Annotated in this window: 85 protein-coding genes, 12 pseudogenes and 1 riboswitch; of the genes and pseudogenes, 45 read left to right on the forward strand and 52 right to left on the reverse strand. The window is 59.7% G+C overall.

From position 1 onward, the window contains the following. Positions 1–110 precede the first annotated feature (110 nt). From AC0NID_RS00005 to AC0NID_RS00045, 9 genes and pseudogenes are all read right to left on the reverse strand, one after another. Positions 111–1,082 carry a tyrosine-type recombinase/integrase gene (locus tag AC0NID_RS00005; protein ID WP_474033392.1) on the reverse strand — a complete coding sequence of 324 codons (972 nt, stop codon included), beginning with the start codon at positions 1,080–1,082 and terminating at the stop codon, positions 111–113. A 28-nt stretch (positions 1,083–1,110) separates the two neighbouring features. After that, positions 1,111–2,067: a tyrosine-type recombinase/integrase gene (locus AC0NID_RS00010; protein WP_065011732.1), complete on the reverse strand. Its 957-nt coding sequence runs from the start codon at positions 2,065–2,067 to the stop codon at positions 1,111–1,113. Next, on the reverse strand, positions 2,064–3,308 hold the full coding sequence (locus tag AC0NID_RS00015) for a site-specific integrase (RefSeq protein ID WP_473459477.1): 1,245 nt from the start codon (positions 3,306–3,308) through the stop codon (positions 2,064–2,066). Before AC0NID_RS00015 ends, AC0NID_RS00010 begins: the two co-directional genes overlap by 4 nt. A 158-nt stretch (positions 3,309–3,466) precedes the next feature. Next, positions 3,467–3,749 (reverse strand): annotated as a pseudogene (locus tag AC0NID_RS00020) (IS66 family transposase); the annotation flags it as partial. 121 nt (positions 3,750–3,870) lie between these two features. Further along, positions 3,871–10,308: a C48 family peptidase gene (locus AC0NID_RS00025; protein ID WP_474033393.1), complete on the reverse strand. Its 6,438-nt coding sequence runs from the start codon at positions 10,306–10,308 to the stop codon at positions 3,871–3,873. A gap of 201 nt (positions 10,309–10,509) precedes the next feature. Then, positions 10,510–10,710 (reverse strand): annotated as a pseudogene (locus AC0NID_RS00030) (type IV secretion system ATPase VirD4); the annotation flags it as partial. 244 nt (positions 10,711–10,954) lie between these two features. Further along, positions 10,955–11,995 carry a type III secretion protein gene (locus tag AC0NID_RS00035; RefSeq protein ID WP_473458570.1) on the reverse strand — a complete coding sequence of 347 codons (1,041 nt, stop codon included), beginning with the start codon at positions 11,993–11,995 and terminating at the stop codon, positions 10,955–10,957. A 352-nt stretch (positions 11,996–12,347) separates the two neighbouring features. Then, positions 12,348–14,039 carry a type IV secretion system ATPase VirD4 gene (gene virD4 / locus AC0NID_RS00040; RefSeq protein ID WP_473458644.1) on the reverse strand — a complete coding sequence of 564 codons (1,692 nt, stop codon included), beginning with the start codon at positions 14,037–14,039 and terminating at the stop codon, positions 12,348–12,350. Positions 14,040–14,275: 236 nt separating this feature from the next. Further along, positions 14,276–15,148, reverse strand: coding sequence for a hypothetical protein (locus AC0NID_RS00045; RefSeq protein WP_473458572.1), 873 nt, complete (start codon positions 15,146–15,148; stop codon positions 14,276–14,278). A 1,398-nt stretch (positions 15,149–16,546) separates the two neighbouring features. Between AC0NID_RS00045 and AC0NID_RS00050 the strand changes: the two genes are divergently transcribed. The 4 genes from AC0NID_RS00050 to AC0NID_RS00065 all read left to right on the forward strand — a co-directional run bounded on the left by AC0NID_RS00050 (position 16,547) and on the right by AC0NID_RS00065 (position 18,331). After that, positions 16,547–17,080: a molybdopterin cofactor-binding domain-containing protein gene (locus AC0NID_RS00050; protein WP_473458574.1), complete on the forward strand. Its 534-nt coding sequence runs from the start codon at positions 16,547–16,549 to the stop codon at positions 17,078–17,080. A 194-nt stretch (positions 17,081–17,274) separates the two neighbouring features. Then, positions 17,275–17,427, forward strand: a complete 153-nt coding sequence (locus tag AC0NID_RS00055) for a hypothetical protein (RefSeq protein WP_473458576.1) — start codon at positions 17,275–17,277, stop codon at positions 17,425–17,427. 125 nt (positions 17,428–17,552) lie between these two features. Beyond that, positions 17,553–17,906 (forward strand): molybdopterin cofactor-binding domain-containing protein, encoded by a 354-nt coding sequence (locus tag AC0NID_RS00060; protein WP_473458578.1) that lies wholly within the window; start codon positions 17,553–17,555, stop codon positions 17,904–17,906. 110 nt (positions 17,907–18,016) lie between these two features. Beyond that, complete coding sequence (locus AC0NID_RS00065; RefSeq protein ID WP_473458580.1) at positions 18,017–18,331, forward strand: (2Fe-2S)-binding protein; 315 nt, start codon at positions 18,017–18,019, stop codon at positions 18,329–18,331. A 708-nt stretch (positions 18,332–19,039) separates the two neighbouring features. Here the strand turns inward: AC0NID_RS00065 and AC0NID_RS00070 are convergent. From AC0NID_RS00070 to AC0NID_RS00080, 3 genes are all read right to left on the reverse strand, one after another. Further along, positions 19,040–19,969, reverse strand: coding sequence for a nucleotidyl transferase AbiEii/AbiGii toxin family protein (locus tag AC0NID_RS00070; RefSeq protein ID WP_473458582.1), 930 nt, complete (start codon positions 19,967–19,969; stop codon positions 19,040–19,042). 96 nt (positions 19,970–20,065) lie between these two features. After that, positions 20,066–20,662: a DUF6088 family protein gene (locus AC0NID_RS00075; RefSeq protein ID WP_473458583.1), complete on the reverse strand. Its 597-nt coding sequence runs from the start codon at positions 20,660–20,662 to the stop codon at positions 20,066–20,068. Positions 20,663–21,065: 403 nt separating this feature from the next. Further along, entirely contained in the window at positions 21,066–21,410 is a 345-nt protein-coding gene (locus AC0NID_RS00080; protein WP_473458584.1) for a hypothetical protein, read from the reverse strand. 318 nt (positions 21,411–21,728) lie between these two features. On the opposite strand from AC0NID_RS00080, the gene AC0NID_RS00085 reads away from it, so the two are divergent. Both AC0NID_RS00085 and AC0NID_RS00090 read left to right on the forward strand, forming a co-directional pair. Continuing rightward, complete coding sequence (locus AC0NID_RS00085; protein ID WP_473458586.1) at positions 21,729–22,082, forward strand: hypothetical protein; 354 nt, start codon at positions 21,729–21,731, stop codon at positions 22,080–22,082. Between the two features lie 64 nt (positions 22,083–22,146). Beyond that, on the forward strand, positions 22,147–22,476 hold the full coding sequence (locus AC0NID_RS00090; RefSeq protein ID WP_473458587.1) for a helix-turn-helix domain-containing protein: 330 nt from the start codon (positions 22,147–22,149) through the stop codon (positions 22,474–22,476). A gap of 382 nt (positions 22,477–22,858) precedes the next feature. Here AC0NID_RS00090 and AC0NID_RS00095 read toward each other — a convergent pair whose 3' ends face one another. After that, positions 22,859–23,152 carry a hypothetical protein gene (locus tag AC0NID_RS00095; protein WP_473458589.1) on the reverse strand — a complete coding sequence of 98 codons (294 nt, stop codon included), beginning with the start codon at positions 23,150–23,152 and terminating at the stop codon, positions 22,859–22,861. A gap of 612 nt (positions 23,153–23,764) precedes the next feature. Between AC0NID_RS00095 and AC0NID_RS00100 the strand changes: the two genes are divergently transcribed. From AC0NID_RS00100 to tdh, 10 genes and pseudogenes are all read left to right on the forward strand, one after another. Further along, the gene (locus tag AC0NID_RS00100) at positions 23,765–24,673 is read left to right on the forward strand and encodes a BRCT domain-containing protein (RefSeq protein WP_473458591.1); all 909 of its coding nucleotides are present in this window, start codon (positions 23,765–23,767) and stop codon (positions 24,671–24,673) included. 131 nt (positions 24,674–24,804) lie between these two features. Further along, a complete protein-coding gene (locus AC0NID_RS00105; protein WP_473458593.1) occupies positions 24,805–24,945 on the forward strand; it encodes a hypothetical protein in 141 nt (46 codons plus the stop codon). Positions 24,946–25,172: 227 nt separating this feature from the next. Further along, entirely contained in the window at positions 25,173–25,508 is a 336-nt protein-coding gene (locus AC0NID_RS00110; RefSeq protein WP_473458595.1) for a helix-turn-helix domain-containing protein, read from the forward strand. Continuing rightward, entirely contained in the window at positions 25,501–26,748 is a 1,248-nt protein-coding gene (locus AC0NID_RS00115; RefSeq protein ID WP_473458597.1) for a type II toxin-antitoxin system HipA family toxin, read from the forward strand. Before AC0NID_RS00110 ends, AC0NID_RS00115 begins: the two co-directional genes overlap by 8 nt. A gap of 815 nt (positions 26,749–27,563) precedes the next feature. Continuing rightward, the gene (locus tag AC0NID_RS00120; protein ID WP_473458646.1) at positions 27,564–27,911 is read left to right on the forward strand and encodes an ArsR/SmtB family transcription factor; all 348 of its coding nucleotides are present in this window, start codon (positions 27,564–27,566) and stop codon (positions 27,909–27,911) included. Between the two features lie 30 nt (positions 27,912–27,941). Further along, complete coding sequence (locus AC0NID_RS00125) at positions 27,942–29,279, forward strand: serine hydroxymethyltransferase (protein ID WP_473458648.1); 1,338 nt, start codon at positions 27,942–27,944, stop codon at positions 29,277–29,279. A gap of 54 nt (positions 29,280–29,333) precedes the next feature. Next, positions 29,334–30,512 carry a methionine adenosyltransferase gene (metK, locus tag AC0NID_RS00130; protein WP_473458599.1) on the forward strand — a complete coding sequence of 393 codons (1,179 nt, stop codon included), beginning with the start codon at positions 29,334–29,336 and terminating at the stop codon, positions 30,510–30,512. Between the two features lie 107 nt (positions 30,513–30,619). Next, positions 30,620–31,612, forward strand: coding sequence for an adenosine kinase (locus AC0NID_RS00135; protein ID WP_473458601.1), 993 nt, complete (start codon positions 30,620–30,622; stop codon positions 31,610–31,612). Positions 31,613–31,994: 382 nt separating this feature from the next. Then, positions 31,995–32,194: riboswitch (cobalamin riboswitch) on the forward strand. Between the two features lie 115 nt (positions 32,195–32,309). After that, a pseudogene (gene metE / locus AC0NID_RS00140) lies at positions 32,310–34,645 on the forward strand (5-methyltetrahydropteroyltriglutamate--homocysteine S-methyltransferase). 648 nt (positions 34,646–35,293) lie between these two features. Next, positions 35,294–36,328: an L-threonine 3-dehydrogenase gene (gene tdh, locus AC0NID_RS00145; RefSeq protein ID WP_473458603.1), complete on the forward strand. Its 1,035-nt coding sequence runs from the start codon at positions 35,294–35,296 to the stop codon at positions 36,326–36,328. A gap of 168 nt (positions 36,329–36,496) precedes the next feature. Here tdh and AC0NID_RS00150 read toward each other — a convergent pair. Together AC0NID_RS00150 and AC0NID_RS00155 are read right to left on the reverse strand one after the other, a co-directional pair. Continuing rightward, a pseudogene (locus tag AC0NID_RS00150) lies at positions 36,497–37,675 on the reverse strand (IS3 family transposase). Positions 37,676–37,806: 131 nt separating this feature from the next. Beyond that, the gene (locus AC0NID_RS00155) at positions 37,807–38,844 is read right to left on the reverse strand and encodes a cytochrome-c peroxidase (RefSeq protein WP_473458605.1); all 1,038 of its coding nucleotides are present in this window, start codon (positions 38,842–38,844) and stop codon (positions 37,807–37,809) included. A gap of 542 nt (positions 38,845–39,386) precedes the next feature. On the opposite strand from AC0NID_RS00155, the gene AC0NID_RS00160 reads away from it, so the two are divergent. Then, positions 39,387–39,854, forward strand: coding sequence for a Ros/MucR family transcriptional regulator (locus tag AC0NID_RS00160; protein WP_473458607.1), 468 nt, complete (start codon positions 39,387–39,389; stop codon positions 39,852–39,854). Between the two features lie 201 nt (positions 39,855–40,055). After that, positions 40,056–41,393: an oxygen-independent coproporphyrinogen III oxidase gene (hemN, locus tag AC0NID_RS00165; RefSeq protein ID WP_473458650.1), complete on the forward strand. Its 1,338-nt coding sequence runs from the start codon at positions 40,056–40,058 to the stop codon at positions 41,391–41,393. A gap of 355 nt (positions 41,394–41,748) precedes the next feature. Here hemN and AC0NID_RS00170 read toward each other — a convergent pair whose 3' ends face one another. Next, on the reverse strand, positions 41,749–42,582 hold the full coding sequence (locus tag AC0NID_RS00170; RefSeq protein WP_473458609.1) for a prephenate dehydratase: 834 nt from the start codon (positions 42,580–42,582) through the stop codon (positions 41,749–41,751). A gap of 219 nt (positions 42,583–42,801) precedes the next feature. Continuing rightward, positions 42,802–43,014 carry a cold-shock protein gene (locus tag AC0NID_RS00175; RefSeq protein ID WP_008874821.1) on the reverse strand — a complete coding sequence of 71 codons (213 nt, stop codon included), beginning with the start codon at positions 43,012–43,014 and terminating at the stop codon, positions 42,802–42,804. 518 nt (positions 43,015–43,532) lie between these two features. Here AC0NID_RS00175 and AC0NID_RS00180 point away from each other — a divergent pair. The 4 genes from AC0NID_RS00180 to AC0NID_RS00195 all read left to right on the forward strand — a co-directional run bounded on the left by AC0NID_RS00180 (position 43,533) and on the right by AC0NID_RS00195 (position 49,568). Then, positions 43,533–45,092 (forward strand): M16 family metallopeptidase, encoded by a 1,560-nt coding sequence (locus AC0NID_RS00180; protein ID WP_473458652.1) that lies wholly within the window; start codon positions 43,533–43,535, stop codon positions 45,090–45,092. 1 nt (position 45,093) lies between these two features. Beyond that, positions 45,094–46,479: a M16 family metallopeptidase gene (locus AC0NID_RS00185; protein WP_473458618.1), complete on the forward strand. Its 1,386-nt coding sequence runs from the start codon at positions 45,094–45,096 to the stop codon at positions 46,477–46,479. A 282-nt stretch (positions 46,480–46,761) separates the two neighbouring features. After that, a complete protein-coding gene (locus AC0NID_RS00190) occupies positions 46,762–48,603 on the forward strand; it encodes a type II toxin-antitoxin system HipA family toxin (RefSeq protein ID WP_473458620.1) in 1,842 nt (613 codons plus the stop codon). Between the two features lie 422 nt (positions 48,604–49,025). After that, on the forward strand, positions 49,026–49,568 hold the full coding sequence (locus AC0NID_RS00195; protein WP_473458622.1) for a hypothetical protein: 543 nt from the start codon (positions 49,026–49,028) through the stop codon (positions 49,566–49,568). A gap of 64 nt (positions 49,569–49,632) precedes the next feature. Here AC0NID_RS00195 and AC0NID_RS00200 read toward each other — a convergent pair whose 3' ends face one another. After that, positions 49,633–50,988 (reverse strand): aspartate aminotransferase family protein, encoded by a 1,356-nt coding sequence (locus AC0NID_RS00200; protein WP_473458624.1) that lies wholly within the window; start codon positions 50,986–50,988, stop codon positions 49,633–49,635. 1,483 nt (positions 50,989–52,471) lie between these two features. On the opposite strand from AC0NID_RS00200, the gene AC0NID_RS00205 reads away from it, so the two are divergent. Together AC0NID_RS00205 and AC0NID_RS00210 are read left to right on the forward strand one after the other, a co-directional pair. After that, positions 52,472–53,947, forward strand: a complete 1,476-nt coding sequence (locus AC0NID_RS00205) for an NAD-dependent succinate-semialdehyde dehydrogenase (protein ID WP_473458626.1) — start codon at positions 52,472–52,474, stop codon at positions 53,945–53,947. A gap of 1,303 nt (positions 53,948–55,250) precedes the next feature. Further along, positions 55,251–56,024, forward strand: a complete 774-nt coding sequence (locus tag AC0NID_RS00210; protein ID WP_473458628.1) for an HAD-IIA family hydrolase — start codon at positions 55,251–55,253, stop codon at positions 56,022–56,024. A 1,197-nt stretch (positions 56,025–57,221) separates the two neighbouring features. Here the strand turns inward: AC0NID_RS00210 and AC0NID_RS00215 are convergent. Next, positions 57,222–57,419, reverse strand: coding sequence for a hypothetical protein (locus AC0NID_RS00215; protein ID WP_473458630.1), 198 nt, complete (start codon positions 57,417–57,419; stop codon positions 57,222–57,224). 1,811 nt (positions 57,420–59,230) lie between these two features. On the opposite strand from AC0NID_RS00215, the gene AC0NID_RS00220 reads away from it, so the two are divergent. The 7 genes and pseudogenes from AC0NID_RS00220 (at position 59,231) to AC0NID_RS00250 (ending at position 68,309) form a co-directional block, all read left to right on the forward strand. Beyond that, a complete protein-coding gene (locus AC0NID_RS00220) occupies positions 59,231–62,386 on the forward strand; it encodes a hypothetical protein (RefSeq protein WP_473458634.1) in 3,156 nt (1,051 codons plus the stop codon). Then, positions 62,367–62,822, forward strand: coding sequence for a response regulator (locus tag AC0NID_RS00225; RefSeq protein ID WP_473458636.1), 456 nt, complete (start codon positions 62,367–62,369; stop codon positions 62,820–62,822). The genes AC0NID_RS00220 and AC0NID_RS00225 overlap by 20 nt, the downstream gene beginning before the upstream one ends. After that, on the forward strand, positions 62,819–64,051 hold the full coding sequence (locus AC0NID_RS00230; RefSeq protein ID WP_473458638.1) for a phosphorylase family protein: 1,233 nt from the start codon (positions 62,819–62,821) through the stop codon (positions 64,049–64,051). The genes AC0NID_RS00225 and AC0NID_RS00230 overlap by 4 nt, the downstream gene beginning before the upstream one ends. A 194-nt stretch (positions 64,052–64,245) precedes the next feature. Beyond that, the gene (locus AC0NID_RS00235) at positions 64,246–64,449 is read left to right on the forward strand and encodes a phage integrase N-terminal SAM-like domain-containing protein (RefSeq protein ID WP_473458640.1); all 204 of its coding nucleotides are present in this window, start codon (positions 64,246–64,248) and stop codon (positions 64,447–64,449) included. Between the two features lie 126 nt (positions 64,450–64,575). Continuing rightward, a complete protein-coding gene (locus AC0NID_RS00240) occupies positions 64,576–65,037 on the forward strand; it encodes a hypothetical protein (protein WP_473458642.1) in 462 nt (153 codons plus the stop codon). A gap of 845 nt (positions 65,038–65,882) precedes the next feature. Continuing rightward, positions 65,883–66,077 carry an aminotransferase class V-fold PLP-dependent enzyme gene (locus AC0NID_RS00245; protein WP_474033394.1) on the forward strand — a complete coding sequence of 65 codons (195 nt, stop codon included), beginning with the start codon at positions 65,883–65,885 and terminating at the stop codon, positions 66,075–66,077. A 790-nt stretch (positions 66,078–66,867) separates the two neighbouring features. Next, a pseudogene (locus AC0NID_RS00250) lies at positions 66,868–68,309 on the forward strand (IS1182 family transposase). A gap of 242 nt (positions 68,310–68,551) precedes the next feature. On the opposite strand, the gene AC0NID_RS00255 reads toward AC0NID_RS00250, so the two are convergent. Both AC0NID_RS00255 and AC0NID_RS00260 read right to left on the reverse strand, forming a co-directional pair. Then, a complete protein-coding gene (locus tag AC0NID_RS00255) occupies positions 68,552–69,067 on the reverse strand; it encodes a DUF2285 domain-containing protein (RefSeq protein WP_473459462.1) in 516 nt (171 codons plus the stop codon). Positions 69,068–69,182: 115 nt separating this feature from the next. Next, a pseudogene (locus AC0NID_RS00260) lies at positions 69,183–69,359 on the reverse strand (transcriptional regulator domain-containing protein); the annotation flags it as partial. Positions 69,360–70,598: 1,239 nt separating this feature from the next. On the opposite strand from AC0NID_RS00260, the gene AC0NID_RS00265 reads away from it, so the two are divergent. The 3 genes from AC0NID_RS00265 to AC0NID_RS00275 all read left to right on the forward strand — a co-directional run bounded on the left by AC0NID_RS00265 (position 70,599) and on the right by AC0NID_RS00275 (position 77,028). Then, positions 70,599–72,728: a prolyl oligopeptidase family serine peptidase gene (locus AC0NID_RS00265; protein WP_473459464.1), complete on the forward strand. Its 2,130-nt coding sequence runs from the start codon at positions 70,599–70,601 to the stop codon at positions 72,726–72,728. Between the two features lie 658 nt (positions 72,729–73,386). Beyond that, a complete protein-coding gene (locus tag AC0NID_RS00270) occupies positions 73,387–74,079 on the forward strand; it encodes an OmpW/AlkL family protein (RefSeq protein WP_474033395.1) in 693 nt (230 codons plus the stop codon). Positions 74,080–74,688: 609 nt separating this feature from the next. Further along, positions 74,689–77,028 carry a S9 family peptidase gene (locus tag AC0NID_RS00275; RefSeq protein WP_473459212.1) on the forward strand — a complete coding sequence of 780 codons (2,340 nt, stop codon included), beginning with the start codon at positions 74,689–74,691 and terminating at the stop codon, positions 77,026–77,028. A gap of 1,489 nt (positions 77,029–78,517) precedes the next feature. On the opposite strand, the gene AC0NID_RS00280 is transcribed toward AC0NID_RS00275, so the two are convergent. From AC0NID_RS00280 to AC0NID_RS00305, 6 genes and pseudogenes are all read right to left on the reverse strand, one after another. Then, the gene (locus AC0NID_RS00280; protein ID WP_473459214.1) at positions 78,518–79,018 is read right to left on the reverse strand and encodes a hypothetical protein; all 501 of its coding nucleotides are present in this window, start codon (positions 79,016–79,018) and stop codon (positions 78,518–78,520) included. Between the two features lie 136 nt (positions 79,019–79,154). After that, entirely contained in the window at positions 79,155–80,237 is a 1,083-nt protein-coding gene (locus AC0NID_RS00285) for a ParB/RepB/Spo0J family partition protein (RefSeq protein WP_473459215.1), read from the reverse strand. Positions 80,238–80,315: 78 nt separating this feature from the next. Beyond that, positions 80,316–80,736: pseudogene (locus tag AC0NID_RS00290) on the reverse strand (DUF2958 domain-containing protein). A 28-nt stretch (positions 80,737–80,764) separates the two neighbouring features. Continuing rightward, positions 80,765–80,944, reverse strand: a complete 180-nt coding sequence (locus AC0NID_RS00295; protein ID WP_473459217.1) for a hypothetical protein — start codon at positions 80,942–80,944, stop codon at positions 80,765–80,767. After that, positions 80,941–81,063 carry a hypothetical protein gene (locus AC0NID_RS00300; RefSeq protein WP_473459219.1) on the reverse strand — a complete coding sequence of 41 codons (123 nt, stop codon included), beginning with the start codon at positions 81,061–81,063 and terminating at the stop codon, positions 80,941–80,943. The genes AC0NID_RS00295 and AC0NID_RS00300 overlap by 4 nt, the downstream gene beginning before the upstream one ends. 222 nt (positions 81,064–81,285) lie before the next feature. Further along, positions 81,286–81,741, reverse strand: a complete 456-nt coding sequence (locus AC0NID_RS00305) for a GNAT family N-acetyltransferase (protein WP_473459221.1) — start codon at positions 81,739–81,741, stop codon at positions 81,286–81,288. 468 nt (positions 81,742–82,209) lie between these two features. Between AC0NID_RS00305 and AC0NID_RS00310 the strand changes: the two are divergent. The 4 genes and pseudogenes from AC0NID_RS00310 to AC0NID_RS00325 all read left to right on the forward strand — a co-directional run. Further along, positions 82,210–82,356: pseudogene (locus AC0NID_RS00310) on the forward strand (IS630 family transposase); the annotation flags it as partial. Positions 82,357–82,359: 3 nt separating this feature from the next. Beyond that, positions 82,360–82,674: pseudogene (locus tag AC0NID_RS00315) on the forward strand (ATP-binding protein); the annotation flags it as partial. A gap of 498 nt (positions 82,675–83,172) precedes the next feature. Next, positions 83,173–85,275: a recombinase family protein gene (locus AC0NID_RS00320; RefSeq protein WP_473459223.1), complete on the forward strand. Its 2,103-nt coding sequence runs from the start codon at positions 83,173–83,175 to the stop codon at positions 85,273–85,275. Then, positions 85,271–85,414: pseudogene (locus tag AC0NID_RS00325) on the forward strand (ATP-binding protein); the annotation flags it as partial. The gene AC0NID_RS00320 and the pseudogene AC0NID_RS00325, both read left to right, overlap by 5 nt. 110 nt (positions 85,415–85,524) lie before the next feature. Here the strand turns inward: AC0NID_RS00325 and AC0NID_RS00330 are convergent. Further along, positions 85,525–86,319 (reverse strand): annotated as a pseudogene (locus AC0NID_RS00330) (transposase); the annotation flags it as partial. 91 nt (positions 86,320–86,410) lie between these two features. On the opposite strand from AC0NID_RS00330, the gene AC0NID_RS00335 reads away from it, so the two are divergent. Then, complete coding sequence (locus AC0NID_RS00335; protein ID WP_473459272.1) at positions 86,411–87,436, forward strand: IS110 family RNA-guided transposase; 1,026 nt, start codon at positions 86,411–86,413, stop codon at positions 87,434–87,436. 474 nt (positions 87,437–87,910) lie between these two features. On the opposite strand, the gene AC0NID_RS00340 is transcribed toward AC0NID_RS00335, so the two are convergent. Both AC0NID_RS00340 and AC0NID_RS00345 read right to left on the reverse strand, forming a co-directional pair. After that, positions 87,911–89,044, reverse strand: a complete 1,134-nt coding sequence (locus AC0NID_RS00340; RefSeq protein WP_473459225.1) for a porin — start codon at positions 89,042–89,044, stop codon at positions 87,911–87,913. A 316-nt stretch (positions 89,045–89,360) separates the two neighbouring features. Next, complete coding sequence (locus AC0NID_RS00345; protein ID WP_473459227.1) at positions 89,361–90,017, reverse strand: antitoxin Xre/MbcA/ParS-like domain-containing protein; 657 nt, start codon at positions 90,015–90,017, stop codon at positions 89,361–89,363. A gap of 1,173 nt (positions 90,018–91,190) precedes the next feature. On the opposite strand from AC0NID_RS00345, the gene AC0NID_RS00350 reads away from it, so the two are divergent. Further along, positions 91,191–91,883 carry an OmpW/AlkL family protein gene (locus AC0NID_RS00350; RefSeq protein ID WP_473459229.1) on the forward strand — a complete coding sequence of 231 codons (693 nt, stop codon included), beginning with the start codon at positions 91,191–91,193 and terminating at the stop codon, positions 91,881–91,883. Positions 91,884–91,929: 46 nt separating this feature from the next. On the opposite strand, the gene AC0NID_RS00355 is transcribed toward AC0NID_RS00350, so the two are convergent. After that, positions 91,930–92,460, reverse strand: coding sequence for a hypothetical protein (locus AC0NID_RS00355; RefSeq protein WP_473459274.1), 531 nt, complete (start codon positions 92,458–92,460; stop codon positions 91,930–91,932). Positions 92,461–92,548: 88 nt separating this feature from the next. Here AC0NID_RS00355 and AC0NID_RS00360 point away from each other — a divergent pair, with 88 nt between their 5' ends. Then, a complete protein-coding gene (locus AC0NID_RS00360) occupies positions 92,549–92,692 on the forward strand; it encodes a hypothetical protein (RefSeq protein ID WP_473459276.1) in 144 nt (47 codons plus the stop codon). 487 nt (positions 92,693–93,179) lie between these two features. Here AC0NID_RS00360 and AC0NID_RS00365 read toward each other — a convergent pair whose 3' ends face one another. After that, positions 93,180–93,428 carry a DUF982 domain-containing protein gene (locus AC0NID_RS00365; RefSeq protein WP_202351517.1) on the reverse strand — a complete coding sequence of 83 codons (249 nt, stop codon included), beginning with the start codon at positions 93,426–93,428 and terminating at the stop codon, positions 93,180–93,182. Positions 93,429–93,704: 276 nt separating this feature from the next. Next, positions 93,705–94,007, reverse strand: coding sequence for a DUF982 domain-containing protein (locus AC0NID_RS00370; RefSeq protein WP_027056410.1), 303 nt, complete (start codon positions 94,005–94,007; stop codon positions 93,705–93,707). A 244-nt stretch (positions 94,008–94,251) separates the two neighbouring features. Between AC0NID_RS00370 and AC0NID_RS00375 the strand changes: the two genes are divergently transcribed. Next, a complete protein-coding gene (locus AC0NID_RS00375; protein ID WP_473459231.1) occupies positions 94,252–94,716 on the forward strand; it encodes a Ros/MucR family transcriptional regulator in 465 nt (154 codons plus the stop codon). Between the two features lie 254 nt (positions 94,717–94,970). Here AC0NID_RS00375 and AC0NID_RS00380 read toward each other — a convergent pair whose 3' ends face one another. The 4 genes from AC0NID_RS00380 to AC0NID_RS00395 all read right to left on the reverse strand — a co-directional run bounded on the left by AC0NID_RS00380 (position 94,971) and on the right by AC0NID_RS00395 (position 99,605). Beyond that, entirely contained in the window at positions 94,971–95,570 is a 600-nt protein-coding gene (locus AC0NID_RS00380) for a cold-shock protein (protein WP_473459233.1), read from the reverse strand. A gap of 369 nt (positions 95,571–95,939) precedes the next feature. Then, the gene (locus AC0NID_RS00385) at positions 95,940–96,932 is read right to left on the reverse strand and encodes an adenosine kinase (protein WP_473459235.1); all 993 of its coding nucleotides are present in this window, start codon (positions 96,930–96,932) and stop codon (positions 95,940–95,942) included. A 101-nt stretch (positions 96,933–97,033) separates the two neighbouring features. Beyond that, a complete protein-coding gene (metK, locus tag AC0NID_RS00390; protein ID WP_473459237.1) occupies positions 97,034–98,209 on the reverse strand; it encodes a methionine adenosyltransferase in 1,176 nt (391 codons plus the stop codon). A 58-nt stretch (positions 98,210–98,267) separates the two neighbouring features. Next, on the reverse strand, positions 98,268–99,605 hold the full coding sequence (locus AC0NID_RS00395) for a serine hydroxymethyltransferase (protein WP_473459239.1): 1,338 nt from the start codon (positions 99,603–99,605) through the stop codon (positions 98,268–98,270). Between the two features lie 198 nt (positions 99,606–99,803). On the opposite strand from AC0NID_RS00395, the gene AC0NID_RS00400 reads away from it, so the two are divergent. Then, positions 99,804–99,941, forward strand: a complete 138-nt coding sequence (locus AC0NID_RS00400) for a hypothetical protein (RefSeq protein ID WP_214393614.1) — start codon at positions 99,804–99,806, stop codon at positions 99,939–99,941. 330 nt (positions 99,942–100,271) lie between these two features. After that, positions 100,272–100,573 (forward strand): annotated as a pseudogene (locus tag AC0NID_RS00405) (transposase); the annotation flags it as partial. Between the two features lie 46 nt (positions 100,574–100,619). Here the strand turns inward: AC0NID_RS00405 and AC0NID_RS00410 are convergent. The 3 genes from AC0NID_RS00410 to AC0NID_RS00420 all read right to left on the reverse strand — a co-directional run bounded on the left by AC0NID_RS00410 (position 100,620) and on the right by AC0NID_RS00420 (position 101,971). Then, positions 100,620–100,823, reverse strand: a complete 204-nt coding sequence (locus tag AC0NID_RS00410) for a helix-turn-helix transcriptional regulator (protein ID WP_473459241.1) — start codon at positions 100,821–100,823, stop codon at positions 100,620–100,622. A gap of 420 nt (positions 100,824–101,243) precedes the next feature. Next, positions 101,244–101,459, reverse strand: a complete 216-nt coding sequence (locus AC0NID_RS00415; protein WP_019863473.1) for a helix-turn-helix domain-containing protein — start codon at positions 101,457–101,459, stop codon at positions 101,244–101,246. A gap of 302 nt (positions 101,460–101,761) precedes the next feature. Beyond that, positions 101,762–101,971, reverse strand: coding sequence for a helix-turn-helix domain-containing protein (locus tag AC0NID_RS00420; protein WP_473459244.1), 210 nt, complete (start codon positions 101,969–101,971; stop codon positions 101,762–101,764). A gap of 129 nt (positions 101,972–102,100) precedes the next feature. On the opposite strand from AC0NID_RS00420, the gene AC0NID_RS00425 reads away from it, so the two are divergent. Further along, positions 102,101–102,352 (forward strand): DNA -binding domain-containing protein, encoded by a 252-nt coding sequence (locus tag AC0NID_RS00425; RefSeq protein WP_473459246.1) that lies wholly within the window; start codon positions 102,101–102,103, stop codon positions 102,350–102,352. Between the two features lie 30 nt (positions 102,353–102,382). On the opposite strand, the gene AC0NID_RS00430 is transcribed toward AC0NID_RS00425, so the two are convergent. From AC0NID_RS00430 to AC0NID_RS00485, 12 genes are all read right to left on the reverse strand, one after another. Next, on the reverse strand, positions 102,383–102,868 hold the full coding sequence (locus AC0NID_RS00430; RefSeq protein ID WP_473459248.1) for a DNA -binding domain-containing protein: 486 nt from the start codon (positions 102,866–102,868) through the stop codon (positions 102,383–102,385). A 64-nt stretch (positions 102,869–102,932) separates the two neighbouring features. Beyond that, on the reverse strand, positions 102,933–103,184 hold the full coding sequence (locus AC0NID_RS00435; protein ID WP_473459250.1) for a transcriptional regulator domain-containing protein: 252 nt from the start codon (positions 103,182–103,184) through the stop codon (positions 102,933–102,935). A gap of 1 nt (position 103,185) precedes the next feature. After that, complete coding sequence (locus AC0NID_RS00440) at positions 103,186–103,812, reverse strand: acyl-homoserine-lactone synthase (RefSeq protein WP_473459252.1); 627 nt, start codon at positions 103,810–103,812, stop codon at positions 103,186–103,188. 100 nt (positions 103,813–103,912) lie between these two features. Next, the gene (locus AC0NID_RS00445; RefSeq protein WP_473459254.1) at positions 103,913–104,638 is read right to left on the reverse strand and encodes a LuxR family transcriptional regulator; all 726 of its coding nucleotides are present in this window, start codon (positions 104,636–104,638) and stop codon (positions 103,913–103,915) included. 663 nt (positions 104,639–105,301) lie between these two features. After that, complete coding sequence (locus AC0NID_RS00450; RefSeq protein ID WP_473459256.1) at positions 105,302–106,708, reverse strand: aminotransferase; 1,407 nt, start codon at positions 106,706–106,708, stop codon at positions 105,302–105,304. Between the two features lie 162 nt (positions 106,709–106,870). Beyond that, on the reverse strand, positions 106,871–107,368 hold the full coding sequence (locus AC0NID_RS00455; RefSeq protein WP_473459257.1) for an Lrp/AsnC family transcriptional regulator: 498 nt from the start codon (positions 107,366–107,368) through the stop codon (positions 106,871–106,873). Positions 107,369–107,436: 68 nt separating this feature from the next. Next, positions 107,437–108,981, reverse strand: coding sequence for a fumarate hydratase (locus AC0NID_RS00460; RefSeq protein ID WP_473459259.1), 1,545 nt, complete (start codon positions 108,979–108,981; stop codon positions 107,437–107,439). Between the two features lie 6 nt (positions 108,982–108,987). After that, complete coding sequence (locus AC0NID_RS00465) at positions 108,988–110,421, reverse strand: NAD-dependent succinate-semialdehyde dehydrogenase (RefSeq protein ID WP_473459261.1); 1,434 nt, start codon at positions 110,419–110,421, stop codon at positions 108,988–108,990. A 195-nt stretch (positions 110,422–110,616) separates the two neighbouring features. Then, a complete protein-coding gene (locus tag AC0NID_RS00470; RefSeq protein WP_473459263.1) occupies positions 110,617–111,543 on the reverse strand; it encodes a LysR family transcriptional regulator in 927 nt (308 codons plus the stop codon). 165 nt (positions 111,544–111,708) lie between these two features. Next, positions 111,709–112,629 carry an HpcH/HpaI aldolase/citrate lyase family protein gene (locus tag AC0NID_RS00475; protein WP_473459265.1) on the reverse strand — a complete coding sequence of 307 codons (921 nt, stop codon included), beginning with the start codon at positions 112,627–112,629 and terminating at the stop codon, positions 111,709–111,711. 121 nt (positions 112,630–112,750) lie between these two features. After that, positions 112,751–113,902 (reverse strand): CaiB/BaiF CoA transferase family protein, encoded by a 1,152-nt coding sequence (locus AC0NID_RS00480; protein ID WP_473459267.1) that lies wholly within the window; start codon positions 113,900–113,902, stop codon positions 112,751–112,753. A gap of 19 nt (positions 113,903–113,921) precedes the next feature. Further along, positions 113,922–115,175 (reverse strand): methylaspartate ammonia-lyase, encoded by a 1,254-nt coding sequence (locus AC0NID_RS00485; RefSeq protein WP_473459269.1) that lies wholly within the window; start codon positions 115,173–115,175, stop codon positions 113,922–113,924. Positions 115,176–115,343 lie beyond the last annotated feature (168 nt).

Raw genomic sequence — 115,343 nt, forward strand, 5'->3', positions numbered from 1 at the left:
TTTATGCATACCTTTTCATAACAGAAATTATGCTCAGGCCCGGATTATGCGCAGTTGGCCGAGGCGGATGTGGGCCAGTCGCCGTTTCCACCTCGGTGACCTTGACATAATCAGAGGGCTTCGAGGAAGCGCATCAAATTGTCGGGCGGTCGGTAGCGTCCAAGCCTGGCCTCCTGGGGCTGCAACTTCCCGAGCGCCAGCTCTTTCATGGATAGATCGGCCTCCACATACATGTGCGTGGTCGCGGTGTCTTCATGCCCCAACCAAAGCGCGATGACGGTGATGTCGACACCGGACTGCAGCAGATGCATTGCTGTCGTGTGCCGGATCACATGGGGCGAGATCAAGCGGCCAGCGAGAGAGGGAAAATGGCGCCGTGCTGCAGCGACGGCGAGATCCAGCCGTTGCGTGACGTTGGAGCGGGTCATCTTCGCGCCTGCGCGGTTTGGCAGCAGGAAGCCGTCCTGCGCGTTTGCTCCCAGCGATCGCTGCCATCGCCGAACAAGGGCGGCTGTCGGGCGCCATAAGGGAACGCACCGCTCCTTGCGCCCCTTGCCATGCAGGTGCACGGCGGGCTGGCCTTCAAGAACAATATCGCGGCAGCGGATTCCGATGATCTCGGAGACGCGTGCGCCGGTGTTGTACATGAGACTGAACAGCACCCGATCCCGCCGCCCCGCCCATGTCGCATCGTCGGGAGCGTCGAGGATGGCCTGGATCTCCGATCGCGTCAGGAAGCCGATCAGCGGGCGATCGGCCCTCTTCATCGGAATGGCGAGCGCCTGCTCTATGATCCCGAGGGCGTCAAGATCATGATGTCCCGCGTATTTGAGGAATGTTCGCAGCGCGGCAAGCCGCGCGTTCCGGCTCCGTACGCTGTTGCCGCGAACCTTCTCCAGATGGTCGAGGAAATCGAGCAGCAGTCGCGCGTTCAGATCGGTGAGCGCGAGTTTGCTCGGAGGCTTGCCGATTGACGTCTCGGCAAACGCCAGAAGCAGTCGGAACGTATCGCGGTAAGCCGCGATGGTCCGCGGGCTGACGGCGCGATGTTGGCCCAGATGCTCGACGAAGAAGCGCTGCACCAGCGCGGCGAACGACGGTGTTGTCTGCTCACCCATGACAGCGCTCCTCCGCCGCAAATGCTTCGAAGCGATCGCCGGCCGCGACCATCAGGTCGGGAATGCCGGTCAGGTACCAATAGGTATCGGAGACCTTGGCATGGCCGACATAGGTGGCCAGCGCGGCGATGGCATTGTCGATATCCGCGCCTTCGTTCTGCCAGCGCTGCACTCGCCGGCAGATGAAGGTGTGGCGCAGATCGTGAATGCGAACCTCGTCATAGGCCCCACGAGCAACAATATTTGCGTCCCGACGCAACTGCTGAAATGTCCAATGGACCTGACGCTTGGACGGCACTTGCCCTGAGGCGCCGACGAAGAAAGATGCATCCGACTCGGCCGGAGCGGAGCGGGCGCGGATTGCCACATAGCGCGAGAGCGCAGCGGCGACGCTGGCATCAAATGGTACGTGCCTTGACTTGGTGAACTTGGTCATGCGCACGGTCAGACATCGGCCGGCAATGTCGACGTCGCCGCATCGGAGCTTGAGTGCCTCGGAAATCCGCAATCCCGTGGCTGCGATCAGCCCCAACATGGTCTCGTATGTTGCCGGTCGAATGGAGTGTTGCGGCTGCAGCCGCCGCGCCGCCTGCAGCAGAGCGACGATCTCCTGGTCGGTGTAGATATGTGGCGTCCGGCGCTGGTGCGCTTTGCCGAATATGCTGCTTACGGGAAGCTCGTTCCGTGGGTCGAGACGTCTCTCATGCTCGGCAAAGGGCCGCAGCACTTCGAGGCGGCGCACCCAGGAGGTTGGCGTCGCGTTCCGCGCCTCCCCCTGAACCCAAGCGACCACGAGCGTCGTCGTCAGCGGGCCGCGATGGCCGGACAGATCGGCGAAGCGAGCGAACGACCGCAGCATTATGCCAGAGGTCTCGAGCGAGAATCCAAGGCGACGTCGCTCCACAAGATAGGCGTCGATCCGCGCCTGCATGGTCAGCGACCGGCTCATGCCACACTCCCCGGCCACGGCATAGCGACCGCCGCGAGCCGCTGAAGGTCGACCTTCGTGTAGATCATGGAGGTGTCGATGCTCCGATGGCGCAGGATATCGGCGATCTGCTTCATGGGCACACCAGCGTTCAGCATGCGGCTGGCGACGCTGTGCCGGAGGATATGAACGCGTGTCTGAGACCAGCCGCAACGTTTGTAGGCGGCGAAAACGGCGCGCCTTACAACGTCTTTTTGGATCGGCAGGTCATAGGGCGCGACGTGGCGTACGAATATTGCGCGGTTCGTGCTCGGTGGACGTTCATGCCGCAGATACGCAGCGATCGCGTCACCCGTCTCGGGCGGCAAGGGAAGGACGTCGAAACGCCGGCCCTTTGACCGGGAAATGCGGATCGTACCCTGCCGCCAATCGATGTCGCCGAGCTGCAGTTGCACAACCTCACTGGTTCGGAGCCCAAGATCGGTCAGGCACCGGACCATGGCGTAGGCCCTCCGGCGCGACGGGAAATCCTTGTCGAATGAAGCGAGCAGAATCTCAATCTGCGTGTCGGAAAGCACATCCGGTAAGCTGCTCAGCCGCCAGCATGCAACGCGAGGGATTGCGCCGAGTAGATGCTGAACGTCGTCGCCCATCATCTGCCGAAACCGGAGATAGCAGCTGATCGCACCCCCAACAATGCGAATGGTGGCGGTCGTCCAGCCCTGCAGTTCGCCGAGGATGAAGCGTCTCACACGCGCCGGCTCAAGGCCGGCGATAGAGATCTCCCCTTCCGGAAACTGTTCCTCAAGAAAGCGTCGAAGAATCCGCTCGCGCCTCGCTCGTGTGCTGACGGCTAACCCGCCGACATCGCGCATGTAGGCCCGGAATGCCGCCAATTCCCCGCCATGTGTGGTGTGTGCGGTAGCTGCGGGAATGGCGCCTTCGGCACGCAGCACTGCAAGCAAATGCGTGATGGCCGCCCTGAGTTCGTGCGGCAAGCGACGGGCCGGATAAGGGCAGTCACAGACGGGAAGATGCTCGCTGATAAACCGAACTCGCGCGGCTTCGCCTATGGACTCTAACGCGAGCCGTTCGGTCGAGATCCAGTGGGCGAAATGGGCAATGCAGCACAGATAAACACGTGCGGTGCTGGGCGCATAGCGGGCACGGCCCAGGTGCTCAAGATAGCGCTCCGAGAATGGCCCCAACGGGCTGTTCTCAAGCCACTGACGGGGCGCCGGCTGCAGTTTGATTTGGTTCATGACGATCTCCTCTACGGTTGGCGCGCAGAGGAGATCAGGATTATGTAAACCTACGGTCGCCCGGCCTGCTGGGGATGCCCGGCATCCGCTCGCATCCCAAACGTCGCGCACACAAACTGCGCATAATCCGGGCCTGAGCATAATTGCGGTTGAGCGCGAATCGGACGGATTGAGCGCTGGACGGTGTTGCTGTCGATCTCGATGCGGCCTTCGTTAATGAAGCGCGGAACGCCTTCCCAACGTGAGAGCGCGTATTGACCGGGCGAGCTTGGTCTTGAGATCGATCAGGCCGAGCTTTCGTGCAGCCAAGGTTCAGGCTCGGCGACAATAGCGCGGCTGTTTTCCTGACACGTTGCACATCGGCCGGTCGTCCGCTGATATCGTGCCCGATCCTATAGAGGTCGGCGATCCGTCTCAGCGCGCCTGGCTGGCGATCGGCGCGTTCCAGGCCTACAATCGCCTTCCAATGCCAGCCTGAATCGCGGCGAGAGCTACCAGTCCGGGAATCGCATAGCCTCTCCGTCGCCAAAACAGCTGTTCTGCCCCATCCTGGCCATCGAGCTCAACGCCCCGCGTCGGAGCGCTCTCGGCTTCTGGAGGAAGCCATGAGGTCCGCTCGGGCTTGATCGGAGTCACGCCTGATGGAAGACGTGTTTGCTTCGGTCGCCTGGCGCCCCACGGCGAGGCTTTGCGGATTCTCAGTCCTCTGCCTCTTCGCCGGTCTCAACAGCGCTGTGTAATGTTCGTCGTTGATGATGACGCCCCCGCTGTTCACGCGGTTGCTGCCGTCAGGTGGGCTCAGCAGCTCGTTAGGAGCCTCGCGAGTCCTGCCCAAGTGCTGGTCAAACGGCGCTGGCGCGACTTGTCGGGCTTGCTGCTCTTGGAATACGGCGTGTTGCACCTGCGACCCGGCTGCTCCCAAGGCTTCCGCGGGGATTGCGGCAAGCTCGTGCGGCAAGCGGCCCTGCCTCAGTCGGTTTTGCAGCGCCTGCCGATCGGCGACGAGCTTGCCGAGGTGCAGCGGCCGCTGCCGTTCCGGCCACTCTTGGTTCGCCAATCTCTGAACCAGCGCGCGCGTGCCGTCCACCACGAAGACGCCGCAATCAACACCGTTGTTCTGCCGGGCCATTTCGGGTGTCACCAGGGCGGTCGCGTCCAGTCTTGCTGCGAGCTCTCGTGCAGGTGCGTCATTGTATCCCCGTCCATCGCGCTGATGGATGGAGTCGTAGTGATAGGCGACCGCTCTTTCCGGGTCGCGGCGATCAACGAGCAGCAGCGACCAATGCTCGTTGTGTCCATCATTCTCCACCATAGCCATGGGATTGCCACTGTTCACCGGCAGGAACACGAAGTCGGCTGCGACGTCGTTTTGATGATAGATGGACAGCAATGTAGGTTGCGGGTCCCGATCGTGACGGCGCAGTTGCTGGGAGACCAAGGGATCCACCAGCCGCGTTCGGGCGGCGAGCGCTGGGTGGGCCGCCTGCAGGTTCTGCTCCAGCAACTGGTAATCCCTGTGGATATGGGCGTCGCCCAGCAGGTCGGCGCCGAGCACCGCCCCCTCGGGGAGGTTGGACGAGCCTGACGGAAAAGCTCCGATCCGTGCATGGGAAGAGGTGGTCAGATCGACCAACGGAACACCGCGATAGGTGTCTGACAGCCTGGCGGTCGCAGGCAAGGCGTGTCCTGGAGCCTTTGCCGATACTGCCGTCACTGCAGCTTCCCTCATCGCACCGCGATCGACAAGCCAAACGTCGTTGCCTCCCTCTGGCCTCCGGGCGGTGTAGCCGTGACCTTTAATCTCGTAGTTCCATTCCGGCTGGTCCGCGTCCGGCAAGAGGCCATAATGGTACAAGGAAGGGAGCATCGCGTCTGGGACGCGTTGAGTCCCATGGGAGAAGCCTTCAGGGACGGCGAATGAGATGTTTATGAAGTCCTCGACCGCAGCGGGGGTCGCCTCAGATCTTGCAAAGGGCGCGGCCTCCGCATGCAGGTTTCCAATGTGTTCGGATCCTGTGCCTTGAATGGGTACCCCTGCCAATGGCAATTCGCCCAAGTGCTGCACGGGGGGCTGTATCGGCAAGCGGCCGCCTGAATTGTCGATTTCGCTCGGCGGCTGCTGAACGGCGGCGGCTTGCGGCGGATTCAGGGTCCACTGCCTCTCCGTCGGCCGCAACGGCGCCGTCGAATGTTCATTGTTGATGATGAACCGCTCGGGTGGCAGGAGGTTGCCCTGGTCAAGCGCATCCGGCGTGGGCCGGATCTGCTGTTGGCTGGCAGCTAACGCTGGCGGGGCGGCGGCCTCAACTCCGGCGTGTCCAGAGCCGGCCGCTGCCAAAGCGTCCGCCACGATCCTGTCTGACGCGGGCTTCGCATCGCGAACCCGTTCCAGCGCCAAGCGGAGATAATCGTTGCCTGGAAACAACACCTCGGCGAATTCGATCCGCAAATCATGATCCAGCCCAGAGATCGTCCGGCCCCGCCTCTCAAGCGCCTCAGAAAATCTGCGAAGACTACGACCATAGACAACACGGGTGCTTGGGGCCAAGCTGCTGTCACTGGTCACTTGTTCCAAGACATGCGCATCTGCCTTTGAAGGCACCGTCACTGGCCACCGGCCAGTCGCTGAATAGCCCGGCTCATGATACGCACGCAGGACGTTCAACGCCGGCCTTATATCCTTTATGTCAGTGTCTTTCGGAAAGAAGGTATCGAGGTGATCGACCAGGGATTGGTGATTTCTTAGATCAGTCGCTTGGCCACGAGCGCCGAGATCATTCGCCAATCGGCGAAGTGCAGACGTGTAATTTCGGAGCGTCGGCGCGCTATGGTGTTGCTGAGCCGCAGCGTGGGCGATCGCCTTGTCAATCACGTCCCGGTGTTCGTCGGACAGATGGGGATAGCGGTTAGCCGGGGCACCAACAGCCGCTGAATAGCCCGGCTCATGATAGGCACGCAGGACGTTCAAGGCCCTCTTCATATCATCGTTTTTCGGAAAGAAAGCATCGAGGTGATCGACCAGGGATTGGTGATTTTTTAGGTCAATCGCTTGGCCACGAGCGCCGAGATCATTTGCCAATCGGCGAAGGGCATACCTGTATTTTAGGACCGTGCTCTCGCTATATTTTTGCTGAGCCGCAGCGTGGGCGATCGCTTTATCAATAACGTCCCGGTGTTCGTAGGACAAATGGGGATAGCCGGTGGCACGGGCGCCACTCGCGACAGGATCGGCTCGGCGCGGCTCGGCCACGTGCGGCTCAAAGCCCGCTTGCCGGGCCTGGCCCGCATCAGGCAAGGGGTCGTGGCGGCCCACGAAAGGGAGCATCGCGTCTGGGACGCGTTGAGTCCAGTGGGAGAAGCCTTTGGGGACCGCAAATGAGACGTTTATGGAGTTCTCGACCGCAGCGAGGTGCTTCTCAGCCCATGCGGACGGCGCGGCCTCCGCATGCAGCCTTCGGGTGTGCTCGGACCCTCTCCCTTGAACGGGTACCGCTTCCAATGGCAATTCACCCAATTGCTGCACGAGGGGCTGCATCGGCACGCGGCCGCCTGAATTGCCGATTTCGCTCAGCGGCGGCTGAATGGCGGCGGCCTGCGGCGTATTCAGGACCCTCTGCCTCTTCGCCGGTCTCAACAGCGCTGTGTAATGTTCGTCGTTGATGATGACGCCCCCGCTGTTCACGCGGTTGCTGCCGTCAGGTGGGCTCGGCAGCTCGTTAGGGGCCTCGCGCGTCTGGCCCAAGTGCTGGTCAAACGGCGCTGGCGCGACTTGTCGGGCTTGCTGCTCTTGGAATACGGCGTGTTGCACCTGCGACCCGGCTGCTCCCAAGGCTTCCGCGGGGATTGCGGCAAGCTCGTGCGGCAAGCGGCCCTGCCTCAGTCGGTTTTGCAGCGCCTGCCGATCGGCGACGAGCTTGCCGAGGTGCAGCGGCCGCTGCCGTTCCGGCCACTCTTGGTTCGCCAATCTCTGAACCAGCGCGCGCGTGCCGTCCACCACGAAGACGCCGCAATCAACACCGTTGTTCTGCCGGGCCATTTCGGGTGTCACCAGGGCGGTCGCGTCCAGTCTTGCTGCGAGCTCTCGTGCAGGCGCGTCATTGTATCCCCGTCCATCGCGCTGATGGATGGAGTCGTAGTGATAGGCGACCGCTCTTTCCGGGTCGCGGCGATCAACGAGCAGCAACGACCAATGCTCGTTGTGTCCATCATTCTCCACCATAGCCATGGGATTGCCACTGTTCACCGGCAGGAACACGAAGTCGGCTGCGACGTCGTTTTGATGATAGATGGACAGCAATGTAGGTTGCGGGTCCCGGTCGTGACGGCGCAGTTGCTGGGAGACCAAGGGATCCACCAGCCGCGTTCGGGCGGCGAGCGCTGGGTGGGCCGCCTGCAGGTTCTGCTCCAGCAACTGGTAATCCCTGTGAATATGGGCGTCGCCCAGCAGGTCGGCGCCGAGCACCGCCCCCTCGGGGAGGTTGGACGAGCCTGACGGAAAAGCTCCGATCCGTGCATGGGAAGAGGTGGTCAGATCGACCAACGGAACACCGCGATAGGTGTCTGACAGCCTCGCGGTCGCAGGCAAGGCGTGTCCTGGAGCCTTTGCCGATACTGCCGTCACTGCAGCTTCCCTCATCGCACCGCGATCGACAAGCCAAACGTCGTTGCCTCCCTCTGGCCTCCGGGCGGTGTAGCCGTGACCTTTAATCTCGTAGTTCCATTCCGGCTGGTCCGCGTCCGGCAAGAGGCCATAATGGTACAAGGAAGGGAGCATCGCGTCTGGGACGCGTTGAGTCCCATGGGAGAAGCCTTCAGGGACGGCGAATGAGATGTTTATGAAGTCCTCGACCGCAGCGGGGGTCGCCTCAGATCTTGCAAAGGGCGCGGCCTCCGCATGCAGGCTTCCAATGTGTTCGGATCCTGTGCCTTGAATGGGTACCCCTGCCAATGGCAATTCGCCCAAGTGCTGCACGGGGGGCTGTATCGGCAAGCGGCCGCCTGAATTGTCGATTTCGCTCGGCGGCTGCTGAACGGCGGCGGCTTGCGGCGGATTCAGGGCCCACTGCCTCTCCGTCGGCCGCAACGGCGCCGTCGAATGTTCATTGTTGATGATGAACCGCTCGGGTGGCAGGAGGTTGCCCTGGTCAGGCGCATCCGGCGTGGGCCGGATCTGCTGTTGGCTGGCAGCTAACGCTGGCGGGGCGGCGGCCTCAACTCCGGCGTGTCCAGAGCCGGCCGCTGCCAAAGCGTCCGCCACGATCCTGTCTGACGCGGGCTTCGCATCGCGAACCCGTCCCAACGCCAAGCGGAGATAACGATTGCCTGGAAACAACCCCTCGGCGAGTTTGATCCGCGAATCATGATCCAGCCCAGAGATCGTCTGGCCCTGACTCTCAAGCGCCATAGAAAAATTGCGAAGATTACGACCATAGATAAGACGGGTGGTTAAGGCCAAGCTGCTGTCACTGGCCACTTGTTCCAGGACATGCGCGTCTGCCTTTGGGGGCGCCGTCACTGGCCACCGGCCAGTCGCTGAATAGCCCGGCTCATGATACGCACGCAGGAGGTTCAACGCCGGCTTTATGTCCCTGTTTTTCGGAAAGAAAGTCTCGAGGTGATCGACCAGGGATTGGTGATTTCTTAGATCAGTCGCTTGGCCACGAGCGCCGAGATCATTCGCCAATCGGCGAAGTGCAGACGTGTATATTCCGAGCGTCTGCGCGCTATGGTGTTGCTGAGCCTCAGCATGGGCGATCGCCTTATCAATCACGTCCCGGTGTTCGTCGGACAGATGGGGATAGCGGGTGGCAGAGGCACCAACAGCCGCTGAATAGCCCGGCTCATGATAGGCACGCAGGACGTTCAACGCCCTCTTTATTTCCTCCTTTTTCGGAAAGAAAGCATTGGCGTGATCGACCAGGGATTGGTGATTTTTTAGGTCAATCGCTTGGCCACGAGCGCCGAGATCATTTGCCAATCGGCGAAGTGCAGACGTGTATTTTCGAACCGTGCTCTCGTCATATGTTTTCTGAGCCGCAGCGTGGGCGATCGCCTTATCGATAAGGTCCCGGTGTTCGTAGGACAAATGGGGATAGCCGGCGGCACGGGCGCCACTCGCGACAGGATCGGCTCGGCGCGGCTCGGCCACGTGCGGCTCAAAGCCCGCTTGCCGGGCCTGGCCCGCATCAGGCAAGGGGTCGTGGCGGCCCACGAAAGGGAGCATCGCGTCTGGGACGCGTTGAGTCCCATGGGAGAAGCCTTTGGGGACCGCAAATGAGACGTTTATGGAGTTCTCGATCGCAGCGAGGTGCTTCTCAGACCATGCGGACGGCGCGGCCTCTGCATGCAGCCTTCGGGTGTGTTCGGACCCTATCCCTTGAACGGGTACCGCTTCCAATGGCAATTCACCCAATTGCTGCACGAGGGGCTGCATCGGCACGCGGCCGCCTGAATTGCCGATTTCGCTCAGCGGCGGCTGAATGGCGGCGGCCTGCGGCGTATTCAGGACCCTCTGCCTCTCGGCTGGCCGCACCAGCGCTGTGTAATGTTCGTCGTTGATGATCACCCACTCGGGTCGCAGGTGGTTGCCCTGGTCAAGCGCTTCCGGCCAGGGCCGAATCTGCTGTTGGCTGGCAGCTAACGGCGGCGGGGCGGCGGCCTCAACTCCGGCGTGCCCAGAGCCGGTGGCTGCGAAAGCGTCGGCAACGATGCTGTTGAGGTCACCCGGTCGAGCGGGCATTCCTGGGTCGCTGAAAAGAGACGAGGCGGCTTGATCATCCTGCCGTCGCTGAAGCACTTCGCGGAACCCCTGTTCAAGTCGCAGAACCTCTTCTGGATTCGTTGGCGACTCGTCAGCTTGATCCAACAGCCTGCGGGCCTCGGCAAGGTGCTGGTTATAGCCCACTTGCCGGGCCTGGTCCGCCTGCCCCTCTCCCAAGCCGGCGCCCTGCACCTGCGACAAAGCTGTTACACGGGATGGGTTACTATTTCGCGGGTTCATACTAGCCTCACATCAAACTGTATCGTCAAAGTTCTGTGCCAATCCGCGCAGCTGCTCATCGGTTGAGATTCTGCCAAGAGCCCCTCGTCTGCTTCCATCAAGGGTGCCGGCTCCGGTAGGGCGCCTGTCTGGCTTTCGAGATGCGTCCGCATGGCGAGTTGCGCGAGGAGTTTGAACTTCTCCCCCGGCTGGGCGAAGAGGGCCCCGATAGAAGACGGGAGTTGCGAAACCCAGATAGAGGGGCGTCTCGAACCAAAAGGCACGGATGTCAAACGTCATCAAAGCCTCGCCGCTACCCCCATGGCGAAACGTTGCGTACAGACTTGCCGCGCAGAAGCCCAAGGCGAGTGAGCATGCGATGCTAATGGCTATGTTGGGGGGCGTCGTTTTTGTTGAAGGCATTGTTCCATTGCCGGATTAGCCATAGATAATGCTGCGCTTGCTTCAGACACAGGAGCGACGTCGCGCGATGTCGCCGCTCCAAAGATCGATGCCGGAGCGGATGGTGCGATGCTTGCGTTGCACCGCCCGCAGACGTGATTCTGAAAGTTACCCTAAGGCAGGTACATCCACGGGCAGCGCATTGGAAAGGGCAAGGCCGTGCACGGAATTCGGGGAGACGGCGTCACTTACCATGGCCGAGACCTCAACGGCCTGAGCGATCTCTGCTTCTGGAGGCAGCCATCAGATCCTCGCGGGCGTGATTATAGGCGTGACTTAGGGACTGCCCGATTTCACCACCCCGCCGCAGCTGTTGACGGGAGGTTTGCGGGCCTACTGTATCACGGACTGACGCCGCAATACCTGCTATGTGGCCGTCCAGATTCGCATTCCGTTCCTCTGCTGCATGCTGCGGCGGAGGCATGTGCGGCAAGATATCTTGCATGCCGGGAACTGCGTAAGCTTGGGCCTGTTGATTTGCGTCGAACTGGTGATACGCCGCCAATTGCGGCGGCTCGACAGGAGGCCGGGGCAGCGAGTCCAGTTGGTTGACGGCCACCAGAACTGATTCCACTGCGTCTTGGTGCGTGCGCGAGGAAGGATCCATTCCGTACGCTTCCTGAATCATCAGTGATGCGATTTCCTTTTGATGGTCTCCAGGAATACGGGACAATGCGTTGCGTACACTATCAGCGAACTCGGGTGAGATCACTTGTACTTCTGCATATTTCTCCCACGATACGGGTGCGTTTTGCTTCCGGCGCAAATCGTGGGCAGTCTGTTCATTTGTGTCCGGATGCACGAACGGAATCAACCCCTCAACACGGTTTTTCAGGAATTCGGCGGTGCTTTTGTCCATCGACCAATGACCTTCCTCGGCCGGCACTCCGCTCCATGCGCTGTCTTTCAACCGAACAGCGGGACCGTTGGCCCAGGCATCCATCACCACGGTCGACCTCGGGTCGCGGCTTCCGCGCCGCAGTTCGTTCCAAATGTGACCCGTCTTGACTGGGATCTCGTTACCTTCGCCGGTTATCTCTTTCATTGACACGGAAGCACTAGAGGTCATGCTCCGCTCGTCGGCCGCCATGTGTGGGGCGTGGACGATAGCGGAAAGGGGAGCGGTCTGGTTGCAGCACGCCGCTCCCATGACTACGGCCAATGCAACCTTAATGTGGGCGTCTGCTCCCACCATTGCAACCGCCGATCCGATGCTGTTGTGGCCGTGAGAGGGAATGTCGTCCACCTTAACGTTTCCCCGGCCATGCTTGAGCAGCACGCGAACGTCGTGAACTGTTTGCCCCGCTGCCGCGAGTCTTATCGGGCTGGTGACCTCGTCACCGACGACACACGCTCCCATATGGTAGGCGGCCTGCTGGATCTGATGTGGCTCCAGAGGCGCATCTCCGCCCCGTCGCAACCTGTCGGCAGGCGTGCCCAGGGAGACCCTCAGCGCTGCCGTGGATTCTCGCGGGGACTCTTCCGTGTCATGTGTGGCATGTCGAGTCGATCCGGAGGATTTGGAGATGCAAATTCCCATAGCCGTTCACCTGTTGTGGAGTTTCTGATCGCCGAGGACGGGATACGCGAACGGGCGATTAACCGTCAGTGTCATCTGGATGAGCTTCCATCAAGGGTGCCGGCTCCGGGAGGGCGCCTGTCTGGCTTTCGAAGATGCGTTTAAGGATGCGGTCCGAAAAATATCGCACCTTCCTCAATTGCAATGGTGGCAGGCCTTTGATGAGAACAATCTCGTAGTCTTCGTCGAGCAGCCGAACCTGTTCGGGACGCAACAGCGGTGCACCTTGATGCGAATTCTGAATGTTCCAATCGAACGTTCGCGCCTGGCTGTAGGAAATCGACTTGGCTTCAAACGTGTATTCACCGATGGCTTTGGAAATGTAGGTTGGAGTTTCGTCATCGGCAGTGGCCATGAACACTTGCAGGCCGGTATTGCTGAGAAAATTCTGCTTGCCAGCCTCTCCATAAGCCCCCGTCAGTGCCGAAAGGCTTTGGATGATGAGCATGAAACGACCCTTGTAGCCCGCGATGGTCGTAATTGCGGTCTCGATCGCCTCCAGCTTACCCAAGTGCTTGAACTCGTCGAGCAGAAAGAGAACCTCGTTCTTTTCATCTTGGCGGGGCAGCGACCGCTGTAGGATTGAAACGATTTGCTGAAAGAACAGGCGTACCAAAGGCGCGATCACCTCAAGGTCGTTCGGACCCACGCACAGATAGATGCACGTTCTGCGACGGCGAAGATCATAGACCGAAAAGTCCGAGCGACTTGTAGCTGCCTTTACAGCCGGATCCGCCCACAGATTGAGCCCGCCATCGCCGAGGACGGACGTGTAGGAGGTCAGGATTTTTGTATCGTTCCCCGCCATGTCGTCGAAGATGCGTTGTGCCTCTTTGTTCCGGGTCTCCATGGCAAGTTGCGCGAAGAGCTTGAACTTCTCCCCCGGCTGGGCGAAGAGGTCATAGACGGCGCCGATTGTTGGCGTGCCCCGCTCGATACAGGCAAGAATCCCCGCGACAAAGATATCTCGCGCGCCGCTGACGAAACCTTCCGCGCCCTCCCCCTTGGCCGTGATCAGGTTTGCGGCCAAGCGGCGGGCTTCGGTGAATTGCAGCTGTGGAGGCAGCGCTATAAGATCCAACAGCGGATTGTAGCAGTTGGTGCGCCGCTCCGAATCCAGCGGCGCGAATTTGAACACGTTGTCGCCTGCGGCTTTGCGCGCCCTCGAGGTAAGCTCAAAGAGCTCCCCCTTGACGTCGAGAGCTATCACCGAACCTTTGAATGTAAGGAGCGTTGGAATGACTATGCCGACGCCCTTGCCGGCGCGGGTCGGTGCAACGATGAGGCTGTGAGGCTGCTCGCCATTGGTCAGGTAGTACCCAGGCCAGAAAGGGCTACTTGTCTTCCCAAATACCGGCCCTGCCACGCTACGGTATCGTCGCAGATATCCGGTGCGTCGCATTTCATCCACTCGCGCCCAGCGTGCCGTCCCGTGATGTTCGAGTTTGCGCCGCAATACGATCTGCTGAATCAGTAAGACGACCGCCGACGTGGCGAGCACGATAGCTACGCCCTGATAGAACACGAGGGTTACGAAACCCAGATAGAAGGGCGTCTCGAACCAAAAGGCACGGACGTCAAACGTCATCAAAGCCTCGCCGCTACCCCCATGGCGGAACGTTGCGTACAGACTTGCCGCGCAGAAGCCCAAGGCGAGTGAGCAGGCGATGCTAACGGCAATGTTGGGGGGCGTCGTTTTTGTTGAAGGCATTTGTTCCAGTGCCGGACTAGCAATAGGTAATGCTGCGCTTTTCTCAGACACCGCAGCGACGTCGCGCGCTGTCGCCGCTCCACAGATCGATGCCGGAGCCGGTGGTGCGATGCTTGCATCGCACCACGGTAGACGTGGTACTTTTGAAATTACCCCAAGGCAGGTACGTCAGCGGCCAGCGAATTGGAAATGGCAAGGCCGCGAACGGAGAAAGCGTCACTGCACCTGACGAGACCTCAACGGCCGGAGCGATCTCTGCTTCTGGAGGCAGCCATCAGATCCTCGCGGGCGTGATTGTAGGCGCGGCTTATGGACTGCCCGACTTGACCACCCCGCTGCAGCTGCTGATGGGAGGTTTGCGGGCCTACTGTATCACGGACTGAAGCCGCAATATCTGCTATGTGGCCGTCCAAATTCGCATTCCGTTCCTCCGCTGCATGTTGCGGCGGAGGCATGTTCTGCAACAGGCCATGCAGGTGGGGAAGTGAGTTAGCTTGCGCTTGTTGATTTGGGTCTAACTGATGATACACGGCGACAACAGCATTTTGGGCGGTCGCCTTGACCATTTGGTGCTGATGAGGATCAGCAGCCAATTCCATCGCCTGGTCAAAAATACGAGATTTATGTTCATCATTAAATTTACTGAAGTTTTGCGCCACAAACATGACCCCTAGAGCTTTCTCCATTGGATCCATGTCGCCAATGCGATTGATAAGAGCAGTCTGCTTCTGGGGTCCCAGAAAATGGGCTACATTACTAGCCGCGTGGACTTGGAACAATGCTACATCGGCCGAGTTGAACCCCAATCCGTCCGTCAATCTGTCGGCCAGAGCGTTGGCTGATCCTCCGAGCTGGTTGTTGCGCCTATCAAATCTGCTGAGGTCAGACTCTTGCCCGGGGGCCATGTCCTGAACGGCGCGTCGCATTTGCCTCTCGGCGGATTTGAAGCTCCCAAGATCGCGTGCTGTCTCGCGCGGGTTAGCGGTTACTAGCCGTTCTGCAACATTGGTCAGTGGCCCGACTGGAAGGCCATCGTGGTTACGCCGTTGCTCGGCCCTCCTCCCCTCGCGGGATGAACTTCCAGCTGCACGTTTGCTGTCGCGATCCATTGCTCGGCCTCCAAAGTCGTTATTCTACCCAAGAGGTTACCACCTAAGCTTGACCTGCTGAACCGATATGATGTTACAGTTGTAGTCTGGCAGAGGGTTCCCAGCTCTGTGGGTCTGCCAAGAGCCCGCCCGAGCCAAGAAAATATGATAAGGCTGGCATCAAATGCGATGAGTGGGGTCTGCCAGAGGACATGAATGGCACGCCGTCGCCGACTCTTCGCCTCCCTTTCCGGTCCTTGCAAGAGCCCGGCATGATATCCCCGCGGTAGGTTCTCCTTTGGGCGCAGGCTTGCATGCTCGAGGGTTTCGATGAGGACCATCGCCCACTCCGGCTGATCAGCCGCGGCTGAGCTGTCGTGCTCCCTCGGCAAGGAAATCAGTCGCGACCTGACCGGCAATTTGCGCAGCGCCGCGCCAATAGCATCGCTGTACCATGCCGTCGCCAAGGCATTCCTGCCGCAGGCCACAAGTGGCAATCCCTCGGCCCAACCGGCGCCAGGCGAAGAGCAAAGGTCCGACGGCGAAAACGCGCGGGCGGGCAGCACGGCATCGCGCAATGCCGCTCCGTTCGGCGACGCGGCCGCCTGTCGTCGATGCGCCGCGGTCGTCAGCACCAGCCTCTGGCGAGCCAACCGTCGCCTGGGCGATCGCGACATCTTCAATGCCTTTGTGCCGGGATTTTCTCAACGGGAGCCGCCTGGCGCAGCCACTCGAGACGGACGGCATACTTCAGCGCCACCGTGACCAGTGCAATTGCCGCGCGGCTTTTAGCGACCAGCATCAGGTTGCTATTTGAAGGAGCCTCTCACATCGAAGGCATCGTAGAGCCGGCCGGAGTTGCCTCTCGCCTGATGCCGAGGCGCGCCTCAAACGATTGTTGCCTGGCAGGGTCCTTGCCGCGCTGTGCAATTTGGGAGACCACGCGTCAATGAATCGGATCAGCTTGCTTCTGCTGAGCGCATTTCGGGGTTCGGACCCGTGTCCCTCAAGAAGAGAGTGGTTCGATCCGGCACAGGCCCTTGGGCGGGGGGCTGGGGTGAGCCGGTGCCGGACCGAACCGTCTCAGGCAACGCCCGGGTATGTCGTGGGATATTGCGGCAACTTCGTGGCCAAAACGTGAGGGTAATGTGTCGTGGATTCACCGATTCCAACACGCGCATTGCAAACGTGACTGGACGTCTAAGAAACCGCGCAGCGCTGCTGAGTTGTCGGGAGCTCCGCCCGTGGGCCGCTAGCTTGGCCGTGAAAATAGCCCCCCGATCAGACGTCGGATTCAGGAAGGCAAAAACTCGCAATGTTGTTTCTGCGGGGCGGTCGAGGTCCGCGCTTCGCGCGCTGTCGATGCTGGCTCGACGCGCGGGTACGGAACGCTGCAGACCATGGCCGGCGACCGAGATGATGGTCGATGAAGCGGCCGAACTGCTCGGCATCGATCCAATCGAGCTTCGCCTCAAGACCGCGTTCAAGGCCGGCATGAAGAACTCGCAGGGCGCCATTGCCGGCGAGGCGCTAAGGACCGAGGAGATCCTGGAGCGGGTCCGTGCCCATCCGTTGTGGAGGGATCGCGATGCGAACAAAGCGGCGTTCGATACCGCCAATCCGGGTAAGCGCTACGGCATCGGTTTCGCGCAGGTGCAGAAGGATTACGGCACCGGAGCCGAGGCAGCGGTGACCGCGGTGTCATTCGATCCGTCCGGCCGGCTCACCATGCGCCAGAACGGCAATGATATCGGCACGGGCCTTGCCACCTCGCAGGCGGTGATGGTCGCCGACATCATCGGCCGAGTGCCGCACGACTATGCCTTCGGGATCGTCGACTGGCCCGAGATGCCTCTCCTCTCCGCCCGAGGAGCCCTATACGACGCCGCGGGACAGGGAGGACGCGCTGGCACGCAATCCGCGCTGGACGCCCCTCGTTTATTTCACCGATGAGCGCCTCAAACAGCGCCTATTTCGTCGGCCACGCGGCGGCGGCGCGGGCGCTGCTGCGCCTGTCGCTCTGGCCGGCTGCGGTCGCGCTCTGGTCGAGTTGACCGGGCGGCGGGCGGGCGGGCCGCTCGCTGTCGACTGGCGGACGTGCGGATCGCAGATGGCAAATTGACGGTTGGAGGGATGGCGCCGCTCGCATGGAACAACTCGCGGCGGCGGCGCACAGGCTCGGCCTGGTAACGGGAGTCAGCGTCCATGTGTTCAACCGCTGGCAATGGCCCGAGGCGGTGTTCGATGTGCCGAATGTCAGCGCCATCCGCTTGCCGGTCGACGCGCTTTCCGTCTGCTAGGGGCAAAGCGCGCCGGCTGGTTTGAAGGCGCTGATGACCTGCGGCGGCTTCCATTTCTCGACCGGCGTCAGGTCTTCTATCCGCCGGTACAGCGCCAGAACGCCGCCGGCACCTGTTACACGGGCGTGGCGACGATCGCCGAAATCGCAGTGAACACCGTCTCAGGCGACGTGAAGCTCCTTGCACATCATTCCATCCTCGAATGCGGCACTCAAATCGTGCCGGAACTCGTCTCGGGTCAGTTCCAAGGCGGCTTGGCTATGGGCGTCGGCCACGCCCTGCTCCAGGAATTGCCGCTCTATGAGGACGGTCCCGGTGAGGGGACGTGGAACTGGAACCGGTGTCGCCTGCCGAATGCCAGCGATGTCGCGGTCTGGACACAGACATCGGAGGTGTTGGCGCCGCTTTCCGAAATCGACCACCAAAGGGAATGGCCGAAGTCGTCAATGCCGTCAACCACGCCATCGGCAAGACGCTGATCACGCCAGAGGAGATTTTGCAGGCCCTGCCGTGACCGTTGCCACGCGACCACTTTCGATGACGGGTCAACACTCGCAAGGTCGGTCCTGTCGACGTACCTGACGATCTGATGATGATCGACTTCCTGCACGAATATCTCAGCCTCACGGGCTCGCGGCTTGGCTGCGGCCAAGGCATCTGCCACGCCTGCGCGATCGTTCTCGATGGGCCGGAAGGAAGCTCCCGCGAGATGCGGAGCTGCATCACCGGAGCGCATTTCTTCGAGGGCGAGTCCGTCCGCACCATCGAAGACCATGCCGAACGCGACGCAAATGGCGACATCGTCCGGCTCTCGGCGATTCAGCAGGCCTTCGTCGAACGTTTTTCGTTCCAGTGCGGCTATTGCACGCTGGGTTTTGTCAACGGTGCGACCCTGCTGGGTTGAGCATCTCAAAGAGAAGCGGGTCCGCAGGGCAGATGTCGAACGCACGATCGAGCAGGCGCTTGAGCCGCACATTTGTCGTTGCACCGGTTATGTCCGTTATTATGAGGCGGTCCGTCACGTGATCATGACCACGCCCGGCCTAGTACAGGGCTGAGGTCGGGCAATCAGGCGTTCCTGGATATTTGGCCTGTCGGCGCGCATCATGTCGACGTGCAGCCAATACGGGCGGTCTGTTTCCGGGACGCAGGCCTGTCCCCTTGATTGCCGCAATACGGTCAATTGGTTCTCGTTTGTGCCTGCGCTTGCACGGCACGCCTCGCATCGCGGTTCATTACGTTTGCTTTCGGTGTGCCTGGTCAAGTCTTGTTTACTGGCCGACTGGGCCATAGAAAAATGCTGACATCGATCAGTGTTACGCGCGGTCCCAAAAATGCCCTTCCGACGGCAGCGTTGGGAAGCTTGGCGGGCTCAACATCTCTTGTTGGAGGGCATGCGCAGCTTCAAATCAAAGGATCTATTCCCGTTCTTGCAGCTGACACCAAGCTGTTGAGATAGCGCGCGCGTCGAGCGACAGCAGATCATCGCGATGAAACCGCGCTTCAGGACTGCCGACCAGCGTTTGCAGTTGCGTGGGCTAGATGCTTCTCCCGGCAATGCCACGGTGACCGGCGCGTCCATACAAAAGGACAGCAGCCAACACTGCACAGTTTAAGCCTTCTTCCCCGCCGAACCCAAGACACTGTTGATGGCAACTTCCATCTCCTTGCAGCTCTGCACGACCGCCCCGAAATCCGGCGCGTCTGCGGCTGTGATGCCGCTTTCCTGCATGATCCGGTAGTCCTTCTCCAGTTCTTTCAAGGCGGTGCCAGAAGGTACCATAACGATCTCGCCGGAGACCGCCTTGCCGTAGTCCACGATCTGGCCGTCCTTGTCCTTCTCCTTGAAGAAAAAAGACTTGTGGCGCGCGACCTTCCTCGCGAGCTCCGCGTCTTCGAGCGCAGATGCCCAATGTTTCGACTTGTAGATGTAATGGAGATCGTGCCAGTGCCTCGAGAAGCGGTCTTTCTTGAGGTTCTGCTGAAGACAATAAACGTGAGCCGCTGTCGCCTTCTCCCAGAAGGTGCGCTCCACCGCCATCGCGTGGACTGACGCCGTCGGAAACACGAGACCCGTGTTCGCCTGAGCCGCATCGCAAGCTATTGCGTGTTCTTCGGCGGGCCGCCCCGTGGACCGAGCGCCGAACTCCAAAAGAACCGATGAGCGAACGTAAGAGTGACCATCGAAACGACTCTCAAAGTCGACATTGAGCGTTTCCGAGGAATTATAGGCCAAGGTCACCTTGATGCCTTTGTCGGCCATGGCTCGCGCCATCATCGGAGCGAATTCGTCTTTGATCCACCCCGGCAAGCGCTTCCTGACCATCTCAGTTAGCTTGCTCGCCTGCGATCCGCTCGGAGGAATGCCGTCCTCGTCAAAGTTCCCACCATCAAGGAACTTTGTCATGTCATAGGTCAGATCCAAGTCTTCAGAGAATCTGTCGATCAGCCGATAGACTTTGGAAAGCGATGTTCCCCCTTTGAAATACAGGAGGTCCTTGACTGCGGATGTGTAGATAGCGTCAAGCGTCGCGACGACCATGACGTCCTTTTCAAGGATATGCGGCTCGCGTCCCAATGTTTCCGAAGCGGCCAGAAGAGCGTTCTTTGCTGGCTACGTTTCAAATCGAAGAAGGATTCACCGCTCATTTTCTGCTTTCGAGATCGCCGCATGGACCCAAGCGGGCACTTTCGCCTTGAGAGCGACTACGCGAGTCCATTCCTCGGGGGTCAGTCTGTTCTTGAGCAATTTCGCGTAGTGGACACCGTTAGCTCGGCCAAGGTGCGCGATTGCCCGGATGGCCTCGCCCGACCTGTTCTTTGGCAGACTCGTGATCCAAGCGGGCGCGTGCTTGAGGCGTATTGTGCGGCGGCCAAGTTTCAGGTTCTTCGACTTTCCGGTCGTGAGAAAGACTTTTTGAACCGGAACTTGTGTCGTCAGGCCCAGCTGGTTCGCCGCCGTAGCACCGGAATTGACGACCTTCTCACCTGACAACGAGGCGTACGACTTCACGACGGCTTCCGCTTCCGGCAGCACATATCCATAGGGCGTTTTTCTAGAGGGCGTGTACATTCCCCTGTAGACGCGCGCCAGTTCGCCCTTTTTCGCAAGTCTGCTCAGAGCTTGATCGGCTGCCGCACGGTTTCCAGAGCCAACGAATTCCTTCGAAGTGAGCAAAGCACCTTCCTTGGCTCTTTTCGTACGCATTTGAACCGCTCGCGTGACCTCTTCCATGGCATTAGCTCCTGTCAGAGAGAAGATTCGAGTTTCTGACCGAATTGGCTCTTATCATATTGATTGCAAAGAAACAGTTCAAGATGGGCTATGGCCCAAATCTGGACGCTATATTCCACCCAAATTATGACGCGGCCTGCCTGTCCCTACCCGCCGTCTGGCATTGAGCTTTTGGAACGGGATCAGGCTGCCGCAGGTCTTCGAGCCTTCCTGCACGGATGAATGAGGCATCCCGGGTAAGGCGGCTGTGGAAGTTGGTCGAGTCATTACTGCCTCGCCCGCAACTTCAGGCCCGACGAGGTTGCCGATGATCGGCAGCTCCATGTCGGGGCCGCGGCTCAAAGATTTTTGGGAATCAAATCGCGACCATCTTACGGCCGCACCGAAGTCGAAATCGGCCAATTCAGAATCCGAGCTTCAGCGTCGGATCCACAGTTCCCCGTGTTTTCCTGAAGGGCTCGCCGAAGTCGTCTTCCAGAGCCACATTGGCCAACGCAAATTCGACGAGCTCGGCATCAGATGTCAATCCAGTTCGAGCTTTGGCCATCTTAATGAGATCAGCACTCACCCGTCCCGCAATCCTGCCGTCCTTCTCAGCGCGCAGGCCGGATTCTTCCGCCCTCTGCAGAACGGCGTTAATCCTGGCCAAGCGGCGCATCTGCAATTTCTCGGCCAGTTTGGAAAGGGTTCTCGTCCGCTTGCCCTTGGATCCTTGGCCGCGACGCATACGTACAGCCGTCTTCGTCATCGGGGTTTCCGCAAATTCCGTTTAACAAAAACGATTTTAAACAACATAGCAGGCAATGTTTTTTCAAAGACCCCAAATAGAAGGCGGCTGTTGTCAGCCCCGGAGGTTGCTTTGCTGAAGCCCTCCAAAAGGAGGGATCGCACGCGCTCGCGGGCCAAGCTCGCAGCGGTGAGTTTTTCACCTCCTCCGAGCGCCCGGCAGCGCCAAGTTGGCGCGATTCGGGACTGCTAGCACCGCGCCAATTCGAAGACCGGTGCGGCCTTGACCCTCGCCAGCACCTGACATACTTTCTATAAGCAATTTGCGTAGGGAACGCGTGTGAAGCCCGATGATATCGAACTCATTGTGGACGCTGAAATTTCGGAGGACCCATGCCTCCTCTTTGATGTCGTCACGCCCGATGGCGTGCTTCAGCTATTGGCGGACGTGGAGATGGGCAGCAACCATCTTGTTGTCCGTGACCTCCATATTGGGGGCGATGCCCAGGTCCAATGGGGTTGGTCCAAATTGCGCAAGCTCGGTCGAGTGATCGCGGAGAAGCTCAATGTCGACTACATCGAAGTTCATGGAGCGGTTCGGACAACGGGTGCGAACCCGGGACGTCGTCCAGGTGTCGTCAGGCTCTCCCGTCCGGCTGAGCCTCAGCTTTCTACACGGCGCGAATACTCCTGAGGCTGCCAGGGTTCTCGTCAGGAGACAGCTGCCGCTGAGGACGGCCCATGCGGTTCTCACGGAGATGGTCGATCAGGGCAAGGCGTTCGTGACCGTTCCTTGCGTCGACGACCTGCGGGCACTGAAGGACGAACTCTCGTCCGCAGGAGTGATCGCGAAGGTTCATGCGCCGCGGCCGATAAGCGTTCGCGAAGTTCGGGATAGCACCAAGCTGTCCCAGGAGGCGTTCTCCGTGAGGTATGGCCTCGATCTGGCAACGCTTCGAAACTGGGAGCAAGGTCGCTCGGAACCGGATTCAGCGGCGAATACTCTGCTTTGGACCATCGCCCGGAATCCGGAGGCAGTCGAAAAATCGCTCGACATGGAGGACGAAGTGGCGGCGCCGTCTCCCTAGTAGTCTAAGTCTTGGGGAGAGGCCGTCGGAACGGCCACTCCATCGCGCGGCTACTCGGCATGCCAATGAACTCCAACCCGACAGCGCTTTGCACCATCGTGGGCATATCCCAATCAGATCCGCAAACTGCAGCACGACCTGTCGAGACGCACGGAGCACGCCCTGGAGGCGGGCCTGCGCCTTCGCGGGAAGACGGCCAAGCATCTCACTCCCTTAGCCAGAACCGGAATATCTCGTCACCGCTACGGCCCGGAAGTGGCCGCCACCGCCTCGCAGATAAACCGGCTCACCGCCACCCTTGAAGAGGTAGCGGCGCAGGTCACTGCATTGATCGCGCGGCCCGCGAGATTGCAGCAGGAGATCCAGCTGCCTCCTGGGAGGTTCACGGCCGGGATTCAGCGGCCTCCTCGTCTGCTGCGACAGCTAGTCCGGTGACATGATGCACCAGGAACACGTCGACGAGGTACGCAGCCTCGTCCCGGGAAATAGGCAACATGTCTGCCGTGATTTCATTATCGATATAGGACTCGGCGTCCCAAAGGGTGCGAGTCAGCTTCTCGTTGGCCGGCTCAATCCGCTCAATGACTCTTTCGAACGCGGCGTTGGCGGCCTCGATAAGCACGGTACGGTCGGCCCCGGCGACTGGCAGGGACGCAATAACGGGATGGGAATCCATGACGAACTTGTCCTTCTGGAGTGGCGGTCTCTTGCCTCAGCATTTTCGGTCGCCATGCCGACGCTGGTTCTTGCTGGGGTGGCTCGTCAAAGCGCCAGGCGCCACCTTGTGCTCACATGCGCAGCCGCAGGATACGCGAGAATTCGGCAGATGCAATCAAAGGTGACAAGCACGGTAGCGCCAGGGGCAGAACAGTGTCGGCATAGTGGGCGAAAGGCGGTCTGCGAGCTTTAGGTTCCCGCACGAAGCGGTCTGGAACCAAGCCTGATTCCCGGAGCCGCCGTCGCGCGTCCCGTCAAGCGCAGGCGCGCGCATTCCGCAAGGGCTTGAGCGGAGCGTTCCCTTGAGGACGAGCACGGCTGAGCGAGGGACAGAGCGCGTCGGAGCGGACCGGGTTCAGGCGGCCTGAATCCTTGGTGAGTCCAGCGTCTTCTTTGGTCGGCCGATCGGGCGAAACGCCGTTCCTGGGGTCGACAACCTGGCCCTGCCATTTCGAAAGCAAGGAGCTAAGGGGATTAAGCCTTCCAATTTCGGTACCCGTTGTCTGGTCGGCGGATAGATGAGTGTTGTGATCTCTGCTACAATCGAAAAGTAGAGTCGAGGGGGGCGACAATGGTTGAAGTGTTCCGCGGAAGGAGCGGTAAACTCGAACACGAAGGGGCCGCGCTCGGTAGAGTCCATGCGCAGGCAAATCACCGCAAGGCGTTGGGGTATTGGCTCGGGTTCTTGAAGGGCGTGATGGCCAGCGAGCGGGTCGAGTGGGCGGAGATGCCGCCACTCAGGGTCGAAGCTGAGCAGTTCCTGTCCCTTCTTCGCGACGATGATGCTGCCGAGCTCATCCGCGATCTGGATATTTGGGGTAACGCGCCCGAAGAGATCTACGCCGTCCTTGAAACAATAATCGGCATACGCTCACGGGAGTTTGTCGCCGCTGACGACAAGGACCAAGTCAACGAGTTCTACGGATTCTGTGCCGGCATCGCCTGCGACAACTCCATCACGCCAGCAGAGGTCGAAAAACTGCTGTCCAGGTTGGACTCGAGTGTGGTCCTGCGCAGAGACAGCCGCGTGGCATCTCTCGGAGAAACTGCTAGAAGGTCTTTTGCTGACGGTCGCATAACCGCCGACGAGGCAGAAGACATATGCGGATGGATTGCCCGTCTCGTCGGCGACAGCGCGATAGACACGGGGCTGCCTACCTTCGGCAATGTGGGTGTCATTGACGGCGCCTTGGAGGATGCAAGCCAGTTCGTGATTCCGAGCCGGATGTTCGTCCTCACGGGAAAGTTCGCCATCGGCCCGCGAAAGGCAATCGCTGCGATGATTTGCGAACGCGGCGGTGATTGGAAGGACACCGTCTGCGGCCAGACCGACTACCTCATCGTCGCGGCCGAAGCGTCTCGGGACTGGAAGCACAGCCACGAAGGCACGAAGATCATCAGGGCAATGGAGCTTCGCGAAAAAGGAGGTCGGCCGCATCTGGTTCTTGAACCGATGCTGGCCAAAGCGTTGGGTTTCTGACCGGCAAAGGGAAACCTATTAGAGGTGCAGCTTCAGAGCGTGGTCGCGTCGGAAGCGCGGAGTTGAACACGTGAGCCTTAGTGAATCGTGATACGGGGGTCTGAGCGCTCGCCATACTTTTCTGAACAGTTGTGCTTCACTGGTTCACCGGAAGCATAATCGAGGCTCGACGTGCGGCAACGCTCGGCTGCTATTTCTCTGTCAGTGCCGAGATGACCGTTCGGATCGTGGCCGCTCTCTCGTCTGCGACTTGCCCATCGATCGGATACTGACGGAGGACAGGCCCTTTCACTCACGTCGACGGTCGGCCCAGCGAGTTCCGCTGACGTGAAAACCACGGTCGCTGCGATCGCTGACGTCCGGAGGTTCCAGTCTATGCCGTCACGACGGCGGTAAGACAGAACCTTTGTTCTCTATTGAGAAGAGGCCCTCGAGGGGCTATATAAATTGTGATCTTCGTGCTACACAATGAGCCAATCTGTAGTGCGAAGGTGACACAATGCCCACTCCACACAACCCTCCTGCTGCGGTGCGGCGCGCGCTGCGCAAGCTTGGAGAGGACATCCATGATGCCCGTCGACGCCGACGGCTGCCGATGGCGGTCGTAGCCGAGCGCGCCTTCACGTCTCGCTCGACGCTGCAAAGGGTCGAAGCCGGCGACACCAACGTCAGCGTCGGCATTTACGCGGGCGTTCTGCAGGCGCTCGGCCTCCTCGACGGCCTGAGCCAGGTCGCCGACATCAGCAACGACAGCGTCGGTCAGGCGCTCGCCAGTGCGGACCTGCCCAAGCATGTGCACCTCAAGCGGCCAACCGGATCGTCCCACGGTGGCTGACTTCGAGGTCCATATCGATTTGGGCGGCCGCACACGACCGATAGGACTGTCGAGGAGCAATCGCGTCCGGGGCACCGAGACCATCCTCTTCGAGTATGACGGCGCATGGCTTGAGGATCCGGACCGCTTCTCGCTGGAGCCAGCTCTTGCTCTGACCCGCGGAGCCTTCGCCCCTCCTGCCGGTCTTGCGACTTTCGGCTCCATCGGCGACTCAGCGCCGGATACCTGGGGCCGTCGCCTCATGCAGCGCGCCGAACGCCGCCTCGCCGACCGAGAAGGCCGCGCGGTTCGCACGCTTGTAGAAAGCGACTACCTGCTCAGCGTCGCCGACGAGACGCGGCTTGGCGCGCTCCGCTTCCGCTGGGTCGGCGAAGAGATTTTCCAAGCGCCGATCCGCACGGGCATTCCTGCTTTAATCGAACTTGGCCGGTTGCTCCAGATCACCGAACGTATCCTCCGGGACGAGGAAACGGATGAAGACTTGCAGCTCATCTTTGCCCCAGGCTCCTCCCTTGGCGGTGCCCGACCGAAGGCGTCGGTCATCGACCAACATGGTCACCTCTCCATAGCGAAATTCCCGAAGGAGACCGATGATTACAGTATGGAGACCTGGGAAGAGATCGCGCTGCGGCTAGCTGGCCAGGCAGGTATTGCCACGCCTCAACACGAGCTGATCGAGGTCGCCGGCAAGCCCGTCATGTTGTCGCGACGCTTCGATCGTAACGGTGCGATCCGCATCCCGTTCCTGTCGGCGATGGCGATGACGGGCGCCAAGGACGGCGAGAGCGGCAGCTATCCGGAGATCGTCGACGCCCTTGCTCAACACGGCGCTCAGGGAAAGGCGGACGCGCACGCCCTCTATTGGCGGGTCGTCTTCAATGTGCTGATTTCCAATGTCGACGACCACCTCCGCAATCACGGTTTCCTGTGGCTGGGAAAGGCGGGGTGGTCTCTCTCGCCGGCATACGACCTAAATCCCGTTCCGACCGATCTCAAGGCGCGGGTGCTGACCACGAACATCGATCTCGACGAGGGGACCTGTTCGCTCGATCTGCTTGAAGCCGCGTCGATATTTTTCGCGCTCACCCTGCCGCAGGCCCGCGCGATTATCAAAGAGGTCGCGAGCGTGACCGCGACCTGGCGCGATACAGCCAAGGCGGTCGGCGCTCGATCGGTGGAGATCAGCCGCATGGCCAGCGCTTTCGAGCATGACGATCTCAAGCGGGCGCTGGCGCTATGACGAGGACCTTCCTGCACAATTTCGATCCGCCAGCATTCAGCCCGTCACGGGCGCGACCGTCGACCTCGACGTCTCGGAGATCGAGGACGCTGGGATTCGCGAAGTGTTGCAGACGCCAGGGGCTGCATATGGCGCGTAGTCCAATCCTGGACGCGCTGTTGACGCCAACCGGCGCGGGTACGCCCTTCATCTTCCGGGAACCGATTTCGATATGCCGGGGAAGGCCGCGCCTTTAGGACAAAATGGCGGCCGCCTCGACCCAAACAGACCCAGATTCCGGCTGATGGGGGGGCAATATGGCGGCCGGGCGGGGTTTCAGGCTAGGTACAACACCTCGGAGTTTGACATAGTTATCCGAAGATTTGTATCACTAAGCCCGCTCTCGAAATGAACGCGACAGCAACATGCCGTGATATCCTAGGGGCGGCAGCGGCGAGATCCAACACAAGCGGGTCCAGCAGTAAGCGAGTCGCCTCGCCGCCTGCGCAAGAACCTCGGTGAAGATCTCCTGAGGCCTCAACGCCGGAATGCACGCGACGCAACAGATTCTTCAAAGAAAATCGCGGACTTTTTGCACTCTAAACCGCTGAGAATATGTACCTTGAGCCAATCACTTGGGCCGCGGGTCGAGACCGTGGCGCCGTGGCCCGACCAAAGCAGAGCCGGAGGGAGCATTTGCCTTGGTCGAGGAGATGTATCGGAAGCAATCTGCGATGCGGTCGGGCGTATTCACCTCGTCGGGACGGCAAGATTGCCTCTGAAAGCGTGGGAGAACGCCAAATGGAGGAAGTCAATACAAGGAGTGCCGGCCGATGATGACACTGGTCAGGCGCCTAAAGGCCGCGGCTCATCTTGATCGACTTCGAATCCTGGGACTTTGTGCGCATGCGGACCTAACCGTCTGCGAGCTAGCAGAAATTCTGAGCCTGTCTCGCGAGCACGTGGTCGCACACGTTCGCCAGCTCGCCAGAGCCGGCTTTCTTCTCGGCAACGAACAGCGCCCCTGGCCTTCGTACCACCTCGAAGCAGGAGGCTCGGAAGGCGGCTTGGTTCAATTGTTGGTTGATCTCCTGCCCCACGGCGATGGCCATCACAGACAAGACCTACAGCGCCTGGAGGCGATACAGGGCGGGCGGTCCAAGGTGACCGCCTGCTTGTCCTGAAACTTAGTCCCAATGGAGCGCGAAGCTGATATGGATAATTCGACTGGCGGCGCCATCGCGGAGCTTGACACTTGCGAGTGGCCTCACCTGGCGGTCGCAGATTCTCGCGTTCACGAGCTGCTTTTAAGACAGGAGCGCCAGGAGCGGACGACCCTCAAACTTATCGCCTCCGAGAACTTCGCGTCCTCCGCGGTGCTGGAAGCGACCGGGTCTATTTTCACCAACAAGTATGCCGAGGGATATCCCGGCGCGCGCTACTACACCGGAAACGAGATTGTCGATGAGCTTGAGAACCTCGCCATTGAGCGATTGAAGGCGCTATTCGGCTGTGAACACGCCAACGTGCAGCCTTATTCCGGCTCGCCGGCCAATCAGGCTGTCTGTCGAGCGCTGTTGTGTCCGGGAGACAAGATGATGGGATTGACCCTTCCCGGCGGGGGGCATCTGACGCACGGTTGGGCCGTAAACTTCTCCGGCACTGACTATCAGCGAGCTCCGTACGGGCTCCACGAAAAGACACAGCAGATTGACCTTGACCGCTTGCGCGAGATAGCCAAACGGGAACGACCGAAGCTCATTTGGGTCGGCGGAACTGCTTATCCGCGCATCTTTGACTATGAGGCAATGGCCGACATTGCTTCGGAGGTGAACTCCTATCTGGTAGCCGACATCGCCCACATCAGCGGCCTCATTGTCGCAGGAGTGCATCCGAATCCCGTTGGCCATTGCGATGTTGTCACCAGCACCTCTCACAAATCGATCCGCGGCCCCCGCGGTGGTTTCATCTTGTCAAAGAATGAAGACCGCTATCAGGCGCTCTACCATTCCAAGAGCAAACACAATCTGGCCAAACGCATAGACCGTGCCGTGTTCCCTCTCCTCCAGGGCGGACCTCACATGAATACGATTGCCGCGCTAGCTGTCGCTCTGCACGAAGCAGGGAATGCATCCTTCCGTGTGTACGGTCAGCAGATCGTCCACAACGCCAAGGCTCTGGCCCAGGCCCTTCTGGAGCGAGGTTATGAACTCGTCACGGGGGGCACTGACAATCACATGCTGATCCTTGATCTTAGGGACCGGCCGCTGTCGGGGAAAGCCTATGCCGAGCGCTTGTCGCAAGCAGGTATCATTACGAATTTCAACATGGTGCCGGGCGACCGGCGCCATCCCGCGCTCACCAGCGGCATTCGGCTAGGCACGCCAGCAGTGACATCGGTGGGGATGCGCGAGGCGGAGATGGTGCAGATTGCAGCCTTCATCGACCTGGTTTGCCGCCAGCCCGATGATTCGGACGTCCATGCCCGCGTGCGCAGAGACGTTGCCGACTTCTGCGCTGCGTTCGACGTGCCTGGCATCTCCGACAGGTAAGGCGGCCGGATCAACTGTCACATCCAATTCCACCGTTTGAAGCGAGGACATTCCATGACCAGACAATTCGTGTTCTCTTCCGAATCCGTCGGCGCGGGGCATCCCGACAAGATGGCCGACAATATCTCAGATGGCGTGCTTGATGCGATCCTTTGCAGGGATCCTACGGCCCGAGTTGCTTGTGAAGTGTTGGTGAAGTCAGGGATGGTCGTTCTGGCTGGCGAGATTACCAGCCATGCGCAGATCGACTACAGCCAAGTTGCCCGCAATGTCATTTTGGACATTGGATATGACGACGATGCGATCGGCTTTGACGGCCGGCGTTGCGCCGTGATCTTGGCCTTGACCGAGCAGTCGCCTGACATCAGCCAGGGGGTCGACGAGGGACGAGGGCAGGATCTCGAGCAGGGAGCGGGGGATCAGGGCCTCATGTTCGGGTACGCGTGCAACGAGACCGAAACATTGATGCCGTTGCCAATCCAACTCGCTCACGATTTGACAAAAAAACAGGCAGAGGTGCGCCAAACCGGACGCCTTGGCTGGCTTCGCCCAGACGTTAAATCTCAAGTGTCCGTCCGCTATGAGGGTTTGCGCCCGGTAGCGCTTGATACCATAGTCCTGTCGACGCAGCATGACGAGGAGGTCTCACAAGCCACGGTGCGCGAAGGCGTCATTGAGGAGATCATAAGGCCGGTCTTGCCTCACGACGACCTGGATACGAAGGGGATAAGATTCCTGGTGAATCCAACAGGCCGGTTCGTGGTCGGTGGGCCGCGCGGCGATTGCGGGCTTACCGGCCGCAAGATCATCGTCGATTCCTACGGCGGTATGGGACGTCACGGCGGCGGTGCCTTTTCGGGCAAGGACCCGTCGAAGGTCGATCGATCGGCCGCCTATGCGGCGCGGTACGTCGCAAAAAACGTCGTTGCCAGCGGACTTGCGGAGGTCTGCGAGGTTCAGCTTGCTTATGCGATCGGTGTGGCCGCACCGGTGTCAGTCCTCGTCAATACATTCGGAACCGCGAAGATTGATGAAAAGAGGATCGAGCACGCCGTCCTTGAGCTTTTCGATCTCCGGCCGAAAGGCATTATCAAGGCGCTTGATCTCTTACGGCCGATTTACCGCAAGACCGCTACATACGGACACTTCGGCCGCGAAGAGCCGGAGTTCACCTGGGAAAAGACGGACAGAGCTGACGATCTTTTGCGAGAGGCAGGACCGGCAGCTGCGTGATGCACCGGTATTGGATGCGTCGGCATAGGGCGACCCATTCCAAACTGGCCAAAACAGGCCGGCCCCGGCGTGGCAAAAAGCCGGCTCGGGTTTTGGCGGAGATTTTGATGCCGGATTATGACGTGCTTTGCATCGGCAATGCCATTGTCGACATCATCGCCCAGTGCGACGAGGAATTCCTCGAGACCAACGGCATCATCAAGGGCGCGATGAACCTCATCGACACACAGCGCGCCGAGCTGCTCTACAGCCGCATGGGCCCGGCGATCGAGGCCTCCGGCGGCAGCGCCGGCAACACGGCGGCCGGCGTCGCCAGCTTCGGAGGCCGCGCCGCTTTCTTTGGCAAGGTCTCCAACGATGCGCTGGGCGAAATCTACGCCCACGACATCCATGCGCAGGGCGTCGCCTTCGACACCACGCCGCTCGAGGGTGAGCCGCCGACGGCGCGCTCGATGATCTTCGTCACGCCCGACGGCGAGCGCTCGATGAACACCTATCTCGGCGCCTGTGTCGAGCTTGGCCCTGAGGATGTCGAAGCCGACAAGGCGTCTGGCGCCAAGGTCACCTATTTCGAAGGCTACCTGTGGGATCCGCCGCGCGCCAAGGAGGCAATCCGCCAGACGGCGAAGCTGGCGCACGCAGCAGGCCGCGAAGTGTCGATGACCCTGTCGGATTCGTTCTGCGTCGACCGCTACCGCGACGAATTCCTTGAGCTGATGCGTTCGGGCACGGTCGATATCGTCTTTGCCAACAGCCACGAGATCAAGTCGCTCTACCAGACGTCGTCCTTCGACGAGGCGCTGGCGCAGATCCGCAAGGATTGCCGGATCGCCGCCGTGACCCGCTCGGAAAAAGGCTCGGTGATCGTGCGCGGCGACGAGACCGTGGTCATCCAGGCGACCGCCATCAAGGAACTGGTCGACACGACGGGCGCCGGCGATCTCTATGCCGCCGGCTTCCTGCATGGCTACACGCAAGGCCGCGACCTGCAGACTTGCGGCGATCTTGGCTCACTGGCGGCCGGCTTGGTGATCCAGCAGATCGGCCCCAGGCCACGGCAGAATCTGCGCCGCGAGGCTGAGCAGACTGGGTTGCTGTAAGGCGGCTTTTCGGCCACGTATAGCCCACCTTCCGTTGTGCAGGCTGTCCAGACAAGCGCGTGTAAATCGAACGTACCAGCCCGAGAAGGATGCCGGTTTTTTTCCAAAATTACTGATTGTTGAGGCTCAGGAACGTTGTCGCACTTCGACCAGCACTGCCGTCCGATCACGAATGGCCAACACGCGCCATTTTGACGAAGTCGTTTGAGACCGGATCGTACAAAAGGCAGATTGCCCGAGGGCCGAGCCACAGTCTGCAAACACCGGAGAGTCGCGCAGAAGGCTCAGCTCGACGGCGACTTGGAAACACGCCGCAGGCTAACAATTCACATAAACACATATACATTTGTTTATACGAAATTGACAAGAAAGTGGGCTACTGCGATTGTCCGCATGTCGTGGTTCTCCGCAAGGCGTTGCCGTAGCGGAGCTAAGAGGGGAGCCGGTGCAATGCCTACGCTGCCCCCGCAACTGTAAGCGGCGAGCCAAACCCATCAATGTCACTGGGGCGAACTGCCCCGGAAGACGTGGCAGAGGCTGTGACCCGCGAGTCAGGAGACCTGTCACGACGAACAACGTCCGCGGGCGGGGTGTCTGGTGGTCGCGGCAGCTCGGCGTTGATGCCGGCCTGCCAGCGCCTTCCTTGTCCCGGCCCCAACCATCGGGGTATGGAATGAATGTCTCCCAGCAAGTTCCCATAGCAACGCTTGGCGTGCCGCGTATCGGTCGCCGGCGTGAACTGAAATTCGCGCTCGAAAGCTACTGGTCCGGAAAATCGTCTGCTGCCAACCTTCTGGCGACGGCGAAGGCACTGCGTGCCGCCAGATGGAGCGAGCAGCACGCCCGCGGCGTGTCGAAAATCCCGTCGAACGATTTCTCACTGTATGACCATGTGCTCGACACCGCAGCAATGGTCGGCGCCGTCCCAGCTCGTTACGGCTGGACGGGCGGCGAGGTCCCGCTTGACATCTACTTCGCGATGGCGCGCGGGACGCAGGGCGATAGCGCGGGGTGCGGACACGCCAGTCACGGGCATGCAGTTCAGGGGCAGCGCGTGACCGCGATGGAAATGACCAAATGGTTCGACACCAACTACTACCTCGTGCCGGAGCTTGGCGACGATCAGACCTTCGCCCTCTCGGCGACGAAACCAGTCGATCACTTTCTGGAGGCAAAAGAGCTCGGCATCCATACACGCCCGGTCATCCTTGGACCGGTGACCTTCCTCAAGCTGGCGAAGTCTCCCGACCAGGGCTTCAATCCCATAGCGCTGCTACCGCGCCTGCTGCCGGTCTACGAGCAACTCCTGCAGAGGCTGGAGCTCTCGGGGGCCGACTGGGTGCAGACGAGCCGGCGCTTGTGCTCGATCTCAACCCGAACGAACGAGCTGCCTTCGAATTCACCTACGGGCAGCTGTCGAAAGCCGCGCCCAAGGTGAAAATTATGCTGGCTACCTATTTCGGGCCGCTAGGAAACAATCTCGAGACCGCGCTTTCGCTGAGCCTGGCGGGGCTGCATCTCGACCTCGTGCGCGCTCCCGAGCAGTTGGAGACGGTTGGTCGGCTCGCACCGAAGGATCTGGTGCTCTCACTTGGCCTGATCGACGGCCGCAATGTCTGGCGCGCGAACCTGACCGCCATTCTCGACGGCATCAAGCCGGTCATCGCCGGTTGGCCGCTGGACCGTGTCGAAATTGCGCCTTCCTGCTCGATGCTTCACGTGCCGATGGACCTGCGGATGGAGACCGCGCTCGATGTAGACGTCCGTTCGTGGCTGGCATTCGCCGCCCAGAAGACTGAAGAGCTGCTCGTGCTGGCCCAAGCCTTGTCCGAAGGCAGGGAGGCCGTAACAAGCTGAAGGCTTCTGATGAGGCGGCCGCCGCGCGCGCAATGTCGACAAAGGCCCACGATCCGCTCGTCCGCGGGCGCGTCAGCAGCATTGACGGCGCCATGAAGCAACGAAAGAGCGCATTTGCCAAGCGCTCGAGAGTCCAGGCTGACACGCTCGCCCTGCCGCTGTTCCCGACGACGACCATCGGGTCCTTCCCGCAAACGCCCGAGGTGCGCAGGGCGCGCTCCGCTCATGCGAAGGGCCGACTGAGCTATATCGACTACCAGGCCTTTCTGAAGAAGGAGACCGAGGCGGCGGTCCGCTGGCAGGAGGAGATCGGGCTGGACGTGCTGGTACATGGCGAGTTCGAACGCAACGACATGGTGCAGCATTTCGGCGAGCAGCTGTCCGGCCTCGCCTTCACCCAGCATGGCTGGGTGCAAAGTTATGGCTCCCGACTCGTGCGCCCTCCCATCATCTTCGGCGACGTATCGCGGCCCAATCCGATGACGGTCTTCTGGTGGCAATTTGCCCAGTCGCTGACGAAAAAGCCGGTGAAGGGCATGCTCACTGGTCCAGTGACGATTTCTTAACTGGTCTTTTGTGCGCGACGACGTACCCCGCGCCGAGGTCTGCCGCCAGATCGCACTCGCTATCCGCGATGAAGTGGCCGACCTCGAAAGAGCTGGCGCAAGGGTGATCCAGATCGATGAGGCCGCGTTTCGCGAAGGCTTACCCCTGCGGACGTCCGATTGGAAACATTATCTCGGCTGGGCTGTCGAATGCTTCCGGCTCGCCTCGACGGGTGTAGAGGACGCGACCCAAATTCACACCCACATGTGCTATTCGGAGTTCAATGAGATCATCGACTCGATCGCTGAACTGGACGCGGACGTGATTTCAATCGAGACGTGGCGCTCCAAAATGGAACTGCTGGACGCCTTCACCAAGTCGAAATATCCGAACGAAATCGGTCCCGGCGTCTACGACATTCACTCGCCACGTGTCCCCGAGATCGGCGAGATTTTGCATCTCGCCCAACTTGCTCGCGAGCGACTGTCGGACGGCCAACTGTGGGTGAATCCGGACTGCGGCCTCAAAACAAGGAAATGGGAAGAGGTCCGCCCTGCCCTCATCAACATGGTCGCCGCAGCATGCGCGCTACGGGAGAAAGCGCAGGCGCGGGCCGCCGAGCCACTGTGACCAAACATTTGGCCCGCGGGCCTCGCGCATAATTTGAGGCAGAAAGGACGGCATCGAAAGCCGCGAAGACATCGGTCGACGCGTGCGAGTCCCCACCCTTGTCGTCCAGCCGAAGGTCGGCACGACGGCTCAGCGCCGGGGCAGGATCTGGGAAGCCGCTTAGTCCCCGGACGGGTGATTTCGACCACGAAGGAAGGCGGTTTTGTCCGTGAGCTTCTGCCTAACAGGGCCAGCGGCCGACAGACGCGAGGGATCAACGCTTGCAGATGCCGCCTGTGCACCGGCACCATCGACAAATCGGCGGCGAGGTTGACCATCCAGAGTGTCTATATCAAAGGATATGCGTCGCATTTGGCGGGCATCGACAAATAGCCATACCGCCCAGCCGCAAGCTGCGACCATTCCTCATCGCTTGAATTGAAGCTGGCTGCATCTGGCACGGCGTGTGCTCCGCTTTTGCTGAGGTTCGCTGGAACAGAGCTTTTCACGCGCACGGCTCGCCGTGGAGTGTTGCTTTGACACAAAGGCCCCCGTCGGCATTCCGATCGGCCCAAAGATCTCAGGTGTGCTCTCCGAGCCTACCTTTCCGTTGTGTAGCTACCGAGGAGTGGCGAGGAGTGGAACCAATCAAGGTGTAAGGAGCATCTAATGTCGAACATGATGAAGGCGCTGGTGAAGGCCAAGGCCGAACCGGGCATCTGGATGGAAGAGGTGCCGGTGCCGGAGATCGGCCCAAACGACGTGCTGATCAAGATCAAGAAGACGGCGATCTGCGGCACCGACGTGCACATCTACAATTGGGACCAGTGGGCGCAGAAGACGGTGCCGGTGCCGATGGTGACGGGCCATGAATTCGTCGGCACCGTTGCCGATTTCGGCGCAGCGGTCACCGAATACAAGGTCGGCCAGCGTGTATCGGGCGAAGGCCACATCGTCTGCGGCCATTGCCGCAACTGTGGCGCCGGGCGAGGGCATCTGTGCCGCAACACGCTCGGCGTCGGCGTCAACCGTCCTGGCGCCTTCGGCGAGTATCTGGCGATCCCGCAGCACAATGTCGTGCCGATCCCCGATGATGTGCCCGACGAGATCGCCGCGATCTTCGACCCGCTGGGCAATGCCGTCCACACCGCACTCTCCTTCGATCTGGTTGGCGAAGATGTGCTGGTCACCGGCGCCGGGCCGATCGGCATCATGGGCGCGCTCGTCGCGCAATGCGTCGGCGCGCGCAAAGTGGTCATCACCGACATCAACCCGCTGCGGCTGGCGCTGGCGAAAAAGCTCGGCGTCCAGCATGTCGTTGACGCCTCGAAGGAAAAGCTGCGCGACGTCATGCCGGTGCTCGGCATGACAGAGGGGTTCGACGTCGGCCTCGAAATGTCGGGCGCCGCCCCCGCTTTCCGCGACATGATCGACACCATGAACAATGGCGGCAAGATCGCCATTCTGGGCATCGCGCCAACCGGCTTCGAGATCGACTGGAACAAGGTCATTTTCAAGATGCTGCATCTCAAGGGCATCTACGGCCGCGAGATGTTCGAAACCTGGTACAAGATGATCGCGCTTGTGCAGGGCCCGCTGGATGTCTCCGGCCTGATCACCCACCGCATCGGCATCGACGATTTTCAGGCCGGCTTCGATGCGATGCGCAGCGGCAGTTCCGGCAAGGTGGTGATGGACTGGTAGGGCGATGGCCGGCTTAACTTTGCGAAGGTGGTGACGGGACACCGCCTGGCTGTCGGCGATCTCCTCGCCTGGGAGCTGGCTGGTGCAATGGCTCCCCTCCAACGTGAGCCGAATGGTCGGCGACGTAGGTGGCCCAATCGGACGAGGCTCTGACCTGCCACCGGATTTTCATCCAGCCGCAATTAGAGCCTCGGCGGGTTTTACGCCGTATGGCGCGGGTTGAGCAACGGCGGAGCTGGTCGGGGTTGCGCAGCCGATCGTCCGTTGCGGTGAGATTGGCGGCATAGGCCGCGGGCGTGAGATATCCGAGCGCTGAATGTGGGCGTGATCGGTTGTAGTCGTCCCTCCATTCGGCAATCGTCGTGCGGGCATGGTCGAGGCCGAAGAACAAGGTCTCGTTCAAGAGTTCATCCCGCATCCGCCCGTTGAAGCTCTCGCAGAAACCGTTCTGCATCGGCTTTCCCGGTGCGATGTAGTGCCATTCCACCTGGTGGTCCTTCGACCAGGCGAGCATGGCGTTCGAGGTGAATTCCGTGCCGTGATCGGAGACGATCATGCCGGGCTTGCCGCGGCGGGCGATCAGGTCCGTCAGTTCGCGCGCCACACGCCGGCCCGAGATCGAGGTGTCGGGGATCGCCGCCAGGCACTCTCGCGTCACGTCGTCGACGACGTTGAGAATGCGGAAGCGCCTGCCACAGGCGAACTGGTCGTGGACAAAATCCAGCGACCAGCGCGCGTTGGCCCGGGCCTCCATCAGGATCGGCGCCCGGGTGCCGACCGCACGCCGTCGCGCACGCCGTTTGCGCACCGCCAGCCCTTCCTCGCGGTAGAGCCGGTAAATGCGGTTGATCCCCGCCGGCTCGCCATCCTGCCGCAGCAGGATGAACAGCCGCCGGTAGCCGAAGCGGCGGGGTGCGTTGGCGAGATCACGCAGCCGGCCGCGCAACTCCGTCTCCGGCGGCCGCCGCGGCCGGTAGCGGATCATCTTGCGCTCGGCGCCGACAATGGAACAGGCCCGACGCTCCGACAGACCCAGCACGGTCTGCAGATGCGCGACGGCTTCGCGCTTGGCGGCGGGCCCTACCATTTTTTTGACAGGAGCTCGCGCAACGCCGAGGCTTCCAGCATCTGGTCGGCCAGAAGCTTCTTCAGCCTGGCGTTCTCCTCCTCCAGCGCCTTCAGCCGCTTGGCGTCGGAGACCTCCATGCCGCCATACTTCGCCTTCCAGTTATACAGCGTCGCCTCGGAGATCCCGTGCTTGCGCGCCACATCGCCCGCCTTCGCCCCCGCCTCGTGCTCGCGCAAAACCGCGATGATCTGCTCTTCCGTAAAGCGCTTTCTCTTCATCTGTCCGTCCTTCAATCAGGCCGGACTCTAATCAAAGCCGGAGGAAATTACCCGTGGCAGGTCAGCTCGTAGCAATTCGCCCAGATCGGTCAAGGAAAATGCTCACAGGCCCCATCGTCTGCTTTCCAATGCTAGGATCGAGGCCGAGGTGTTGTGGGCGTTTCAGGCGGTAAGATGGGATATGTGATCTCCGGTCGCTTTCCGGTCAGCGAATGAAGGTAGGCAACGATCCGATCGATTTCGATTTGGGTTAGCTCTTCGCCAAGCTGGGTGGTGCCCATGATCGCGACCGCCTTGCCCAGGTCCCAGACCTTGCCCGAATGAAAGTATGGCGCGGTGATTGCTACATTGCGCAGCGACGGCACGCGGAAGACATAGGAATCCTCTGGTAAATTGGTGACGGCAAATCGTCCCTTGTCGTTCTCCGGCAGAATGTCGGCGCTAGGCTTCTCAACCAGGCCGAATGGATAATAACCGTCCCCCCCAAGATTGACACCGGAATGGCAGGACGAGCAGCCCTTTTCGATGAAAAGGGCCAGGCCCTGTTTCGCTTCGGGGCCGATGGCGGTGTCATCGCCGTTGAGGTAGGCGTCGAACGGGGCTGGCGTGACCAGTGTTGCCTCGTAATCTGCGAGTGCGGTGGCTAGGTTATCGAAGGTGATCGGGTCGGCCTCCCCCGGGAAAGCTGAGTGGATCCACTCCACATATTGCGGCATCGATTTGAACGTCTCGACCACTTGGTGCGATGTGTTGGCCATCTCGGCACCGGCCTGTATCGGCCCTTTGGCCTGAGCTTTCAGGTCTTCGGCGCGACCGTCCCAGAACTGTGATTTGTTGAAGACAGAGTTAAACACCGTCGGGGCGTTGCGCTGCCCCTTCTGCCAACCATGGCCAATCGAAGTTTCACGATTGTCGTCGCCCCCGGTGGCCAGGTTGTGGCACGAGTTGCAGGAGAAAACGCCTGAGGACGAGAGGCGTGGATCGAAGTACAGTGCCTTGCCGAGGGCAATCTTCTCCGGCGTGCTCGGGTTGTTGGCGGGCGCCGGCGTGAATGGCAAGGGCTTGAAGGTGGCCAGTGCCGTTTCTCTGAGGTCTGGCGGAATGGACCGCGCAGCAAAGGCTGTGGCTGCCACAAGCGCAACAGCCACCGCAGGGAATAGAATTTTCATAAATGGAGTCCTTACGATGTGCACGGAAACCATTCTCCACATGCGGCTTGCGAACGCCCTGCGCTAGATCAGCGGATCGAGGGAATCGTGCCTGCCGACCAAGCCGATCGAGCGGCGGAAACAGTAACTGCGGTGTATCCATCGCCCGACGGCGGATTCCATTGGTGGGCGCGCGCAATCGCTGTTTGTTCGCCTGAGGTTTTGGTCGGTTCTGTGGCTTGTCGCCACATGCTGCCGCAACGCCAACCTGTTTCATACTCGCAAGGTTTTCTGCCCCCAGCGAGTGCACGGCTCATGGTGCTTTACAAGCTTTGTGCGTCGTCGCCTGCGATTCAAACGGACGAGATCGGAACGGAAAGGCGGACACTGGCGCAGTTATGGGACAGCGACTACCAGGCAGATCAGTGTCACGACCGCGTGATGTGGTGCTATAGACCTCAATCTTGGACGAGCAACGAACAATCCTGTCGTGACATTTGTTGCTTTCACCGGAAATAACCACTAGAAGCGACGCTCCGCAGATCAATCCACCGGAGAGTTTCATGCCAGAAGAAGACTTCAAAAACATCGACAACCTCATCCAGCTTACCACAGATGTTGTCTCAGCCTATGTTTCCAACAATCCCGTTCCGGTGGGGGACCTTTCAGCCCTGATCGGCCAAGTGCACGAAGCTTTGAAACGCACGGCGGCCGGTCGCGTCTCGGCACAAGAGCCGACGGTGTTGACGCCGGCGGTGCCGATCAGAAAATCAGTGACGCCGGACTACATTGTCTCCCTTGAGGATGGCAAGAAATTCAAATCGCTAAAGCGTCATCTGTCGACCCATTACGGGCTGAGCCCTAATGAATATCGCGCCAAATGGGGTCTGCCGGCGGACTATCCCATGGTCGCGCCGAACTACGCGGCTGCGCGCTCTGCCTTGGCCAAGACAATGGGACTCGGCCGCAAACCGAAAGAGCCTGAAGTCTCGGCGCCCGAGAAGCGGTCCAGAAAGAAGGTACCAGCGTGACTTCCTCCATCCAGACCCGTTGTGGGGCTGGCGGCTCGATCAGCATGATGTGCGAAACACTCGAAAGGCGGGATCAAAATCCCGCCTTTTCCTTGCACGGTGTGATTACACGCCACGAAGCGGAATGGAACTGACATAGCGCAGAGACACAGGAGACCGCAGCGGTAAAAGGACCAACTTTTCAGCTTGGGACGGAAACCGTTGCGGACCTCTATCACGAAAGAATATCGCGAGGCTCTCCTGCCTTGGTACACCATCTATCCGACTGTGCCGGAGTTCACTGCCAGCGTCGGGGCCGAAAGCTATGAGGAATGGCTAAGAGGTCTGCCGGCTGACGATTCGGTATCGCTCTATCTCCACATTCCGTTCTGCCAATCGATTTGCTGGTTTTGCGGCTTCCCGACTACGATTGCCCGCAATCAGGGGCCGATCCTCAACTATCTGGACGTTGTGCGTAACGAGATCCGTTTGGTCTCGGAGAAAGTGCAGCAGGGGCTCGTCGTGAACGACGTGCATTTCGGCGGTGGAACCCCGACCCTGATCGGGGCAGCCGAGTTCCTGGCTACGATAGAACTCCTGCGCCGCCGCTTCGCGTTCAGGGAACCCGCTACGATCGCCGTCGAAATTGATCCGCGCACCTTCACCGCCGAGATCGCCGAAGCGTTGGGAGCAGCGAACGTGAGCCGCGCGAGCCTTGGGGTGCAGAGCTTTGATCCAATCGTTCAAAAAGCGATCAACCGGGTCCAGAGCGAGGCGCAGACGGCCGCTGCCGTCGAAGAGCTGCGCCGGCATGGCGTAAGCGGCATAAACTTCGATCTCATTTTCGGTCTCCCGAACCAGACGGTAGAGTCCTGCGTCGAGGCTGCAGTGGCCACTGTCGCCATGCGTCCCAACCGGCTTGCGGTGTTCGCCTACTCCCACATTCCCGCGGTGAGAAAGAATCAGCGTCTGATCGAGAAGACTGCGCTGCCTGACAGCGTCGCCCGCGCCGAACAGGCTGCCGCCGTGGCAGAGACGCTGGTTGCGGCGGGCTACCGTGAGATCGGCCTGGACCATTTCGCCTTGCCGGACGACGAACTTTCGCTGGCGCAGACCAGCGGTCGCCTACGGCGTAACTCGCTGGGTTACTCGGCCGACACCTGCAAAACCCTGATCGGTTTCGGCGCGTCCTCTATCGGGCGGGTCGGCGAGGGTTACGTCCAGAACGACGTGACACGTGAATCCTACGGCCGGCGCATAGCAGCTGGCCGTCTGGCAACATCAAAAGGCTACCGACTCACAGATGAAGACCGCGTGCGAGCCGCCATCATCGAGCGGCTGATGTGCGATTTGCAGGCCGATGTGCCGGCAATTTGTGCGGCCTATGGATTCGATCCAACTCGCCTTCTCGATCCGGCTGCTGAACGCCTGGCGAAGCTGGCCGAGGATGGGCTAATGGACATCGAAACCGGTTTCATCCGGGTGCGGCATGAGCATCGTTTCGTCATTCGCGCAGTTGCTGCCGCGTTCGACGCTTTTGTGGACCGGTTTGTCCCATAAGCACAGCCAAGCAGCGTGAGGGGCGCCAAAGCGATAAGCTCGTGCCAAACGGCACGCTCGTAAAAATGCCGCAGGCCCCGGTCACGGCGCCCCTGCGCGGATTGAAGTGTTGGACCTTCCCGAATGACGAGCGTGCCGCCCACAATGCGTCACAGTCATACAACGGTCACTGGTTTTGTGAGATGCCCGGCCGGTCGACATCTGTGCCTATGAATACTACCGTTTCGCATCGTCGGCACGATTATCTCGTCCATGGCTCGCGCATTACGTGTACATCATCAAGTTCGATGCGGCGGTCCCCTGTTCGTCAGTAATAAAGATTTGGGTAATGGGCGGAAATTAGCCCTAGCCATAGCTAATAGCGACGTGGGTACGATCCGAGAATTCTCAGGCCATCAATCTCCGCCAACGCGGCCAGCGCCGGGTGCGTCAAAACGTGTCCAGCGACATCGATGACATATTGATGGGTGTCCAGCCGCTCGCAGGTCGGACGCTGATAGACATTGAGAACGGCTAAATTGTCCTTCGAGAACCTGATCAGGACACAACCGAAATTTTGCTCTGAAACGCGGAGGTGAAGTGTTGTCCGGTCAAATCCTGTCGGCGCAGGGGTCCTGCGCCCGAGCACCCACCACCGCGTAGCGTTATGCAGCCCTTTTTCAATTCCTGTTCGCAATATCTGCAGATTGTACAGCTTGGCACCGAGTGCAGGACCAAAGGCTGCTATCGAGGGAGATTTTTGCTCTGCCACGAAAGATGTTGATCCCCGACGGCTCTCTCGCTCGACATTGGGCATGTTCTCGTCGAGCCACCCGGCCACCTCCTGCAGGGCCACGGGGTGGCCCACCACCTTAATGATCATCGAGAAACTCGCATCCTTGCTGGCCATAAGGCTGTAGCTCAGGGCCTTCGGGTACTCGGCGATAACCGTGGGAGACCTCAAGCTCAAGACTTGGTCGAGGTAGGGAGTGGCTCCGACCAGAGAGGTCGTAGCTGGGACGCATGCAACGTGGACGCAGCCATTCTCATATGCTTCGAACAATCCGTCGCTGAACGGAACGAGTTCAACTTGCTCACCAAAGAGGTCCAGCGAGGCTTGATGGGTCCAGGTCCCCTCAGGGCCAATGTACCCTGCCCTCTTGATCCAGGAGGTGTCGATCGCTGGAGGCTGGCTGAATTGCTCGTTCATTCCCCGGCACGCTCGATCGAGAATGCGATAAGCATCTGCTGCAGAAAGCAAGAGGGCTGGGACCCGCCCCTCTTCGCTTGCAACATCTTGTGGCAGTAGAACTTAGCAGCTTGCTACAATCCGCTGCCCCAGTCGGCGGGGATCCGTGTTCTTGCCCGCTTCTATGGCGCGGTCTGTGGCACTTCTGCCCGGCTCTTGCCGGGCAGAAGCAGAAAAAGGTCAGCCAGCTTTGCTGAGACTGCCAGCGGATGATTTGCCAGTACGGCGGTCCTGTTCGACCTCGTAGTTGATCTTCTGGCCCTCATTAAGGGTGGAGAGGCCCGCTCGTTCGACAGCGGAAATGTGGACGAAAACGTCCTGACCTCCGTTGTCAGGCTGGATAAAACCGAATCCCTTGGTGCTGTTGAACCACTTCACCGTTCCAGTCGCCATAGCGTATTCCTTTGTAACCATTCAATGTAGGCAGGCCATAAGCCAGGTCCGCTTCATATCCGAGACTTTAGGGCAGCAAAAGCTAAAATAGCAAAAGCCCGGTCAATCGCTAAAGCGGCTCGCAAGCTCCATCATGACCGCCTGTCGCGGACAGCGTCTCCCGCGCTGGCGCTCCGAATGGCAAACACAAGTTCTGAAACGCTCCGGTAAATTCCAGAACCGCGTCTATCGCTGGTTGGAGTCCTGTTAGGGACCTGCGATCGGCCGATGTGAGCAAGAGTACGCGGACGACCAGCAACTACGGGCGCGCGCTGACGCCACCATGTTCGCCGCTGTCCTAAGGGTATTTCACCTAGCCACGCCTTTAAGCGGCAAGCGCTCCCCAGTCGGCGGTGTCTGACGTCGGACAATGTCGGAGGTACGCAACACAGAGTCCGTTGAATCGCATCGCCGAAACGGCTTTCTCATCTGGCACGGTTCCTGCGAGGTCATTGCAAAACGCGCAGGAGAGTCGTCCCATGATCCCCACACAGAAAAATGCCGCCCCACCTTTCGCCGACCTACTCAAAACTGACATCCGAGCCGGGCCTGGCAGCATTGTGAGGGCTCGTCAGGACCGGCGCTGCCCACGAATTCACCTTCTCCCAGTGGGGGCGACAGGGACGCAGCCCCTTCAAATTGAGGGACAACTCACTTCCCTGCGAACCTTGTCCATCGCCCGGTCACCACAACCGAAGCCACCGTCTGCCTGGCTGCGGGGCGCACTTTTTGCGACCGCGCTGGCATTTCTGACGACCGCGCCGTCTCCGGCGGCCGCCTATGACATAGCGAATTTCCTGCTCGACAACGGCATGGAGGTGGTCGTCATACCCGATCACCGCGCGCCCATCGTCACCCATATGCTGTGGTACAAGGTCGGCAGTGCCGACGAGCCTCCGGGCAAATCCGGCATCGCGCATTTCTTGGAGCATCTGATGTTCAAAGGGACGGCCAATCACGGCGCCGGCGAGTTGGACCGCGCGGTGGCGGAGATCGGGGGCTCGCTAAACGCCTTCACCTCTTACGATTATACTGCCTTCTACGAAAGAGTGGCGCCCTCGGCAGTGGAGCAGATGATGAGCTTCGAGGCTGATCGCATGCGCAATCTCACCCTCACGGATGACGTCATCAACACCGAGCGGGACGTGGTCCGCGAGGAGCGTCGCTTGAGGGTCGACAACAATCCGGAGGCGCTTCTCGATGAGGAGGTCGTCACGACGCTCTGGCAGAGCCAACCCTACCGGATCCCGGTGATCGGCTGGATGCACGAGATCGAAAAGCTGGGCCGCAACGACGCCGTGGCTTTTTATGACAAGTACTGGCCGAACAACGCCGTGCTGGTGGTGGCAGGCGACGTTGAGCCCGAGGCCGTGAAGGCGCTGGCCGAGAAGACCTATGGCAAGGTCCCGCGTGGACCAGATCTGCCGCCACGCGAACGCCCGTCTGAGCCGGTGCAGAACACCAGGCGCACATTGACGCTAAGGGATGGCCGCGTTTCGGTCCCCATCTTCTCCAAATATTGGGTGGTGCCGTCCTATCGCACCGCCGAGCCCGGCGAAGCCGAGGCGCTGGACCTGCTGGCACAGATTCTCGCCGGGGGCAACCGCAGCCGGCTGTACCAGGAGCTCGTTGTGAAGCAGGGCATAGCCGCAGCGGCCGACGCTGATTTCGAGGGCACCATGCTGGATGCCGGCAAGTTCAGCATCCGCGGCTGGCCGCGCGGCAAGGCGAAGCTTGCGGATGTCGAGGCCGCAGTCGACGCCGAGATAGCGCGCATCGCCAAGAGCGGCATCACCAGCGACGAACTGGAGAAGACGAAAAACCGCTATATCCGCTCGTTCATCTTCGCCCATGACGAGCAGGCCTCCGTCGCTGGGATGTATGGAGCCACGCTTGCCACAGGCGGCAATGTGAAAGACGTCGAGGAATGGCCGGACCGCATCCGCAAGGTCACGGCCGATCAGGTTAAGGCCGTTGCCGCCCGCTACCTCGTGTCCAACCATTCGACCACCGGCTATCTCCTGCCCAAGGAAAATTGATATGATGACGAACCAATTCCGGGCCATTCCACAAGCATTGCCCTCTCCTTTTGGACAAGGCTGGCGCCTCGCCTCCTGGCTGGCCGTCCTTTGCCTTGCTATTTTCTTCCTCACCCTGCCAGCGTGTACCGCCCGTGCTGCGGCGAACATCCAGGAGGTGAAATCTGAAAAGGGGATCACCGCCTGGCTGGTGGAAGACCATAAGCTGCCGATCGTCACGCTCCAGTTCGTGTTTGACGGCGGCACCAGCCAGGACCCGGCCGGTAAGGAGGGGCTTGCCAATTTGATGACCGGCTTGTTCGACGAGGGCGCAGGCGATCACGGCGGCGACACCTTTCAGGTGCGGCTCGATGATGCCGGCGCTGAGATGAGCTTCCACGCACGGCCTGACGGCATCTATGGCTCGGTGCGCATGCTTTCCCAGCGCCAGGACGCCGCTTTCGATCTCATAAGGCTCGCGTTGAACAGGCCCCGCTTCGATCAGGAACCCTTTGACCGAATCCGCGCTCAGCTTCTCTCCGGCATTATTGCCAACGAGCGCGAACCTCACGCGATCGGCAGGGATACATGGCGGCGCAGGCTCTACGGCGCGCATCCGTATTCGAGGCCGCCCGAGGGCACCAAGGAAAGCCTGGCCCGCATAACGCCCGCCGATCTAAGCGCCTTCCACAAGGCCGCTTTCGCCCGCGAGGGGCTGCACGTGGCGGTTGTCGGCGACATCGATGCCAAAACTCTGAGTGCAAGGCTCGACCAGTTGTTCGGCGATTTGCCTCAGAAGCAGGCGCTCGCCCAGGTACCTGATGTCACCCCGAAGCTCGGCCAGTGGACGTTGGTCGCATACGCCCTGCCCCAGACTTCGCTCCAGCTGGCTTTTCCCGGCGTCGGACGCAGCGACCCGGAATTCTATGCCGCGCAGCTGATAAACGATATACTCGGAGGCTCGCCATTCACCTCACGTCTGTTCCAGGAAGTGCGGGAAAAGCGTGGCCTGGCCTACGGTGTCTCCTCCAGTTTGGAAGGCCACCAGCATTCCAACACGCTTGTCGTGACCACGTCGACGCGCGCCGACAGGGCGGCGGAGACGCTCGACCTGATTAGACAAGTAATCAAGGAGCTGGTGGACACCGGGCCAACAGCGGCCGAGCTCGAAGCGAGCAAAAAGTATCTGATCGGGGCCTATGCTATGAGCAATCTTGGTTCCTCCAGGGCGATTTCAGCCACGCTTCTCAGGCTGCAGCTCGACAAGCGCGGCATAGACTACATCCAGCACCGCCCGGCCCTCATCGAGCAGGTGACGCTCGACGAAGTCAGGGCGGCGGCGAAGAAACTGCTTTCGGTCGAGCCCGCCATTATGGGCGTTGGCCCGCGGCTTGTCGGTGTCCCGTGACAGCGAATAATCTCGCGCTCTAGGAATAGTTGCTGAAGGACTCCGCCCACATACGTTTGGCTGATTCGACTATGGTGCGGCAGAATGCACGCCTTGATTTCTGCCTGCTCGCCCTCGTAGACCAGGTTCTCGCCCGGCGGTCCGATTGCCGAGCCGGAGAACGCCCGACGTTCCGAGAAAGCATTCTAACTTTCACGTATATGAAACACGCGAAAGTTAGATTCTCTTGAATTTTGGAGCTCACTATGCTACTTTCCCGTATTTCAGATACGAGAAAGTTAGATGGCCCTTCACCTCGTCGGGGAAAACATCGATAAAACCCGCAGCCACTATCAGGCTGAAACGGGCAAGCTCGTCCAGCTAATGCGCGGCATCTATGTCGATGCCGGGGAGGATATCGAGGCCACGATACTCAAACACGCCGTCCGCATCGCCAAATACCTGTATCCCAACGCTTACCTCTCGGCGGCGAGCGCTGTCCTTCTCGGCCCGACCCGCGATGGCCGTCTGTTCCTGAGCGGGCGACGAATACAGCGCACGCGGTTGCGCTCGCTGGAAATCATTCAGAACGCAGCTCCCGACCACCCATCAGTCGCCCAAGCGATTGTCGATGATGGCATGGGAGAGTTCCGGATCGACGTCTCCTCGATGCGCCAGCGCTTCCTCGAAGCTTTCCGCCTGCGCAGCGAACACGCGGCATCCATCGACGAGACGATGCGTGAGACAATCGCGAACCGCCTCATAGAAGAATACGGCAGCCCCCAAGGCGCTGCCGACGCGACATGGGCGCTTGCCCGCGCAAACCAGTGGTATCGCGAAGGCGAGCACGCCGAGCGCTTCCTCCTCCGCCGTCCACTGATGGCGGAGCCCGCGCGCAATGAAGCCGCGTTCGATCTGATCGTAGCCTGGCACGGCGCTCCACTCGGCAATCTCAAACATGATGGTTTTGAGTGGCGCTGGAATCCAGACGATCAGGATGGCCCGCCACTTGTTCGCCAGACCACGCCGGGCAAGCTCCCTCCTTTCATCCTCTCGCTGCTGCCTGAAGGCTGGCTTGAGTCGGTGTTGAATGACCGCGACGAGCGCGCGACGCTGCGCTCGGGAAAACGCTACATGTCCAACATCACCATCGTCGAGCGTGCGAGCGATCTCTCCGCCCTGCCGCCCGACGTCCTGCTAACCCGGCTCACTGACTTCACTAGAAATTCTATCTTCACTGGCCAGTATGCAGGGCCGGGTCGGGGCGATCTGGAGCAGAGCTTCGAGCGCAATCTGGCGCAGATTTTCGAGCGTACCGATACGCCCCGTTTATCGGGCGTTCAGATCAAAGCGCCGATGTTCCTCGATATCGACGGTACTCTCTCCCCCAGTACCGGCAAACCGTTCACCCACATCCTCAAGCCTGCCGGTACAGGTGGATTTGAGGCCCTGCCGGTTATCGAATGGCAGTCGCTCGCTTTGGGCAGCGCGGCCGGTTTCAAGACGCCCGCGACGGCGCTCGTCCCCATGCCTGACGGGATGCCTCCGGCGCTCCTCGTCGAGCGGTTCGACATCAGAACGAGCCTTGACGACAAGCGCCTTTTGGCGCTTGAGGATTTTTGCTCAGTGCTCGGTGTGCCCACGGAAGCAAAATACGACGGCACAATGGAGCGAATCGCGCGGGCACTAAGACCGTTATCGACCTCCCCCGAAGACGACGTCCTGCTTGTCCTCAAGCGATCCTTATTCGCCTGGCTGATCGCCGATGGCGACATGCACCTGAAGAACATGGCACTTCTGAAAATCGCAGAGCCCGGCAGCGCGCAGTTCAGCTCAGTCCGCATGGCTCCGCTCTACGATGCGGTCACGACTCGCGTGTTTCCACATCTCGAAAAAGACCGGATGGCCCTCAAGCTGAACGGCAAAGACGATCGTCTGCGGCGCGCCGACTTCAAGGCTTTCGCGAGCACGGCGGGCATCAAGGCAGCCGATGCGGATAGCAGCATCGATGATCTCGTTGCAGCCCTCTCACGCGCTCTCAACCACCTCGAATTGCCGCCGCCCCTATCAGACGGCTCTCAAGGCGCAAAGATGGCGGAGCAAATGCGCGCGATTGTCCACGAACGCATCGAAGGGATTGCGTAGATGATCGATCTATTGATACGCCGGTTCCGCTCTCAGACCCAAACACCTTATTGGCGGAACCGCCTACCCATATCGCGTTCGAGTTTGAGCTTGCGCTTTTCCCAATCCGGCCTCCCATCCGCGTCCAATTTTTTGACCCCCTTATGGACTGTGCGACCTCAGCGTTCGCCCGGGCGGAGCTGGTCAAGGTTGCGCAGCCCGGGCGGGCGCGGATCGCGCTTGGCAGCTGAAGGGTGATCAGGCGCGGTTCTTGAAGCGCCAGGACTCGTGTGGACAGGTGACAAGTCATCGATGCTGCGGACTTGCAACTTTTCTCTGTCGTGAAAGAACAAGTTCTTTATCAATAATCCAAAATTTCACATTGGAATCATAATTCTTGATGATGTTCCCATAGTCTTTCTGCGCGAAGGATCGTCACCCGTATGGGCCAAGACTCTGTTTCGCTGAAGGCCACGCAGGAGCTTGGCCTCTACAACGACGCGATGGGAGCCTTCTTGATGGCGCAGGTCCGGGCCATTGTGCAGGAAGCGGGCTCCCAGCAAAAACAAATCACACTGGGTAGAAGGACTCGGAAATGCCGCAAACCAACCCTGCAAAATCTCAGAAAACGGCAGGAATGCTGGAGGTTCGGTGAAAAACGAACGCAAACCTCTTCACTGCAGTCAAACCGCAAAGCCGATGGGGCGTCGTTGCGCGCGGCACTCGATTTGCGCGTGTGCACGGGCAGGCAAGCTGACAATTACCGGTCGATCCCGGACCAGCCGCGCCAGGCGCTGCCATACTGCGCCAAGCGCAATTGGCAGCTAACGGTCGAATTTAGTTTGTCGAACCGGGTGCGAGCGGCTCCGATAACCGCCCCCCTTGAACGGCAGCGTGTTCTCGACGTGACGACGTTCGTCGGTGCCGACGTTATTGTCGTGCATTCCTTTCCCGCTTCGCTCCCGATCACTTCTCGGATCCAATAACAGGTATCGGCGAAGCCGCCGACGCGAGCGCTGCCGCGAAACTGCGCTTTCCACCATTGCTCGATCAGTCCCACGGAGATTGTTTCCAAGTTTCATGAACGGCATCCACCAGCGCTGCGGCTAGATCTTGGACATCGGTCTCGCTCATCGGAGTCGAGAGCGCGCCAGAGCAATTCGTCGTCATTAGAAAACTCCGTTCCAGCATTGCAAGGTGCACCTTTGCGAGCGCCGCCTTCTGCAACGCGCTCGGGAACGACGTCCGGTAGTTTCGGATCACTTCAGTCTTCAGGTGGAGCCGAAAGAAGGAGCTCGCGCCGGTAACGTGCGCGGGGAGTTCGCGCCTTCTGAGTTGCTCGATGATTTCACTACGAAGCGTTTCGCCCATCTGGTTAAGACGGGCCACGGCATCCTTTGTGTATGATTGTAGTGCCACCAGCCCAGCTGTCATGCTGAGCGGGTTTGCGCTGAACGTGCCGCCGTGAGACACGGCTGGCTTGCCCCTGGTGTGATCGAAGACCGCCATGTACGACGCAGGCCCCGCTACGGCTCCAACGGGCAAACCTCCGCCGATGATCTTGCCCAAAGCGACCAGATCCGGCTCAAAGCCGAAGATGTCATGGGCGCCACGGAAACCGACGCGGTAAGAAACGACCTCGTCAACCACCAGCAGGATACCGTAGCGGTTACAGCAATCCTGGATGACCTCCCGCAAATCCGCCTCTATCGGAACCATGCCCACGCGGGGAGCAACTGGATCGAGAAGGATCGCGGCGAGGCGCTCATGGTGTGCACGGATGAGCTCTCTGCACGACTTGGCCTCGTTGTAAGGAAGGACAAGGACATCCGCGGCGGTGGAGGCGGGAGTTCCACTGGCATAGAGCACACTGTTAGGCGACGAATCGCCCCAGTTGTCTGGTGCAGAATCAAGGCTCACTTCCACATAGTCATAGGCGCCGTGATATGCGCCCTCGAACTTGGCAATCATCGGGCGCCCTGTAATAGCGCGAGCGGCCTTGACAGCGAACATAACAGCCTCGGTGCCGGAGCTCGTAAAGCGGACCTGCTCAAGCTTCGGCGAACGCGTCGTGATTGCTTCCGCGAGCCTGGTCTCGCTTGTGGTCGGAAGCCCGAATGCGGTGCCGTCGTCCAGGACCTTGTGCAGCGCCTCGATCACCGGCGGAAAGGCATGGCCGTGAATGAGCGAGAAGGAGTTGTTTGCGCAGTCGAAGACCTTGCTGCCGTCCGCGTCAGTGATCCAGCCGCCCGCTCCTGCCACAGCATAGGGCGGGTGGGGAGCGAAGAACTGCGCAGCACGCATGCTGCCGCCGGGCGTGATCTTTAGCGCTCGTTGAAACTCCTCGCGAGATTTTGGCCCAACGACCTCTCCCCGGTTGTGGCCCAGCCCTGAAATGCGCTGCATGTCCGAACTCCTTGACTACCTTTGTCGAGATGGCGAGGCTCTACGAAACTTTGATGCCATTTGGCGCTGGAGCGAGTTCTGATGGAGGTGCTTGCACCATCAACACGGATCGAGAATGCTGCCTACTTTCGTGGCGGAATCGCAGCTCGCCGGCACTCTCGGTGCCGCAACCATCACGCGAAACTGCGGCGTCGGCACGCCGGCATCGCGGGCTAGTCTCTTGGCGATGATCTTGTCGAGCGCTAGCCCATGCCGGGGCGGGCCGGATCCGGTGTACGGGATGCCCGCCGGGGCATGGCGGGAACGTGGGTGAGACCACTTCTCGCCCTGAATACCGTACGCATGTTGAAGGCGATCCCCGAGGGCCGGGCCTGCGGATGGGCGGCATAAACCACACGAGCAGTTCTTTATCGCCGTCGCACCCCGGCGTCTGGTGGCCGCCCTCTCGCAGTACCGCCGTCATGCTTTCGACCTCGCCGCGGTGGTCGACCTCCGGGCGCGGCTGTCCGAACCGATGATCATGCCGGTGTGACCATGGATTTATACGACGACTACTCGCATCAGCTACTCCCTCAGTTTGCGCACCGTCACGTTCTGCGCACAGTTGGCTGATCGAGAGGAACAATTCGTCTGGGCCCCCCGGCCGTTAACTGTCACGTGCAATTGACGTGCCACCGAGGAGCGCGATCAAAAGGAGAAAAGCACGCATTCGTGCCACGCGGGTGGGATGCCGGCGCGTCAGTTGTGTCGGGTTTCGAACCTAAGACGTCTTCAATCGGACACGGCCGGAAACAGGAACATCTCCTGGTTTTCAAGGATAGAGGCCGAGCTCAAGGCAACCAAGAAACATGGATCGGCGCCTATGCTATCTACAAACTGGATCCCTCCAGGTCGATTGCAGCCCCGCCCCTCGAATCGCAGCTCGAGAAGCTCGGCATCAACAACACTCAGCGCCGCGCAGCCTGATCGATCGGTGATGCTCGATCAAGTCAGGGCAGCGGCGGAGCTGCTTCCGGCCGAGTCCGGCATTTATGGTCGTCGGCCTGACGCTGGGGGCAAGGATGAGCCCGGCAGCCCAGTTCGCCTTCCTTCTCCCTTTCTCGGGGAAATAGATTCGGTTCGGTGAGAAAGGCCGGCGGAGCTGTTTTCGCGGGCGTGCGAAGCACCTGCCGGGTCAGTCGACCGATCCGCCGAATCGTGGCTCGCCTTCTCCTCATGGGAGCCTCCCTTCCGATGGCAGAGATCGCGATCCGTTCAGGCCACATGAACTGGCTGCGCGGTCGGAAGCCGATGTCCATTGTTCAGGTTGTCACTTAATGAGAACCGCAAGCCATCGACCACGACAGTTCAAGAATTCTCCCTTTAAGTTGAGTGGAATGGTCTACCAGCCATCAGGCCGAGGCCCTATAAGCATCCCCGGACGCGGAATATACACCGACGCCTGCTGACATGCGTATCCGCAGTGTTTGAGAGGAATTCAGTATTGCCCCTGTGCCTGCCGATGGTCCGCCACCTGAAATCCGCGGACCTGTTTGGCGCCATCGATCGCCTGCCGGCGCTCGGCACGCCAGTTAGCGAGCGGACATTCGAGGTCCTCAACCCGTCGAGCGGCGAAGTGCTGGCAGTATTTCCCGACATGGGTGTGGAGGAGACACGCGCTGCGATCGAAAAGGCCTACGTAGCGCAGCCTGGATGGGCGGCTCTGACCGCCCGAGAACGCAGCGACGTTCTGTGGCGATGGCATGAGCTGATCATCGACCACGCCGGTGATCTTGCCGCCATACTCACTGCAGAGATGGGCAAGCCGTTTGCCGAAGCCAAGTCGGAGATTTCGCATGCGGCCGCGTATCTGCAATGGTACGCCGAAGAAGCCAATCGCATCTATGGCGAGACGATCCCCGCACCGTCGAGAGACCGTCGCATGCTGGTGATCAAGCAGCCGATCGGTGTCGTCGGCACGATTACGCCGTGGAATTTCCCAGCGTCGATGGTGGCGCGCAAGATCTCGCCGGCCTTGGCGGCGGGCTGCGCGATCGTGCTCAAACCTGCTGAACAGACGCCGCTCGTGGCAGGCGCAATGTTCGCCCTCGCGCATCAAGCCGGCTTTCCAGACGGTGTCGTCAACCTGATCTATGCGTCCGAAGGTGCTGGCGTTGGACGCGAACTCTGCTCCAATCCCAAGATCCGCAAGATCAGCTTTACAGGCTCGACCGAGGTTGGCCGGCTGCTCATGCGCCAGTGCTCGGACCAGATCAAGAAGGTCAGCCTCGAGCTCGGCGGCAATGCCCCTTTCATTGTCTTTGATGACGCCGACATCGACGCTGCGGTTGACGGCGCGATCCAGGCGAAATTCCGCAACGCCGGCCAGACTTGCGTTTCAGCGAACCGCCTTTACGTCCAATCGAGCGTTCACGATGAGTTCGTTGAGAAGTTCGTGGAGAAAGTCCGGTGCTTGTCGGTTGGCGACGGCTTCGCCCCCGGAGTGGACGTCGGACCGCTCATCGACTTGAATGCTTTGGCCAAGATCGAGTCCCACATCGCAGATGCCGTTGCCAAGGGTGGGACAATTCGATGCGGGGCCGAACGTATCGGCAAGGATGGCACCTTCTTCAAACCCACAGTCCTCACCGAAATCTCCAGCATGATGGCGGTTGCGCAAGAGGAGACTTTCGGGCCGCTGGCGCCGATCATTCGCTTCCACGAGGCGGATCAGGTTGTGCGTGAGGCCAACGACACGATCTACGGCCTCGCCGCCTATTTCTATGCCTCGAACCTGAAGCGTGTCTGGCGCGTGGCCGAGGCATTGGAATATGGCATGGTTGGCATCAACACGGGGCGTATGTCTTCGGAAGCGGCGCCCTTTGGCGGGATGAAGCAGTCCGGCATCGGGCGGGAGGGTTCCCGCCACGGGCTCGAAGACTACCTCGAAATGAAATATCTCTGCATAGGCGGAATCTGATCTCTATATGGATGGACACCTCCGGCTCAGAATGAACCAAAGGGATGATCGAGCGCTTTGGCGAACCTGCTTGCGGCTGGTTCGGGTCGTCTATCGCGACCCCGGCCTGCGCGCCTTAAGTGTGCATCTAGGCGCCCAGTACGTTGAACCGCCTCTCCGGCGACGAGCCAAGGCGCCGGTACCTGACGGTACGTTGCTCATCCTATCCAACCGCGGCAAGCATCTCATCTGTGCGGGGCGACAGCATCAAGAAGTACCCGGAGATCCACGCCGCCGACAGCTCACCCTTATATGGATATCCTGATAGGTTCGGCCGTAATCGCTCGTTTGGGCCTCATAAATGTCCCCTGTTAAACGACGTATAGCTTCTTCGGAACGGGCAGGTGCCGATCACAGTTCGGCGCCCCAATTGCCTCATTTAGTAATTTTGTCCGATCACGTTCAGATAGGGTTGAGGGGCATTTTCCAACCCACGTTTTCGGCTCGCTGTCGTGAAATTCAAACAGGGGATGAGCGCCCTTTCCGACGTGCTTGAATCGACGCTCGCCCTTGTCATAGCTCTGCCCTGTTGCCTTCCCTTCTTTGCAACGCCGGCCGCTGCCATTTTCTATCTTCACTCCTGCCAAGCATCAATACCCGGCCGCCGCCCCCGAAACGAAGTGTCTCGGGCTGCCTCAAAAAATGCCCTAAGTCGCAATACCTCCTCTTCTGTTGCCGCGGCCCAAGCTCGGCGACTAGCAGGCTTTTGAACGGATCAGGCTCTTCGCGAAGGGATATCGCAGGCGCCCGACTGTTACCCTGACTTGGCGGAAACGCGAAAACAAATGAACGGGTAAACCACTCGCGGTCGGCGTCAATATTCGGTACTGAATCACACCTTGGGCGCGGGAGCGACTCTCGAAATCGTTCGATAGGCTGTCCGACCATTGGAAAGTTCGCCAAGACTCCGGCGTGTTTGCGTCCGCGGCGCGAGACAATGCTGGATCACTGTGGTGCCGTCAATCACGATGATTCTGCAGAGAAACGTCTCGCCAGGTGGTTCACGCGAACTAGAACGCGATCGTCCATCAGATGCGCTGACACAGCGAATGTCGTCAACCCAACGGTGCAGCGCGTCCGCACGGCGAGCGGTTGCGGACACTTTTTACGCCGCAACCTCCTTATTGCCGCACAAGCAATTGAGCGCCCTTCGCGCATGGCTCTGAATCGCTACAGTCGCCGGTATTCCGGCCTGGAGAAGATACAGTGACATTAGACGTGCCCAGGCCGCGCATCCACGAGAGACATTGAGGGGTGAGATCCAATGATTATAGCGCATCTGCTCGACATGGACGGGGTCCTGGTCCGCGGCGGCCAACCGATTGCTGGCTCGGTCAACTATGTCGCCGGGCTAGTCGCCAAGGGTGAGCCGTTTCAGATCTTCACCAATAACTCGCGCTTCACGCCCGAAGATCACGCCGAGCGTCTAAGAGCGGTTGGCTTCACCGTGCAGCCAGAGCACATCTACACATCGGCGCTCGCCACTGCGCGGTTCGTGGAACTGCAAAAGCACGGATCATCTGCTTATGTCATCGGCGACCACGGTCTGGTAGAGGCCTTGCGGCAGGCAGGCTGCCGGATAACGGAGTTTGCCCCCGAGTTCGTGGTCCTCGGAGACACCACTTCGTACCACTACGAGCAGATCGCAACTGGCGCCGAGCTTGTGGCGAAGGGCGCGCGCTTTCTCGCCACCAATCCGGATGCGACTGGCCCGACCGAGCGGGGCTCCCATCCGGCATGCGGTGCAGTCGCAGCACTAATCGAGAAGGCCACCGGCCGTCAGCCCTATTTCGTCGGGAAGCCGAACCCGTTCATGATGCGCAACGTGCTCGACCGGCTCGGAGTGCGAGCTGTCGATACCATCATGGTCGGTGACCGCATGGACACCGACGTGCTCGCCGGGCTGGAATCGGGCCTGAAGACAGCCCTTGTGCTTACTGGGGTGACCAAACTGGCTGACATAGAGCGGTTTCCATTCAGACCGGACCACGTGGTTGAGTGCCTTGCCGATCTGGGCCAGATCATCGTGAACCAATAAGCCGAACGCACCCCTTCACGAAGACCGAACGCTCCCCCTACGTTCCGCATGGCGGCCGTCAACCTGAGCAATGATCGGGAGGAACAGCTGCCGCATCCAGAAAAGAAGTGATAAGCGTGACAACTTAGTCGAAGTACACCCATGTAGCCCAATGCAGGCGGGTCTTGACCCTATGGAGCAAGAGTCTTCGACCGAAGAGTCTCGCGCGCCGAAGTAGGCTACCAGCGAATGGGTCAGGCTGACTGCGAGAAAATAGTAACAGTTTCAAAGAGATAGACGCTAGAGATCGCGCCTAAGATTTCGCAAATCGGTGCCAATGTGAACAATTGTGGGCTGCATGTAGATGGATTGGGGGTTCATTTGGCACAAATTGGCACCTTAGCCGAGCGCCCCAGCCTTAAGGCAGGCAAACTTTGGTGCAACCCGTTGCAAAACCGCTTTCAGTGGCTGAGTGCGACCTACCATCGACGCTGCTGTTTCTGCCGGTTTTGCAAGCGCACTATCGAGGATATTTCTGAGAAGATTGCGAGCTGTCTTCTGGGATCGAAAGCGAAGCAGCAAAACGAAAAGCTGGGTCGAGGTAGCGGGCTATTCGAGTGTCGCCTCAGAACTCGGCGCATCTTCAACACCAAAATGAAGTGCAACGCGTTGCAATATGCTCGTGGATGTCAAACGCGCTGAAGTGTGACGGGTCGACGATACGTGGACACCCTCTCAAGAAGGAGGTGGGCATGTTGAGCGTCGGGCGGCAAGAGTTCGCTCAGCCCTTCAGCGTCACGATGCGAGTCATCGGATAACATGAAAGAACGCCGAAAGGTGTTGCCGCTCACGGAAACAAAACGCGGGCAACGCCGGCAAGGTGGTGGCTAAGCCGGGCTCGCGATTGAGATCACGGGGCAGCTCAAGCCATCCGACGCGATTACCTGTTCCGACCTGTTGCAGACCTTTCCTAAAGGGGAGATCAAGGGAAAATCATGACCCAAGAGCGACGTCCGACGGGCGACAGCTTTGCGCCCGATCCCGGTCGCTCACGTCTCCAGACCCTCTACTCGAAAGCGGCCATTCACCGCGTTGATCTAATGCCCGCCAAGGTTTGGCAAGGCTAATGCTTGCCTTCCCATTGTTGCTTGTAACAGCTGCGGCACTCCAGGATTTGGATCACATCATCCGCCAATGGATCTCGACCGATGTGTTGCTTCACCTGCCAAACCATCTGGGGGTGATCCGTATTAGATCGCCGCTCGACAATTCGTACCGATGAGTGATCTGGACGAAACGGTCGTCTTTTTGTCCGAACCGAACGACAGCAACATCGCTTGGTTTCAGGTGCGCAAATCGTCCGTCAACATCGAACAGCTTATCCAGGTCGCCGCCGTGGAAGTTCACATCGTTCACAGAGCCCTTCGCGCAACGCCAGCCCTTCCTCGTCGTAGATTTTTCCAAACTCTGGTTCGGGAAAAGACTTGGGGAAGACAGCCTCTCGGGAGAAACCATCTAGCCCAATTTCCCGGTGTCCCTTTTCTAAGCACACAAGCGTACCGGACACTGGAAACCCACCGACGAAGTCGACAAATATGTGTGGAACCTCATTCCAGCTATCGCCTTTATCATCGATCTCAAGCATATCCTCGTAACGAATGATGCCCTTTAGATGAAACATTCTTGGCTCTTCTGACGCAGCCTTTCCCAATAATTCCTGACAAGATCAGGCTTCTCTCGTTCTTCTCGGTCGCTTCCTGTGTCGCGCGTTCTATCGTATGGGTTTTCGAAGCACTATAGGTGGCTCAGCGAGATCAAAGGTCTTCTCCGACTCGTCAAAGTACGCATAGCACCGTTTCATCAATACGATCACGCCACGTGGGTGAAGTTCGACAACCTCAAAGCCCTTCCAACGGGGTCTTTCGCGAAATCCGCATACTTGGATTCATACGGATAGCGCCTGCCTTCGAGTCTCGTGCTAGAATCCAAGAGAGCGCGGGGCTATTTCCAAGCACTCGCACAACGCGGTTCTTGTTTGTGACTTCGGACCTGATTTCTGTAGCGCGTGATCTTCTGCGCAGGACGTTCGATATCCCGAAGAATGTGAATAGGATTCTATCGTTCTTCGGTTGATGGAGCTCGGTTTCGAGCGTCGCATTGCCCCAAAGATAGAATTTGTAAGACGCCTAACTTGGTGAGCTCATCGCGGAAGGTATCGTAAGCCTTCTTCGAGGAGTTTGTCGCGGCAGCCAGGATATACCCGTATGGCGGATTGTCTGGAGCGATGTCCTCCAAGCTTTTCTATATCTTGCTAGGGAATTGCTTTTTCGCGCTTGCACTGGATCATCCACGCGTAGCCGTCTATTGGGCGGACAACCTCGTCACCGTCATCGTCAATGGTGGTTGTCGTGGCGCGTTCGTAGGCTCTGATATCAAAGCCGTCATCGTCCCGCCCTTGCCCGTGGCCTCTATCGTTTGCCATTCCCGGATGTCATAGATCAACTCACGGACCAGGTCCTCGAACGTTTGGGGTCAAGGTCTTCGAAACGGATTGGGTTCGCTGTTCTTGTTGGTCTGGCTCTGCTCATAGTGAAAAGCAATAACACTCTCGGCGTTTTTTAGATACGCTCAATTCCCGCTGTACGCACGTCGCGCCGCGAAAGACGGGTCAATGGCAGGCTTGGGCCGGTCGAGACGGTGCGGGTTGCATAGATCAATGTCGGCATCGCAAACTACGTGTATCCTGATTATTGGACGCAGAGACTACGGCGACCGGCTCCCCACGAGCGGACTTCAGCCCCTCTGGTGAGTTGGCATGCTGCGCCAGCAGCGGACATCAGGACTGCCCCTCTTGCATATTGAGCCACTTGCATGATCTGGAAATTCTGATCATTCAAATTCCACTGTGGAATTGCGCGAGCACATCGTGCAGCACACTTGATTGATGTAGTTTGAAATGTAATCGAAGTTCTTTCGATGAGGACTTCAATTTGCCGCTAAGCAGAAAAAGACCTCCTCCCCCTCATTCCGGTTGGCGGAACGCGGTCAGGGGTGGGGCCGACCCGAAGATTTCCATCGCGCACTTGAGGGCTTCGTCACCTATTGGCACCTTGCCCACCATTGCCTACTGGGTCGTTCGCAGCCAGCGTCATCGTTCACCCCTAGATGGGCTTGTACCCCGAGCGCTCACACAAATCAGCTCGGTGCCTTCACTGGCTGCCGTGTCCTTGGAACGCGAATTGGCTTGGGCGCTCGGCACTCTGCGGGCAGTGCTGAACAAGGTACGCCGCTACGTCGAGCTGCGTCAGAACCTTGAGAATTGCCTTCAGCAATCGCGTTACGAAGACTCAATCGGGTTGGTTGACGAGATCAACGGCGAGGTTTGTTGGTCGCTAGAAATGCTTTCGGCGCGCATCGCCTTAACAAGTCTGGTCCATGGACTTGAAGCGCAGAAGTCATGGATCGCGTCGCAGACATCGGGTGGTGCATCGGTCGCCGCCCTCTTCTATTCTTATTGGTTTGGGGTCCGTTCTGAAAACGACCAGAATCCGAGCAGGTTTCTTTCTGAGATCGCTGGACACATACATCGGGTGTGGACCGATGCCCCTGGCAAGCGCTTTCTCAACTACCAACTCGCCAACAGCGACATCGAGGACGGCGACGAAGCCGAGATGTTGGCGCAGGCTCAAACATTGTCGGTTTTGGATCTTTATGAATGCCTGGTCCACCTGGCGCGCGTGAGCGCTGCGGAGGGCCGCCCTACCGCTGGCCTACTCTATCAATACGTAGTGCCGCTGATGTCGGAAATTGGAGACATCAGGGTGCTCAAGCTTTCATATCTCATGGGCAATTTGGCAGCCGTGGACAATTTCGACGCAGTCGATTTCGAGTTCGATGAGAGGTTGATCGGCTTCGGCATCGAAGGACTTCCGGCTGCAGGAAATCTGCACCAGGTTCATTTCGCCTCAAACCTGGGGTTTGCTCCCAAGGTCGAAAACGTCTCCGAAGACTTGGCGGCGTCCATCGCGGATGTACAGTTGCGCCCCGAAAAGCTGGACACTGCTCGAGAGCATATTCTGCGCCATGCGGTTCTTTTTCCTCGTTTCAATATCGGAGAATTCGCCACAGCGATATCAAGGCTGTCGGACACTCCGTCTTCGCTGGCCGACGCTTCCACCCAACGACGTAGGTTCATGGCCAACAACGACCACGACCCTACCATAATCCCATACCTTCCAGATCCGCTGGTGCCTCACTACGCCGGGGTGCTGACGACTTCGGCAGGATGCCCGGCCCTTGTGGCCAACTTTCACCGCTTCGATCCATCCCTTCAACCTGGCGCGATAGAAGACCGCTCTCAAGCTTGGTGGACGATGTCTGTGCTGGCACGGGCCAAGGATAACCCTTCGATGGTGGAAGTGCTGAAAACGGCTCGATCCGGAGGTCTTCCGGCTACCCGGCTCGCAACGTGGTGCGAGATCGAGGGACTTCTGGCGTCGGGCAGGATCAACTCGGCTGTGGACCTAGTCGCCGAGCTCTATCGACGTGACAACGGCCTTCTGCAATGGCTGCCGCTCGAGCGCCTCGCCACGCGCCTCGATGATCAGACCGTTGGAAGGTATTCCGGCTCCACGAACATGGCGCTGGCAACTTGGCTTCTGGCCGAGAATTTCGACCGTGAATTCAGGTCTTCACTTTCATACGCGGTCGAGCGGTTCCTCGATGACAGTGGCGTGCTCCGCCCTTCAGAATTGCAACCGAGCCGTGTCGACAACGTGGATAAACTGATTTTTCTGCTGTGGGCGATCTGCACGGAGGACATGCTGAGCCTTTCGCTCACCTACGGAAACCAGTTCGAGCTGGATGAGGAACGGCTAGCGATCTTGGCAACCCTCAAATCGTTGTCATCAGAACGGACTGAAGTCTACGACGAAGAGATCAAGCTCATCCTGCGCCGCCAAGAGGTGGTTAAGGCAATCAAGTCCCTGGATCGAAGCAAGATTTCCATGGACGAGGAGCTGATACGGGACTGGGCCCGAAAAAATCTCAGAGGCAAGTTCGATCGCTTCCGAGCCCTTACCGAAGCGGGAATGGAGACCGTCTCGGATAAATATTTGCTGGAGATGCTCGATCGTCTCGCTTCGGGGGCTTCGGATACCAAGCCGTATGAGATACCCGACAATGAGGTCTCGGCGTTGTTCGCAGAAATCCTAGATCAGCTCTGCCGGGAAAGCAGTCTCAACAGCAGGCATGGCATCAACAGCTATCTGAGCTTGAGGATACGCCATGGCACCATCTCGGGCCAGCTAAGACGCCCTTCACAGGAACAGCACCTTTTGACCAGCGTATCATCCGGGGGATCCTACGCGGCGAACGACCATTGGTACGAACTCCTCGAGCCATTGGTAGGCCATGACAATGCGGACCGGGTATCCAGAGGTCTTGGCGCTTTCTCCAAGAAATACGACATGCTCGTAGAGCGGTTCTCCTCCGATTTCGTGCAGATACGGCGAGTGGAGAAGCCAAAGGGACTTATCAGTTACCGTTTTGCCGACGCGGTCGTCATGGGGTTTTCTGCGGAAGCGCAAAGCATCCTCGAATTCGACGAGTTCCTAGATACCTTTTTCGAAATCTACTGGGCCCACCTGGGCAACGTTCTCGGGACCGTACAGACTTACATCCGCGTTGATCTCAGGCAGGAATTCGATTTGTTGTTCGACGAATTGGGGCAACACTTCATCGAAGCAACGAACGCTCCGAGCCTGCCCATGCTGAACGATGCTCTCGTCCGCGCGCGGACCGGGGTCCATGATGCACTCAACGAAATGGCGGAATGGTTCGACGTGCCTCAGGCCGTGGAGAGCGCCCCGCTGCGGATCGACGTCCTGGTGGAAATCGGCAAGCAGATGGTGCGTCGGCTCAATCCCAATTTCGACCCCGATGTTGAGCTGTCAGGCCAACTCGATATGCCAATGACGAACGCTCTCACCGTTTTCACTGACGCGCTCTTCATACTTTTCGGCAATGTGGCGAAACATGCGGACCTGGACCGTCCCGCAGTCAACATCGAGTTCGAGCAAATCGATCCTGGCGTCTTGGAGTTAACTTTCCAGAGCGAATGCCGTGACATATCCCGCCATCGACGGGCCATAGAGGAGGCGATGACCAAGCTCAAGAGCGCCGATGTCTCCAAGGACGTCAGTGGAGAAGGCGGTACCGGCTTCCCCAAGCTCGCCAAAATCATGGCGTTCTCGGTTGCTCCCGATCCGGTTGTGTTCGGAGTTGACGAGGAAAGCGGACGATTTTTCTGTAAACTGAAATTCAGCTTCCGGTTCATTCGCCAGCCCACAGAGGAGCGAGATCATGCGGTTTTTGGTAGTTGAAGACGACGAGAACAAGCGGCGCAGGGTCCTTGATTTCCTCAATTCCTATTTCGCGGACGACGAGGTGATACACAGCGCCTCGCTTGTCACAGGGTTGCGTGAGGCCAAGCGCGTGACCCCCGATCTCGTGATCCTCGACATGACGTTGCCGAACTACGATTCCAGCGGGCCGGACCCGGATGGGCGTATGCATGCATTCGGCGGAAAGGAATTCCTGCGTCAGATGGCCAGGATGTCGGGTAGGAGCAAAGTTATCGTCCTCACTCAGTTCGAGAGCTTCGGCGAAGCTCCCAACGTAACGGGGCTGAACGACCTGGATGCGGACCTCAAACTGAAATTCCCTGAGCATTATGTCGGAGCAGTCTACTACCATGCTTCGATCAACGAATGGGAGAAGAGTTTGAAAACGATGATCGAAGGCTTGGAATTGAAATGAAAGTCCTGATTGTTGATGATGACATCGCGAAAGCTGCTGCGGTTTCCAAGGTGCTGCTTGAAGCGGGCGTGCCGTCTACGGATGATATCGCGCATGTGACGAACGCGTACGACGCTAGCTCGGAAATGCGCAGAACCCAGTTCGATTTGCTCATTCTGGACCTCATGATACCTAAAGCCAGACTGGCGGAGGCCGAGATAGATGGCGGCCAGACACTGCTCCGCGACATCTTGGCTAGGGCCACTTACCTTAGGCCCCGGTACATTGTCGGGCTTACGTCGTACGACGATGCCCGCGACCAATCCGAAGCGGACTTCAACAATGGCCTCTGGTCCATCCTCAAATTCGACACCAAGTCCGCCGATTGGATCGATCAACTGACCAGCAAGGTGCGATATATCAAGTCCTCGGTCGAAGCGGCCACGTTGGGCCAAGATTACGACTACGACGTTGCATTCGTCTGTGCGCTCGCCAACCCGGAGCTCGAAGCGGTATTGGCACTCGACTGCGGCTGGAAAGAGCTCCAACGTGTCACCGACCCGACTAGATACTGGGTGGGAAGCTTCACCGTGGAGGGAAGGTCATTCAGGTGCGTCGCCTGCCACGCCGCTCAGATGGGGATGGTGGCCACGTCGGCCGCGGTCTCGAAAGTCTCCGCCGCCTTCCGCCCGCGCCTCGTCGTCATGACGGGTATATGCGCAGGTAGGGAAGGTGATATTCAACTCGGCGACGTCGTCGTGGTCAACATCTCCTGGGACTACGGGAGCGGCAAGTTTCACAAGAAGGAAGGGGAAGCGCTCCGTTTCGCTCCCGATCCTGTTCAAATCGCTTTGGATCCGATGCTTCGTAAGCATGCTGAAGCTATCAAGGCGGATGAAGCGAGGTTGGACGAAATTCGCCGAGGATACACGAAGCAGAAGATCAACAGCGTCTTAAACGTCGAAATCGGGGCGATGGCGTCAGGGGCGGCCGTACGGGCTGATGATGGATTTTTCGAAGAGCTCGCTAGCGCGAAGCGAAAAGTGGTGGCCGTCGAGATGGAGGCTTACGCCGTCTACGCAACGGCGGCGGAGATGCCAGCACCAAGGCCTCTCCCGTTAGTAGTGAAGTCCGTCTGCGACTTCGCCAATTCGGAGAAGAACGATACTTACCAGGACTATGCCGCCCATACGAGCGCAGTCTGTGCATTGGAAATCGTGAAGGCGTATCTGGGAGAACGAAATTCCTGATCTGATAGCTGTTCGATAAATCGCGAACCCGGTCGTGTAATAACATGGCGACCGCTTCGGGCCGAAGAACGAACCCGCTGCGCGGGAGGGCGCCTGCGGTTGAGGTAGAGATCAGGGACCGGTCGTCGCTCCTGCATTGAGCGTTGTTCGGCGGCGGCAGAGCATGACGGGCTTCTTCAACAAGGAGCCTGACCATGACCCATCCCGCTCTCGATGCACCTATCAGTCCACTTCGTCAGCGGCTGATCGACGACATGAACATGCGGCGTTTCTCACGGGAGACGCAGCGCAACTATCTCCGCGATATCGGACGCCTGGCGACATTCCTCGGCCGTTCACCAGACACAGCGACCGCCGACGACCTGCGTCGGTTCCAGATCGAGCAGCAGGAGGGTTGAAGTCGTCAGACCGGCGCGTCATCGCGAAAGCAAAGACCTTACTGCTTACGCGCTATTGCCACCCCTGGCTGGTGGGCGCAGTCTTGCTTATAGGTTTTTGAGAGGGATGTCACATGATCCGAGCGATTGGTCTATCGGTCGTTTTGGCAACGACCACAATGTACTTTGTGTCGGATCGCTGCAGTCGAGAAGCAAGCCCGAGCGGCCTCCAGCGAAGGTCGCATTGTTGTCATAGCGGGCGATTTCAACACTTCGTATGAGACCGGGAAGGTTGGCAGGACATTCGACGACTCCAATCTCGCCAACTACGGCTGCGCCAAAATGCCCTTTCCAGTCAACGCCTGCGTCGCTGGTGATGGTTATGACGACATCCTGCCTATCCTTGAACTGGGTCTGACCGGGGGCGCTCCGTGGAAGGTTCTGACCAAGGAACTTGGCAGGACGTACGATGATGACGCGTTTGCTGACAGAGCGATTGACCACATCACTGTTCCGGCCGCCGTTTCCTCGAAATTCGAGGTGGCCATAAAGTCAGTCTATGGATCTGACCATTTCGCAGTGATGACAACGTATTCTGATGGCAACTAGCAAGACGCTCACGGCTTAGACATACGGCCCAGGCCGTGTGCCGTCGTGCAACGCGACTCCTGCACATTGTAATCCGGCGCGAATTTGCGCTGGAAGACTAGGTGCTGGGCACGAATGCCCGCTATCCAGTCCTTCCGCTGAAAAGCAGTCCGACAGCTTGCGTGAACCCATCTCGCCGTTAAATGACACGTGTCGCGATGGCTGTTTCGGGCGCCAGGAGCGGACGTTGACTACGGCGCAAAAGCGACGCCCCCCTTGTTCTAGCATTCCACTGCATGGTCCAGACGTCGGGATAGCATCAAAGGTTGACCAGGCCCACCGTAGGACTGTCGACAAACAGCGCGATTTTGCAACCCGTATGCGAGATTCTACACGTGAAAATTTGGCTGAGACTTGGCAGAGCCAAAGGTCACGTGAAAACCATTTAAGATACCGCTGCCGCTGCCCCGGCTGAGGGACGCAATGATGCCACCTACCCGAAGGGAGAGACCGGCAGGCCGGCATAGACGATGGCGAGCGATTTGCGCAGTCGCCTAGCGCATAAGGCCGGCCGCCCGCAGCGCATCCTCAATGATCTTCTTCACGCCAGGCTGGCCCAATTCCGTGTGACGTGGGAACTGATGGATGGCAGTCGGCTGTGGGGGCTTCGTCTTCGCTTCTTTCTATTTGGCGCCGGTGACTGGGGCAGTGGCCGTTGGATACCAGCCAGATGCGTTCGCTGCGACACTCACGCCCGACACCGCCTTCGTTTCTGTCATGGCTGCGAACAACGAGACGGGTGTCGTTCAACCCATTGGAGTTTTGACCGATATCGTCGCCGCCTCGCTCCGGAGGCAATCCTACACATGGACGCCGCGCAGGTTGTTGGTCGAATACCCATCGATCTGACAGACGAGTTCGTCGAAGTCGATCTGCTCTCCCTATCGGCGCATAAATTCCAAGGCCCGAAACGCGTGGGCGCGTTGTACATTAGGGAGGGGTTGCCCTTCGAACCGCTTTTTTATGGTGAACAGGAGGACGGGCGACGGCGCGAACGCTGAACAGCGAAGCAGCCGCCTGACTGGCCGTTGCCGCGAAACAGGCGGCTCGGCGGCTGCGTGTAGCGAGTGGCATCGAAGCGCTTCGAAACAACTTTGAACGGGAGCTGGCAATCCGCCTGCCGCAAGTACGTTTTATTGGGATTCGAGCACCGCGCTTTCCAAATACGTGCTCTTTGACCATCGCGTGGTGTGACGCCGATGCGATTGTCGAGCGCTTGGCGATGCGCGGAATCTGTCTCTCCACAGGTTGCGCCTGCCGCGCTGGCGCCACCGATCCGTCGCATGTGCTGCGACGATGGGGTCAGCTATGAAGATGCTAAGCCTACGCTGCGAGTGAGCCTTTCCACATTTACTCCAAAGGCGGATCTTGAGTTGGCAATGGCCGAAATAGTCGCTGCCGGGAATACGGAGCCACAACGACCGCGCTCGAAGTCTGACAATTCTTCAGCACCAGTTCGCATAGCCGGACGCGAAAGGTTGCGCCTCTAATTTGAAGTTCTGAACGCGAGTAGGTCTGAACACGGATGCCCGGCAGGAGACTGAGCTCGCTGCCGGGCCGGGTACGCCTTGGGAGGTGGCGTAATTCAGCGACTCTCGTGATGGTGGGAACCACTCAGTCCGCGTGTTTTGATGAATAGCATGCATGTACTGTGCCAAGGCAAAAAGCGTATAAACACCCGAGAGTCGGCTTCCTCTACGTTGCGTACTCGACATTGTCGGCTATCGGTCCAGGCTGTGTGGAAACGCGTTGATTTGGTAAAGTGATTCCCGATCAGCGAGGGGAGTCGGGATGAAGCGGTTTGTCGAGGGCGAGGATCGCCGGCAAGCGACACTGCTTCCCGAGTGCCTGGACGATTACGTGACGCACGACAATCCGGTCCGCGTCGTCGAAGTCTTCATCGACGAACTCGACCTCGGCGCTGTGGGCTTTGCCGGGGTCGTGCCGGAAGCGACCGGGCGGCCTGCCTATCATCCCGCGACGCTGCTGAAGATCTATCTCTACGGCTATCTCAACCGCATCCAGTCGAGCCGCCGGCTCGAGCGGGAGACCCAGCGCAACATCGAACTGATGTGGCTGACCGGCCGATTGATGCCGGACTTCAAGACGATCGCCGACTTCCGCCGCGACAATGGGCCGGCGATCCGCGCGGCCTGCGCCCAGTTCGTCGTGCTGTGTCGCCAGCTCAGTCTGTTCACCCGGGCTGTCGTGGCCATCGACGGCAGCAAGTTCAAAGCCGTCAACACCCGCGACAAGAACTTCACGGTGGCCAAGGTCGCCAAGCGCATCGAGCAGGTCGAGGCCAGCATCGCGCGCTATCTGGCGGCGCTCGACCGTGCGGACCGGCAGGACGATGATGTCGCCGAGGCCAAGACGGTGCGCCTCAAGGAGAAGATCGAGGGCCTGCGACGGCAGATGCAGTCCCTCAAGGAGATGGGCAAGCAGGTCGAGGCCGCGCCTGATAAACAGGTCTCCCTGACCGATCCCGACGCCCGGTCGATGGCGACCAGCGGCAAGGGCACCGGCATCGTCGGTTACAATGTCCAGATGGCCGTCGATGCCGAGCACCATCTGATCGTCGCGCACGAGGTCACCAATATTGGCAGGCGACCGGGCGCAGCTGACCTCGATGGGGCAACGGGCGCGGGACGCTACCGGATGCGAAGAGATCACGGTGCTGGCCGACCGTGGCTATTACAACGGCGACGAGGTGCTGGCCTGCGAGGGCAGCGGAGTGTTGCCCTGCATTCCCAAAACACAGACATCCGGCAACGCCAAGCGCGGCCTCTTCACCGTTGCCGACTTCATCTATGATGCCGGGAAGGACCGCTACACATGCCCGGCCGGCAAGCACCTGACCAAGGGAAAGGTACGCTCGGACCGCCGGGACAATATCGATCACTATCGCAATCTCACGGCCTGTTCGTCCTGCGCGCTCAAACCCAGATGCACGCCCGACAAGCACAAGCGCCTGAAGCGCTGGGAACACGAAGGCGTCCTCGACAAGATGCAGGACAGGCTCGATCGCATGCCCGGACGCCATGACCATCCGCCGGCAGACCGTCGAGCACCCGTTCGGAACGCTCAAGGCGTGGATGGGCAGTACCCATTTCCTGACCAGGACCCTCGAAAAGGTCAAAACCGAGATGAGCTTGCAGGTGCTCGCCTACAACATGAAGCGCATGATCAACATCTTCGGGGTCAAGCCGCTGATGACGGCAATCGCCGCCTGATCCACGCCCCGCCTGCTAGCGGCCTCATCGCTGCCACGCTCAAAACAGCGGCCGTCGTACGCAATCGCGTTTTCACACGACCTCGGACAATACCGAACATGCCTCTCGGTTTGGACCGACGCCTGACCAGAGCGCACCCGCAAGGCCGTTCGCTGCCATGTCCGACCGGACCAACTGATGGTGACATGGTACGCTACCTGCGAACTGTTCGCCGGCTGACGCACAGGGCGGACTGTCACTTTTTAAAGAAGGAAATCTCTGTACCCTCCATTCATGAGGGCGCGGCCACGCGAGACGGCGCGGCGAATGCGGTCGCGCAGATGATCGCGAGGATCCCTCCAGTCGGCATGGACGCGCCGTTGACCAACCAGCGCTTCGGCGAGCTCACGATGTGACGCCCCAGCAAGTGAGCCGTCGAGCGCACGAAGAACGAAGGTCAAACGCGGACCGCGTCTTTCCGGCGGAAACAAGCGGGCGGGCAGGTGTTGACCCAGACTTAGAGCATTGAGGCACTCGAGCGCCCTCAGACGGGGCTTCGAAAGCATCGCTGGCCAGATCGCCTCGGTGCGGAGGCAAACAGGGCGCAAGATATCCGCGCCAGAGACGGCGAGCTGGAGCGTATGTTCCGCATTGCGAAGAAGAACATGCTGGCCCTTGTCGGGCGCCAGCAGGACCGTCGCACGACATGGCAACGCCGAGAGTTCGAGCGGCAATGTCGCCGAGGATGCGGACAGCTGTTCTGCAATGACCGGCAGCACATGGACGCACCAGAGCGGAGACCAGAATACGAGCGAATTTCGCCCATAAGACTCGGCGAAACAGGACACCCCAGCGCGACAGGTCACCGGCCAACGCGACCACGTCGAGAAAGGGTTGGTTAGACAGAGTATGGGCCTGCTGGCGCGCAGCGACCAGATCACGCTGGAATGCTGGGTTGCGGCGCAAGAACTCCCAGGCCCACTCGCGCGGCGTCAGACCAGCGGTGTAATCATATGATCTTTCATCGCGCCAATCAGCCTCGTCCGCGCCAGTCACGAGAACTGTAGGCACGACTGTGCTCCCCTGCCCGCCCCCAGGGGGGTCGAAAGTTTATGCCACTTGGCAAAGCACCGGCGCCGGGGCCACCAGACCCCGATGACGCCATTTGGTCGAAGAGTGTGCCATTGGCACCTTGGAGGGCAGAAGGCGCGCGCAAACAGCAAGAACACCGTCGAACCCGCGCAGCGACAGCCAGCGCGGCCTGAGCACGCCAAGGATATCGGTTTCGTATCGGTGATCGGCTCATCCGTCCCGTTCAAGAGGTTCCTTGGAGACGTAGTGGCGTGGCGGTGGATTGCACGCTGCTTGTGGGAAAGTTGTCGTAGCGCCGGCGCTATAAGCTCAGTCATGGAGGTCTCCTCGGGGGAATTTCCGCCATTGGAGGCCAAGTTCCGCGCTATGGCAGCCTGTATAGTTGTACAGGTTAAGCCGACAGCTCAGTGGACCGCAAAACGAACCGGCGAGGCGCGCAGATCGCTTTTTGCCGGTGCTCACGCCGAGCTTTCTTTGCGGACGGTATGGAGATCCGAGCGCGGCCGGGGTCCACTAGCGCCTGCTGCAGCTGATTCTTCCAAGCAGACTTGCCCCACGCTGCCTTTGGTGCGGGCGCACAACTCGCAGCGTCAGCCAAAGACCGCCGATCGTTGGCCGTCTCACCGAGATAGGATGCCGAGCCGGAGCTTCCCTGTTCCTGACCCTTATACCTTGCATATCGGACGGCGGCCCGACATCAGCCCAGGTTGCCAGAGGGACGAGTCCCATGCGTTCGCCCGAATGCAGCTTGGTGACTTGATCGACAGACTTCAAGAATGCAATCAAGGGAACGGTGCAGGCCAAGATTGCGGCAGGGCTTGGGCACCATCAGGTCGCCCAAGCGGCGCCCAGCCCTTTTCCTGGAATCTCCGGTTTTTTGCCGCTGGACCACAGCCCAGCCACTCCTGCTTGAGTGCTGCACGGTGTCACCGCTCGCGCCGGAAGTTGATCCGGTGATTACGGGGTACGCTCGTTGTCGCATTCGCGACGATGTCTGACATCTGACACAGCGCTGCCAGAGCGATCCCATTGTTCCGTAAGGATTTCCCAGTTGGCACGACGGTTGCGGTCCTATGCGCAAAAGCACTGCGACGCCGCACCGACTGGGAAGAACTCATCCATGATCGCGCTTTTCGAACATGCGGGCGCCGCCGCAAACATTGATCATTCTCGAGCAGGCGAGAGCCATTGCTCCTTCATTCCTCAGGTCTTTCGGACATGAGCGAATTCGATGTCCGCCCAACGCTGAATGCGCCCGACGATGACCCCCATCTTTGGCTTGAAGATGTAGAAGGCGAACCGGCACTTGCGTGGACCGCCAGCCAGTCGGCAAAGACCCTGAAGCACTTCGCGGGAACGCAGTTCGAGCGCGACCGGGCGGCCCTGACAGCGATTTTCGACCGTCCTGACAAGATTCCCACCATCTGGCGCCGTGGTCAGTACCTCTACAATTTCTGGCAAGATGCCGGAAACCCGCGCGGACAGTGGCGCCGGACCACCCTTGCCGCCTACATGAAGGCGGATCCCCAATGGGAGCTACTGGTCGATCTGGACGCCCTCGCGGCGAGCGACGGAGAAGACTGGGTCTGGGGCGGCGCGTCGATCGAGCCGGAGACGCGCGAAAGAGCCGTCTTGCGCATGTCGCGCGGCGGCAGCGACGCGGTCGTGCATCGCGAATTCGACCTGAGCTCTCTGAGCTTTGTCGCCGACGGTTTCAATCTCCCCGAGGCCAAGGGTGACATTGATTGGCTCGACCCCAACACGCTTCTGCTTTCCAGTGCGCTTGGTCATGGCATGGCCACCCGCTCCGGTTACGCGCGCACCGTGCGACTGTGGAAGCGTGGCGCGGATCCCCTCACCGCGCCGGTAATCTTCGAGACCGGTTCCGAAACCCTGGGTGTGTCTGGCCATCTGGACCGTACCGCCGAGAGCGAGCGCGTGTGGTTCATCGAGCAGCTGGCCTGCTTCGAGCAGATCGTCCGCATTGGCGATGAAAGCGGGCCGAAGATTGAAATCGACCTTCCTAAGGACGCCTGGTGGGGTAACTTCGGCGATTGGCTGGCGGTAAAGCCGCGCACAGCATGGACGGTAGCCGGGACGACCTATCACGCCGACGCGCTGATCGGCATCTCGCTTTCCTCTTTGCTGGCCGGCGAACGCCGTTTCAGTACCCTGTTTGAACCGGACGAGAGGCGCTGTCTGCAGTCATTCTTCTGGAATGACGGGAAGCTCATTATCGCCTACCTGGCGAACCTCGTTCCGAGATTCGAGGTGTTCACGCCGGGCCCGCAGGAATGGACGCGCCGAGCCCTGGACACCGTTCCCGTGCAAGGGACTGTTCACCTCTGGTCACTCGATGCCGCAGATCACGAGACCAATGGGGAGGTTCTGGTCGGGGCTCATGATCCAATCACCCCGCCGCAGCTTTTCCTATTCGATCTCAATGCCGCCCCGCCTGTCAGCGCTTCAGTAATCCTGAAGCGCAGCCCGGAGAATTTCGACGCATCCGGCCTGGTGGTCACGCGCCACGAGGCAGTATCGATCGATGGTGAGATGATTCCCTATACACAGGTCGGTCCGGCGGATGGGAACGAGGATGCCCCGGTTCATCTCAGCGCCTATGGCGGGTTCGGCATATCGCTCCTGCCCTCCTACAACTCCTCGCTCGGCAAGCTGTGGCTCGAGCGCGGCGGCACGTGTGTGGTGGCGAACATCCGCGGGGGCGGCGAGTTCGGCACCCGGTGGCACGATGCCGGGCGGAGGAAGGGCAAGCGTCTCGCCCATGACGATTTCGCCGCCGTTGCCGCCGACCTCGTGCGAAGGGGCATTACGCTGCCGAGGCGGATTGCCGCCGAGGGCGGCTCAAACGGCGGTCTGCTGATCGCCAACATGCTTACCCGCTATCCTGAGCATTTCGGCGCGCTGTTCTGCACGGTTCCGCTTATCGATATGCGCCGCTACACCAAGCTCCTGGCGGGCGCGAGCTGGATCGACGAATATGGCGATCCCGACAAGGCTGACGATTGGGCTTTCCTGAAGGAAATCTCCGCCTATCACGCCGCGACGCCCGGACAGCCCTATCCGCCTATCCTGCTCGCGACCACGAAGCGGGACGACCGCGTCCATCCGGGCCACGCGCGCAAGATGGCGGCAAAGCTGCAGGCCCTTGGCTATCCCGCGTACTTCTACGAGCCCGGCGCGGGCGGCCACGGCTACGGCAAGGACAATCGGGAGCGCGCTGCATTCATCAGTCTTGGCATCCACTTCCTTCGCAGCGCGATCGGCTGGCACGCCGATAGCTTTCATAGACGACCGGGAGCTAGAGAAAGGCGGGCGTCGAATGAGTGAGTAGAGGTCGAGGACTGCGACAAGGTGCAAATAATGCGAGCACGGTTTGCGCAAATGCGCGCCCCGCACGCTGTCGATATCAATCAATACTGCGGGACTATTGCAGTCTACCATTTCTGAAGAGCAAGGAGAAATATCATGGCAACAAATCGAGTGAAGGTGGCGCGGGGAGTAACAGCGGCCGTCGTCTTGATGCTGCTGGCACAGCCGGCTATCGCAACTCCAAAAGCCCCCTGCGCCTCTCCGCCTCCCCCTCCGCCTCCCCCTTACCCGTGCCCGTCTACGACACCAATCTAGGAGCCAAGCTCTGGGCAGTTCCGCCTGCGCCGCCTCGGGGACATATTCGGGCTACGTTAATACGATGCCTATCCCGCTTACTTCTACGGACCAGCGCAGGCGGGCACAGCTACGGCAAGGACAATCCGAGCGGGCCGCATTCATTGCCTTGGGCGACAATTTCCTTGGCAGCGCGATCGGCTCGCACGCCGATAGCGTTCATTGGCGACCGGCAGGTCAACAAGGGCGAACTTCGACGAAGTGAGTACATGTCTAACAATGCGCGCAGAATTTTCGAATAATGCGCGCCAGTATTCTGTAGATAGCAATCAACACGGCAGGACTATTCACAGTGAAGTCTAACGAGCAAGGAAACAACATTATGGCAACAAAGCGAATGAACGTGTTGCGGGGACTCACAGCGGCCGTCGTCCTGTTGCTGGTAGGACAGCAGGCGGCCGCGGCAGACCTTGCAGAACCGTGCGACCCGGATAAGGGTGCCTTGTTCACGGAATGGCCAAGCCCTTGGCAGATCCGCCTGCGCGCGTTGGGGGTTATCACTGAGGATTCGGGCTACGTTAACGCGGTGCCCGGCTCCGGTCTTTCCTATTCGAACACGCTGACGCCGGAACTCGATATTTCGTATTTCTTCACGGACAACATCGCCGCCGAACTCATCCTCGGCACCACCTATGCCAACATCACAGGCCAAGGCTCGATCGGCGGGCTGGGGAATATCGGCAAGGTTTGGCTGCTGCCGCCCACGCTGACATTGCAGTATCACTTTACCGATTTCGGCGCCTTCAAGCCCTATGTCGGCGCCGGCGTGAACTATACGATCTTCTATCATCAGCAAGCCGGCAGCGCCGATGATCTCAAGGTCAAGAACACGTTCGGCACCGCGCTGCAGGTCGGGTTCGACTACATGGTCGACCAGCACTGGGGCGTCAACTTCGACGTGAAGAAGCTTTTCCTGAAGCCAGACTTCGACGTCACCGTGGCCGGCACGAAGCAGACGGGGAAGGCGGAGCTCGACCCCTGGCTGATTGGCGCAGGCGTCACGTACCATTTCTGACGCCGGCGAAGTCGGCTTACGCGCAGCCCGAGTCGAATGAAGGGCGCCTCGTGCGCCCTTTTGCCGTGGGCCCGACGGTCCATTTTTGTCAACCCGACATACACCCAAGGTCAATGTGACTTTGGGTGGTCCGAGCTGTCGGATGTGCGACGTTAATGTCGTTCACCCGACACAGCCAGTCCGATCGATTGCCGTGATCTAAAAGGATCTCCTTTGGCGCGCATATTGCATCGTTCATCCGGACACGGATCAACGGACTGACGACAGCCATGCAGAGAATGTCCATAGCCAACGCTTTGTGCCGGGCCCAATTCCGGCCCTTCCAGGTGCAGAAAAAGGAAGGAAGTGTGATTGCAAGCGTCATCGGGCTTTGAATTTTCCATCATTGTGGACATGGAAAATACCCTGCTGGCTCGGCGCCAACTCTTCAGTCTGGTTCACCCCGCCAGTCCTGGATATCCGCGTAGGGCGCACGGGTCATGGTGACTGCCGTCTCGGCTGCACCCCGCGTGCTGACTCCTTCGAGCAACGCTCAACGCTGCTGCACACCGGCGATGAAAAGCCAGATCCAACAATGTGTCTTCCGAAAACCGAAAGAGGTGAACAGATATGGTCGAGATCGGCGCTTTGGCGCTCGCGTCATTAATTCAAGGGGCATCGGGATCGGCAACCGCTCGGGTGCTGGCCAACGATTCGAATGGTGCACATCCACCGCTGGCGCTGGCGGATTTCGAGCGGGCACTTACGATCAACGATCGCTATAGCGGACTCAGTGCCAATGTCCCCGAAATGCCTTTTTGGCTGACTGGGGGTGAAGCCTTCGTCTACCGCCGGACTAGCCACGGCGAGCGCCAGTTCATGCGGGTCGATGCTGCCACGGGTTTGAAACGGGCCGCCTTCGACCAGGCCCGTCTGGCGGCGGCGCTAAATGAAGCGAGCCATAAGAGCTATCAGGCCGGCGATCTTCCCTTCGAGCGTTTCGAACTGACCGAGGATGGTCGCAGGCTCGACTTCCTGATTAAGCAGGTCCGGTGGAGCTGCGACGTTGCAAGCTATGTTTGCACCAGCACAAACTTGGATGTGGACGCGCCGGACTTTCAGCTCCGCCACGACTACACCCCCCCGGCTAAGAATAACCCCGACCAGAGGAGCGTCTCGCCCGACGGCAAATGGATCGTCTATATAAGGAACCACAATGTCTTGCTGCGCAGCAAGGATGGATTGCAGAATGTTGCGCTGAGCCGGGATGGATCCGAAAACAATGGCTACGTCTTTTCGACACTGAGCTGGTCGCCGGACTCGCGCCATCTCGCGGCCTACCGCGTTCGCCCCGGCTACAAGCGGGAGGTCCCCTACCTCAATTCGTCGACGGACCGGTTGCAGCGCGAATATTCGGCAAGGGTCTATCCCAAGCCGGGCGATGTCCTTCCGCTGCCCCAGCCGGTCCTGTTCGACATTGCCAGCCAGCGCCAGATCGCGATCGACGACGCCCTGTTCTCCAACCCCTTCGAACTTTCCCCTCTCCGGTGGTGGGCGGACGGTCGCGGCTTCACTTTCGAATATAACCAGCGCGGGCATCAGCTCTATCGGCTGGTCGAGGTAAACGCCGCCACGGGCCGCGCACGCTCGCTGATCGATGAGACCAGCACGACCTTCGTTGATTACCGGCCGCTGGTGATGAACCAGCGCCGTACCGGCAAAATCTTTCGTTACGATGTCGACGACGGGAAGGAGATCATCTGGGCGTCCGAGCGCGACGGGCACGAGCACCTGTATCTGTTCGACGGCCGGACCGGCGCGCTCAAGAACCAGATTACCAGCGGTGAGTGGGTCGTGCGGGGGGTCAACCATGTCGATCCGGTCAAGCGCCAGATCTGGTTCGAGGCGAGCGGGATGCACCCGGGGGAAGACCCTTATTTCGTCCATGCGTACCGCATCGGCTTCGACGGTGAGGGGCTGACTGAGCTCACGCCCGAGCCGGCCAACCACCATGTCGAGTTCTCTCCCGACGGCCGCTACTATGTCGATCTCTGGTCACGCATCGATCTGCCGCCCCGCATGATGCTCTACCGCGCCAGCGACGATGTCAAACTCATGCAGGTGGAGACCGCCGACCTATCCGAGCTCGTCGCCGCAGGCTGGCAGCCGCCACTCAGTTTCCACGCCAAGGGGCGCGACGGCACGACTGATATCTGGGGCGTGATCCACCTGCCCGCCAATTTCGATCCGAAGAAGAAGTACCCGGTGGTGGAGAATATCTATGCCGGGCCCCAGGGCTCGTTCGTCCCAAAATCCTTCTCAGGGCGGACAGAGCCGCTCACGCAGCTGGGCTTCGTCGTTGTGCAGATCGATGGCATGGGTACCAACAAGCGCTCGCGCGCCTTTCATGACGTTGCCTGGAAAAATCTGAAGGACGCAGGCTTTCCCGATCGCATTCTATGGCATAAGGCGGCCGCCGCGAGGTATCCGTGGTACGATATCTCCAATGTCGGCATTTTCGGCTGGTCCGCAGGCGGCCAGAACGCGGTGAGCGCGCTGCTCTTCCATCCCGAATTCTATAAGGTCGCGGTCGCCAACAGCGGCTGCTACGACAACCGGATAGACAAGATCTGGTGGAACGAACAGTGGATGGGGTGGCCAGTCGGCATTGAATATTCCCAATCCTCCGCCATCGACAATGCTTACAGGCTGCGGGGCAAGCTGATGATCGTCGTCGGCGAAATGGACCGCAATGTCGACCCGTCCTCCTCGCTGCAGCTTGCCGACCGACTCATCAAGGCGGGAAAAGATTTCGACATGGTCTATGTGCCTGGTGCCGATCACAACGCGCCAGGCATCTACACTGAGCGCAAACTCCTGGACTTCTTCGTTCGCAACATTCTCGATCAGACCCCACCCGACTGGAACGCTGAACGAACCGAGCTGCAAAAGAGCAAATCGTCACGATGATGGCTTCGGCTGCTTCTGCCTGTGGCAATCCTCGCGCCCGTTTTGTTGGCTGTGATCGAGGCGGCGAGCGAGCGGAGAACCGCTCCCACGAGGGCCTGCGCCGATTCCTGCGCCACGGGCCTTCGCAAGACGGAAACAGGAACGATTCCGACGCTCGACGGCCGCAAAGCGGGAATTAAGGACATGGCGCCCCGCCTCTGCCTGCCTCTTCGATGACGGCACGCTTCTATCTTGCATGCTTCGTTTTGCCTCCGCTCGCCAATCGCGGCTTTCCCCGGAAGCGGGACGGAAGCGGGGCGGGCGGCGAGTTGCGACCGGAAGGGCCGCCGTCCAGGCGGACCGCATCCGAAGGACCGGAACGAAGAGAAGGACCCGAAGCGAGAGCGAAGGGTTGCGGTTCGACTCAGAGCCTCGTGGGTGGCGATGATATCTTTCACGCTTGGGCCGAGCGGGACGCTCCGGCCGACCTTGGGGATGGCTCGTATCTCTTGAATCATCTTTTCAGCGAGTCAGAATGTGGATGCGTCTTCGGTCAGTCCGCTGGCCGGCGGTCAGCGCATCATTTCGGTGACTAACCTCGACGAGGCGACGAGGCGGGCCGCCGGACGCACATCACCTCAAGTCAGCGACCCACACGCGACGCATGGCCAAAACCCAACCTCGCCCTGATCCGGAATGCTTGCCGCCAGGCCTTGGCGATCTGCCGAGCCCTAGATGACCGGCACGAGTATAGGCGAGCCCTTACGTATCGGGGGCGTTCGGCTTGATGCTCTCAGCCGAGCCGAACCCTACCGCGGCGCAGATACTCGGTAGTCGGCCCTGAACAACGTCTAAGGCGTTGATATTGTTGATATTGCGAACCCGGGAAGACGAGTGGCAGCATCCGATTTCGCCGTTTGGCTGGAGTGCTTGCAGGCCCCAGGCAAGCCAAAGCGCGAGAACCGTGAGGATCAGGCGCAGATTTTGGCCGCGGCGACGAGCAGCGCATTGATCGCATCGCCAGCATGACCGAGGAGAGCGTACCATCGATCGACTGCTCGCAAACCGGGCTCGCACTGGTGATCGCCCATTCGTCCCGATTGAACAACCGGCGGATTTTCAGCTCTTCCTTGTTCTTTTGTAGGTCCCGGGCGAGCACCTCCAGACGCTGCTGATAACGACGAACGTTGCCGCGAATGGCCGCTATCGCGTTGTCCCGCAAGACCGCTTAGGAGACAGGCCGCGCGATCGGTTGACACGATGCCCAAGCGGCGTCGCGGATATCGGGCTTGCGCAGGTTCAGACACCGTCGACCAGGGGCGGACGTGGCTATATCCGCGTTGCGCCTCGGCAAGCATCCCGGCGCGGCGCAGGGCTGGCGAAGGCGATGAGTTGGCGTCGGGATTTCGCGTGCGGTGCGCGCCGGAAAAGCCGCAAAGGTGCAGCCGGCATCGCCCGAGAGAGGTGCCAGGCGGCGGCACTCGAATTGCCGCCGCCTGGCTTGGCTGGTTCATTCGGCCATGAACAGCGGCTGAACTCTGGCCCATTGATCGGCGGTGCGGAAGCCGCCCTGGGTCGTGTAGCTTTCGGCGGGGAATTTCATCCAGCGCGGCAGCCATGCGTCGACTTTCTCCCTGCCGTTCTCGCCGAACAGGAAGTCGCGGATGGTTGTCTTTTGCGTCTTCACCTTCTCGAAACACTGCCGTGGGCGACATGCTTGCCGCCGATATCGGCGAAGTATCAGATTGGCAATTTCCTTGTCGCGCAACAGGTCGAAGAGTGCGTCGTCGGCTTGCCAGCAAGCGGCCATATCGACATTCAGGTGATTGGCAAGCGCCTCGATGACGGCGCTGCCGGCTTCGACCGTCTCGGCCATGACGATGGCGAGAACGCGCAGGACATCGTCGTCGGACAGCGTCGACAGCCGGGCGAAGACGCGCGCTGTGGCAAAGGCATCGCCGTTGCCGCCGGCGACCGCGCCATCCTCCTCCGGTTGCCCCAGCAGCGCCAAAACCTCGCGCCGCCTTCGCAGAATACGGCTTCGGCCTTGCAGGCTGCGAGGCTTGCCGCCACCGCTTCATTGGCGGTACGCTGCGGCTCGCGGCGAACCTGCCACAGGCCCGAACCTGTGATGGGATGCGCCCCCATCAGGCGCAGCGCGACACCCGGACGGTCGAGCATGGCCGCGCGCACCGCGGCATGGCAATGCCGATCGACATGGTTCTGCATCGGCCCGGTGAGTTCCGGTCGCGACGGCTATGCGGGGGTTTCTTCGTGCTCGCCGCCCTCGCCTTGCGGGCGGGCGCGGCGGGCATCCTTGCGCGACAGCCAGCCCTCGTGGCACTCGACCGCGCTGCGATGCGAGACTGATATGAAGACCTTGCCACCTTTTTTCTTCGGCGTCTTTTCGTGGTCCCAAGACTGGAAAAACTGCCCCGGTTCCAGCACGGCCACGTCGGCCAGCCGGCTTCCAGATAGGCGTCGCGCTTGGCAGCGATCGCCTCGTTCTGCTTTTGCCAGAAGAGGTCGGCGTCGGCGAAATAGCTGTCCTGGCTGAACAGGTCGCAGACGATCAGGCCCGGATAATCCTCCACGGCAAACAGCGCCACCTCTGAGGAAATCGACTGGCCGCCGAACAGCCATTGTTTCAACTGGTCGCCGCGCGGCGCGTATTGCTCCGGATCGGCATAAAGCGCCAGCCAATCCTTCTGCTGCGCCTTGGAGGCCATGGTCAGATTGCGCGCCGTCTCGGCGTCGATTTCCTCGCGCCGATGGGCCTCGCGGATTTTCGGCAACAGGTCGCCGAGCGCCAGAATGCGTCTGACCAAAAGCTCGGTGATGCCGAAAGTGGCGGCGATGGCGGCAACGCTGCAGCCCTCCTTGATCAGCCGCGAAAACGTCTCCCGCTGCGACACCTCGTCGGGATCGAGCCGGGCGAAGTTTTCGATCAGCAGGCCTCGAGCGCATCGGCGTCGTCGCCGTCTTCCATGATGGCGCAGGGCAAGGCATCGCCCTCGCCGCGCTCGTCGGCGAGCGATTTCGCGGCGAAATAGCGGCGCCGGCCGGCGACGATCTCGATCCGGCTCGATGTTGGGCCGCACCAGAAGCGGCACAAGGACGCCGCGCGCGCGAACGGACGGCAGGATGCCCGACCCGTCGGGCGCGCTGGAATGGCTCATGTTGAGCGTGGAGATGTTGAGCCAGTCGAAAGGAATGTGGGCAAGCTGCATGGTTCGTCTCCTTCGTTGGGGGTGGAATTGTCGCCGCCGCAAGGGCGGAAGGCCGGCGCGGCGGGGCGGTTTTGCGCCTTATCGGCGCTCTTGCTCCGCCGCGTCTGGCGGAAGCTCGGAATGGGATTTGGCAAGTGCTTCCGCTGCCTGCCGCAGAAGCCGCTCGGCTTCGGTGATGTGGCCGGCGCTGCGCGCCGCTTGGGCGTAAACGGAGAGCGGAAAGCGCGCCTTGAACCAGAGGTCGCGCTCGATGCCGAGGCCACGCCGGGCCTTGGCGCTTGCAAGCTCCGGCAAGGCTGACGCTGCCGAGTTCCGGGAAGCCGAAGCCGAGGTCGCAAAGGCCGAACATTGTGTCGCCGTCGGCGTCGAGTTCGGTGAGAAGCCAGGTTGCTGGCCCGGTTGGATCGAATAGTCTTACCACCGGGACTTGGTCGGTCTCGATGTCGGTTGCGCCATTGGCGAGCAGCTGGGCGCGCAGTTCGTCGGTGATCAAGATCATGGGAAAACTCCTCTCAAATCAGGTCGAGTTAACTTCTGTCGGCTTCGTTGAGCAGCCCGGTATCGAGCGGCTTCTGCGCCGCGCGCGGGCGCGTCGGCCAAGAGGGCAAGCCGGTCGCGCGTGGTGACCGGCCGGACACGGGAATGAGCGTCTGCTCGCCTTGCGGCGTCGGTTCGGTCTGCAGGGTGTCGGGTCGCGCGCCGCTCATGCCGCGATCTCATCTTGTTGCGCGCCTTCGGTCTCGGCGTTAAAGCCAAAAAGAAAATCGGCGACTTTGGAGGCAAGGCTGGCGGCGCGGAAGATGGCGCGATTTTCCTCGCGCAGCACCTTCTGCCATGCGCCGATCGCCGTTAGCGTGACCCGATTGACGGCGGTTTTTGCCGATGCGTTCCGGGCGGTCGGCGTGACCGGAACCTTGCATTATCTGAGGCACACATTTGGGATGACGATGCTGGTACGATTGCAGCGGCAGGCAGCGACCACGCCGGACCTCAATCCGCTGAGATCGTGCAGGTTGCTTTGAGCCAGTCCACAGCAGACACTCTGAGTCTAGATTATCCGACAGAGCCGAGGGCCGACTTCCTCGAACCCGTTCCGCAGATAGAAATCGAGCGTGCGCTTCCATTTTGGTTGCCCGGGCGCTCCAACCTCAAGTCGCTTCCAGCCACGAGCACGGCTTTCCTGCGAGGCGACCTCAAGCAGATGAGGGGCAATCCCTTTGGAGCGCATGTCGGGTCGAACATACAGCTCCGAAATGTAGCCGAACTTGCCTCCTGCATAGATCGCCGTGCATTCATTCAGCACCATGATGCCGACCGGCTCGTCATCTGCGCTTGCGATCACAGCGAGCACGCCGGCGTCGGCAAGCACCGTCTGCGCGCTTTGTCTGACGCCGTCGGGCGTGGGCGCTTTCCCGCCAGTGAGTTCATCGAGTAGCGCGTGACTGAAACGGGCGACCGTCTCTGCGTCCGTTGCGTTGGCGCGGCGAGTAGATATGGAAGACATATTTTCTCCTGCTAGTGGTCAAAATTCCGATTCATGCTGCAACCCGCGCAGATCCGACTCACTCTTTTAAGTAACTCGGACGAAGGAACAGCATTTTTCATCAAAAGTACGATAAAAAATGCAAAATAAATATTACAAGCATGCATGACTCCGGATGACTTGCGGTGAATTGCGCGTATAGGAGACCTTTTTACAGAAAATCAACCCGGTTACTTCGTAACCGCGCGGTGAAGCCGCCTTGCCGAGGTAAAAAGCGGGCTCGGTTCACGAGCACCCGGCACGCGCCGTCAGGCGCGCGGCGCCCCTAGGAGCCGGTTGGATTCACCGAGGTTGATCGCGAATGCCCGCCCTTGCGCGGCGGTTTTACGAGCTCGCACGAATCGACGCTTAATGCTTGGCGGGAATGGCCAAGTTCGCCAGGAAACCCAAGCGTTACCCCTCCGGGAACAGATCGCGCCGCGATGCCCAAGCCTCTCGAAACTCAAGGCCCTCCTGAGAAAGGCTGCAGCCCGAACCATCGATGAACTCTGGTCGGTCGTGGCCAACTGCCTCGCAGCTTTCACAGCCGAGGAATGCAGGCACTATTTCGAGGCAGCCGGCTATGACCCGGAGTAAGTCGAATCTGCTCTAGCCTGCGCCTTCGGCCGGCAAGCGGCACGGCTTGATCATTCCGTGCTCTATGTGCGCGTGCCGCGCCTGTTCGAGGATTTGGCGCTCGCCCGTCTCGATGGCCGCTTCCCACGCCTCATCGACAAACTCACCCGCGCACAACTGCTCATCCTCGATGACTTCGGAACCCACTCCCTCACCGACCAACAGCGCTTCCATCTGTTCGAAATCGTCGAGGAACGCTATCGCCGCAAATCCACCCTGATCACCGCCCAGGTCCCGGTGGCCAGATGGCATGACCTGATCGCAGACCCAAGCAGAGCAGGATGCCCCTGTCATTGATCGGCTGGTGTCTCACATCACGGTGGTTGACCGTCGACACGCGCTCTGTGGACAGCGGTTTGAGGTGGCATCACTTCGGTCGTGGCGCGGACCTGCCTTTGTTGTCATCCGCCTGCCGGATGGGCGGTTACGCAATATCCGCCGGTCAGCGACGGATTTGTCGCGCGCTATCGATGATGACGATGAGCATCGCGGCGGGACTGAAAAGTTAATATCCGTTAGAATTTTGCTTCCTTTAGTGTATTATGTGCGAATCACCTTTGGTAACTCAATAGCGAGTTGCAATGGTTGCTCATTCATTAGCACTTCGGATGGCAGCATCTCTTCCGGAGGCCAGCGTTCCACTGGTAAGGATTTAGCGAGACTCGCCCAGCCTTTGGAACGATCTCCCACCGGTATGTCAGCACCAACTCGCGCAGATGCTTGCGACTCTGATCCGCCGGATGCGGCAGACCGCGCCGGCGGTGAGGGAACGGTTTGATGTTGGCCGTCTCGGGTAATTCTGACGAGCGTCTCACGGCCGTCCGGCGTTCAAAGTTCGCTTACGTTTATGTACGCCAATCCTCGATAAACCAGGTGCGCCACCATCAGGAAAGCACCGAACTTCAGTACAGCTTGGTGGACCGAGCCGTCAGATTGGGCTGGCCGCCGGATCGTGTCGTCGTCATCGATGAGGATCTTGGAAAATCGGGAAACGGCCAAGTCGAGCGCGGCGGCTTCCAACGGCTCATTGCCGAGATCGGGCTCGGCAACGCGGGTCTGGTGGTCAGCCTCGATGCATCTCGATTGGCACGCAATAACCAAGATTGGCATCAACTCCTCGAGTTGTGTTCATTGTTCGGCGTTATCATCGCTGATGGCGAGCGCCTCTACGATCCCTGCGCTTATCACGACCGGCTGCCGTTAGGGCTCTCGGGGATCGTGAGCGAAGCAGAGTTGCATCAGATCCGCATCCGCCTGCATCAAGGGGAGCGGCAGAAGGCGGCGCGAGGCGAGCTTCGCATACCGCTGCCAGGTGGCTTGGCGTACAACCGCTCCGGCCAGATCGTGCTCAATCCTGATGAAGAGGTGCAGGCTCGGCTGCGTCTGGTCTTCGACAAATTTAGGGAGCTTGGGACCGCGCGACGCGTTATGCGTTACCTGCGCACGCACGACCTACGCATACCGGTGCGGCCGCTCCGCGGGCCGGGACCCCATGAGCTGGTGTGGCGAGACGCCACCATCGCCCATGTCCATTATATTTTGCACAACCCGGCCTATGCCGGCGCATATGTCTACGGCCGGCGCCGAATAAATGCGGTCCGCCAAGGTCCGGGTTCGCACCGCGCAACCTCGAAGGTGGCCATTGACGACTGGGAGGTTTGCATCAAAGACGCACACCCTGGTTATATTGACTGGGAGGAGTTCATGGTCAATCAGCGCCGCCTCGCCGACAACACCAATCGATACGAGGCCGGCCACCGCGGCGCGCCGCGCAAGGGCATTGCTTTGCTGCAGGGCTTGGCGGTCTGCGGCCAATGCGGGCGGCGGATGACCGTGCGCTACAGCGGCCCCGACAGTGCATGCCCCGTTTACTGCTGCCTGGCGGACCGCAACCAGACCGGCAGCTCTCTCTGTCAGGAGGTTCGGGCGCCCGCAGTAGATGAGTTGGTCGCCCAAACCCTCCTGAAGGCGTTGGAACCTGACCAAATCGCCATCGCCATCGCTGCGCTCGACGAGATTGCGGAGGAAACGCGGAGCCTCGAGAAACAATGGACGCTACGGCGGGAACGTGCGCGGTATGACGCCGAGCGGGCTCGACGACAATACGACACCGTGGAACCGGAAAATCGTCTCGTCGCCAGAACCCTGGAAAAGGCATGGGAAGACAAGCTGCGCTTGGTCGATGAGATCGAGCAGGAATATCGTCGGTGGAGAGACCGAGAGCCCTTGGTGTTACAGACACAGGATCACGCGGCGCTTCAGCAACTCGCCGAGAATTTGCCGGCTATCTGGCACTCAGAAACGACCCAACCAGAAGACCGCAAACGTATCTTGCGCTTCATCGTGCAGGAGGTCGTTCTCGACCAGAAGAAGATACGCGGCCAGGTCGCCATCAGGATTCTTTGGCAGACCGGCGCAACCAGCCAACATCAAATCCAACGCCGAGTTCAATCTTACGATCGAGACTATGGCGAACTCGAGCTTGTGCGTGAGCGGATCACGCAACTCAATGCTGCGGGCGATATGGACAGGCAAATCGCCAAAAAATTGAACGACGAGGGCATTCGTCCAGCCCGAGGCAGACCATTCACCTACGAGAACGTCTGGCTTCTGCGCCACCGCTGGGGAATCCCGACAGCCAAGATTAACGGTGTCGCAGCCAATCCGACACGCTGGCCTGATGGGACCTACTCTGTACAGGGCGCTGCCGCTGCAATCGGCGTGACGGCTCAAACCATCTTCGATTACCTCGCCCAGGGACTTATCAACGGTCGGCAAAGCACGAAAGGCCAGCCTTGGCAGATCAGCCTTTCCAGCGACCAGATCGATCAACAACGCCGACTGCAACGGACCAGGCGATCAAGGAAAGGTGCATCATGAAGCATTCGCGGATCCCACCCTTGGCGATGCCATCCTGGATCGCCTCATTCACAATGCTCACCGCCTTCAGCTCACCGGAGAAATCATGCGAAAACACAATGCCCGCGCCCGCCCTCTTGACGGCGCCTCAAACACCTGAATCAATGAACACGTCGGTCGAAACGGCCGCTCATGATCGCGCGAAATACCTGCTCACGATCAAATGAAACGAGCGCTCACCATCGCGTGAAATGGCTGCTCACAATCAGCGAAATGCGCAATCTGACGATCGAGGCGGGACAGATAGACTGTCGAATCGTGAACCACCGCCGTGGTGTGGGTGTCGGTGATGATGGCATGAGCGGCGTCGACCGTGCGGTGGTCAAGATAGAAGAAGCCCTTCGGCTTGCCATCGCGCACCATGTAGCCGGCGTCGGGATCGGTGCGGCTGACCTTGCTCTCCTTCTCGACCGGCTGACGCTCCTTCTCCTTCAACGGCTTCTTGCCGTGCGCGGCGCGATCGTCATCGATTGCTGCATCGAGCGCCTCCCAGTAGTCGGCGCGCGATTTGGCAATCACCGCCAGGTCGAAGCGGTTCTTGTTGGCGTTGGCCTTCAGATGTGTCGAATCCGTGTAAAGCACGGTGCCGTCGACCAGCCCGGCCTTGATCGCCTGCTCGACGATCCTGTCGAAGATCGACTGCGCAATCGTCTCGTCCTGGTAGCGCCGTCGCCGGTTCTGGCTGAGCGTCGAGGCATCGAACACGTTGTCCGTCAGCTTCAGCCGCAAGAACCAGCGATAGGCGACGTTGACCTCGATCTCGCGCACCAGCTGCCGCTCCGAGCGCACACCGAACAGGTAGCCGATGAACAGCGCCTTGAACATCAACGTCGGGTCGAGTGGCGGGCGGCCGTTGTCCGGACAGTAGAACGGTGCTGTCAGATCATGGATGAAGGTAAAGTCGATCGCACGCTCGATCTTGCGCAACAAGTGCTCAGCCGGCACCAGCTGATCCAACGTCACAATCTCAAGGGCGGTCTGTTCAGGGGCGGGTCGCTTCAACATGACCCAGTGATGGAGTGGATGCCCCCACCCGACGGCATCGCAATGTGCCAAATTGGTGATGTCAGAATCATCCAACAAGGAGAGGGCATCCATGAAGGAAGTTAGCATTATCGCCGTTGACCTGGCAAAGCAGGCTTTTCAGGTTCATGGCGCCGCGGCTGAGGGGTCAGTTGTCTTTCGCAAGAAGCTGTCGCGTTCGCAGTTTCTGGCGTTCCTGAGTCGGCAGCCGGCCTGCCTGGTGGCTATGGAAGCTTGCGCGACGTCGCACTACTGGGGACGCGAGATCATGAAGCTGGGGCACACCGTCCGACTGATCCCGCCAATTTACGTGAAGCCCTTCGTGAAGCGGCACAAGAATGACGCGGCGGATGCCGAAGCCATTGCGGAAGCCGCATCGCGCCCGACCATGCGCTTTGTTGCCGTGAAGAGCGAGGAGCAGCAGGCTCGAGCGATGATCTTCCGCGCACGCGACCTGCTGGTGCGCCAACGCACGCAGTTGATCAATGCGCTACGCGGTCATCTGGCCGAATTTGGCATCGTGGTGGCGAAGGGTTCCGTCCATCTCGAGAAGCTGAATGATGCGATCGATGAGTTGGAGACGGGACTGCCGCCGATGGTCCGCGAGATCGGGCGGACCTATCTCGACCAAATTGCCGTCTACACTGAAGAGATCGCCGATCTTGAGAAGAAACTCCGTGCGGAAGCGGCAGGGGGTGAGGTGACGAAGCGGCTGCAGACTATGCCGGGGATCGGGCCGGTCACGGCCTTGGCTATCGAAGCGTTTGCCCCGCCGATGGAAAGCTTTCGACGCGGTCGCGACTTCTCCGCTTGGCTCGGGCTTGTGCCTCTGCAGAAGTCAACCGGCGGCAAGCAGATCCTTGGCAAGACCTCGAAAATGGGTCAGCGCGACATCCGCAGACTGCTGATCATCGGCGCCATGGCCGTGGTGCGATGGACCGCCCGCCGCGGCGCGCCGAAGGGATCGTGGCTGGCCGGCATGATCGGTCGCAAGCCTCGCCTGGTGGTCGCCATCGCGCTGGCTAACAAGATGGCACGAGCTGTATGGGCCATGCTCACGAAGAAGGAGAATTATTGGAATCCGGTGGCGGCAGCCTGATCGGGCCAATCGTCCATCGGTGTTGCGAGGAGGTCGCGAACGGTAAGGGCAAATGATCGATCAGATCGGGATCAGGAAAGCCAGTGTGATTCACGGAGCCCCGAGCTCGCCCACAGTGATTTGGAACCTGATCCGCGCATCTCCATACCGGCCCGCGGCCATGTCAACGAGCCGCAGTTGTGAGGCCTGACACATGACCGCACTCGATCGCATGCTCTGCGCTGTTCAAAACCAACTTGCAAAACCGGGGGCATCCACACATGAATCAAAAACCCCCGGCCAAAGCCAGGGGTTTGTCAGCAGTCTGGGGCGCCCGGGAACAGGGCGCCCCTTCTCATCGACGAAATGCTCGGATTGGAGGTCCGTAATCAAGCAATGCGCCGACAATTTTGTGGTCCCTTCACCGACCGGGCTGGTCTGGGGTGGTGGCGCTCGTAGTTGTCGCTGCGAGCGCTGGGACCTGGCCCTATCCCCTCAGAACGAGCGCTGGAAGCGGAGGAGGCCGCCGAAGTTGTCGTCGTCATCGGCACCGGTCCAGTTGCTGACGGTCTCATCACCAAGATGGAAGTAGCTGGCTTCGGCCGTGATCTTGAGACCCGGAACGATGTCGTATGCGATGTTCGCCACGACGCCGAGATTCTCGCCCTCGTCATACGAGATCTGGGTGTTGAACGAGGTCTTCTCGTTGATGGTGTAAGTGCCACCGCCCCAGAGCGCCCAATTGCCGCTCCACAGCTTGTACATGCCGCGGCCGCCGGCGGGGATTGCGAAGCCGCCATCCGTGTAGTTGTCGTCGGTGCCATAGCCGGCCATGATGAACAGCGACAGGTTCTCCATCGGGGTGACGTCGAGGCGAACCTTGCCGGCCACTTCTTCATAGTTGCTGTCGTAAGCGATGACGCCGGTGATGGCGCCCCAGCCCTGCGTCCACTTCACACCGCCGACTATATGCGGGACGTAGCTGTCGATCGTGAAGTCGCCATAACCTTGTTCGAGCGAGACGACGGCCGAGAAGCCGTTGCCGGCGTCGAAATAGTACTGGACGACGTTGGTGTCGAAACCACCGTAGGGAACCAGCGTATCGTTCAAGACGTTGCCGGCGTAGCCGCTGAACGCAACGAAGGCCGAGTCGTCCTTACCGACGCGCAGGCCACCGAGCTGGATCCAGGCGTAGTTCAGCGAAACGGCTCTGTTGTCGGCTTCGTTGAGGTCGGGAGATGTATCGCCTTGAGTGTTGCGGAAGTTGAAGCGGGTTTCGGTGTACGTCTTCAACGTGCCGAGCTCGGTTTCCTGGCCGGTCCAGGTCCTCAGCGACAAGCGAGCACGCTTCCAGTAGGTATCCTGATCGTCGCCGTCCTCGACGTCGACGGTCCCCGCACCTGTGTATGTGCCGATGTCGCCGACGCCGATGTCGTAGCGGACATAGCCGCCGATGCGCAGGCAGGTTTCCGTGCCGGGAATGTAGAAGTAGCCAGCGCCGTAGACGTCGCAGATCCTGACGTATTCAGCGGGTTCCGGCTCGGCGACGACGACGGCGTCGGCGGCGCGCGCACCGGAAACTGCGACCAGTGCCGCAGCTGAGCCGAGAAGAAGGCTCTTGATCTTCATTTTGATCTCCTTGAATGATTTGAAAAGGGCGAGGACGTCGATGGACGAACCGCTCCCTTGTCCCCACGATCGAAAAAGATGCGCATCACGAAGCATCCTTCCCGGCTCGAACGCTATTCACCGGGCGGAATAGTGCAAGTTCAAACTCCGCCTTCTGACCAGATCTTGCAGTATCAGTTGTATTTTTATCACGAAATTCTCAGTATTACTTGCACAAATTGAACAACTATACATTTATACAAACTGAACAATTGGTACATTGACTATTTGCGTACGCATCAAATGTGCACGAACAACCACCGATGCCTGACCAACGTCAGACAGCTCCAATCAGAGAAATGGCTTGGGCGGCCGATGCAACGACTTCTGTGTTCGTACCTTCCCTGAGCAATTCGATAGGAACGCGGCCCTTGAGAAGAGGCGAGGGACTGATCAGCCACAGCCAAGCCAATCTGGGATCGGAGATCGAGGAGAGCACCTGCCGGATTCCGGGCATGGGCCTGCCGTCGATGAACTGAGCCAGGGGAAATACATGCTTGCGGGAGCCTCTTCGAAAGGCAACGACATCATTGTGCTGCTGCCACCAATGCAGCGTTGACCGCGGTATCCCAAAACGTCTCTCGAGATGCGTCGAGCCAGCAACTGGACCGGCCCACTCTGCAATGCGCGCGCCTTCTCTCGGATAATCTTTCAGTACCGAATGCCCGAGCGGATGATCGGCTGGCCGGGGTCGCGAAGCGATCTCACACGCCTGAACGTTCAGCCGTCGCACTGCTTCGGCCTCAAGCCTGCCAAGCAATTCCGCGGCCACGGCGGTCAAATCGGCGGAAGCAGAACCCGAAGGCGCAACAGCAGCCCTGTCACCCTGCCTCGCCCCATCACATTGGGCGAGAATGCGCTGCACCTCCCTCAGGACAAAGCTTGAAAGCTCGCTCTGGCGCTTTTCATCCGCAAGATCACTCGACCCGGACATATGTGGCTTTCCCAATAGTATTCCCTCAGCAAGCCGCTGAAAGAGCGTTGAAGACCTGCGGGTTGGAGGACAGCGACAATGTTGCGTCTTCGTATGCTCGCGACCTAGCAGCCGTCTTGCGGTTTCAAATTTTTCCTCTTAATAAAAAATGGGAGAACGTCGATGGACGACTGTCTTTGCCCCCCACGATCGAAACAGATGCACATCGCAGCGCATTCTTCGAAGCGTGCTGCTATTCGCGACGCCAATTTGTGCGAATTCAAAGTTTAGCGTGCCAGCGTCTTCGTATTTTACTTGGACAGATTGAAAGTTTGCACATTTATAAAACTGTACATTCGGATACAAACTTTGACGACCGCCTTTAACGCGGATACATGCTTCACTGTTGCCGAATTGTATTGGCCAGGTGCGCGTCGCCTCCTTCATGACAAAGGTTGAAATCCCGTCCTTGGGCGTTTTATTTCCAAGATCATCTGGATCCACTCCTAAGAGCTTCCCGGCAGGGAGAGCAGATTTTATCCGGTGCCTCGGCGAACTATCTGCGGCCGAAGGACCAGGCGCCGCGACCGCATCACTACCGACCAGCAGGCCCCGTGCTCACGCCAGTCGTATCGAGAATCGAAGGTAAGGTGTGGTACTTCGCTCATTGTAGGCACCCGAGGAAATCTCTACCGGCCGCATGGGCGTTTGTCCCCGCCAGCTGCAAGTATGCGCGACGTGGTGTTCAGTTCGCCAATATAATATTCCGGACGATACCATCGCGTTTGCAGATGGCCGCGTCCCATAGACAACTGCCGCTGGTACGCGGGCAAGCCATTCTGGGGGTGTCCACGGTACGCAGTCTGCGACGGCATCGTGAACATCCCTGACGTCGTGTGAAATCTGCGAGAGTTTTGAAACGTGCAGGCCGTTGCCGTCCCGGAACCGAAGCGCCTGGGGACTGCATTCGCCTACCCGGGGCGGCTACGGCTGCACTCATTGTCGGATCTTCGACGAAGTCGGACATGAGACACAGCGCTATCAGAGTGGTCGCACTGTTTCGCAATGATTTTCTCATTTGGCACGACACATGCGGGGGCTATCCCGCATGAGCGCTCGGTCAATCTCGATTGATACGAGCAGGATCCAATCAAGGCGAAGTGCGTCGTTTCTGAAGATCAAGGAGAGAAGAGCATGGCGAGAGCGCGAATTGGGGTGGCGCGGGCAATAGCAGCGGCTGTCGTCCTCATCGTTGCGGGACAGGCCGGCGCGGCAGATGTTGGGCAAGCCGCGAGCATTCCGCAGGCAGGAGCCCCGGTCGCGGAAGCGCCAAGCCCCTGGCAGATCCGCCTGCGCGCGTTGGGGGTGATCACTGAGGATTCGGGCTACGTCAACGCGGTGCCCGGCTCCGGTCTTTCCTATTCGAACACGCTGACGCCGGAACTCGATATTTCGTATTTCTTCACGGACAACATCGCCGCCGAACTCATACTCGGCACCACCTATGCCAACATCACAGGCCAAGGCTCGATCGGCGGGCTGGGGAATATCGGCAAGGTTTGGCTGCTGCCGCCCACGCTGACATTGCAGTACCACTTTACCGATTTCGGCGCCTTCAAGCCCTATGTCGGCGCCGGCGTGAACTATACGATCTTCTATCATCAGCAAGCCAGCAGCGCCGATGATCTCAAGGTCAAGAACACGTTCGGCACCGCGCTGCAGGTCGGGTTTGACTACAAGCTCGACCAGCACTGGGGCGTCAACTTCGACGTGAAGAAGCTTTTCCTGAAGCCAGACTTCGACGTCACCGTGGCCGGCAACAAGCAGACCGGGAAGGCGGAGCTCGATCCCTGGTTGATAGGCGCAGGTGTCACTTACCGCTTCTAATGTGGAAAGGAACCTGAAGGGGCACTTTTCGAAGTCCGCGCGCGGATCATCCGTGCCGAGAAGTGGACCCGCGATGGTTCTTAAAGGAGTTGTTGGCATACGCGTAGAAAACGATCATTGCGATGTGATCGGTGTGCCGGTCGCTCCCACGCAACTTGATGATCTGTCTTCTGCGATTCTGCAGCAGGGAGGGATGGCGCGAGCGTCGCTGCCAGGCGATGTGGTGACCTGGGCGGCAGGCCGTCACCAGACGCTCAGGCGTATGCTTTCCGACCAGCGTTTCAACAGGGACTGGCGACAGTGGCGGGCGCTGCAGGACGGCGAGATTCCCGAGGATCATCCGCTGATCGGGATATGCAAAGTGGACAACATGACCACGGCGCACGGCGCTGATCACCGGCGCTTGCGCGGCCTGCTGTCCAGCAGCTTCGCGCCCAGTCGTATCGCCTTGCTGGCGCCACGGATCGAACAATGCGTCGATCGACTCCTGGCCGATATGGCGCAGCGCGGCGGCAGTGCCGATCTGATGTGCGAGTTCGCCGTTCCGCTGCCCACCAACGTGATCGCCCGCCGACAAGTTCGATGTCACCCGGCGGCACAACCCGCACCTGTCGTTCGGCGAGGGGCCGCATTCCTGCCTGGGCGCTGCGCTGGCGCGCCTGGAATTGCGCTGCGCCTTCCCCGCGCTGTTCGGGCGGCTGGAGGATCTGGCGCTGACCATCGCCGCGGAGGACGTCGTCTACATGCCGTCTTACGTCATTCGCTGCCCGCAGCGCCTGCCGGTCACCTTCCGCCCTTCCGTCGCTTAGAGAGTGCGGCATTCACCCCGGATTCGGTGATTCTCGGTTCGCCGGGGCGCCTGGTCTCGCACGAGGGGGGCGATCGCCGAACCCGCTACCGACCGTCGGAAGAAGCATCGGCGATCACGCGCCGCCGGTCCGCGGAGCGCGTTCTAGGAGACCGGATGCAGGGCTTAGCTGGGGAAAGGTTCAAACGGCACTTCTGGAGACTATGAGGCGGCATCGACGCTCTGCCATCTGCAGCGGATCAACTCCCGCTCGATGGATTCGTCTGCCTCTGGCTCCAATCACGATCACCGCAACGGCGAAGCCGAGCGGCCGCAACTTGCTGGCGAACCCCTTGTGTTTTGATGGTGGAAGTTCCGGCGCCAGATCGGGAAAGCCACCGCGGAAAGAGCGGGGTTCGTTTGCTCCTGGCGGATGCCGGCAGGGGTGTTCGGACCCCGGCCAATAGCGATGCGGATATGGCCGAAATTCATGAGCGGCGTCCTAAATCTCAATCGCTGCGTAGAATGCGTGCTTCGAGCGCGGCTGCGACGAAGGCTCGTCTAGCGGCTGGTGGATGGGTCTTACCGCGTAACACCTGCAGACAGGTGTCCATCGCTATTCTGCGCTTATCGGTCTTATGATGCAGATCCCGCAGCAAGATAGCGGCCGCGTCGTTGACGTCGAACACGATACGCTCCGAGCTGCGGCGGCTAACCTGAACAACGACTGGCCTCTCAAATCTGATCAAGCCGGTCATCTCTCCCCTCCTCCACAGCCACTATGCGGCAAACAGCCCCGCGTCGCATTTATTTACTCAGCCGAACGCCACCGCTGCATCTGCGCCGCCGAACCTGGCCATTGCCGACCAAGCGATCGCTATGAGCTGCGTCTGGCCATGGTCAGGTTGCGTGCGATCTGCGGTTTTGTAGTCGGTGGTAGGAACTGCTTCTCACTCGCGTGGTCTAGCTGTGAAACCTGGACATACTGCACTCTTTGACGCGTCTCGCGCCAGTCTCAAACATGTCGTCGAAGTCTACACCTGCACTTTTCCACTGCCCGATCTGCAGGCGGCGATCCACTGCATCGCGGAGGTTGGATCTTCCAATATGGCGACCCGCTTCGCAAAGCCGAAAAAGGCATTGCGCGCGGTGCTTACCGGCTTGCGCCCATCGTACGCATCGTAGCATGCCCTCAGGGCGGCTTCGTGGATCAGGTCTCTGCGATCTTCTGGCCATTCATTGAGAAAATCGATTGCATCCGCAAGGCCGGCAATCTCTTGGATGATGTGCGTTGCGCGCTTCACGAAAAGGGGGCTGCTGAAAGCCTCAGCGTTCATTGGTTTCTCCCAACTTTCTAAATAGCCAATTTGCGGTGAAGAGGCGCCGCATCGACACGGCGACCCTGGCACAATGTGTTGTCAGGGCGATGACGGTTCAAGAGGAAGATCCGCGCCTGCGGCCGGACGTGCAGCGATCCGCCAACACATCATGCAATGGCTTGGTTGCTATCAAAGGCGGTCGTCACTATTAAGCTATGAAGTGATTCTTCCCCGCCTAGTCTAAGTCCGCAGGAGCGTTTTCATGACCGAAGAAACCGAGAGCAAAGCTGATAACCTCATCGAACTCACCGCCCATGTCGTCTCAGCCTATGTTTCGAATAATCCGGTTCCCGTCTCTGAACTGCCTGGGCTTATCGGCCAGATCCACATCGCATTGAAAAGCACTGCTGGTGGTGCCGCACCAGAAAAGCCGGAAGCTCTCAAGCCTGCCGTACCGATCAGAAAATCGGTTACACCCGATTACATTGTCAGCCTTGAGGACGGTAAGAAGTTCAAGTCGCTCAAGCGTCACCTGGCCACCCACTACGGCCTCACGCCCGACGAATATCGCGCGAAATGGGGGCTGCCGGCGGACTATCCCATGGTGGCGCCGAACTACGCTGCGGCGCGCTCGGCATTGGCCAAGACCATGGGGCTGGGCCGCAAGCCGAAGGAACCGGGAACGCCGGTACCTGCCAAGCGTGCCCGCAAGAATGGCGCAGCCTGACCACAATTTTTCAGGATCGGCTGAGATCCGGCATTCATTTCGCAATTGCGAGATGAATTGTGCATTGCAATATCCGCCACGATCGGTATGATCATGCTGTCGGCCATCTACTCCTCCCAGATGTGGTGCCGACCCTGAATGGGGCGCACCTCCTCCCGCGTCTCATTCGTAATCGAGCCCGCTGCCATCTCCTCCCGGCAGCGGGCTTTTTCTTTGTTTGAGACGCGATTTCGTCCAGGGCCGAGCACTTGGCTCTAGGCGAGGCGAACGCTCCGAACTTCCAGGCCTTTCTTGCCCTGCCCGCATTGGACAAACACCTTCTGACCCTCCATCAGCATGCTCAGTCCTGAGCGGGTCAGCGCGGTGGCATGAACGAAGATGTCCTTCTCACCGTTTTCAGGAGCAATGAAGCCGACGCCCTTTTGGGGATTATACCACTTGACCGTGCCCTCGCTCTCCAACTTGGCGCTCGTCCCGGCGGTGGACTCTCCAGTGCAACGCGTATGCACCTGAGGTTTCGCGGTCTGATTGCCGACCTCCAGCACTTGCGAGACCTGGTGACCTCTTGGACTTACTTCCGTCATGACCTTGAGACGCGTTCCTTCGGAAACTCCGTGGGTCCCGGCCGCCTCCAGCACCCGGATATGCAGATAGGCCTCGGTGCCCTCCGGCAATTTGACAAAGCCAAAACCCTTGCTGGCGCTGAACCAGATCACTTCGGCGTCGACAGGGTCTGCGGTTACGATCGATGAACGCTGAAAGTAGCTTGGCTCGGAAGGCCGTTCCGCAAAAGAAACCGCGTCATCGTGATGACGATGTCGGCGTGGCTCACGATGGTCCTTATATTTGCCCATGATCGTCCGACTGGCATGAAGAATGACTACGCTCCCGGCAGGATAATCTCAATCGGGCGATGCGTTGATGTCAACTGACCAGTTGGCCGCTTGACCCGCTTTGTCGTATCGCGATCCGGGCCGACTGTTGGCACACGACGTCGACCATGGCGGGCGAGCAATTTGCGACAGCTCGAGCTGCTGATCCGAACGCTTTCTTGTATCGCACGCCAGAAGGATCGCACTGGAGGGCGGCACCGCCATCAACCATCGATCGTGACATTCAGCGGCTGCCGTCTCACTCGGGGCATCCGGCATTTCGATTTACACGCACTTTCCCTGCACAGCCTGCAGGAGAGGAGACGGGCAGCTTGTTGATGAATCGTCCGGTTAGATCAACCCCGCCTGTTGGGCTTCGCGGCGTAGATCCTGCCTCGGCCTTGGGCCGATCTGCTGGATCACCAGCCCGGCCGCCAGCGAGCCGAGATCGCCGCAATCCTTGAGGCTGCGTCCGGTCGTGTAGCCGTAAAGGAAGCCGGCGGCATAGAGATCGCCGGCGCCGGTCGTGTCGACCAGTTCCTTGATCTTTGTCGCCTGGATAGTGACGGTTTCCTCGCCGCGCACGATCACCGAGCCTTTTTCCGAGCGGGTGACAGCGGCTATTCTGCAGTCCTTGCGGATGGCGGCGAGCGCCTCCTCGAACGACGCGGTCTGGTAGAGCGACTTGATCTCGTGGCTGTTGGCAAAGACGATGTCGACAGTGCCCGAACGCATCAGCTCGAGGAACTCGTCGCGGTAGCGGTCGACGCAAAAGGAATCCGACAGCGTCATCGACACTTCGCGGCCCGCCGCATGCGCCAGCTTCGCTGTCTGGCGGATGGCCTCCTTGGCGCGCGGCGGATCCCAGAGATAGCCCTCGAAATAGGTCACCTTGGCGCCGGCGGCCTTGTCGGCCTCGACATCCTCGGGGCCAAGCTCGACGCAGGCACCGAGATAGGTGTTCATCGAACGCTCGCCGTCGGGCGTGACGAAGATCATCGAGCGCGCCGTCGGCGGTTCGCCCTCCAGCGGTCCGGTATCGAAGGCCACGCCCTGGGCGTGGATGTCGTGCGTGTAGATTTCGCCCAGCGCGTCGTTGGAAACCTTGCCGAAGAAGGCGGCCCGTCCGCCGAGGCCGGCCACGCCCGCCGCCGTGTTGCCGGCGCTGCCGCCGGAAGCCTCGATCGCCGGCCCCATGCGGCTGTAGAGCAGCTCGGCGCGCCGGGTGTCGATGAGGTTCATCGCGCCCTTGATGATGCCATTGGTTTCGAGAAATGCCTCGTCGCATTGGGCGATGATGTCGACAATGGCATTGCCGATGCAAAGCACGTCATATTCCGGCATCAATGTCTCCGCCAAGAATCCATCCGGCTATCTGGCATGCCGGCCGGGCGCGGGTGTAGCGAGTTGAAAAGGGGTGCCGCATGCTCTTGATGAAGCCGCCTTCACGCAGCTGCCGGTCCTGCTTCACGCAGCAAGTCGTCGGCTCTGTCCGTCTTCTCCCAGGTGAACTCAGGCTCTTCACGGCCGAAGTGTCCGTATGTCGCCGTCTTGCGGTATATCGGGCGCAAGAGATCTAGCATCTTGATGATGCCTTTCGGTCGGAGATCAAAGAGCTCAAGAACAAGGCGCTCAATCGTTTTCTCGTCAATCCTTGCGGTTCCGAAGGTGTTGACCATGACGGAAACCGGACTGGCCACGCCAATAGCGTAGGCAAGCTGAACCTCGCAGACCTCCGCAAGTCCGCTGGCAACGATATTCTTCGCGACATACCGGGCGGCATAGGCCGCCGAGCGGTCAACCTTGGACGGGTCCTTGCCCGAAAAGGCACCACCGCCGTGACGCCCCATCCCGCCGTAGGAATCGACGATGATCTTGCGGCCGGTCAGCCCGCAATCGCCGTGCGGCCCACCGACCACGAACCGGCCGGTTGGATTGACCAGGAACCGGGTCGCCGTCGTATCCAAGTCGTGCGGCAAGAGCGGCTTAATGATCTCCTCAATGACGCCTTCGCGGACCGTGGCTTGTGAGACCGCCTCGTCATGCTGCGTCGACAGGACTATAGTGTCGAGCGCCACCGGCCGGAGACCCTCGTATCGTACGGACACTTGAGATTTTACGTCCGGACGCAGCCAGCCAAGCTGTCCCGTTTTCCGGATCTCTGCCTGTCTTTTCGTCAAATCGTGAGCGAGTTGGATCGGCAAGGGCATCAATGTATCCGTCTCGTTGCATGCGAATCCAAACATGAGGCCCTGATCCCCCGCCCCCTGCTCGAGATCCTGCCCTCGTCCTTCGTCAACGCCCTGGCTTATGTCGGGCGACTGCTCGGTGAGAGCCAGAACGACGGCGCAACGTCGACCATCAAAGCCGATGGCATCGTCGTCGTAGCCAATATCGAGTATCGTATCGCGGGCAACTTGGCTGTAATCGATCTCCGCGTGGCTGGTGATCTCGCCAGCCAGAACGACCATCCCTGTTTTCACCAACGTTTCACAGGCCACGCGCGCCTTCGGGTCGGTGCGGAGAATGGCATCGAGGATGGCATCGGAGATGTTGTCTGCCATCTTATCCGGGTGTCCCGCGCCGACGGATTCGGAAGAGAACACGAACTGCCTGGTCATGGAATGTCCTTGCTTCAAGTGTTGGAGTCAGGTGGGAGGTTTCTGGACTGGGGCGGCCTTACCGGTCGCTGATGCCGGGAACATCGAATGCAGCGCAGAAGTCGGCAACGTCTCTTCGCACGTTCGCATGAACATCTGGGTCGTCGGGCTGGCGGCAGACCAAATCAATGAAAGCGGCGATCTGCACCATTTCCCCCTCACGCATCCCCATGGAGGTCACCGCTGGTGTGCCTAAGCGGATGCCGCTTGTGAGCGCCGGATCGCGCGGGTCGCCCGGAACCATATTGAAGTTCGTAATGATGCCTGCCCTTTCCAGGCGCTCGGCATAGGCTTTGCCTGATAGCGGCCGGTCCCGCAGATCAAGGATCAGCATGTGATTGTCAGTCCCGCCGGTGACCAGGTCATAACCCCGATCCAGAAGCGCCTCGGCCAGAGCCTTGGCATTCCTGACGATCTGGTGACCGTAGGTGCGGAAAGAGGGGGTCGCGGCTTCCTGCAAAGCAACAGCTAGCGCGGCGATGATATTCACGTGCGGCCCACCTTGCAGTTGAGGAAACACCGCGCGATCAATCCGTCTGGCGAGATTGTATTTACTCGTAGGATGATAGAGCGCCTGATAGCGATCTTCATTCTTCGACAAAATAAAGCCTCCACGGGGGCCGCGGATCGACTTGTGAGACGTGCTGGTGACGACGTCGCAATCGGCCACCGGATTCGGATGCGCTCCGGCGACAATCAGGCCGCTGATGTGCGCAATGTCGGCCACGAGATAGGCGTCCGCCTCCGAAGCGATTTCTGCCATTGCCGCGTAGTCAAAGACACGCGGATAGGCAGTTCCGCCGACCCAAATGAGTTTCGGCCGTTCCCGCCTGGCTGTCTCGCGCAAGCGGTCATAGTCGATTTGCTGCGTCTTTTCGTGCAGCCTATAGGGGACGCGTTGATAATCAGTGCCGGAAAAGTTGACGGACCAACCATGAGTCAGATGGCCGCCCTCGGCGAGAGGCAAGCCCATCACTTTGTCTCCCGGACTCAACAGTGCTCGATAGATGGCCTGATTGGCTGGTGAGCCGGAATAGGGCTGGACGTTGGCGTGCTCACTGCCAAACAGCGATTTCAAGCGCCCAATCGCGAGGGTCTCAAGCTCATCGACGATCTCGTTTCCCGCGTAGTCGCGCTCACCCGAGTACCCCTGGGCGTACTTGTTCGTGAAGATCGAGCCGGTCGCTTCCAGTACGGCTGAGGAGGCAAAGTTCTCAGATGCGATGAGTTTGAGCGTCGTCCGCTCCTGCCGCCTCTGTCGTAAAAGCAGTTCGTGAACGTGGCAATCGACGTGGACCAAGGAAGACCATCCAGATTTGCCGGGCTCTGCGATGGCTAGGTCAGCGGAGTTCTTCATGGTAGTTTCGCGCTCCCATCTGGGCAGATCTTTTCACGATCAAGCAGCAGTCTCCTTCGACCACGCGTCTTGTACCGCCTCGAGCCGCTCCAGGTCCCGCCTATGACACCCATCGTCGTGGGGCAGGAGATCGACCAAGAATTGAACCAACCCTCCGTCCTTGCCCCCTGCATTGAGATGATATGAGGACAAAGGACGTTGTCCGTTGCCGCAAAGAAAGTCGGCTCGGGCGAGCATCCGGACGTGTCGCGCAACACGCTCCCGACGAAGATCGAGAATCTCCGCCAGTTCGCGGACAGTCAGGTCGGCATGCGCGCAAAGGCCCAGGATCCGTAGGCGATCAAGATGCGCTGCTGTCATTAGGCGATCGACAAGTATCATCATTGGTCAGCACGGCGCCAAATAGAAGAACCGAACCCCTCGTCCTGCTCGCTTTGTCATATCGGGCTCTTCGCAAATGCTGTTCGGCCGCAGAACATAAACACACCAGATTTCTGCCGCCACTGAACTTGATAGTTGTGGTGAGCGTACCATTGACAGCGATTTGTGGTCGCAAAGATTCCATGAATTTCCTTGAAGGATCTGTTGCAAGGCCTAAACAAGAACGCAACGAGATTGGCTAGGTGCTGGTAAGACGGCAAGCTGGCGAACAGCTTGGCCAAGAGGGAGGCGATCGGCGCCACCTTTCCCTAGGCGACAGTTCTAACCCGCATGGTGCACCTGATCCGCCATTTACTTGATTTCGTGTCACGGAAGGATCGCAAAACCGTCGTGCCGACGCTCAGCGCCATCTGCCGGGCCGCGGACGCCAAGCCGGCATGAAGGGGCTCTGGAGGACTTCGAGGCCGGCGACTGGGCCGCGATACCCGCCGATCACCCAGAGGTGGCGGCGCGACTGGCAGCACGTCGTGCCGTTCTTCGCCTATCCGAGTGTGCGCAGCATCATTTACACGACGGATGCAGTCGAATGTCCGCGGCGCGTCGGCGGCATTTCCAAATAGCGCTTAATCCTGGTCAGTCAGGTCGCACCAGATCGACGTGGCTGACACGGAGGGCTTGTGCCAGTTCATAAAGAGTGACGATGGTGGGGTTCCTTTTGCCCTTCTCCAGCCCGCTGATGTACTGCTGGCTGAAGCCGGAGAACTCGGCAAGCTGCTCCTGCGTCAAGCCGGCCTTCTCCCTGACCCTGCGTGCATTTCGTCCGACCAGCTTGCGCATTCCATGCGCGGAGGTCAGCGGATCACGGGCCTTGAGTATATCAACTATAATATGTAATCCACATTGTCATCGATTTGCCAAAACCATCTGCCGCGGGGGCAGCAAATCCAGGGATGCGATTTTGATGACGTTGGTCGCCTCAAGCCAAGCACAGCACGAGCTATCGGTCACGCAAGCGACGCACATGTGCGAGAACCTCGCAAGGGTCGATTTCGAGCGCTTCCGCTACGTCGAGGAATAATGACGTCCATGCGACGTTCACCGCCCTCATACTTGGCCACGAAAGACTGCGGACGGCGAAGCGCTTCGGCAACCTTGGCCTGGGTTAAGCCCTTGTTCTTGCGCGCCGCTATCGGCTGTTCCAGCAGCCGGCGTTGGCGGGGCGATTGAAGAGATGCCGGCATCAGATGGTGCTTAAGTCTATTCAGATCGCGGATCGAGCAGCGTTGCCGGCTCAACCTCCAGCACCATAGCGAGTTTCTCGACCATGTCGATGCTAGCAGCATATACACTGCGCTCAAGAGCGCTGATGTAGGTTCGATCAACACCAGCTTCATGTGCCAGCGCCTCCTGCGACAGCTTCTTTTTCTCGCGAAGCCTACGCAGATTGCGGGCAAAGACCTCTCGGATTCCCATAGGCGAGAGGCCACCCTCTTGTTGAGGATTTCACCACGGAGTATGCTCTACAAAGTTAGGGAGCAACTGGCACGAGCATCGACTTTGCCCGAACTACCTACTGTTAGCGATCGCGACTTCCCGGATGCGATCTGACGATGATTATCGCTCAAGGTCAGCGCTGTAGGCCATGCAAGCTGCGCCAGGGAGCGAAGCCGAGTGGTCTAGACCCATGTCGAAGAAAGCGGGCTCAGTTCACTTGCGGCCGGTTGCGCGCCATCAAAATCGATTTCGGCTATCCGGGATGGGCCAGATCGCCTTTGTTACTGCGGCCTAATCAACTCACAAGGATCAACGTCAAGCGCTTTTGCGAGCCGGCCAAGCACACTGACGCTTGCGGAAACCCGAGCACGCTCGATCGAACCCACATAGCGCATGCTCAGCTCTGCGCGGGCAGCCAATTCTTCCTGCGTCAGGTCCTGATCATGGCGCAAACGACGCATGTTGATCGCCATGATCTCCTTGAGGTCCATGGCGAGATTAGGGACCAGAACCGGAACTATGGTTCTAGGAACGATCGTTCCTATTCGCTATGGTGAGCCCAACCGAGGAGCAGCCGCGCCCTATCCGATGACGACAAACCCGAACCGCAGGAGGTCGCGATGAAACCCAAAGTTCAAGACGAAGTCCCGTGGTCGGACCGTCTGACCGCTTACGACAACGAGCACTTCACGATCTATATGAGGCTCCTGGACGCGTCCGCCGACGATGCCAGCGAAGACGAGATGGCGCAGCTCGTCCTCGGCATCGATCCGATGCGAGAACCTGAGCGCGCCCGAATGGCGGTTCGCAGCCATCTCGATCGGGCAAACTGGATGGTTTCGACTGGATACAAAGAACTGTTCGCGCGCTGACCGCCTCCAGGTAAGCTATTCCAATTGCTTTCAGGCTAGGAAATCCTGATAGCCACGATCCATGAGCATGTGACCGCGCCGGACAGCACGGCGAATGCGATCGCGAAGGTGGTTGCGCGGATCCGCCCAGTCGGCCTGGACGCGTTGCCGGCCCAACAGGGCCCTTGCGATTTCACGGTGCGATGCACCGCCTAGCGAGCCGTCAAGCGCCTGAAGGACAAAGCGCAGACGGCTGGCGCGCGCTTCGGGCGGAAACAGCCTGTCGGGAAGTTGTCCGGTCGCGTGAAGAGCATTAAGGCATTCGAACGCACTCAACTGCTGCCTCATCCGATCGGCGGGCCAGATCGCGTCGACGGAAAGCCGAACGGGGCGCAAAACGTCCGCGCCCTCCACAACCAGTTGTAAATCCCGGTGAGCATTTCGCAGCGCGACATGCTGGCGACCGTCCGCCGTGATCACGATTGCTACCCGACATGGCAATGCAGCGAGATCAAACGAAAGCGTTTCGCGCGACAATGCCTTTTCCGCAATGACCGGCAGGACATGCGGGCATTGGCGGGAGCACCAGAACGCAGCCGCATCACGCCTCAACGAGCTTGCGAAACAGGAGCCCCCACCGCGTGAGATCGAGCGACGATCTCACCACTTCTACCTCGAAGCGCCTTTCTGCAAATTCTGCCTGCTCAAGCGCACGCTCCAGGTCACGCTGGAAGGCCGGATTGCGCCGCAGGAATTCCCAGGCCCAGCCGCGTCGCGTCAGGTAGCGTGTATAGCGATAAGATTTCTCATCCTGCCAGTCGCGCCAGTCGGCGTTGTTACCTATCATAACCATGTCAGGCGCCCGTGCAGAGCACCGGCGGCCACAGCACGGGACCGCCAAGACCGCCATTGTGGTGGACCGCAGCAAGGCTCTCATCTGAGACATCCAAAAAGCCGGCAACGGCGCGCGTGGTGCCGATTGTCTGGGGCGGACCTATCCGGGCCAGCGGCCGTCCGACGCGACGCAGGATTCGCTCCATCCGCAAATCCGTAACCGTGACGATATGAGTGAGCCGCCGCGACAAACCGAACTCGATCATGCCGGCGAAGAGTTCATAGGTGGCAACAGCAATGCTCCCACTGCCCTTCGGTGCAGACGGTGGAAGATCAAGGGCGAAACGGCTGCTTTCCCACACACTCGGTTCCTCGGGTGCCGTTCTCCCCTCCAACAGCCTCGAAAAGACATCTCGCAGCATCGTCGGCCCAGTCGAGGGCAGAAGGCGTGCGCCGCCCCCGACGCGACCGGCGGAATCGCGCCAGACAAGATAGTGCGGTTTCAGGGAATCGAATGAATTGATCTCGAAGCCGCCGGTCGTGCGCCCGTCCAGCCGTTCCTTGAAGACGCGGTAGCGCAGGCGGTGTATTTCGTGAAGTTCGTCGGCAAAGGCGACGTACCAGCCGGGCGCAATAAGCTCAATCATGAGGGTCTCCTCGCAGGTGTGACCCTGCCATTTGAGGCGAACCTTCATGCCGCGACTGCCTGTGCATTTGCACAGGTAGATCAAAGAGGGATTCTGTTCCTCAGAGAATTGATGATCGTGAGGAGGCCAGCAGCGTCACCGCCTGATTTTTGGTGCGCACGCCGAGCTTCTTCTTGGCATTGTCCAAATGGAAAGCGGCCGTGCGCGCCTTGATCCCCAAGATGCAGCCGATCTCCCAGGCGGACTTGCCCTTCGCCGTCCATTGCAGGCATTCGTACTCACGGGGCGTCAGCGAAACACCATCCACCGCCAGACCACCCGAAAGCTTGCGGCGAACGCCAATGTGAAAGCACATCGCCATAATCTCGAGCGCCTGTTCATATTGCTCGGCGATGCGCAGGAAGGTCGGATCGAGCCTGTCTGCCGCGAAGGTCATCGCAGCGACACCGCCGCGGCGGTCGACAAGTGGTATCGTCAGTCCGCAGCAGATGCCGAATTCGGCAGCCTCATCGAAAAGCTGTTGCTGTCGCGTTGAAATGCCGGCATGGCCGAAACCCGGTCCCCACTGAAAGGGACATTCGCTGCACCTTGCCCATTCTATGACCGGGTCGATCCTTTCATATTGGTGGCGCAAGTAGCGCGACGTCCAGCCGGAATGATAGTTCGATATCAGCCTGGGTTTTGTGACGCGATCAGACACCAGAGACAGATAGGCGAATGCGGGAATATCGAAGGCGCCGGCGGCGCTGGCCAGTGCGTTATAGAAGTCGACTTCATCAACGCTCAAAGACAACTGTTCCAGCAAAGTTTCGAAGACAAGCTGCATTTATGTTTTCAATTAAACCTGGGACTTTCTGGCTTCGTGGCAGCCACGGCGAGAAGACTTGCCCCCGAGATATTCGACGCTGGAGAAAATTCACCGCGGTGACTACTCCCCGGACCTTCGATCATGTGAAGGGAGATGCGTGCGACCTCCACGCCGGCTGCCGTCAGCCGCGCGTCGGAAGCTGCGATTGTGGGCGGTTGCCATGGCATAACAGAAATATCGAAGCTCGATGTGCCATCCGGATATGCAGATGACCTCCTTCTCGAACTCTCGATTGCGGACGCGCTACAATCACCCAGATCCAGCGGGTCAAAAAAGGCGCCCTGCCGGCAGGGAGGTACACCGGCAGGGCGCGCCGCACAAACCCCCGGTCGTTGGGCAACAGGACAGCGGCGGCAGAACTGATTTGGTTATCGCTTGCGATCGAAGTTATCCGAAGCATGCTTAGAATCTGACGGCTTCAAGTTTAGCGGTTTCGGTCGGCTTGGCGCGAAATGCGCTATCAACCCGTCTTCACCAATGGGACACCAATGGGCGACCAGTCCTAACGACAGGCTGACGTCAAAGCGTCTGCTCCGTGGGAAAGTTCATCCCAGGGACCACCACATTGGTTAGCCGGGCCGGCGTCGAACCCGGGGCTCGCTTCCGTCGGCGCTCGTATGTTCATATCGCACCCTCGGCCTTCAGCGCGCGATAGGTCATCTCGACCGATTTCGCGGTTGCGTCGACAATTATGTCGATCTCCTTCCGGGTGATGATCAAAGGCGGGGCAAAGCCGAGGATATCGCCGTGCGGCATGGCGCGGCCGATGACACCGTTCTCGAACAGAGCTGCGGCGGCGCGAACGCCGACCTGAAGATCGGATTCAAACGGTATTCTCTGCTTTGGATCTCGCATCAGCTCTACGGCGGAGAGGATTCCGACACCACGAACCTCGCCGACGATAGGGTGTCCCGCCAGTTCGGCATTCATGCGGGCATGCCAATACGGTCCGACATCGCGGACATGCTCCAGGATATTTCTTTCCTTTAGGAGTCGAATATTGGCGAGCGCGGCCGCAGCGCAAAGCGTGTGACCCGAATATGTCCAGCCATGGCCGAGGGCGCCGTGCTTCTCTGTTCCTTGTTCCAAGACCGACCAGACGCGGTCGCCAATGATTGATCCGGAGATGGGCAGGTAGGCGGAACTCAAACCCTTGGCGATGGTCACGAAGTCCGGCCGCATGCCATAGAGGTGGGAACCGAATTTCTCACCGGTTCGTCCAAACCCACAGACCACTTCGTCGGCGATCAGCAGGATATCGTACTTGTCGAGCACGCCTTGGATAGCGGTCCAGTATCCGTTTGGGGGTGGGACGATACCGCCTGTCCCAAGCACCGGCTCTCCGATAAAAGCTGCAACGGTCTCCGGGCCTTCAGCGAGGATAAGGGCTTCAAGTTCATCCGCGCAGCGCCCCGAGAACGCTTGATCACTTTCCCCGTCATGCGCCTGGCGATAGTGGTGCGGCGTCGTGGTATGGCGCACCAGATCCAACGGCAGGTCGAAGAAATCATGAAAGAAGGCGAGGCCCGTCAGGCTCCCGGTGACCAGCCCAGAACCGTGATAGCCGCGATGTCGCGAGATGATCTTCTTCTTTTCGTGGCGTCCCAGAATGTTGTTGTAGTACCAGACCAGCTTGATGTTGGTTTCGTTGGCGTCGGAGCCGGAAAGGCCGAAAAAGACCCTTCGCATGTTCTGACCAAAATACTCGACCACGGCCTCTGCCAAGAGGGCGACCGGCTCTGTTCCTTGACTTGCATAGACATGGGCGAACGGCAATTCGTGTGCCTGCCTGGCGATGGCCTCGGCAATTTCCGTGCAGCCATATCCCATATTGACGCAGTAGAGCCCACCGAACCCGTCGAGGCTCTTTCGGCCTTCGGTATCCCAGATGTACACGCCTTCCGCACCGGCCATGATCCGATTTGGGGTCTCGCCTCGGCTGTGCTTGGCCAGATGCGTAGACGGATGAAAGACGAAGCTTCGATCCTTCTCTCTGAGTTGCTCGGTTCCAAGATTACTCAACCGCATAGTCCCTCTCCTCGCGATGGATTGGCGGAGGGCACTCGGCCGGCCGCCTCCTTAGCAATTAGCATACCGCAAACGCCTCTCCAGTTTCGCGGGAATGCACGTCCTTCGCCGACGAATTCGCGGAATGGGGATCAAAAGCCGTGGAAACCATGGCCTCGGGGTTTACCGTCGCCTTAGTGCGGACAAGGGGATTGGTGAATTGGATTTGACTGGTTTGGTCACGACAAGACTGTAATATTGATCGATTCCCAAGCCTGCCTGTAGCAGTCCCTCCATGAAATCCTGATACGCAGCCATAGAAGGAGATGCGACGCGCATCAGATAATCGATCCGCCCGCCGATAGCCCAGCAATCCAGGATTTCCGGAAATTCTCCGATCGCAGTCTCGAAGTGTCTTTGGTCCTCGAGGCGATGACGTTCCAGCACGACCTCCACCATGACAAAGACCATGCCGCCGATGAGGGCCGGACTCAGCCGCGCGTAGAACCCCTCAATAATCCCTGCTATCTCGAGTGCACGGAGCCGCTCCGAGCAGGCCGACGCCGAAAGATGAACGCGTTTTGCAAGCTCGCTTTTTGAAATCCGGCCGTCTGACTGAATCTCGGAGAGAATCCGGAAGTCCCAAGCGTCTAGGCGCGCAGGATTGGGTTTCGACTTCATGACGTTGTGCTCTTAAGCCGTTGTCGACAATGGAATTGACGCCGCCCAACCGAGCTTGGTCGGAAGGCTCAAACGCCGATGTTGCGTGCGATGCTGTCCGCCGCCATGCGCTTGCGCCACTCAAGAGGCCCGGAATTGTGAATGGAGTTTCCCTCAATATCGACAGCCATGATGACAGGCATATCCTGCACCTGGAATTCATAGACTGCTTCCATGCCCAGGTCGTCGAAGGCAATGAGCCGCGCTGACTTGATCGATTTTGATATCAGGTAGGCAGCCCCACCCACTGCGATGAGATATGGCGTTTTGTATCTTACAATCGACTCGATGGCCGCCCGCCCCCTCTCCGCTTTGCCCACCATCGCGAAAAGCCCGGTTTCGGCGAGCACCTTCTCCGTAAAATCGTCCAAGCGGCTGGAGGTTGTTGGGCCTGCCGGTCCGACGACCTCATCTCTCACGGCGCGGACGGGTCCAACGTAGTAGATAACGCGTCCCTTCAGATCGAACGGAAGCGGCCTGCCGGCGTCGATCAACTCGACCATCCGCTTGTGGGCGGCGTCACGGCCTGTCAGCATCTTTCCGGACAGAAGGAGCGTTTCACCACAGCGCCACGATGCCGTCTCTTCCTTGGTCAACGCATCGAGGTTGACTCTTCGCACGCCGGCTGGACTCAATTCGTCGGTTCCAATGTCGGGCCATGCGCGCAAATCGGGCGGCTCCAGCGTGATTGGTCCAGAGCCATCCAACGTAAACTTCAGGTGCCGGTTGGCGGCGCATTGCGGAATGAGTGCCACGGGCTTGGACGCGGCGTGGGTAGGATAGGTCGCAACCTTGACGTCAACGACTGTCGTCAGGCCGCCTAGGCCCTGAGCGCCGATGCCTAGGGCATTAATTCGTTCATAAAGCTCGACCCGCAGTGCCTCCTCCGCACTTGATGGCCCCCTGGCGATCAATTCCGCCATATCGATGGGCTGGTTCATGGCCTCCTTGGCCAGCAGCATCGCCTTTTCAGCGCTACCACCGATGCCAACAGAGATCAGGCCAGGCGGACACCATCCGCTGCCGAGGGTCGAAACGGTATCGACCACCCAATCGGAAACGGACCCGCTGGGGTTCAAGGTGGTAAAGCGCGCCTTGTTCTCTGACCCGCCGCCTTTTGCGGCAATGGTGATCTCGATCTGGTTACCTTGCACGAGTTCGACGTGGACGACTGCCGGCGTGTTGTCACGGGTGTTAACCCGTCCGGCAAGCGGATCGGCAACGATCGATGCCCGAAGGGGATTGTCAGGGTCCAGATAGGCCTGACGGACGCCCTCATTCACGAGATCTGCGAAACTGAGCGTTGATTTGATGCGGGCTTCCATGCCGACCTTTGCGAAGACCACTACTAGGCCGGTGTCTTGGCAGATCGGGCGCCGCCCGAAGGCCGCCATGCGGGAGTTCAGGAGAATCTGCCCTATGGCGTTCTTCGCCGCTGGGCTCTGTTCGCGCGAGTATGCCTGCGAAAGAGACCGGATATAATCTGGAGGATGGTAGTACGAGATGTACTGAAGGGCGTCGGCCACACTCCTTACGATGTCCTTGCCGGCAATGGTCCGTGTTCTATTTCCCACCGGATTTCATCCAAATGAACCGAGGCCGTTCACCATTTTCAAGATCTGGAAGCTCCGTACCCCCTGCTCGCCTCCTTCATATCCATAGCCGCTCTGGTTGACGCCTCCATAAGGCGCATCCGCTGAAACCCCTTTCAGGTAATTCACACTGACAGCGCCCGCCGAAAGACTGTTGGTCAGCTTTCGTTGCGTATCGGCAGCGTCCGTGAAGAAGTAAGCGGCCAAGCCATACTCAGTGGCGTTGGCTTCCTCGATGGCCTCTTCGAGCGTATCGAACGGAGCCACGGTGAGGATCGGTCCAAACGGCTCTTCATGAAGCACTCTGGCATCCTTCGGCACGCCCGTCAGGATGGTTGGCGGCCAGTAAAAGCCCGGTCCGTCGAGGCGTGTTCCACCGGTCTCGATGCGAGCGCCGCGTTCGACCGCGTCTTTAGTCAGGCGTTCCATGGCCTCAATCCGCCGTGCGTTCGCCATCGGCCCCATTTCCGTTGCAGGGTCGTCTGGTAGCCCGATCTTGATCTTGCGAGCCGCATCCGTCATTCGGGACAAGAATTCCTCATTGAGAGACCGAGCGACGAGAATCCTGCTCGGCGCATTGCAGCTCTGGCCAGCGCACTCGAACTTGTATTCCGAAATTGCCGGTATTGCCTTTGCCAGATCGGCATCCTCGCACACAACGACCGGCGAGTGTCCACCGAGTTCAAGGATGCAGCGCTGCAAGTTATTCGCAGCGAGCGTGGCCAGCTGTTTCCCAACCGCGGTTGAACCCGTGAAAGTCAAGACCTTCACGATTGGCGAACTGAGGAGATGCCGCGATATATGCACCGGTACACCGAAGACCAGATTGACCACGCCCTCCGGGATGCCTGCTTGGCGCAACGATTCAACGATATGGACCGCCACGCTCGGTGTCTCTTCAGCCCCTTTGAGAATCACCGGGCAGCCTGCCGCCAGCGCGGGGGCGAGCTTGCGGGCTATGAGAACGGCCGGATAATTCCAGGGCGTGAAGGCAGCAACAACACCGAGCGGCTCCGGGACGATCATCCTATTCGGGCCCAACGGAATCGGGGCCGACAGCTCTTCAGCATGCCTGCCGTTCCATTCCAGCGTTTCGACAGCGCGCGCGTACTCACCTGTCGCTTCGGCAATCGTCTTTCCCTGTTCGGACGATAGGTCCCTAGCTGCGGCTCCAACTTTCTCTGCTAGAATCCTGGCGGCGGCTACGAGGATCTCGCCCCGATCTTTGGCTGCTCGTGAGGACCACGCCTTGCGGCTCCGTTCTGCCGAAGCAAGAGCCTCATCCAAATCAAAAACCGTTGCCGAGGCCACCGAGGCAAATACCTTTTCCGTCGCCGGATTAATCACCGGCAATGTAGCTCTGCTACCACCGGCTCGCCATTGGCCGTTGATGAAGAGTTCGTAGCTCCTGGCATCGAACATCGCGTGCTCCACTTAAGTGAATTCTTGCATACGAGCGCCGTTCGATACCGAACCCGCTAACTCGCCTGAGCCAGTTTCATCGCGAGTGTCGCGGCAGGTCAAATATCGAATATTGCCGAAATCCATCTGGAATCCAGATCGATCTGATCCTGATGGCCGCAAGAAGACATAGCCTTGCCAAATAGGGTGAAGAGTTCAGGCCGCGTCAGGTGCCGCGGCTGCCCAGGCCCGACTCTCAATTAATTCTCTGGCGACCTTGGGGATGAGCTTGCGGACCGCGGAGACGGCCGCAGAACGCTCATCTTTCGGATTTACGGCAAGCACGACGGAACGGGTGATAACCGGATCGACGATTTTGACCGTCCTAACCAGCCCTTGAGAGGCTTCTTTTTGAACGGCCGAGGGGGCGAGAATAGAATGGGCTTTTCCTTCTATAACCATGTTGATGATCGTTGAGAGCGAGTCCACTTCAAACTTGACGTCCAGCGCGCAACCGTGTTGTGCGACGACGTCAGCCACCGAACGTCTGACATTGTTATTGCGCATGGGAACCGCCAGCGGGAACGCGTGTAGATCCGCCAGAGATATCGAATCTTCGAAAGGCGCTTCACCTGACGGCACCACGAGACAGAGCTCTTCGCGCGCCAAGATTGTCATTCGTGCCACACTATCCGCAGTGCGGTAGAGAACTGCCAGATTGAAGCGGCCAGCAGCCATCCACTCCTCCAGCGGTCCCGTCATGCCCTCGATCATCTTTAGTGAGACCCTCGGCAGCTCGGCTCTCACTGATTCAAGCAGGGGGCCGCTCAGCACGCGAGCGGCTCCAGACGGAATGCCAATGGTCACCTCCCCGGCAGGGGAAGCGGCTGTGTTGGTCAATTCCGCCTCGGTGAGCCGAATTTCCTTGAGAATTGCCCGCGCTCGTTCGAGCAGTTTGGCTCCTGACGTCGTCACGCTCACGCCGGTCCTGTCGCGTATCAGCAGCTGAGTGCCGAAGCCTTCCTCCAACTGACGCACATGCAGGCTCAGAGCGCTCTGAGCAATATTGAGGAACGCAGCGGCCTTCGTGAAGCTGCCTGCTTCGACTACGCCGACGAAGTATTTTAACTGCCTAATTTCCATAACTTGAAGAGCCCAACTGAGGCACTTTCCCCACTTCCCCCTATCTATCTCGAAAAGTGATGGCGAGAAAGCAATAATTGTGCCGCACTGCAGCAATCGCCGTGGCAATCCACGGCCGAGGCAAGTGGAGCACCTTCGTGTCGTGTCGTCCGAGTCTGGGCTAAATTAGCCGTTCAAATGCCCAACTCGGCTCGGACCCATGGCGATGATTTCACGGGCCCTCCTGACAACCGGGGCATCGACCATCTTTCCGTCCAAGGTAAAAGCACCTCTACCCTCTGCCGCAGCATCCCTTTCGGCCGCGAGCACGCGCCGGGCCCACTCGAACTCCTCCGCGCTAGGCGAGAAGGCTTCATTCAGGATGGCAACCTGTTTCGGATGAATTGCCAACGCTCCGACGAAACCGAGCCGCCTTGCCTGTATGACGACATCGCGGAACTTCTGCGTGTCCGAGAACTCCCCGATACTTCCAACGAATCCCAGAGGCAGCAGACCTCTCGCGCGGGCGGCGAACAAGACCGAAAGGTTCGGTCCTAAAAGAAGCTCCGGACCTGGTGTCCCGCCAACGGCCGCGCTGAAATCTTCCGGGCCAAGCGCCATCGCGGCCATCCGTGGATGGGCCGAAGCTATTGCCGCGAGTCTCGCCAATGCCCCCGGAGTTTCGATCTGGGCAACGAACCGAACGCTTCCCGCGTCAAGATTCCTTTCGTGCTCAAGTTCAGTCACGGTAGCAGCGACTTCCATCACCCATTCGGCCGACTCCACCTTGGGAAGGACAAGCGCATTGACGCCTGCGACGATCGCTGCTTCAAGGTCGGCAGCCAGCGCGCGCAGGCCACGGTTCACGCGGACCAAAACCGACGCGCCGTTACGACCCACTTTTGTCACGGATTCTGGGAGCTGCCGCCGTGCCTGGCCCTTCTGATCCTGGGGAACAGAGTCCTCCAGGTCGAGAATGACGCCATCTGCACCCCGCTCATGGGCCCTCTTAACAAAGCGCGGAACGTGAGCGGGAACGAAGAGCAGGGATCTCCAGCGGGGCACAGACATAGCGCTTTCAATGGCCGGAAAGGTGTCCTTGATCATGGAGTCGCCTCTGCGGTTGATTTTAGCGAGCTCGCTGGGCCTCCGATTCGCTGGATGATCCGAGGTACACACGCTCTCCTGTAGATCGTGAGCGCACCCGCCTTACCGACAAGACGCACGCTCACGCCGACGCGGCTCTTTCACGCAAAATCCGCAGAACCTCTTCTCGGACAGTCTCCGTGTGAGCGCCAAGAGCCGGAACCGGACGCAGCGAGGGGCGCTCAGAGTTGAAAATCGCCGCCGGCGCTATGGTCTCGACGGTTCCTTCGGGTGTGCCAACCTGCACCCTGCGAATATGTGGATGTCTTGAAACATCCGCCACTTCGTTCAGTCGGCCATATGCCAAACCGGCGGCCTCAAGCTCCCGCATCGTTTCATGACAGGACAGTTCGGAAAAGCGTCTCTCAATAATCTCATCAAGTTGCGCACGGTGACCGAGGCGCTCCATATTATCGGCGAAACCAGATGCGCGCGTAAGCTCCGGCTGCTTAAGGAATTTCTCGCAGAAACTTACCCATTCGCGGTCATTTTGAACCGAAAAGATGACCTCTTTGCCATCGGCACAACGATAGGCACCATACGGCACCAGCGACGGGTGCTTCACGCCCGCGCGTACCGTGTGATAGCCGCTATAGTCGTTTTGCAGAACCGGCACGTTCATCCAGTCGGCAACGGCATCGAACAACGACACCTGAATGCTGGCCCCTTCGCTGGTGACCTCGCGGTGATAAAGTGCCTGAAGAATGGCACTGTGCGCCGTCATGCCCGCGGAGATGTCGCAAACCGAGACCCCTACACGCGCAGGCCCCTGTTGGTTGCCCGTGATCGCGCATAGACCGGTTTCGGCCTGGACGATGAGATCATAGGCCTTCAAATGGGAGTACGGCCCTGTGTCGCCGAAACCAGAGATATCGCAGGTGATCAGACGCGGAAATCGCCGACGGAGATCAGCAGACCCGAAACCCAGTTTTTCGATACTGCCCGGCTTCAGGTTTTGGATAAAGACGTCAGCTTCGACAATAAGCGTATCGAGAACCTCGCGGTCCGCCTCCAATCTCAGGTCCAGACACACCGACTCCTTACCCCGGTTGAGCCAGACGAAGTAAGCGCTCTGCCCCCGGACCAGCTTGTCATAGTTTCGAGCAAAGTCCCCTTCGGGCCGTTCGATCTTGATTACCCGGGCGCCGGCATCCGCAAGGCGAGACGACGCGTAAGGCGCGGCAACGGCCTGCTCCACAGTGACGACGGTGATCCCCTCAAGGCTATTGTGCATTGGTGACACACCGCGCTTTTCATCCAACGTTTTCGTTTTGAGCCCGACGACGGTTCAGCATCACCAGCAACCGGTTTTGTTCATTCCCAACAATAGAGAATGCCTCGTCGACACCCATTCCGGGCTTTGCAAGCATCATGTCAGCCTGGGTTGCCACCGATACGTGGACAGAAGCTTGGGCTGAGAGATCGGTCTCCGTACAGCTTCCCCCAACATAGGCCCCCACTTTGTTCGCTTTGCAGAGGAGAACGGCACGCGCCGTGTCGGCAATGGAGCCCACATCCGGGGTCTTGATTTGAACGAGATGCGCGGCCTTCGCTTCAGCAAAGAGTCGAATATCCTCGAGCGTGTTGCACCTCTCGTCGACGACAATGCGAGCGCCGGAGCCCCGGTCATCCAAAACCGATACGATCTCGGCGTAGTTATCGATTTGAGCCTGCGTGGAACCAAAATCCGCCGGGCATTCGATGTTGAGCGTAAAACCCGGAACGATATCCGCCACCCTGCAGATAAAGTCGGCGATCCGTTGGGCCTCCAGGCCGATTTCTAGGCCGATCCAGCCATACACATCGAAATGCAGCACCGGATGATACCCCGGGCGGCCGATTTGGCGCGTACGCGTTGCAACCCACTTCACGAACTCCATGAAGGCCTGGCCGTCGACGCCGAATTTCTGCCGGGAGTTGATCAGGCCGTGAGGGATCACATCCACGGCCTTCAGTATCATTTTATCTACATTGATTTCGCGAGCATCGCCGCTCTGGCAGTAAATCGGGACTCTGTGTGCGGGCAGCGGGAGGTCGAGTTCAGCGCATACGATCTCTGCCATCGTCGTGCGGCGGAGGTGGGCCGCCGCTCGAAGCATCGCCTGACTGACGCCGTACTCAAGCGCGAGAGGTAGGCTCGTATTTTCGAACGGCTCGAAGACCTTCGCACAGGCATCAAAGTAACGAGATGCATCGACGTCGAGAAGCCGCGGTGCCATGACCCGCGACGTCAAATCTGAAATTTGAGCAATATCGAACAAAGGATCGCGTCCGCCAGCACCAGAGTACTGAACCCCCATCATGTCGCCCCAAACCACTGCGTCGTCGGTGAGCACAAGCCCGACGCTGAGAGAAGATGCCGGAACGCGAATGGACGTGAAGCCTGGCGTGACAGGTTCGCCCACATAGATGAAACCGTCCTGCGGGACGCCGGCCCTGATCGCAACTTGGTCGTCATAGAAAAATGCACCATTGCCCGGCGCAAGGAGGACGTCTTTGATCTGCACTTACTTTGCTCGATTTCTGCCGGACTATGTTGACGGACGGATCAGTACGAACCGCTGCTGGCCAAATATGCGCCATATGGCATTCAGGTCGCCAATATAATCTCCCGGATGGTGCCATCGCGCTTCCAGATGGCCAGCGGCTGCCGACGGGGGACTGGCGGCCGGGCG

The sequence above is a fragment of the Mesorhizobium sp. WSM4821 genome (assembly GCF_055901555.1).

Bases quoted from the DNA above. Each gene is read 5' to 3' on its own strand.
- AC0NID_RS00010 (WP_065011732.1), bottom strand. From the start codon at position 2,067: ATGAGCCGGTCGCTGACCATGCAGGCGCGGATCGACGCCTATCTTGTG.
- AC0NID_RS00015 (WP_473459477.1), bottom strand. From the start codon at position 3,308: ATGAACCAAATCAAACTGCAGCCGGCGCCCCGTCAGTGGCTTGAGAAC.
- AC0NID_RS00025 (WP_474033393.1), bottom strand. From the start codon at position 10,308: ATGAACCCGCGAAATAGTAACCCATCCCGTGTAACAGCTTTGTCGCAG.
- virD4 (WP_473458644.1), bottom strand. From the start codon at position 14,039: ATGCCTTCAACAAAAACGACGCCCCCCAACATTGCCGTTAGCATCGCC.
- AC0NID_RS00045 (WP_473458572.1), bottom strand. From the start codon at position 15,148: ATGGATCGCGACAGCAAACGTGCAGCTGGAAGTTCATCCCGCGAGGGG.
- AC0NID_RS00050 (WP_473458574.1), top strand. From the start codon at position 16,547: ATGGTCGATGAAGCGGCCGAACTGCTCGGCATCGATCCAATCGAGCTT.
- AC0NID_RS00055 (WP_473458576.1), top strand. From the start codon at position 17,275: ATGGAACAACTCGCGGCGGCGGCGCACAGGCTCGGCCTGGTAACGGGA.
- AC0NID_RS00065 (WP_473458580.1), top strand. From the start codon at position 18,017: ATGATGATCGACTTCCTGCACGAATATCTCAGCCTCACGGGCTCGCGG.
- AC0NID_RS00070 (WP_473458582.1), bottom strand. From the start codon at position 19,969: ATGGTCGTCGCGACGCTTGACGCTATCTACACATCCGCAGTCAAGGAC.
- AC0NID_RS00075 (WP_473458583.1), bottom strand. From the start codon at position 20,662: ATGGAAGAGGTCACGCGAGCGGTTCAAATGCGTACGAAAAGAGCCAAG.
- AC0NID_RS00080 (WP_473458584.1), bottom strand. From the start codon at position 21,410: ATGACGAAGACGGCTGTACGTATGCGTCGCGGCCAAGGATCCAAGGGC.
- AC0NID_RS00090 (WP_473458587.1), top strand. From the start codon at position 22,147: ATGGTCGATCAGGGCAAGGCGTTCGTGACCGTTCCTTGCGTCGACGAC.
- AC0NID_RS00095 (WP_473458589.1), bottom strand. From the start codon at position 23,152: ATGGATTCCCATCCCGTTATTGCGTCCCTGCCAGTCGCCGGGGCCGAC.
- AC0NID_RS00100 (WP_473458591.1), top strand. From the start codon at position 23,765: ATGGTTGAAGTGTTCCGCGGAAGGAGCGGTAAACTCGAACACGAAGGG.
- AC0NID_RS00110 (WP_473458595.1), top strand. From the start codon at position 25,173: ATGCCCACTCCACACAACCCTCCTGCTGCGGTGCGGCGCGCGCTGCGC.
- AC0NID_RS00120 (WP_473458646.1), top strand. From the start codon at position 27,564: ATGACACTGGTCAGGCGCCTAAAGGCCGCGGCTCATCTTGATCGACTT.
- AC0NID_RS00125 (WP_473458648.1), top strand. From the start codon at position 27,942: ATGGATAATTCGACTGGCGGCGCCATCGCGGAGCTTGACACTTGCGAG.
- metK (WP_473458599.1), top strand. From the start codon at position 29,334: ATGACCAGACAATTCGTGTTCTCTTCCGAATCCGTCGGCGCGGGGCAT.
- AC0NID_RS00135 (WP_473458601.1), top strand. From the start codon at position 30,620: ATGCCGGATTATGACGTGCTTTGCATCGGCAATGCCATTGTCGACATC.
- tdh (WP_473458603.1), top strand. From the start codon at position 35,294: ATGTCGAACATGATGAAGGCGCTGGTGAAGGCCAAGGCCGAACCGGGC.
- AC0NID_RS00155 (WP_473458605.1), bottom strand. From the start codon at position 38,844: ATGAAAATTCTATTCCCTGCGGTGGCTGTTGCGCTTGTGGCAGCCACA.
- AC0NID_RS00160 (WP_473458607.1), top strand. From the start codon at position 39,387: ATGCCAGAAGAAGACTTCAAAAACATCGACAACCTCATCCAGCTTACC.
- AC0NID_RS00170 (WP_473458609.1), bottom strand. From the start codon at position 42,582: ATGAACGAGCAATTCAGCCAGCCTCCAGCGATCGACACCTCCTGGATC.
- AC0NID_RS00175 (WP_008874821.1), bottom strand. From the start codon at position 43,014: ATGGCGACTGGAACGGTGAAGTGGTTCAACAGCACCAAGGGATTCGGT.
- AC0NID_RS00180 (WP_473458652.1), top strand. From the start codon at position 43,533: ATGATCCCCACACAGAAAAATGCCGCCCCACCTTTCGCCGACCTACTC.
- AC0NID_RS00185 (WP_473458618.1), top strand. From the start codon at position 45,094: ATGATGACGAACCAATTCCGGGCCATTCCACAAGCATTGCCCTCTCCT.
- AC0NID_RS00190 (WP_473458620.1), top strand. From the start codon at position 46,762: ATGGCCCTTCACCTCGTCGGGGAAAACATCGATAAAACCCGCAGCCAC.
- AC0NID_RS00195 (WP_473458622.1), top strand. From the start codon at position 49,026: ATGGGCCAAGACTCTGTTTCGCTGAAGGCCACGCAGGAGCTTGGCCTC.
- AC0NID_RS00200 (WP_473458624.1), bottom strand. From the start codon at position 50,988: ATGCAGCGCATTTCAGGGCTGGGCCACAACCGGGGAGAGGTCGTTGGG.
- AC0NID_RS00210 (WP_473458628.1), top strand. From the start codon at position 55,251: ATGATTATAGCGCATCTGCTCGACATGGACGGGGTCCTGGTCCGCGGC.
- AC0NID_RS00225 (WP_473458636.1), top strand. From the start codon at position 62,367: ATGCGGTTTTTGGTAGTTGAAGACGACGAGAACAAGCGGCGCAGGGTC.
- AC0NID_RS00230 (WP_473458638.1), top strand. From the start codon at position 62,819: ATGAAAGTCCTGATTGTTGATGATGACATCGCGAAAGCTGCTGCGGTT.
- AC0NID_RS00235 (WP_473458640.1), top strand. From the start codon at position 64,246: ATGACCCATCCCGCTCTCGATGCACCTATCAGTCCACTTCGTCAGCGG.
- AC0NID_RS00245 (WP_474033394.1), top strand. From the start codon at position 65,883: ATGGACGCCGCGCAGGTTGTTGGTCGAATACCCATCGATCTGACAGAC.
- AC0NID_RS00265 (WP_473459464.1), top strand. From the start codon at position 70,599: ATGAGCGAATTCGATGTCCGCCCAACGCTGAATGCGCCCGACGATGAC.
- AC0NID_RS00270 (WP_474033395.1), top strand. From the start codon at position 73,387: ATGGCAACAAAGCGAATGAACGTGTTGCGGGGACTCACAGCGGCCGTC.
- AC0NID_RS00275 (WP_473459212.1), top strand. From the start codon at position 74,689: ATGGTCGAGATCGGCGCTTTGGCGCTCGCGTCATTAATTCAAGGGGCA.
- AC0NID_RS00285 (WP_473459215.1), bottom strand. From the start codon at position 80,237: ATGCAGCTTGCCCACATTCCTTTCGACTGGCTCAACATCTCCACGCTC.
- AC0NID_RS00295 (WP_473459217.1), bottom strand. From the start codon at position 80,944: ATGAGCGGCGCGCGACCCGACACCCTGCAGACCGAACCGACGCCGCAA.
- AC0NID_RS00305 (WP_473459221.1), bottom strand. From the start codon at position 81,741: ATGTCTTCCATATCTACTCGCCGCGCCAACGCAACGGACGCAGAGACG.
- AC0NID_RS00320 (WP_473459223.1), top strand. From the start codon at position 83,173: ATGTTGGCCGTCTCGGGTAATTCTGACGAGCGTCTCACGGCCGTCCGG.
- AC0NID_RS00335 (WP_473459272.1), top strand. From the start codon at position 86,411: ATGAAGGAAGTTAGCATTATCGCCGTTGACCTGGCAAAGCAGGCTTTT.
- AC0NID_RS00340 (WP_473459225.1), bottom strand. From the start codon at position 89,044: ATGAAGATCAAGAGCCTTCTTCTCGGCTCAGCTGCGGCACTGGTCGCA.
- AC0NID_RS00345 (WP_473459227.1), bottom strand. From the start codon at position 90,017: ATGTCCGGGTCGAGTGATCTTGCGGATGAAAAGCGCCAGAGCGAGCTT.
- AC0NID_RS00350 (WP_473459229.1), top strand. From the start codon at position 91,191: ATGGCGAGAGCGCGAATTGGGGTGGCGCGGGCAATAGCAGCGGCTGTC.
- AC0NID_RS00365 (WP_202351517.1), bottom strand. From the start codon at position 93,428: ATGACCGGCTTGATCAGATTTGAGAGGCCAGTCGTTGTTCAGGTTAGC.
- AC0NID_RS00370 (WP_027056410.1), bottom strand. From the start codon at position 94,007: ATGAACGCTGAGGCTTTCAGCAGCCCCCTTTTCGTGAAGCGCGCAACG.
- AC0NID_RS00375 (WP_473459231.1), top strand. From the start codon at position 94,252: ATGACCGAAGAAACCGAGAGCAAAGCTGATAACCTCATCGAACTCACC.
- AC0NID_RS00380 (WP_473459233.1), bottom strand. From the start codon at position 95,570: ATGGGCAAATATAAGGACCATCGTGAGCCACGCCGACATCGTCATCAC.
- AC0NID_RS00385 (WP_473459235.1), bottom strand. From the start codon at position 96,932: ATGCCGGAATATGACGTGCTTTGCATCGGCAATGCCATTGTCGACATC.
- metK (WP_473459237.1), bottom strand. From the start codon at position 98,209: ATGACCAGGCAGTTCGTGTTCTCTTCCGAATCCGTCGGCGCGGGACAC.
- AC0NID_RS00395 (WP_473459239.1), bottom strand. From the start codon at position 99,605: ATGAAGAACTCCGCTGACCTAGCCATCGCAGAGCCCGGCAAATCTGGA.
- AC0NID_RS00410 (WP_473459241.1), bottom strand. From the start codon at position 100,823: ATGCGCAAGCTGGTCGGACGAAATGCACGCAGGGTCAGGGAGAAGGCC.
- AC0NID_RS00415 (WP_019863473.1), bottom strand. From the start codon at position 101,459: ATGGGAATCCGAGAGGTCTTTGCCCGCAATCTGCGTAGGCTTCGCGAG.
- AC0NID_RS00420 (WP_473459244.1), bottom strand. From the start codon at position 101,971: ATGGACCTCAAGGAGATCATGGCGATCAACATGCGTCGTTTGCGCCAT.
- AC0NID_RS00425 (WP_473459246.1), top strand. From the start codon at position 102,101: ATGAAACCCAAAGTTCAAGACGAAGTCCCGTGGTCGGACCGTCTGACC.
- AC0NID_RS00435 (WP_473459250.1), bottom strand. From the start codon at position 103,184: ATGGTTATGATAGGTAACAACGCCGACTGGCGCGACTGGCAGGATGAG.
- AC0NID_RS00440 (WP_473459252.1), bottom strand. From the start codon at position 103,812: ATGATTGAGCTTATTGCGCCCGGCTGGTACGTCGCCTTTGCCGACGAA.
- AC0NID_RS00445 (WP_473459254.1), bottom strand. From the start codon at position 104,638: ATGCAGCTTGTCTTCGAAACTTTGCTGGAACAGTTGTCTTTGAGCGTT.
- AC0NID_RS00450 (WP_473459256.1), bottom strand. From the start codon at position 106,708: ATGCGGTTGAGTAATCTTGGAACCGAGCAACTCAGAGAGAAGGATCGA.
- AC0NID_RS00455 (WP_473459257.1), bottom strand. From the start codon at position 107,368: ATGAAGTCGAAACCCAATCCTGCGCGCCTAGACGCTTGGGACTTCCGG.
- AC0NID_RS00465 (WP_473459261.1), bottom strand. From the start codon at position 110,421: ATGTTCGATGCCAGGAGCTACGAACTCTTCATCAACGGCCAATGGCGA.
- AC0NID_RS00470 (WP_473459263.1), bottom strand. From the start codon at position 111,543: ATGGAAATTAGGCAGTTAAAATACTTCGTCGGCGTAGTCGAAGCAGGC.
- AC0NID_RS00475 (WP_473459265.1), bottom strand. From the start codon at position 112,629: ATGATCAAGGACACCTTTCCGGCCATTGAAAGCGCTATGTCTGTGCCC.
- AC0NID_RS00480 (WP_473459267.1), bottom strand. From the start codon at position 113,902: ATGCACAATAGCCTTGAGGGGATCACCGTCGTCACTGTGGAGCAGGCC.